Raw genomic sequence first — 115,343 nt, forward strand, 5'->3', positions numbered from 1 at the left:
GATGGCCGGGATGAGCAGGAACACATCTTTGAGGAAGGAAACGCGTGGTTCGAGTTTCAGGAAATCCCCGAAACAACCGCAATCCGTCACTTTCATATTGGTCTCCACATACGGACCCCACTGGCCAAACTGGAAAAAGTTAACCCCTTCCGGCACGTATCCGGTGAGGTAGGTAAACCCGGTAAGGAAAGTAAAAAAGGCCACAATGAGCAGAAAAGCCCAGGCGGTGAACTTGCGGTAGGCACCGATCACCAGCATGACCCCGAGCGCGATCTCCAGTACCACCATGAATACCGAAAAGTGTACGGTATAATGCTCCGACAGCCAGGGAAACAGGGGCGCCAGGAAAGAAAACCAGGTATCGGAAAACGTACTCTCAAATTCTGCAAAGTACTGTTCCATTTTGTAGGCCGTACCCAGCGGGTCGATGGCCTTTACCCAGCCGGAAACGATAAAGAGCACTCCCGCGAAATTTTGCAGGTAGCTCAGTGGCAGGTTCTTGACCTTTTTGGTGAGAAATTGGGCCAGCAGGGTGATCACCAGTGCTGCCAAACCTACGAAGAGTAAGAGTTTGCCTAAAGTCATGCTGTCTATTTTTATCGTCACTCATAAGGGGCTAAGCCGACATTCCAAAAACGGGCGAACGTCCGGCTCGGGGCTTATGACTTATTGACTCACTTTATTTTCATTAATACGGATCAACGCGAAGATCGCATAATTAATAATGTCCTGATAATTGGCCTCCAGGCCTTCCGATACTTCGGTGTTGCCCGCGTTGTCTTCAATTTGTTTGATGCGCAGCAATTTGGCCAGAATGAGATCCGTGATGGAACTCAAACGCATTTCCCGCCAGACCTCACCGTAATCGTGGTTCTTCTTCAACATCAGTTCCAGGCTCTGACTGAGCTCGCGATCGTAGTATTCGGTCAGTTCCGCCTCGGTCAGTTCCAGGGAAGCTCCGGCCGGCAGGGCCAGTTGGATCAGCGCCATGACGCTGTAATTGACCAGTCCCTGATATTCACCCTCGACCGAATCGCCGACCAGATTGGTGCCCGACTCTTCGATGCCGCGGATCCGCTTCGCTTTAATATACAGCTGATCCGTCAGGGAAGAGGGCCGCAAAATGCGCCAGGAAGATCCGTAATCCCGGTGTTTGGCCAGAAGTAATTCCCGGCAGGTCTGTACCACCTCCTTGTATTGAGCTACGGTTTGCTCCACATCAACAATTTTGCTGCAAATATAACAGAATGATGATTACAATTTTCTAATGATTTGTTAATCGCGGCCGGTTTCGGGCCAAGAAATGCCCCCGTCCAAAAAATTGTTTAAAAAAATCCTCGCCAAGCTGTTACTTTTTGCCACCCGCTACATTATGGGGTTGATAAGCGGAATTTGATAGTAAGGTGGATCAACAATGAGGTAGAATTTGTATGTTAAAAAACGTACATTTGATGTTTTTGAATTTACAATTGACACGCAATTTGGCAAAGAACGTTGGAATGGATCCATCGAAACGTACCGTTTCGGCCGAAAGCATGCAGGAGGAGTGGAAGGAAATTCAGGCCGCCCAGCGTGAAGTTTCCCTGTTTCGGCCGTTGTACAACCGCTATTACGAACCCATTTTCCGATTTATCTTCCGCAGGACCGCCGATGAGGACCTGACGGCCGATCTGTGTTCGCAGGTCTTTCTCAAGGCCATGCAGCGCATCGGCAGCTATACCTTTCAGGGAGTGCCCTTTTCGGCCTGGCTGTACCGGATCGCCAGTAATGAGATCGCCCAGCATTTCCGGGCGACCAAGAAGAACCGGGTAGTGAGTATTGAGGATGAAGGCTTCGCCGACATTATGGAGGAAATGGATGAAGAGGATAACGAAGCGCTGCGGCAACTATTGATCGACAAACTCGATGAGTTAAAAGATACGGACCTTCAGCTGATTGAACTGCGGTTTTTTGAGCACCGCCCGTTCAAGGAAATAGCTGAAATACTTGATATGACTGAGAGCAATGCCAAAGTAAAAACCTATCGGATATTAGAACGCTTGAAAAAAAGACTAAGCTAGAGCTAGGCATTATTCCATAGCGTTTAAAACGACCGAATATGGGAAAAAACTACAACATAAAAATCAATCCTCAACAGCCCAGTAAGGAATCCATTTCCCAAAGGATGGATTTCGATGCGTTGTTGTCGAAGTACGAGTCAGAATCCGACACCGGATCCACTCGTAAGAAGACAGCCGTTCGCCCGCTTCGGGTCCGGTACCTGTCTTACATCGGCGCAGCGGCAGCAGCGATCGCTTTGCTGATCATGGCCATAAGCGTTTTCAATCGCCCCAAACCCGCTACGCTGGAAGCCAGATATTTCGCTAACCGTCCCTTTGTGGATCAGCCGCTGGAAAAAGCACAGGCCCGCTTTGCTTCTTTCCGGGTCGATGTCAATCAGGGCGGGGTCTATGAATACGAGAGCGGTTCCCGCCTCGTGGTCCCGGCTGCCGCCTTTATGGATGATTACGGCAAACTGGTGGAGGGCGAAGTAGAGATCAAATACCGCGAATACCACGATTTTGTGGACTTCTTCCTGTCCGGCATCCCGATGGTATACGATTCGGCCAATGTGAAATACACCATGGAATCGGCCGGTATGATCGAGATCTACGCAGAGCAGAACGGCAAACGGGTGCGCATGGCTCCCGGTAAAAATATTTCCGTAGAAATGATCTCCCGGATCAACGTAGCGCCGCATCTGGCCGTTCCTCCGGGTTATAATGTCTACAAACTCGATACCGCCGCCCGGAAATGGGTATATCAGGGTATTGATCAGATGGAAGTACTCGAAGAATTTACCCAACTGGATCCGCAGGATCCTCTTTACAAACCTAAAAAGACCCTCAAAGATCAACTGGAGCAGATCGAGAGCAGCTACCAGCAGCAGAAAGAGCAGTTGGAGAATAGCATTCCCGCGCCCACGGCGCCTAGCCGCCCGATCTCTCCCGACGCTGATCTCCCGACTTTTGAACTGGCCCCGGCGGATAATGTACCGATGACGGAAGGAGCCGATCAGATCTGGTACGTTTCCTCCCAAAACACCAATTTCGATCCGCGCAGCCTGAATGTTGAGTGGGAAGATTATCGCTTCGAACGCATCAATGACCACGAATACCGGGTCATTTTCACCAGAGGTGATAACGAATTAAGGATCCTGGTCCACCCCGCGCTTACCGGCGATGCTTTTGCCAAAGCCATGAAGCAGTACGAAACCGCCTTTGCCGCTTACGAGCAGCAAATGCAGGAAAGAGAAAAGGCGCTGAGCGACCGGGCCGACGAACTGGAGGACGAACTCTTTTCCCAAAGAAAAGTGGCCCGTGAGACCTACCAGGAATCCATCGAGGAACTGATCGCCGCCGATCCGGACCTGAAGCATTCCGCGGACTTCATTCACAAAAAAGTGAGGAACCGCTTTGTGGCCGACGGCTTCGGCATCTGGAACTGCGACCGGTTGGTGCCGCCGCTGATGCAGGAGATCACCGCCAATTTTATTGATCAGAACGGCGCGTCCATCGAGAACCGCACCGCTTATCTGGTCGATAAGACCCGCAACACGGTACACCGCTTTCTGGCCCAGGACGGCGCCCGGATCCGCTACAACTCTTATTCGGAGAATCTGCTCTGGATCGTTACCGAAGACAATCGCCTGGCCGTTTGTGATCCGGCGATCTTCCGGGCCATCGATCCCGATCAGGAAGAAGTGACCTTCATTCTGAACGAGCAGTCCGTTCCTCCGATCGACGAAGCGGCGGTGCGCTCGGTTCTGAAGTTTAATTAAAGCAAGCTGAGCTCGGTTTGAGCAGCTCTTAGCGCCACTTTTTCAGCAGCCAGTCGAACGTTCGACTGGCTGCTGAGTTTTTTCCCTATTCCTCGTAGATCTTTACCACCCGCTCGCCCGGTTTGGCGTAACCCCGGTACATACCCGGCGTATTGAACGGCATAGCGATATTGCCGTATTTGTCCAGTGCGACAAAACCACCGGAACCACCGGCGTCTACCAGCTTCTTGTTGACGATCATATCCGCTGCTTCCTGAATGCCCATGCCTTTGTATTCCATCATGGCGGACAGATCGTAGGCGACGGCGTAGCGAATGAAGAACTCGCCGTGGCCGGTACAGGATACGCCGCAGGTATTGTTGTTGGCGTAGGTCCCCGCCCCGATGATCGGGGAGTCGCCGATGCGATTCCAGCGTTTGTTGGTCATCCCGCCGGTAGAGGTGCCGGCTACGATGTTACCGGCTTTATCCAGGGCCACACAACCGACCGTACCGTATTTATAATCCGGGTTCCGGTACACTTCGCTCATCGATTCTTTTTCTTCTTCCAGGGCCTTCTGCAGGCTTTCCCAGCGCCGCTCCGTGTAGAAGTATTTCGGATCTACCACTTCCAGGCCCTGATCGGCCGCGAATTGCTCGGCACCCTTTCCGGTAAGCAATACGTGCGGAGAATCTTCCATGACGGAACGGGCGGCCAGAATAGGATTCTTCAGATTCGTTACCCCACCGACAGCGCCGGCGTTGAGGGTAGCGCCTTCCATAAAGGAGGCGTCCATTTCATTCCGACCCTCGTGGGTGAATACGGCTCCTTTGCCCGCATTGAATAGCGGAGAGTTTTCCATGATCATAATGGTGGCCACCACTGCATCGGCGGCGCTGCCCCCTTGTTTCAATACGGCTTCTCCGGCATCCAGCGCAGCGTTCAGCGTTTCGGTGTATTCCTGTTCTTTTTCCGGTGTCATGTTTTCCTTGAGAATGGTACCGGCGCCGCCGTGGATCACCATGGCGTATTCGGCTTTCTCCGGCTCGGGCGTTTCATCGGCAGTGGCCGGCGCCTCATTTTCCGGGGCATCCGCCACCTCACAGGCGGTCAGTCCGAATACGGTCAGGAAAAGTAGTGTGTAAAGTGTTGATTTCAGCATACGGTCTTATTTAAGCGATTTGTGTAGACTTTCGTAATTCGCTCCGCCTATTTATCCGTTTTCTCCTCCCGGGAAAACGGTCGTGCGGGGACGGATTACGGCCGACTAAAATATGCAAAAAAAGATCGTCCTTTTGGCATTTTCAAAACACACCCGTATTTTTCTGTCCACAATAAAACCAAAATCTATATGGATCAACCAAAACACCGACCCTATATCGGCCCGGAGATCAAGCTTCCGGAAGTCACGGTAAAGGCCTTTTTTCTGGGGGCGCTGCTCTCCGTCATCCTTTCCGCGGCAAATGCTTATCTCGGGCTTTTTGCCGGTATGACCGTGTCGGCCAGTATACCTGCGGCCGTGCTCTCGATGGCCATCCTTCGCATTTTCAAGAACCACAACATCCTCGAAAATAATATCGTACAGACCGCAGCCTCCGCCGGTGAATCACTGGCGGCCGGGGTGATCTTTACCTTTCCGGCCCTGGTATTGATGGGCTACTGGACGGAGTTTAACTATCTGGAAACGGTGCTCATCGCGCTCTGCGGCGGGGTACTCGGCGTGCTGTTTACCATTCCCCTGCGCTCGGCCCTAATCGTAAAACAAAATCTACAGTTCCCGGAAGGGGTCGCCACTTCGGAAGTACTGAAAACCGGAGAGAAAGGAGGCGGTGCCGTTAAATACCTGCTCTGGGGCGGTATTGCCGGCGCTTTGGCTAAGTTTATGGAAGCGGGTTTCAAACTCTGGCATGGCGTGTTTGAATCCGCCACGCTGGCCGGAAATCGGTTATATGCCTACTTCGGTATGAACCTCTCCCCCGCCCTCATCGCGGTGGGTTATATCGTCGGCATCCGGATCGCTTCGCTCGTATTCATCGGCGGGGTGATCAGTTGGTGGCTGGCCATTCCGCTTTATGTCGCTTTTGTCGGCGCTCCGGAAGGAGATGCCGTCGGCATCGGAGGGGCGATCTGGTCCGGCCAGATCCGCTATCTCGGAGTAGGCGCCATGGTGGTTGGCGGGCTCTGGGCCCTGATCAATTTGCGGGGCGCGATCAGCATGGCCGTAAAAAGCGGAATGGACGCCCTAAAGAAAGGAGGAGCCGGAGTCAACCAACTGCGTACGGAAATGGATGCGCCCATGTCGTGGGTGATCATTGCCATCGGTGCGATGATCGTTCCAGTATTTATCATTTACATCCGGGAGATCGAACAGGTGGGCATTACGGCGCTGATGTCCATTCTGATGGTGATCGCCGGTTTTCTCTTTTCAGCGGTTGCCGGCTATATGGCCGGATTGGTGGGCAGTTCCAACAACCCAATTTCCGGGGTGACGATCGCAACGATCCTGACTTCGGCACTTATCCTGCTGGCCCTGCTGGGCAGTGGGGCGGAAAAGGGACCGGCCGCAGCTATTCTGATCGGCGCGGTAGTCTGTTGTGCGGCCGCCATTGCCGGGGACAATATGCAGGACCTGAAAGCCGGTCATATACTGGGGGCTACACCGCAAAGTCAACAGATCATGCAGATGGTCGGGGTGACGGCGGCGGCGTTGGTATTACCGCTGGTGCTGCAGTTACTCAATACCGCTTACGGATTTGGACCGGCTACCGAGGCCCAGCCGGATGCCCTGGCCGCTCCGCAGGCCACCTTGATGGAAAGTGTGGCGCGCGGCGTATTTTCCGGTGACCTGCCCTGGACGATGGTCTACATTGGCGCTGCGCTCGGCGTGGTGATCATTTTACTGGATAAATTTCAGGAATCCCGGGGTAGTGATTTTCGCATCCCGGTGCTGGCCGTAGCCGTGGGCCTCTACCTGCCGTTCGAACTGGATAGTGCGATCATGCTGGGTGGGATCATTGCCTGGGCGGTAGGCCGGTACAAGCGGCAACAACCGAACTGGAGTGAAGAAACCGAAAACGAAAGCGGCCCCGGTCTGCTGTTTGCCTCCGGTCTAATTACCGGCGAAGCATTGATCGGCATCTTTCTGGCCATTCCGGTCGCCATTTACGGCAGCGGAGATATTATGGCCCTGCTGGAAAGTCCTCTACCGAGTGTGATCGGTCTGGCCGTGGTGCTCGGCATCTGTGCCTGGTTGTACAGTATCGGGAAAAAAGAACTGGAATAGATATAATTGATGCGAAGTGGTTTGGGATTTAGTGAGGAACATTAATAGTTAAAAATCGAAAACCAGAAATGACTGAATTTCACCGCGAAGGCGGAAAGGCGCTAAGCTTTTTAGTGGATTTGCCGACGGCAAATCCACTAACCTTTACGTTATTAACCGTTAATGTCGCAAAAGATCGAAAATTTGCATCAGCAAATTTTCTCGAAAGAAGTCATTGTAAAATTTCGCGGCTTCGCGGCCTTTGCGGTGAAGACAAGCTTTATTAATTTTTAATGTTCGGCACTAAATCCCAAACCGCTTCGGTAAGTATAGGCTGTACTTGAATTGGTTTGGATTTCCCAAACCAATTTTACGTCAGTATAGACCAGAAAAAAGAAAAGCTGACCGGTTGCACGGTCAGCTTCAATTTGCAAGTAGATTATGATTTGCTATTTTCTCAGGCTGGGTTGCCGCCGGATAATCTTTTGAAAAGGGAGTTGATAAAAAGTGATTATCTGACAGCTACCAAAATGAAATAAACATTCTTGAGAAATCTGAATAACCGGATTTACCGGTCTTTAACGAACTTTTTCTTTTCAAGTTGGACGTCTTACTGGATCAAAAATAGGGCATAAGTATTCATCTATTGCTTATTTTATCACTCATTTTTTATACGGTTGATTCTAGGCAGGGATGGTAGGTAAAACGTAGAAAACGGTTAAGCCCAATTGATCATAGGATCATTTGTTAATACGAGGGGTGGGTTTTTCTGGAGAACGGTACCTTTTCTTTATATTATGCAGCATCCTCCAATTATGCTTTGCTAACCCGATCCCGCCTCCGGTAAACGTACCCGATAGATCTTCGGACACCGCTACGTAATCTTGGAAAGACTACCTTCTACTGCCCGCTAAAAAGGGTTTGAATGGGATGATCGTCCGCTTGTTTCCGGTCAATACCTTTTGACCTTTCCCACCTTTATATTTTGTAATGAGGGTACAGCCCCGGGGGCCAGGATGATGATTGGCCGGCCACTTACCTACCATTAATTAAATCATTGTATTACTTTTGCCGGAAAAATAGCACGCATGTTAACCGCAATTTCACCGATAGACGGACGGTACGCTTCCAAGACGGCCGCTTTGAGCAATTATTTTTCCGAATACGCATTGATCAAATACCGGATAAAGGTCGAATTGCTGTACTTCCAGGCGCTGGTGGATCTGCCGTTGCCCCAACTCGAGGAGGTACCCGCCGAAAAAGTAGGACAGCTGCTGGCCTGGGCCGAGGAACTCGGTCCGGAAGAATTGTCGGAAGTGAAGGAGATCGAAAAGACCACCAATCACGATGTGAAGGCGGTGGAATACTTCATCAAGCGAGAATTTGATCGTCTGGCCCTGGCTACTTTTAAAGAATTCGTTCACTTCGGCCTTACCTCCCAGGATATCAATAACACGGCCACGCCCTGGCTGCTGAAAGATGCCATCAACGAAGTGTACGTACCGCTGCTGGAGGAAGTCAATACCGATCTCGGTCAGCTGGTGCAGCAGTGGCAGGACGTATCCATGCTGGCCCGCACCCACGGGCAGCCCGCCTCTCCTACCCGACTCGGCAAGGAGTTTGCGGTATTTCTGGAAAGGATACTCGTTCAGCTCGGACAGTTGCAGGAACTGGAACACCGGGCCAAATTCGGCGGAGCTACCGGTAATCTCAATGCCCATTTTGTGGCCTATCCCGATCAGGACTGGCACGCCTTTGCCGACCGCTTTGTTAATGACTATCTCGGGCTCAAACGGTCTTTCCCGACCACCCAGATCGAACATTACGACCAGATGGCGGCGCTTTTCCACAACCTGCAGCGTATCAATACCATTCTGATCGACCTGTGCCGGGATATCTGGACCTATATCTCCATGGATTATTTCAAGCAAAAAACTGTAGCCGGTGAGATCGGTTCTTCGGCCATGCCACATAAAGTAAACCCTATCGATTTCGAAAATGCCGAGGGTAATCTTGGGATCGCCAACGCGCTATTTGGTTTCCTGGCCGATAAGCTTCCGGTATCCCGCCTCCAGCGCGACCTCACGGACAGCACCGTACTCCGCAACATCGGGGTGCCGGTGGGCCATACCGTCATTGCCCTGCAATCCATTCGGAAAGGACTGGGTAAACTCCTGCTGAATGCGGCGAAGATCGAAGCCGATCTGGAAAACAACTGGATGGTGGTCGCCGAGGCGATCCAGACCATTCTCCGCCGGGAAGGGTACGACCAGCCCTACGAAGCCCTGAAAGCGCTGACGCGTGGAAAAGCTTCGGTAACCAAAGCGGACATCCATAATTTTATCGATGAGTTATCCGTTCAACAATCGATCAAAGAGGAAATGAAACGCATCACTCCCCACAATTTCGTGGGTCGATGATCCGGACGCTTCCGGCGGATAAAGGTTAACGCAACCCTAAGCCGCTAAAGACAATGCGAAAAAAATCGTCTTCCGGGACGATTCTTGGTCACAATAGCTATCTTTGAGCCGCAAAAAAGAAAAAATGAGTAAACATAAACCGCCAAAGAAGAAAGTAGTCGTTACTACTTCCAAGGAAAAAACGAAAGTAAGGCCTACCGTTTCCCGCAGCAAAGCAAGCAATCAGACAACGCCTTCAACCCTGCTGTTCAACAAGCAGCACTTTATGTTGATGGGTCTGGGAGCCGTTCTGGTCGCTCTGGGCCTGCTGCTGATGAGCGGTGGTGCAATGGACAACCCCAACGAGTGGGATCCGAATGTGATCTATAGTTTCCGCCGGACCGTATTGGCTCCCATCGTTATCCTGGCCGGTCTGGGAGTGGAGATCTACGCCATTTTCAAGTAATCCGGTATAAGGGCATCTGACGGGACAAAAGCGAACGAACAGGCTGATGGACAGAGAGTTGGTCAGCCTCCTACCCCACCCACTTCGCGCTTTTCTCCCGGCATTATGGTCCTTTTGCTCATCCGTTAAATTGTTATACCTGATATGGAGTCAACCCTGCGCTCTATTGTTCTGGGCATCATCCAGGGACTAACCGAATTTCTTCCCGTTAGCAGTAGTGGACATCTGGAAATAGCCAAATACATCCTGGGCGATACGAGCCTGGCCGAACAAAGTATGCTGATGACCGTGAGCCTGCACGCCGCCACGGCACTCAGTACGATCATTGTTTTCCGCAAGGACATTGCCCGGATCATTCTCGGCCTTTTCCAAAAAGAATGGAACGAAGAGAAGATCTTTTCCCTGAAGATCATCCTCTCCATGATCCCGGCCGCGCTGGTGGGTGTACTATTGGAAAGCGAGATAGAAATGCTTTTTGACCGTCGCATCCTCCTGGTGAGCGCAATGCTGGTCATCACCGGTCTCTTGCTGCTGCTCGCGGATCGGGCAAAGGTGACCGATAAGAAGGTCAGTTACCGCGATGCGCTCATTATCGGTATTTCCCAGGCTATCGCCATCCTGCCCGGTATCTCCCGCTCCGGGGCCACGATCTCCACTTCCGTATTACTGGGGATCGACCGGGAAAAGGCCGCCCGTTTTTCTTTTCTCATGGTGGTGCCCCTCATTCTGGGGAAAATGGCCAAGGATATTATGGACGGCAGCCTGAGTGAAAGTTCCGTTCAGGCCCTGCCACTGATTGTAGGTTTTATTGCCGCTTTCCTCACCGGTATGCTGGCCTGTATCTGGATGATCCGGCTGGTCAAAGACAGTAAGCTCCGCTATTTTTCAGTATATTGTTGGATAGTGGCCGCAGTGGCTGCCGCCTATTTCATCAGTAATCAGTAATTCTCTTTCGATCTTATGAGCAGTGAAGAACAGCAGATCTCCGGCTACGATTTTCTGGCCGGAGCCACCCTCCTGGTTGATAAACCCAAGGACTGGACCTCCTTTGACGTCGTCAACAAGATCCGTTATACCCTGCGCAAACGGCTGGAAGTAAAAAAGATCAAAGTGGGTCATGCCGGTACCCTGGACCCCATGGCGACCGGTCTGCTCATCATCTGCACGGGCAAAGCGACCAAGACCCTGCATGACCTGCAGGGACTGTCCAAAGAGTATACCGGCACCATATTTTTCGGTGGCTCCACACCTTCCTTCGACGCGGAGACCGACATCGACGAACGATTTCCCATCGACCACATTACGCCGGAATTACTGGAATCGGCGCGGCAGCAGTTTCTGGGAGATATCGAGCAGGTACCGCCCATTTTTTCCGCCATCAAGGTAGACGGACAGCCGCTCTACAAGCGCGCCCGCCGGGGTGAGACCGTGGAGATCAAAGCCCGCGATGTGCATATCTACGATCTGGAATTCACCCGGGTCGAACTTCCCGAAGTGGATTTTCGGGTGCACTGCAGCAAAGGCACCTACATTCGTTCGCTCGCCCATGATCTGGGCAAAGCCGCAAACAGCGGGGCTCACCTGATCGCATTGCGGCGTACCCGCATCGGGGATTACCCCATCGAACGGGCCTGGGATCTCGAAGATCTCATCGAAAAGTTGCAGGAGTAACGTACAGACTATCAGTTCTTAAAGTGGTGGAAATTCCATTGGCGAGGTGGGAGAAAAAAAAGTGCCCTGATTCCGAAACGGAACAGGGCCCCTAAAAACGCGCTCTCTCTGATGTAAAGATTAGAATTTCTTGATGGTTTACTGGAGTCTGTTTTAATTCTAAATTATCAAGAAATACTAAATTTAACGAGTGCAATTTAAGATAAAATCCACATAAACGTCAAGAATTTGCTTACTTTTTTTGAAAAAGGAGGTTTTTTCAGTGTAATTATGACACTATGATGAAATTACACTTTTTTCAACAGAATACTGCTCACCTGGTTCCCATTTTCTGAAAATACCCGCAACTGCAGCAAACCCTCTTCGGTCATCACCGCTTCCAGGTGGGTGGTCATCTCGGGTTCCTTCTCGCCGAATATCGTAATCAGATAGCGATCTTTCTCCTGGCCCCACTCGTATTTGACCTCTCCCCAGCTTTCCACATTTTCTGTCAGTTCGTTGCCACCAACGCGTAGCCGGTAGTAGCCTTCGGGAGAAAATTCGATAAAAATGGAGGACTCTTCGTAGCTTACCCCCTGCCAGGTACCCGAAAAAGGTGGTAAAGGCATTTCTGCTGCCATCTGGAAACCGGATAAACCGACACCGGCAAGGAAGAGTATGCTTAAACCAAATATGTTCCTCATAAATATGTTTAAAATTTCCTTGCCAAAACGCACGCAGGCTTCTTATTATTGCACAAAACCACTAAAGCGCCGAATAAATGGATCGTCTGGAAAAATTACTGCATTTCCTCGGGGAAAACCCGGGAGATAACTTCATTCTCTTCGCCATCGCCAAGGAATACGAAAAGATGGGCGACGATGACCGGGCCCTCACCTATTTCGAAAAACTCCGGGAGGAAAACGCAGCCTACGTAGGCCTTTACTACCACCTCGGCAAATTATGGGAACGCAAGGCCGAGCCCGCCAAAGCCTTCCGGATCTACACCCAGGGTATGGATATCGCCCGCCGGGCCGGCGATCAGCACGCCCTTTCCGAACTGGCGGGTGCGCGACTGATCCTGGGGGATGAGGATGATTTCGAGCAAGGCTGATTTCCGAACGGCAGATCGCGACAGCCGGCGGACGGGATCGATCTTTTATAATCCCAAATATTGTTTATTTTTGCCCCGCTACAGCAATTCTAATCTACTACTCTCATAGCTCATCCGGCAGGTGTTATCTCCGGATCTTAGCACTGTGATCAAGGCTACACCTTAATCTGGTATACGGAAGCCTGCTGGTGGAAAACCAACTGGCATTTTCGGTATCACCCAAACCCGTGGGCGGTTCCCGGCGGGGATTCAATATGAAAATGCAAAATCAAGGACAGCAAACACAACTCCTTATGGTACGTAGTAGAGTTATTTCAATGATTATCGGTGTGATCTTTTTGGTTTTCGGTACGCCGGCGTGGCTCGGTGCCCAGGCGGGCTGCGACGTAACCGTGGATGCCGGAGCGGATCAGACTTTCTGCGAGGGCGGCCAGACCGTCAACCTCAATGCGCTGGTCACCGGCGATTTTCTGGACCTCAGCTGGGCGCCGGTCAGTGGAATTGTCAATCCCAACCTGGCCGTTACCCAGGCTACCGTTGATACGACCATTACCTACACCATCACCGTACGCAGTCGCTCCAGCGTCGATCTGATCACCAACGGAGATTTCTCGCAGGGCGATACGGGCTTTACGAGTGATTATGTCTACGGTACCGGCGGATCTTCCGGCCTGCTGACGGCCGAAGGGCAGTACGCCATTGATGATAATGCCGGCGACGTTCACAACCGCTTTGCCGCTTGTACCGACCATACTACCGGAAACGGCCAGATGATGATCGTCAATGCCTCCGGTATGGAAGATAACTTCTGGTGCCAGACCGTAACGGTCAATCAGGGAACCAGCTACGACTTTTCCGCCTGGGTGACTTCCGTGAACGATCAGAACCCTGCCCGTTTGCAGTTTTCCATTGGCGGTGAATTGCTGGGTAGCCAGTTTAACGCCTCCACCAATCTCTGTACCTGGGACGAATTTTCGGCCCAGTGGACCGCTCCAACCAGTAGCGACGTGGAGATCTGTGTGGTGAACGTAAATTTGACGCCCGCCGGGAATGACTTTGCGATCGACGATATCGCCTTTCGGGAATTGTGTGAAACCACCGATACCATCACCTTTACCGTGCTCGACCTCAATACCACCTGGAACAATCCGGGTCCGCTTTGTCAGAATGACGAGATCATCCTGCTCGATGAACTGCTCAGTCCGGAGACCACTCCGGGTGGGACCTGGACGCTGGACGGGCAGACGGTAGCTTCACTGGATCCTTCCAAAACGGATGCCGGCCAGTATACCCTGCGCTATTCCATTACCGAAGGTAGTTGCCAGGAGAGCGACGAACAGATGGTGGAAGTGCTGGACGCCCCTTACGCCGGCGCACCGGGACCCAGCCTGCGCTTTTGCGAAGGGTCCGATGTAGTGCTTATCCTCCAGGATGAACTGCAGGGAGAAGATGCGGGAGGGATCTGGACGGAAACCTCTCTGGGAGGTGGTTCTGCCAACTCGTTCGATCCCAATACCTCCGAACTGCGCGTTTCATCCCTAACCGCCGGTAACTACTCCTTTAACTACGCCGTCGGTAGCAACAGTGCCTGCGGGGTCAGTGAGAATGAAGTCCGGGTGGTCATCGATCCGCCTCCAGCCGTAGATCTGGGAGACGATCGTTCCTTCAAATGTGATGAAACCGAACTGGTCCTGGGAGCGGGTATCACCCCCAATCCGAACTATTCCTACAGCTGGACGGACCAGAGTGGCGCTACACTGGGCACCGATCCGCAGCTTACGGTAAATACGGCGGGTACCTACCGCCTGGTCGTCTCCGATAATACCGCCAGTTGCCAGGGAGAAGATGAAGTTATGATCAGCGATGTGATCAATAACACCATCAATGCCACCATCTCCGCTTTGGACGCCAGTTGTTTCGATACGAATGACGGCAGCATCATCATTGAAGGCACCGACGGTGGAACCGCGCCCTACTTGTACGCGCTCAATGATAACCCCTTCTCCAGCAATCCGCAATTCGGTAATCTGGCCCCCGGCAACTACCGCGTAACCATCATGGATGCCGCCGGCTGTAACGAGGAGTTCGACGTGGTGATCGACGCTCCCGGTCAGTTACAGGTGATGATCATCACGGATGACCCGACCGTCAATCTCGGCGACAGCATCCAGCTCGAAGCAGTGATCAACAATCCGGTGGCCGAGATCAAATGGACTCCCGAACCGAACTGTACAGATTGTACCCTCGTGACCGTCCGGCCGACCCGTTCCACCACCTACTTCGTGGAGGTAACGGACGTGAACGGCTGCAAGGCCACCGATCGCCTGACACTACAGGTAAAACAGAATATCGACCTTTACGTCCCCAATGCGTTCTCTCCGAATGAAGATGGTGTAAACGATCGTTTCTTCATCAATGCCGGCGAGGGTATCCGCATTCGCCAGATGCAGGTGGTCGACCGCTGGGGAACTGTCGTTTTCCAGAAAAAGGACTTTTCGCCCAACGATCCGGGAGCCGGCTGGGACGGTTATTATCGCGGCACGCGCATCCCCAGCAGTGTGGTGGTCTATTCCCTGGAACTGGAACTGCCCAACGGAGAAGAATACATCCAAAGCGGCGAAATTGCCGTGATCTACTAGCCTTTAGATTTATTGAAAATACAGTGAACTGCTGGTGGAAAATGTACCTTTCCACCGGCAGTTCGCATTTCCGCCCGACCAGTATAAATACTTCCTTTGCACAAAAATCCGGCGCACCTTAATTACAGGAAAAAAAAAATATGTATTTTGGCCGATATATTTACGACTTGAAAAAATTTCTGACCGGCCTAAGCTAATTAAGAGCCCATCCAAAAACCTCCCCCACGGTCTTCAGATGGTCATTTCAGGCAACTCACTTTGTAATTTCCCCATTCCGTAGCGTACCTACGAAACTCGAAAATAACCTGGTGAGCGCCCTAAATTGACTGTTTTCGACTGCAAAAACGGTTTCTGTATAGGCTTCTAACATTCCCTTTTATTCCTCCGTACTAAAGCGAAACTTCTAAACCAGTCCTCATTCACCCAATATCAAATAAACACATGAGCACGGTTTAGAGCTATTTTTTAGAACAAACACTGTAATAACAACAAATCATGGTCTTGCTGAAGCACCTTCTACGGAGGAGCAGTTCCGTATTGGTGGGTTTCGTTTTAATAGTCTATTCCTCCAGCCTATTATCCGCCCAGAGTAACTGCCCCGATATTCAGATTATCTTCGATGTCCCGCCGGTAGTCTGTTTTGATTCCAACAACAGTCTGATCGATCTCGAAGTAGAGGTAGTCGGTGGCGATGGCACCGGTACCGGACAATGGAGTGGTCAAAACATCACCAATACTTCCGCCGGTTTCTTCCGAACCACCTTTGCCATTCCCGGACAACAAAAAGTCTATTTTACCTATACCGAGGGGAGTTGTACCTATAAGGATTCTACCACCTTCCTGTATTCCAAACTGGCCCCACCGAACTTTCTGGCCAGTTCCGAACAGGCCGGCCACCTGTGTCAGGATAGTTTTTCCATTTTGCGGGTACTCAGCAATTACGACAAGACCAACACCAATCTGGTCTGGGACCTGGCCGGCGGCACCGCCGTGGAAAAAGGCGGACCGGATTCCCTGCATGTCAATTGGACCTCCCCCGGCAGCAAACTCATCCAGTTGCAGTTCGAGCAGTACGGTTGCCTTTCCCAGCCCATTATCCAACAGGTAGTGCTGGATCCGGTGATCGACACGCCGGTCGTTGCCTGTGACAATACGCTGGAAAGTGTCGTCTACGAATGGGAAGATCCACCGAACTCCAGTGCAACGGTAGTTTTCGTGATCAGCGGCCCGAATGGAGTAGCCGATACCATCGAGGATAAATACACCATTGATGATCTGATGCCGGGGCAGTTCGTACAGGTAAGGCTGGTCACAACCAGTGAAAATACCTGCGACGGTAATTATATCGAACCCATTTGTTCTTCCATTACCTGTGACGGAGATCTGATCGATATCGAACCCATCGAAAAGGTCTGTGTCAGCGGCGGCCTGACGGATACCGTAGATGTGAACTATATCCTGTACGATACGCTCACCCCCAGCACCCTGACCTGGTCGGGAGCCGGCGTATTTGATCCCACCCAACCCCGGATCGTCGTGGACCCGACGATGGCCGGACAAACCAATTGGGTGTACGTAGAGTTCCAATCGGCTACCTGTACCGTCCGGGACAGCGTTTCCTTTGAACTGATCCCTCCACCCATTGCGGATTTTACGATCCCGGCAACCACCTGCGAAATGGAGGCCATCACCGCTAATTTCACCTTCGGTCCGCTGGGACCGGATTCCGATACCACCCTGATCTGGGATTTTGGTGACGCTACCGTCACCGGCGATCCGGCTACCGGAACGGCCGACCTCAGCTGGAGTACCAGTGGTACCAAAACGGTCAGCCTGATGATGCAGGTCGGAGCCTGCGTCTCGGAACCCGTTTTTCGCTTCGTCAATGTGCAGTCCGCTCCCGAGGCAGCAATGATCGATTGTGATGCCGGTCCGACCAGCGTCCGCTTTAGCTGGCAGGATATTTCCGGGGCGACTTTTGATGTCCGGGTGATCGAAGGCCCGAACGGAACGCGCATCAGTACTACTTCCTACGAGGTCAGCGGGCTTTCGCCCAACGAAAACGTCACCATAGAAGTAACGACCAATGGCGCCGGGCTGTGTAACACCACCACCGTCACGGCCTCCTGTGTGCCCATTACCTGTCCGGAAGTTACCATTTCTATTGATCCCATCTCGCCGGTTTGCGCCGGAGCCAATCCTTCCCCCGTATCCCTTACTGCGAATATTTCCGGAGGGGACGGTAGTGGGAGTTTGAGCTGGAGTGGTCCGGGAGTATCCGGATCAGTATGGACACCCGATGCCTCGATGGCCGGTCAGACCGTCGCGCTCTACGCCCGCTTTCAGGAAGGCAATTGTAGCTACGAGGATAGTATACAGGTAGAGGCTCTGGAAGTGCCGGTTGCTGATTTTGATCTGGATGCGACCACCTGCATTACCGAACCGACCACCATCACGGCCAACGGGTCTTTCCCGGCCGGTGCCACATTCGACTGGAAGATCAATGGCGTTTCCGATGCCAGTCTGGTCGGTCCCGGCCCGCACGATCTAAACTGGACCACACCGGGCAATCAACAGATCGGACTGATCATCACCAACGGGCAGTGCCGGTCCGCTCAGGTTACCCGTACCATTCAGGTGCAATCTGCCCTCCCGGAACCCGTCATCAGTTGTGAAGCCGGCATCGACCAGATCCTCTTCACCTGGGATCCCGTACCCGGCGCCCTGGAATATATCGTAGAAGTGCTGGAAGGAGATGCCGGTAACCGGACCTCCGACACCAGTATCGTTTTCACCGGCCTGGCTCCGGGACAAACGGTTGAGATCGCAGTCATTCTGGAGAACAGTGGTGCCTGCGTTGACAGCCGCTCGGAAATGAGCTGTATGGCCCTAGGTTGTCACGATGTGACGGTAAATATCGACCGGGATCTGTTGCCCGGAAGTGTCTTTTGTATCGGCGAACAGGATACCAGTTTCCTGCTCGATGCAAACGTCGTATCGGGAATCGGAACGGGTACCCTCGTATTCAGTGGTGATGGTGTTTCCGACACCGATCGCCGATGGACGGTGGGCCCCGCTATGGCCGGACAGACTTACACCATCACCGCTACCTATACAGAAGAAGGCTGTACATTTAGTGATGCAGTGGACGTGACCGTTCAATCGCAGCCGACCGCAGATTTCACGGTGACATCTGTAGTTTGCCCGGGGGAAATGGCCACCGTCACCTACACGGGCCGGGCCACCGCCAATGCCAATTTCGTATGGTCCTTGTCCAATCTCACCGGCCCCGGCCCGCACGAAGTGACCTTCGATCAGGCCGGCATACAAAATATTAGTCTGACCGTAACGGAATCCGGCTGCGGATCCGATTTCTTCGAGCAAAGTCTGGAAGTACTTGCGCCGCTTTCCGTTCCCGTGATTACCTGTGAGAACGGACTGGATGAAGTGCGTTTTTCCTGGGCAGCCGGAGATGCAACGCGCCAGGAAGTTCTCTACACCGGACCGGGCACCGGTACCCGCACCAGCGATACCAGTTTTGTCATCACAGGGCTGGATCCCGAAACGGCGGTTTCCATCGAAGTCCAGTCCATGGACGATGTTTTTCCCTGCCGGAACAGTTCCGCCAGTGCGAGCTGCAGCAGTGGTTCCTGTGATAATCTGAGTGTGAACTGGACGGCACCCGCAGCGGTCTGCAGCGGGACACCCCTGGAGATCAGTTTTACCACGCAGGGCGCCGGAAGCGGCGGTTTCGATGTGGAGATCATGCAGGACGGGCAGACGACTTCTTACAGCGGGATCACTAATGGAAGTACCCTGAGTTTTGACCTTAGCGGGAATAGTACTTTTTCCGTAACCAGCGCCGGTTTGCCGGGCAATGCTACTTGCGCGGTGAATCTGCCGGACCCGCTTTCGGTCACCCTCGATAGCCCGGCAACAAGTGAACCGCAAAGCATATTCCCCGACTTTTGCGAGGGGACGGATACCTTGATCCAACTGAGCAGCCTCTTCACCGGCAGTCAGGCCGGCGGACAGTGGACTTTCCAGTCCGGGCCCGAAAATCCCGGTAGCGGATTTGACATTTCAAATGGCGCACTCCTCGGAGGAGAATTAGCTGCCGGCCTTTACCGGTTCCAGTATACTACGGCTAGTGCCAACTCCTGTCCGGACGGAACGGTAGATCTGGAAGTAAATGTTCTGGATAGTCCGGTAGCCAATGCCGGGCCGGATCTCAGTCTGGATTGTCAGTTCAACATTGCCAGTCTGGGCAGCAACCTGACCACTCCCGGTATGAATTACCAGTGGTCCGGACCGAGCGGGAATGCCCTTACCGATCCCAACGAAGCGATTACCGATGTGAGTAGTGCCGGAAGTTACACGCTGCTGGTCACCAATCCGGCGACCGGTTGTAGCGCTACGGATGAAGTTAGCGTTTCTGCTTCCCCGGGAATGATCTCGCCCTACGCGACGATCGTTCCCGTATCCTGCTACGGTTCTCAGGACGGGATGATCATTGTGGATAGTATCCTGGGCGGGCAGGCCCCCTATTCATTTATGCTGAACGGAACCGATCAGGGAACCCGGTCGGCCTTCGGCAACCTGACGGCGGGCAGCTACGACCTGCAGGTGAGTAGCAGTGACGGCTGTAATGCGACCTTATTGCTCGATATAGCAACGCCGGTAGAACTGGCCGTGAAACTCACCACTGATCTGGGAGCGGATCAGGCTTCCGTGACACTGGGAGACAGTGTGAATCTGACCGCACTGATCAATATTCCCATGGAACAGATCGCCACCATCAACTGGTTGCCGAATCCGGGTAGCGGGCCGGGAGGTTCCCTGAGCCAGATGATCTATCCGCTGATCACTTCTTCCTACGGGGTGGAGATCACGGATGTGAACGGTTGTAAGGTCAGCGACCGGCTGCTGATCGTCGTGAATAAGTATACCAACACCTTCGCTCCGACCGCATTCTCACCGAATGAAGACGGGAACAACGATATTTTCTACCTGCAGTCAGACCATACCGTACAGCAGGTGATCCAGTTCCAGGTCTACAACCGTTGGGGGAAACAGGTATTTGCCAATCAGAATTTTGCGCCTAATGATCCCGGAGCGGGTTGGGACGGCAATACCCGCAGTCTGGCCCAGCCGACCGGCGTGTACATCTACTGGGCCGAGCTGGAACTCGCCAGTGGGGAACGCGTGCAGATCAGTGGGGATGTTGCGTTGCTGAGATAGATTTGAAGGGGTTATACCGATTTTTTGGTCTTATTCTAAATGATTTAAATTTCGAAACTTGAATTGAAGAGAGTAGATGGTAAAGCGTAGAGATACTGCAACCGTTAAAATGAGTGATTTTGCTCCATTTTAACGATAGGTAATCCCTCTACGCTATACCCTCCTCTACCTAAGTCACATCGCCACATAGATTAAATAATCGAATGGATCTCAAGGCATTGCGGGTTACGGGTTGGCTAACCTGTAACCCGCAATTTGCCAACAATACTCACCGTAGTTACCATTGATAATCAGTTACCTACAGTCGTTATCCGAAATTGGGGGTTATCCTCTGTACTAAATGAGCAAGATAAAGTAACCAGAAAATTACGCGGACCTAGAAATTGCTTTCTCCCCTTCTCCCAATCTCCCACTCCGCCCTATTGAAATAAACCCGGTAACGTGCAAAGTGAGAATATCTATGCTTGAACTGGTTTAAACTTATTGTCTGCCGATGAGGCCAAAGTATTGGATTTACTGGCGAAGCGCTTTTTGAGTTTCGTACTGCCCATACGGGCCCGTACCGGGGGAAAGTACGGAACGAGAAAAAGCTGAAGTCCAGGAGATTCAAGACTTTAGGCCACAGTCCAGATGAATAAGTTTAAAACAGTTCCTTCTTTTACTCCTTCATCCGGATCTCCTCCACCCGGATCTTTGGCACCTCAAAGTCCTCCTCCGGGATATCGGTTGGTCCCGGTTTGTAAACCATACCTTTTTCATCGAGAACAGTGGCGTCGATCACTACCTGCAGTTTGTCCCGGCAGTACTGGTCGGGCAGGGTTGTTTCCGGCAGGTATTTACCGGCATGGGGTCCATCGGGTACGACCAGTAGATACTGAAAACGGCCCCGACTGATCACGTGCGTCTCGACTGTGGCCGCCTGGGCTTTCATTTCCGTAGTTCTTGCTTTACTTTTCACCATGGTATTTTGCTGCGCGTTGCACGCCAGAACAAGACACAAGCAAAGCGGTATCATCAATTTCATATTCAATGCTTTTGGTTTTGGGAGCGAAAGTTTCGAAAGTACGTCTATTTTTGTAGCAAAGCTAGATCAATGTCTTTACCCAGAATATTTTTATTTCTGATCACGGCGGCGCTGTTCCAGGCCTGCGGTGCTTCGGAAAATGCCACGGAAACGCCTGCCAACCTCAACCCACGCAACCAGCTCGTGGAAGGGCGTTACAATGTGGCCTTTCTCATTATGGACGGCGTTTACAACACCGAACTGACCGCTCCTTTTGATATCTATCAACACACTATTTTTCGGGACAGCATCCGGGCGATGAATACCTTTCTGGTAGCGAACACTCTCGATCCGATCACGACTTTTGAGGGTATCCGATTATTACCGGATTACAACTATCTGCAGGACAGTCTGCCCCGGATCGATATCCTGGTCGTTCCCAGCGCCGAGCACCATCTGGATACCGACCTGGAAGACGAAGCGATGCTGGATTTTGTCAGGAAGGCCGACTCGGAGGCCCTGTACGTTACCTCCCATTGCGACGGCGCCTTTGTACTGGCCCAGGCCGGTTTACTGGAGGAGTCCGTCTCCACTACTTTTCCTTCCGATATTGATCAAATGCGGGAGATGTTTCCGTTACTTGACGTTAGAAAGGACGTCTTATTTGTGCACGATGGGAAATACATCACTTCGGCCGGGGGCGCGAAATCGTTTGAGGCTTCGCTTTACCTTTGCGAATTGCTGTACGGTGCCGCCGTCGCCCGTCGACTGGCCGGAGGGCTGGTGATCGACTGGGATCTGGAGCAGGTACCGCATCTGGTGGTGGGAAAGGAATTGACCGGGAAAGCAGATCATTGAGAAGAAAAGAAAAAGCCGGTTTCCCGTAAATGAAATATTATTTTATTTTTGAGCAAAAAGAGGAGTAGAAATTCCAGATTTCTCTTAAAATAAATGTGATTAATGGGCTTATTTGAAATTTAGTTCACATTTATTTTGCATTGTTCGTTAATATTATGTTAAGGTTTGAAAAAAAATGGAAATAAGCTTGGTCGTTTGCTCATCTTGATTTTATCTTTACCAACGATAAGTGAACACGTATATTTCATTTCTAACTAAAATTGTTGTCTATAGAAAGTAACTTCTACACTAAATAATTCTTACACAGATCCCATTAACGAATTATAATTATTTAGTTATGCAAGTTACTATGCTTAATGACCAGCAGCTTATCGCTCGCTATTTGAAAGGTGATGAACGTTCATTCGAAGAATTGCTCGGACGTCACAGACAAAAAATCTACACTTCGATCTATCTCTTTGTCAAAGATCAATCTTTAGCCGAAGACATTTTCCAGGAAGTTTTTATCAAGATTATCGATACCTTACGCAAAGGTAAATACAACCACGAGGGTAAATTCCTGCAGTGGGCCATGCGTATTGCTTACAATATGTGTGTGGATTATTTCCGCCGCAACAAGCGTCGCCCCCAGGTGTCGCCAACTGAGACTTTTGATATCTTCGACGTGCTGCCTATGACGGATGATAATGCCGAGCAGTCTATTATCCGCAGCCAGACACACGAAAAAGTACGCCAACTGGTGGATATGCTGCCTCCTGAGCAAAGAGAGGTAGTGATCCTGCGCCACTACGCGGACATGAGTTTCAAAGAGATCGCCAAATTGACCAGAGTAAGCATCAACACGGCTTTGGGCCGGATGCGTTACGCTCTGATCAATATCCGGAAAATGATCGAAGAAAAGGAGGTGATCCTTCAGTAAGTAAGTCTTTTCTCATCTATACACCAACTGCGGCCTTGGAGTTTTACTTCAAGGCCGTTTTTTGTTATGCATCGCCAGAAGATCGGGTTAGCACTACACTTCTACCCCATTCGAAAATAGCTCGCCGGAAGTTCCGTTTCGCCCAAACAATTCTCCGGGCAATCCTGTTTTCACTGCATGGAAAATTTAAAGAACAAAGTAGCCCTCATTACCGGAGGGAGTAAAGGGATCGGATTAGGAATAGCCGAAGCCATGATGGCCGAAGGAATGCGGGTAGCCATCACCAGTCGCAGCCAGAATGCCGCTAATGAAGCCGTCGATGAACTGTTTAAGATCGGGAGCGGAGAAGCATTGGGTATTTCCGCCGACGTGCGGGATTACGAAGCCCAGATGCAGGCCGTGAAGATCGTGCTCGATAAATGGGGCCAGCTGGACGTGCTCATCGCCAATGCGGGCGTGGGCCATTTCGCCTCGATCGAAGAGCTCACCCCCGAACAGTGGGATGCCACCATCGATACTAATTTGACCGGCGTTTTTTACAGTATCAAAGCCGCCGTGGATGCCCTGAAGGCTTCCGAAGGGTACATCATTACCGTTGCCAGTCTGGCCGGCACGAATTTCTTCGCCAAAGGGTCCGCCTACAACGCCAGTAAATTTGGCCTCGTCGGCTTTACCCAGGCCGTCATGCTGGACCTGCGGGATTACGGCATCAAAACCACGACTATTATGCCGGGTTCGGTGGCGACCTATTTCAACGGTCATACGCCCAACGAAGCGGACGGTTGGAAGATCCAGCCCGAAGACCTCGGCCAGATCACCATCGATCTGTTGAAAATGCACCCGCGTACCCTACCGAGTAAGGTGGAGGTCAGACCTTCCCAACCCGGGAAAAAGTAATTTCGTCACTCCCGGTCACATTCTCGGACGTGGAGGCTGGACGGCCGCTTTCCAGGGCAATACGCCTTTAGCCTGTATTTTCCTGCGGTATAGAGTACCGTCGCTGATCAGGTACAACGTATCCAGATCGCGCCCGCCAAATTTCACGTCCGATTGAGTTTGTCCCACTTTGGAAAAGATAAAATTGATCCTGCCCAACTGATCAGCTACCTGGATTCCCAGATCCGAAGCGGTGTAGGTCCGGTTCTCCGCGTCCACCGTGATGGCCGTGGTGTTGGCTGTAGGCTGTCCGTACGGGATATGGTAGTGAATATAGGGCTGGCCGTAGGCCAGATGGCCCTCCGCCGTGACCTTAAAAGAGTATCCCCGCACCTGATCGGCCAGACTCACATCCAGAAAGGTCTGATCGGCCGAAAGGCTTAGGCCGACGGGACGACCGGGCAATTCCACATAGGTGAGTTGCCGGGTATCAAAACTGTAGTAAGCAATACGCGACTTTCCAGTATCGGTAAAATAAAGTCCCCAGCGGCTGAGCAACAGGTGACCGGCCTCCACATTCGATAAAATCAGTTCCGATTCGCTTCCGGAGGAAAACGCTTTGATCTGCCCGTGATCCAGATCAGTGATATACAGGCGTCCGTCTCCGGCAAAAGCCAATCCACCCGGAGTGAAACCCAGCTCGTATTCGAGTTTTGGCTTACCCAGATTATCCAGGCTATAGAGGGCCTTTTTTTCGGTATCCGTAAAGTACACACTGCCGGTACTGTCTACAGCCAGCCGGTCGGGTTGAAATTCCGGTCCCGTGATTTCCCGCCAGGGTTCATCGGGTAGCATGAGTGCAAGACCTTTGTATTGCTCCGGGTGGGTTGCTACCGGCTGCGGATAATCTTTCCACAACCACAGCAAGGCTTCGGGCAGGATCTTTTTTGCCCCGCGACTGTTGTGACCTTCCGTTCCCCAGATGTGTTCCACTTCGTACCCCGCCCAGGTGAGCGCGGATAACATATCCTGATTCGCCATCCACCAGTCTCCGGCGTAAATATTCAGATCCTGGTTGCCGTCTTCCAGAAAGACGCGCAGCGGTTTGGGCTCCGATTTCCGGACCAGCGTAGCAAATTCATCTCCTCCCCGGAGTCCGACGTAAGTACCGATCGTACTCAATACCCGGTGAAAAGCGTCCGGCCGCTCCCAGGCCGCGTTGAACGCACAAATAGCCCCGGAACTCGCCCCGGCGATGCAGCGATCGTTGGGGTCCCGGCTGAGATGGTAAGTGCGCTCTACTTCCGGGATCAGTTCCTCCAGCAGGAAACGCGCGTAGCGATCGCCCATTCCATCGTATTCAAAACTCCGGTTGAAGCGAGGGAAGCGCCCCTCCCCTTCCGCGGCTACCTTACCGTGATCAACGAAGATACCTAAAATGGGCGGCAGTTTTCCGGCGTGGGTCAGGGAATCGAGGGTTTCCGGAAGTCCCCAGCCCCGGGCCCGGCCCAGACCGTCCTGTACGATCATGGAGCAGGCCGGTTTATCCGGATCGTACTGGGCCGGCACGTAGATCCAGTAATCTCTTTCCGTACCGGGATAGATCCGGCTTTTCCAGGAAAAGGGACCTTCGATCCGGCCACTGGGATAATTTTCCGAATTGGAACTGGGCACCGATTCCTGTGCCGGTAACAGGCTGCTCACCAGGAAGCAAAGCGGGAGGATGAGCAGTCGGACACCTTGCTTCCGGCGGTATCCGAACCGGATTAACTTGTTTTGCGGGTTCATATGTTGGTTTTTTCGTTTTATAAGGATAGAAATCCCGAAGGCCGGCCGTATAGCTTTGGATGCAACTAAAAAAATCGTAATTTTAAAAAACTTTTTAGTTGATCACCTTTTAAAATCCACCTTATGAAAACCGCACTGATCCCCCTCTTGATTTTATTAGGTTCTTATACGACATTCGGCCAGGGATTCAGCAGTGGAAAAATAAACGCCAGCCAATGGGACACGGACGTTGTCATTACCCTAAAATCCGATAACGGGCCGGACGAGATCAGGATCGCTACCAAGGGAAAGAAAACGAGACGGTCTTACCAAAAGGTCAAGAACCTGAAGATAAACGAAAATTCCTACCAACTTATAGAATCCTGCGGCAGCATCAATATTTTGAACGAAAAGGGAGAAACGCTGCTCAAAACCAACCAGGACCGAAGCGAGATCTTCCTGATGAACCACGAGAAATTCACCCGCAAAAAGGCCAAAGGCAACAGCGGTGTCTTCGAATACGTGAACGGCAACCAGCAGGTAATCGTCAGCGGGCAGGTCAAAGGTGGAGTGATCCAGCTCAAAAACCATTCCGGAGAAGTCCGTGATGCCCTGATCGCGCTCTGCCTGGAAGAACTACTGCAGCACGCCTACGATCGCTACCTCAACGCCATTATGACGTCGAGTTTTCTGGCTCAGGTGTAAAGCAGGGTCTCCCCAGCAAATACGGCAAAAGGGCCGGCAGGTTTCTATCGTAAACCTGCCGGCCCTTCGTTTTGAAAAGGGCTTTTTCCGCTTTATGCTAAAATTATCTCCGACGCATCACCCGCATACCGCCGCTCATGCGCACGTGGGCTCCCCCCTGTTGCCGGATGGCGTAGGTAAAACTCAGCATAAAATACCGCCCCAGCGATCGGATACGCTGTTCCTGAAAGAAGCTTAAACTGGCGTAACGGTCGATGCCGAGATTCTTATTCAAGAGGTCAAATACGGAAAATTTCAGTTCCCCGCGGTCTCCCTTCAACAGAAAGCGCGACAGGCTCAGATTCCAGATCGGCACGCTTTGCGCATCCCGGTCGGACCAATAGTAGTTATTGAGATCAAAGGAAGTAGAAAAAGTAAAGCGGGCGGGCAGATCCGCATCCAGTCCGGCCTGGTAGTTAAGGTTGCTGTAGTTCTGGGTAACCTCCGACTGTCCGGTATACCGGATCCGATTATTATCCCAGGCCACTTCCAGGTAGGGCTCCAGTTTTTCGTTCCCGGTGAAACTCCAGCGGATCTGGGGCGACAGCAGTAAGCGATAAGTCTGATTGGGCGTTTCGTTGAGCAGGTTAATGCTCCGCCCCAGACGGGTTTCTCCTCTTAATTCAAAGCGACTTTTGATCGGCCGGATGCGAAAACCGTAGGACAGGTTCGCGTTAAACTCGTAGTCATTGTCCACATTCACCGGCTGTAAGGTGCGACGAAACTGCTCGTCGATCGTCTGCGCGGTACTGATGGCATTTTTCGCATAGCGGAAATTGACAAAAGCAAAGATATTACTCATACTCACCTGATTAAAAGACAGATAGGAGAGCGACAAATTGTGTTCGTAGGCGGCCTGCAGGTCGGGATTTCCGATGTACAGGTTCAGCGGATCGGTATTATCGAGTAGGGGTTGCAGTTGCTGGATATCCGGTTCGCGGATGGAAGTCCGGTAGTCAAAACGCAGGTTCTTACCACTGATGGGTTCAAAATTAAACTGCAGCACCGGCAACCAGTTACCGAACTTGCGGCGGATCTCGCCGTCCGGTAGCATCAGCCTACCCAGCAGACGGGATTCCTGCCGGTGGACGCCGGACATGAAGTTAAAACGACGGCGATTCAGGCGGAACTGGGCGCCCAGGCGATGGTAATCGTAGTCATTTTGGTAAGCATTACTCAGACCTTCGTTTCGCCGGCCGGTTCCGTCCTCCAGGTCCAGCACTTCCCGGTCCAGTCGATTGGTGAGGTGATTGTAGTAGTAGGAGAACTCCAGGTAGCGGCGTTTGCCAAGCGGTTCGATATGGGTAAGGTTCAGCCCGTAGCCCAGGTTTTCACTGTTCGTTGACTGTTCCTGCATAATGGAATCCAGCGAGATCTGATCACTGTGGTAATAGCGGTTCCAGGAGCGAATATCCGCCTGGCGCACATTATCGCCCAGGTTGAAATTCAGTCCGGCGGTGAGGCTTCGGCCCGGGGCCTTAAAGCGGTGGCGGAACAGGAATTCCGAGTCGACATTCCGTCTTTGCCCCTGCAATTGCTGGTAGCGTTCACTTTCGTTTTGCAGTGTATTGGCAGCATCCAGGGTCCGTCCGCTGCCCTCCACCAGGCGTTCGTTTTTGGTGCTGTTCAGGCGCAGGTCCCAGCGGATCTGGTTGAGTGTATCCAGTTCTCGTTCCAGTCCGATATTGAAGCGATGTCCCTGTCGCAGATTATTGTCAAAAGTCTCATCCTCCGACCGGAGGGTGCCCGTGGGCAGGTAGTTTTCCCGTAGGGTAGTGGTTTCCGTATCCCGGTCCAGGTGATCGAATACATAACTGCCGTTCAGTTCACTGCCGTTTTTCCAGTCGTGATTAAAATTGAGCCCGCCCGCCCAGGTAGTGGTAAAACCGGTGTTTGAACCGAAGTCGATGGGGAAATCCATTTCGTCCGAATTGAAGGTCAGTTGCATGGTACCACCCCCGCCGGACATCATCCGCCGCATGGCCCCGGAGAACTGCATATAATCGTTGATCGAAAAGCCCTGCCGGTTGATATTATTCCCCATGGCGATCAGCGACAGCTGCTGCTTGGGTGTAAAGCGGTTGAGACTGCCTTTCAGGTTGAAGCGATCTTCGGTGCCGTAGCCGGCTTCCGCCGAACCAAAGGCCCCTTTCTTGAAATCATTCTTCAGTTCCAGATTGACCGTCTTTTGCCGGGAACCATCATCGACCCCGGAAAATTCCGCCTGGTCGGATTTTTTGTCGTAGACCTGGACCTTATCCACCGCTTCGGCCGGCAGGTTCCGGGTAGCGGCTTTGGGATCACGCCCGAAAAACTCCTTTCCATCCACCATGACCTGTTCTACCCGTTCTCCCTGGGCCCGGATGTTCCCCTCGCGGTCGACTTCCATGCCGGGCAGCTTTTTGAGCAGGTCTTCCACCGGAGCGTTGGGTTGGGTCTTGAAAGCCCGGGCGTTGTATTCAATGGTATCCTTATTGATCCGAACGGGAATATGCTCTTCCTGGACGATCACTTCATCCAGTAGCGCACTCTGGGTACCCATTTTCAAATTTCCCAGATCCAGTTTTTCCCGGTCTACGGGGAAAGGCAATGGCACATCCAGCGTCTGGTAGCCCAGGTAGGTCAATCGCAACAGGTAAGCCTGATCGTTGAGCAGACCTTTGAGTTGAAAGCTGCCGTCGTCTTCGGTCCGGCCAAAACTGATCAGGGAAGAATCCTGCACACTCAGCAACATGACCGTCGCGGAGATCAACGGAGAGTCATCGGCCGCGTCCGTAACCCTGGCCTGCAGATCAAACTGCCGGGGCGACTGGGCAACTAATGCCGAACTGAATAAGGTGAGCAGTAGGAGTAAAAATATCGGGCGCATATCTTTTTGATCACAAATCTAGGGGCTCAGATCCAGTAAGCAGGTTAAGTGACCTTGATGTAAGGTTAATGAACGTTAATCGGCTTCCGGACCGAAACACTATGTTTGTGCCGAATTCAAAAACGGTACCGGGTTCTCGCTTGTTAATCCTTCGGCCACAGCGGAGGGGTGACGGAAAAGGCCTCTCCGGAAGACTTTTTAAATCCAATACCTTGATCAGCATCATTATACCTACGCTCAACGAAGCCCAGCAGATCACCGCTACCCTGCGGTGCCTGTCCGAATTAAAAGGATCGTACGAGCTCATTGTTGTGGATGGCGGCAGTACGGATGGTACGGTGCGCCTCCTCCGGGCATGGCCGCAGGTCCGGCTGCATCATTCGCCGCGAGCAGAACGGGCGGCCCAGATGAATACCGGTGCCGATATGGCTACCGGCGATACACTCTGGTTCCTGCACGCCGATACGCGGGTGCCCGTAGATAGCCTCCTGCGGATGGAGCAGGTCCTGCACCGGCCGGAGGCCGTTGGCGGTAGTTTCCGCATGGCTTTTGACCGCCGGGAATGGCCCTATTTTCTCCTGAGTTTTTTCACGCGCTTCAATAGTCCTTTCTGGACTTTCGGGGATCAGGGGATCTTCTTGAGAGCCGAAATATTCCGCGAGCTAGGCGGCTACGCTGATCTGCCCATCCTGGAGGACCTGGAGTTTCAGCTACGGCTGCGGAAACGGGGGAAATTCCTGAAGATCCCGCTAGCCGTTACCACTTCGGCACGGCGTTATCACCGGGGAAGCCCTTTCCGGGAATTTTTTCGGGATGCCGGTGTGGTTGCGGGTTATTTTTCGGGAGTCGAGGTCCGCAAGCTAAATATCTGGTACCGCGGTCATGATCTCGGGGATCTGCCCCGGTAGGCAGGAGTTTTTTTGCTAAATTTAGGCCCGGTGTTGCCCCCTTCCGGTTTTGGCAAGGATCGGCCGTAAACGCCACGCCCTGACCACTAACCGAACGCCTCAAACATCATGTTGAAAAAACTAAAGAAACTCCTCACCGAGATGGTCCCGGTCATTCTGGGGATCCTGATCGCTCTGTTCATCAACAACTGGAAGGAAAGTACGGAGGATGAGCAGTTTTTGGACCGGGCGTTTGCTGCCATTGATCAGGAGATTGAAGAGAACCGGACTTCCATCCAGAACGCTCTAACTACCCACGAAAACCTGATGGATACGATCGGCGTCTACCAAAACTCGGGCGGGAAATCACTCGAAGCGATCCTCATCGATACCGATGGATTGAAATACTCCACCGTCCGGAATACCGTTTGGAAATTTTTTGTGGGCAGTAAAACCGAACTAATCGATTACCAGGTCATTTCTCAGTTGAGTAGTATCGAAGAGTCCAAGTTACTGATGGACGCCAAGTTCAACAAGCTCATGGACTTTCTGTACCTGCATATGGATCGTAACGATCCCCAAAGTCTGCGCCTGTTTGCGATCCATTTGTCCAACGTCATGAACAGCGAACAGCGATTAATTGAAATGTACGATGAATACCTTGCTGGAAAAGAAGATTAACAAAATGAAGCATTTATCCCTTATCCCTTTAGCTATTATCCTACTCCTGGCCGGGAGTTGTCAGTCTCCCAATCAACAAGCCGAATCATCCGATACGCCATCCGGCAGCGTGCAGATCGCCGGGGCGATGCGCACCGTAATGCACCAGGGCAAACTGGCGGGCATCATCGATCTGGATACCCTGCAGCCCCGGGCCGGCCTGTACGGACTGGGCCCCGTAGAATACCTGAGCGGAGAACTTTTAATAGTCGACGGCCAGTCTTATGTTTCCCGGGTGACCGATGATTCCTTGATGACCGTGACGGAAGACTTTGGGGTGAAAGCGCCCTTTTTTGTTTACGCCCACCGGGAGGAATGGGCTCAGACTACCCTGCCGGATTCCATCTCCAATCTGAAGCAGTTGGAAGCCTACCTTCAGGAAAACACCCGGCAATTGGAACGGCCCTTTGTTTTCAAGTTGAACGGCAGGATCAAACAGGCGGTGATCCACATACAAAATTTACCCGCGGGCACTGCGGTAAGTTCACCGGAAGAAGCCCATCAGGGCCAGGTCAATTACCCGCTGTCTAACGAAACCGTAGATATTATCGGCTTTTATTCCACCGAACATCACGGCGTTTTCACCCACCACGATTCGGACATGCACCTGCATCTGATCACGGCGGATCGGCAGCAGATGGGGCATCTGGATGAATTGGGCATCGCCACGGGAGGAATGACGCTTTTCCTCCCCACAAGCTAACTAAGCGACCTACTGCGCCCACACCGGCAGCGCCCCGTCAATCCCCAAAGCCGGGATCACCAATACGTACAGCATCAGGGTCAGCAAAAAGATAAAGATCACGTTCAGCCAGAGGCCGCAGCGGGCCATTTGCGGTATGGTCACCCGGCCGCTGGCGAAGATCACCGTATTCGTGCCCGTGCCCGACGGCATCATGAAAGCAAAGGAACAGGCAAAGGTTGCCGGGATCATGAGCAGTAAGGGATTCGCCCCGCCGGCTACACCCATGGTGGCCAGTACCGGCAGGAAGATATTGGCCGTAGCAGTATTGGAGTTCACTTCGGTCAGGAAGATCATCAGTCCGACGACCAGGAGGACCACCAGGAAAGTGGGGAACTGACTGATAAAGGCCAGTTCGCCGCCGATCCACTCGGCCAGTCCGGTCTGGGCAAATCCATCCGCGATAGCGTATCCGCCACCAACGATCATGACCACACCCCAGGGTACACTCTGGGCCTGTTCCCAGTTCAGCAGGCGTTCGCCTTTCCAGCCTTCCGCCGGCAACATGAACAGGATCAGGGCACTGAAGATGGCCACCACGGCATCGTGGGTATTCCCCTGAGCGCCGATCCAGGTTTCCCAACCGGGAACAGTATAATCGCCCAGTTCAAAATCCCGGCGAAAGATCCAGCCGAAAGCCGTCAGCGCAAAAATGATCAGCACCCGCTTTTCGCCCCCCTGTAGCTTACCCAGGGACTGGAACTCCGTTTCGATCACGTCCTGACTGCCGCTCAGCGCACCGCCGACCGAAAAGTATTTGACGATATACCACCAGACGATGGGAATGAATACGATCACCAGGGGAAAGCCTACTTTAAACCAGTCGAAAAAACTGATGGGCGGCGCTTCCGGAAATAACTTTTCCAGGATACCGACAAAGGCCATATTCGGCGGGGTACCGATCAGGGTAGCCGTCCCGCCGATACTGGCCGAATAAGCGATGGCCAGCATCAGGGCCAGACCGTAATTCCCTTTTCGGCCGGATAGTTCTTCTTTGTCGATGATGGCCAGTGCGATGGGCAGCATCAGCAGCGTTACCGCGACATTGGCGATCCACATGGACAAAAAGGCCGTCGCGATCATAAAGCTCAGGATCAAGCGGCGGCGATCATTACCCAGCAGACGGATGGTCAGCAGGGCGATGCGCTTGTGCAGATGGTGCACCTCAATCGCTTTGGCGATAAAGAACCCACCCAGTAACATCAGCACGTAGGGGTGCCCGTAATTTTCAGCGGTAGTTTTGGCATCGACAATACCCAGAAAAGGAAAAAGGACCAGAGGGACAAAAGCCGTAGCGTAGATCGGGATGGCTTCGGTCAGCCACCAGACGGTCATCAGCAGGGTAACCGCAGCCGCCCGCCAGGCCGGAACGGAAAGTCCGCCGGGTGGTGGCAGTAAAATGATCAGCAGGACGAGGGCCAGACCGCCCCAGAGGCCCAGTTGTTTGATGGACATACTTGTTAGTTCTAGTTCCGGTGGCCAGTCGCCGGATTGCCCTCGAACTTTGCCCGCTACCGGATTACAATGATCGACCACCAGGGTTTTAACCCGGGTTTTAGTTCGGTTTGCCGCTACGTTCACCGGTTCGGTGCCGAGGGGGCAATGACCGTCAGAAAGGTAGAAAATTTACCGCAAAAAGAAAGCCGGACACTGGAAATTAGTAAGGACTCTATTACCTTTACGGGCCCGAAATGGAATTTATGGAGCGAAGTTCGTTTAGATCGGCCTGGGGAATATTATTGATGACGGCGGTGTTCCTGCTGTTATACCCTTTGCTGCACCGGCAATCCGGTGTATTATCGCAGCATTTCCGGAATTATAATTTCTTCCAGCGCTTCCTGCAGGACTCCTCCGAAATGACCGTGGACACTCTCCAGGTGGATACATCTGTGGTCGTCAAAGACACGGTGAAAGCGCCACCGCCTCCCCCACCCCCGCCGGCCTACGCCGGCAAAGCGGGCCTGGAAACTTTTTACGATGCTTTACGATCCGGTAAGGGGCAGATCCGGGTCGCTTATTTTGGCGACTCCGCCATCGAAGGAGACCTGATCTGCCAGACCCTGCGCGACAGCCTCCAACAACGTTTTGGAGGCTCCGGCGTAGGTTTGGTCCCCATCAGCAGCCCCATTCGGGGTTTTCGGCGGTCCATTCGCCACAATACGTCAACCAATTGGTACCGGCGTATGCTGGGACAGAAAAACTGGCCCGGATATCCCCTAGGGATACTCGGCGGGTATTTCCTGGCCGGAAAGCCGCCCCAGGCAGAAGACAGCCTGACCGTTGACAGTACCCTGCTCAACAAGGATTCGCTGCTGATCGCCGAAGAACCGGAAGATGATCCCTCCGAAGAGGAGGATTTCTGGGTGACGTACCGCGGCGTGAATCTGTTTTCCGGTTTGCGCATGGTCCCCCGGGCGCGCCTGTTCTATTCGGCGCCCATTCCGGATTCGACGGGCCATACCGCCCCCTCCGGATCGCTAGACATTGCCGCCGGAGACCGGAAAGCGCATTTCGAGCTCAATGGAAAGGCCACCGTCAATCAGCTCTGGTTGCTGGACAGTACCGTACGTCAGTTGAGTCTGACTTTTGACGTTCCCTACAGTCAGCCGCTTTTCGGGATCAGTCTGGAAAGTAGTCAGGGTGTGATCGTGGATAATATTCCCTCCAGGGGTAATTCCGGGGGTCGCCTCCTGCAGGTGCCCTATTACCGCTACAATAATTTTGACTCTTTGCTCGACTACGAGTTGGTGATCCTCCAGTTTGGCCTGAATGCACTGGCGCCGGAGCTGGAAGATTTCAGTTGGTATAAAAGTGAGATCAACCGTACGGTCAGACACATTAAGCAATCCTTTCCCAACGCCAGTATCCTCCTGATCGGACCCACCGACCGGGGCATTAAGGAAGAGGCGGAAGTAGTTGCCGACCCCAGCGTTCCCCTGGTTACCCAGGTCATGCGGGAGGTGGCCGAACAGCATAAGATCGGTTTCTTTAGCTTTTACGAAGCGATGGGCGGCAGCGGAACGATCATCGACTGGGCCGATAACAAAGAACCCCGCTGGGCCAATCTGGACTATACTCACCTCAGCTTCCCGGGCGCTCATGCCGCCGGAAAAATGCTGCTGCGGTATTTACTCAAAGATTTTGACCAACAACAATAAATACGATTAGCATGACCTGGACCGGTATAAAATGGAGTTGGATCTGGTTGCTGATGTTCTACCCTGATATGGAACAGGCAGGAGATCGATCTGTACCGGAAATGGAGGCAGCTACTTCAGAGAGATCCGTTTTACCGGAATCCGCATTTTCGGCTATTCGCAACAACGGACGATTGGATACGGTCGCCCTCCAGGAGTATCCCTTCCTGAACATGGCCGCGGATACCCTGATCAACGCGGCGCCCCTGGCTCCCTTCTTTCAAAAGCTGAAAGAACTGGAACGTGGGGAAAGGGAACGACTGAATATCGTGCACATCGGAGATTCCCACATTCAGGCCGACTGGTGGACGGGTTACCTCCGTATTCGGCTGCAGGAACTGTTCGGTTCGGCGGGTCGGGGGCTGGTGTTTCCCTACGCACTGGCGGGCACCAACAGTCCGACCGATCTGCGCTCGGGTAGCAACCAGATCTGGGAGTCCCGGCGTTCAACTTTCCAGCAAAAACACATCCCGGTAGGCATTTCCGGCCTGACCGTACAGGCCAGCGGTAAACAGATCTGGCTGGACCTGCAGGTCCGCAACGATACCATTATCGACTATGCTTTCAATCAGATCAAACTGTTCAGCATTGCGGGAGAAGGCGCCCTCAACTGGAGCATCGGACATTTCTCGGATACCGAGGCCGTAGCGGTAGCTGCGCCTCCGAAAGTCTACCATACCGTACGCAGCGGTGATACGCTGTACGGTCTGGCCCTGCGGCACGGCACCAGCGTTCGGCGGCTGCAGCAATGGAATAACCTCCGGGGCAGTATGATCAAACCTGGCCAGAAACTGATCGTTGGCAACGGGAATTCCACCGCCAGTGATTACGACAAACAACTGTTCGAAGTTCAGCACATGCTCAAGTGGGAAAGCGGTACTTCCCGTTCCCAATGGGCCACCGTAGAACTGGATAGCCTCACCCGGCGCCTGTTGATGCGCGCCCGGCGGACGGACGGCAATACCGGGAGTACACGATTGTACGGGATCTCCCTGGAGAACCGCGAACGGAACGGTCTGCTCTACCACGCTATCGGCGTGAACGGGGTAACGTATTACCATTATAACGAAGCTCCGGAATTCTGGGAGCAGTTGCCGGCTCTGGAACCGGATCTGATCATTGTATCGCTCGGTACCAACGAAACGGCCATTTCCAATTTTCAGCCTAATGGTTTTTCCGAACAGGTGGAGGCTTTCGCCAATAGGCTGCAGGGCCTGCCGGCAAGTACGTCGGTCCTGCTTACTACACCCGGAGATGCCCTGCGGCGCAGACGTTACGAAAATCCGGCCATCAAGGTGGCGGGAGAGATCATCACGGAAGCTGCCGGATGGCACAATTTCGCGGTCTGGGACCTTTTCGATGTAATGGGCGGTGCCGGTTCCATCCGACAGTGGCGCTCCGCTCAATTGACGGGCCGGGATTATCTGCATTTTACCAAGGTGGGCTACGAATTGCAGGGCGAGTTACTATTTAAAGCACTAATGCAGGCATATGGGGAGTATTGACTGGAGCAGCATTTGGCAGTTTTTCACCTATGATCCATCGCAACCGTTACTGTTCAACAGTGCGCGTTTTTTTATATTCTTCCTGGTGGCGTACGGCTTTTTTCTGCTCCTTCGCAAACGCACCTTTGCCCGCACGGCTTATCTGTTCCTGTTTTCCGTTTACTTTTATTACCTCTCCAGCGGTGTCTATTTCTGGTTACTGCTCCTGTCTACGGTCGTCAATTTCGGTCTGGGCCATTTGCTCGAAATCCGCGAAGAACCCTGGCGGCGCAAGCTCTGGATGACGGTGAGCGTACTCTTCAACCTGGGCATTCTGGCCTATTTCAAGTATACCAATTTCTTCATTGATACGGCCAATCAGCTCACGGGCAACGCCTGGGATTTCCAGCGCATTTTCCTACCCGTGGGGATATCCTTCTACACTTTTCAGGTACTGAGCTACACCATTGACATCTACCGCCGAAAGATCCAATCGCTCAGTGCCGGACTGGAAAGCTGGCAGGCGGGCGGCAGGGCGCTAATCGATTTTGCCTTTTTTGTGAGTTTCTTTCCCCAACTCGTCGCCGGTCCCATCGTGCGGGCCGCAGACTTTTTACCCCAGATCCGGCAACCACTGAGTCTGAGCCGGGAGCAAATGGGGCAGGCATTCCTGCTGATCATCGGGGGCTTGTTCAAGAAAGCGGTTATTTCCGATTACATCAGCGTCAATTTTGTGGACCGGGTCTTTGACAATCCGGGGCTTTATTCCGGCCTGGAAAACCTGCTGGCCAGTTACGGTTACGCCATCCAGATCTACTGCGATTTCTCGGGCTATTCCGATATGGCCATCGGTCTGGCTCTGCTCATGGGCTTTCAGTTGCCGGAGAACTTCCGTACGCCTTACCAATCCGACAGCATTCAGGGTTTCTGGAGGCGTTGGCACATTTCACTGTCGAGCTGGCTGCGCGATTATCTCTACATCTCCCTCGGTGGCAATCGCAAGGGCAGTTTCCGGACCTACATCAACCTGATGATCACTATGTTGCTCGGTGGCCTCTGGCACGGGGCGAGCTGGGTGTTTGTGATCTGGGGTGGGCTGCACGGCATGGCGCTGGCCATCGACCGGTTCCTTTCGAATAAAAAAGGCTGGTGGCAGAAGACCATTGTCCGGATCGGAGGTGTATGGCTGCTGGTCCTTTTCATCATCCAGGCGGTATTGTACTGGCGCTGGTCCGGCGACCAGATCGACGTGTACACGTACCAGCAAATGAGCGGGGCCAACCGGAACCTCTTTTTCATCTGGCTGGGCAGTATGCTGCTGGCCCTGCTGGGAGATTACTTCCTGCGGGCGCTATCGGGTAAGGATGGCCAGCGCTGGAGCAGGAGTATCAGTGTGCTGCTCGTTTTCCATTTTGTCTGTCTTTGCTGGATATTTTTCCGTTCCGGCGCGGCAGCAAATACGCTGAGCCCGACGGAGATCACCTATGCCATGCTCGGTCAAATCGGCAGCGGTCTCAACTGGGAACTCGCCGGAGAGATCGTTCGGGGCTACAGTGCGGTGGTCGGCCTCATCGCGCTGGGTTTTCTGCTGCATTTCCTTCCCCGCAAATGGGACCTCGGAGTAGAGCGCCTTTTCGTCCGGATGCCGTCGGTAGCCCAGGCTTTCGTTCTTTTTCTGGTGATCTGGATCGTTATTCAAACCGCCAGCGCGGAGGTGGTACCCTTCATTTATTTTCAATTCTAAACGGTTATCCTAAGCGTATCTGCGACTTCCCTTTCCACACATATGGCGTTGGGGAATAGCCCCCAATTTAGTATGAAATGTTGCCTTGAACTGCTCCGGGAAGTATATTATCGGCTTGCAGGTAAAAAATTAGCGTTGTTCTTATTTTTTCCAGTGAACCTGTTCAAAAGCATGGTGTTGTACAGTTAGAACCTAAACTTACCTAATGGAACAAGGTGATCCACAAAAACGCAGCTTTTTACAAAAGCTCGGTAAATTCTTCCTTACAACTGTACTGGGCGGACTCTTTGTCATCCTGCCTATCTCTATCTTCATCATCCTGATGCGCTTTGCGCTCAACTTTTTAATGAACATCATTTCGCCACTGAGCAATCTGTTGCGGGTAAGTGAAGCTACTCCCAAATGGACCGCGGATCTGATGGCCGTAATGATCATCACCCTGGTGTTTTTCATCATCGGCCTGATCGTGCAAATGCCCCGGGGGAAAGCCAAGTTGAAATATTTCGAGCGAAAATATCTGGAGATGATCCCGATGTATTCCACCATCCGGGAAACGGTCAATCAGTTTACGGGCAAGAAACGCCCATTCAGCCAGGTCGTTATGGCCGATGTATTCGGTAACGATACGCGTATGGTCGGCTTCATTACCGACGAACTACCGAACGATATGTACTCCATTTTTGTGCCGACCGGTCCCAACCCGACCAACGGTTTTGTATTCCACGTTAAGCGCCACCAGCTCGATTTTATCGAAGCGCGTTCGGAAGATGCCATGCGTTCCATCATTGCTGTGGGTACCGGTACGAAGACCATGCTCAGCAATGCCGACCTGGATCGCATTAAAAAGAAAAGAATGGAAGAGGAAATGCAAGAACGTCGGGATCACGATGTGTACGGCGGGCCGGCGCCCGATCCGCAAATGACCTAAACGGAATATCCAAACCGACTTCTACTCCATCATTTACTGTAAGGCGGCCATCCGGTACGCCAGTATTTCATCCTGATAACCGACGATCAGGTGGGGCTCGCCCGCCTGAAAAAGATCCACGATAAAAAAGGAAGTACTTCCCGCCAGCGGGAAACCGTTGACGACCTCTCCCTCCGGAGAAAGCAGATAGATCTTTCCGCTGCTCTCCAGGAGCAGGCCGATCTGCGATGCATCTTTCCCGGGTTGATCCACCTTAAATATACGGTCGACCTTTTGCGGAAAGCTTCTTTCGAACTGCCGGACCAGACCACGGTCATTGTAAGTATGCAAGGCCAGGGCATTGCCGGAACTCAACAAATAATCCTTGCGATCATCGCCCCGGAAATCTTCATAGATCATCCGCACGCCCAGGTTATTCCCAACGGGCAACCGGATCTGGATCGGATCTCCGATCAGCGGCAATACCTCCACCACACCACTATCCGTACAGCTGACAATGCGCTCCCTACCGGCCAGCAACTGGTACTGTAGGGAGGAATGGGCTGGTCCCGGAGGGAAATCGCCCAGCAGTCGCGGACTTCCGTCACGCGCGAAGGCGCGCAAGGTCCCATTGGTATTTCGCAGCGCGAGGTAGTCTTTATTATCGTGCTGGAAATGCAGCAGCGGCTGGGTGATCTCTCCGAGCTGACACAAGGGGTTCCAGCCGGGCACCGCTCCCCCATTCAGCTCATACCCGTAGACACATCCATCCGTGGAAACCGCAAAGAAATTATAATTGCGATCATCGCTAAAGTCGATCACCGTTTGCGGTAAAGCCGTAGGATTACGCAATTCCAGGGGAAAGGGAGAAATTGGTTTCCCATCCATATCTACCAGGTGAATCGCGTTGGCGGTATTGAAAGTCAGGGCGGGCACATTGCCGACCTGCAGGGTTTTTATGGGGGAAAGTATTTTTCCATCCAGGGTCTGCTGCCATTTTATCCGCCCGGCTTCATCCAGCAGATAAAGACGATTCGTCGCATCCTGGGCGGCGATCTGGGGTTTTCCCGCGGCCTCCCTGACCAGCCAGGGGCCGGCGGCCACCCGATTGGACAAAACCTGCCGCCAGCTCAGATCACCGGCCTCCTGCAGTTCGGCTCCCGGACGCCACAATCCCGAGATCTTACCACGACGGCCTTCCGTTTTCACCCGTAAAGCCAGTTGGCCCAATGCCGGCAAAGTGCGGGCCCAGTCGCCGTTCTCAACCAGGTATTGCCAGCCCGTTCGCCACTGTTTCCAGTCGAGAAAAAAGGCGAACTGCCCCCCGGATTCCGACAGGGTTATCTGCCGGACCGTCTCGGTTAGCGGTAGGGCATTACCAACCACGTATTGATCCACCCAGCTTTCCAGGGAGTTTTGGTTCGTAGCCAGTACGACGTAATTGCCGACGATCGTCCACCAGGGATTGTCCCAGCTCTCGTCCGAAAATGGGAAGAGGCTCTCGTTTTCGTAAACCTGAGTCAACTGAAACCCCTGATAATCTTCCGTTTGCAAGACGCCTACCTCCTCCATCCACTCGTTCAGCGCTTCCCGGACGGAAGTCTGATCCGTGAACCCAAAGAAATAAAGCTGTCTTTCCTCCATTTGTGCATTAAATGGCCGCAGGGTAAGCTCCAGTAAAGGGCCCTGTATCCAGGGTAAAAAGAACCGCTGGAAACGTCTAACGCTACCGGAATGGTGAAGTCGGAAATAAGTCAAGGGATCCCCTACATTCAGGGCCCGGATACCGGCCGTATTAGCCGGGAGCATGCCCCAGAGATCGCTCTCCAGAGCAGCCGGAGGCACCTGGTTATCGAGCCATTCCCCGTCGGACAGGCTGTTTCCTTCGAGCCGGTACCCGTCCTGCTCCGGAAATACATCGATCCGGCAACGTTCCAGCCAATCCGACCAGGTATAGGCGACGGGCCGGCCGGCCGGGGTGAACAACTGATCGATCAGGTCCTTCCAGTTGCGGGGATGCAGATAGACCGAGCAAAGGGCATCCGGGTTTTCGGAGGGCAGTAATTCGTCTATCCAGTGGTCAGTATTCCCTTCCGTGGCCAGGGCTGCTTCTACCTGAAACGGCAACTTGGCCAGGATCAACAGATTGCGGAATTTGCTAAGGGCCACTTTATCCCCATCCCCCAGATCTATGGTGTACACCAATTGTCCGCGAAAACTGGAGGACTGAAATCTGAGGCGTTTCGCCCTCAGCCACTCCTCGGGTTCCAGGTTCCCACCCATATTTCGCAGATCGAAGATCCAGGTGCCGGCTACCCGGCCGTTGCCAACCGGTACGATACTGACGAGGCCATCCGCCCGGTCGATGGCGGTACGGGAAGGAAATAACGTATCGATAAGGCTGTTGATATTCCGCAGGTCTTCGTCCAGTCCGGGTAATAAGCTTATGGAGCGCTGCCAGGCATTTTCCTCCGCCCCGTCGCCCAGCATCAGTCCGCTTTCCATCCCGGAAAGCGTCACGACCACGCTGGCTTCGCTCGGAACGATATCCGTGGCAGCTGCGGGGAGAATGGGAAATATCGACCAGCGATCGAGCGCCCAGACCGCTAATCCCAGGAATCCTAAAATGCCGATGGTGTAAATAAGCTTCCGCTGCAAAATACCTGATATTTGATGACACAAAAATGAAGCGACGAATCGAGAAAAACCACTTCTGAGTGGTAAATTTAAGCTTTTAACAAAAAAAGGATATGGCTAAGAATTGGATGGCCTGGGGAGCGATTTTGGCAATGGCAGCAGTGGCATTGGGAGCATTTGGCGCCCACGGACTGAAGGAGGCCCTGAGCCCGGAAAGGTTGGAGATCTTTCACACCGGCGTGCGGTACCAGTTTTACCACGCATTCGCACTGTTATTTCTGGGACTCTGGGCGAAATCTTCCCCGGAAAACCGGATGATCCCCAAGGCCGGCGTTGCCTTTATGATCGGCATCGTGCTTTTCTCCGGATCGCTTTACGTACTGTCTATCCGGGATCTGCTGAGCTGGCCGGTCGGCTGGTTGGGGCCCGTAACCCCACTGGGTGGCGTTGCCTTTATTATTGGATGGGTGTTGGTATTAGTGGGCGTGAACAGAGATTAAGCGATCTGGGGCCGGTATTTAGGGCCCCAGGGTTTCGAAAGAAACGATCTCTATGGGCGTTCCCCACATGATGAAGGACATGTCTTCCTCCACTTTTTTGGCTTTTATTTCAACTTCTTTGCCGTCGTGTTTGAGCTGTTCCGGCATTTTTACCGGTCGCCATTGGTTGCCTTTTGCATCTACTATTCCCCAGAAACCCATTTCCAGGTTCTGGTAAACGACCTTTCCTTTTATTTTCATAAAATTTATAATTCTGATTGAAAATGTACACCGGACCACCGGGTACCAGTCGATAAGTTAATCCTTTTTCTGGCCGTTGTCCATTATTTTTTCGACGGAGTCATTCAAATTGGAGAGCAGTTTACCCTGAGCTGCGATGGTTTGCTTCAGCTCCCGGATCTCATCCAGCAAATAATTGCGGATATTCTGGGGCGAAGGCAGAAAGGGGCTGATCTTAGCCCGGACGTACCAGACCTCCCGGATATCTCCGAGGTCGATCCGGTTGGGTTCGTAGAAGGCATTATCAGAAAGGATCTCCAGCTGTTTTTCGGAACGCAGGAGATTATTCACCCGTTTGACCATCACATCCGCCCGTGTAATGATCACGTAGACATAGTTATCCTTGATGGCGGATTCCCAAAGAGTGGGTTCCAGAAAACTACAGATCACCTTGTCCCCTTCGAACAGGGTGGGTTCCATACTATCCCCCGAAACGTCAAAGGAACGATGGGTGCCGACTTTGTATTTGTAATCGGGAAGGGTAAAAGTGGGAAGGTCCTGAATGAAGGTAGGATCTACCTGTTCTCCGGCATATCCGGCCTGGGCCGGTACCGGCACGTGCACGATCCGCTCGTCCTCCTGGGCGTTGGTCACAATGGTGAGCACCCGAAAACTTTTATGATCCTCTTCGGTCATAAACATGGGGCCTTCTCCCGTATAGAGGTACACCGGGTTCAGCTGGTATTCTTCCACTGCCTTGCGGATCAACTCAATGGTTACATCCCGCCGACCTTTCAGTATTTCGCTTAAACTTTGGGGTAAATAATCGAGTGAGATCGCAAACTGCCGACTCGAGCGGATGCGGTTTTCTTCTTTCAGTTTGTCATGGCAGTTTATAAAACGCTGAGTTACAATGCTCTTCATACGTGGTACTTAGTAGCGGGTGAACCTCCTTAAACAAAAGTAAACAATGCCACTCAATAAATATCAACAAGTCGCGATAATTTATACCAAAAAAGTGACATTCTCTGCGATCGGGGTGTCCGATGCACGGTATTCGGTTACAGATCGCGGGAAAGGAGTATCCTCTTATCCTCTATCGGCGTTTGGATCGAAAAAGGAACAGGCCCACCCCGATACTGCAATTCACGCTGTGCAATTTAAAGTCATTATCCGCGTAGTTGAAAGTATTGAGCAGCGCATCATTCGTAAAGCGCTCCGAGTTGCTCGTCACTTTCTGCATCAGGCGGTGGTATCGTACATCGAAGGATACATACGTCCGCTTGAAGCGAAACTTTCCGCCGGCTCCCGCGAGCAGCGAAAAATTAAAGCGCTTCCGCTGATCGCCGATCCCGATCAGGCTGGCGGAGCGGTCGTCCGCATCTCCCGGAAAATCGATCTCCGGGCCGATCGCCTGGGCCGCGTGCTTGATAAGATACTCCGGCGCTCCGCCCACAAAAAAGTAGGGAATAAAACGCGAGTGGATGATCTCACTCCGGGGAACGGCGTTGATCTGCAGCAAAAACGGAAGCTGGGTAGATCGCAAACGCTCCAGAAAGGTAAGGGATGCCGGGGCCTGTGCCTCCCCACCGGGCAGACGGGCATTTCCCAACTGGTAATTGCGACGCAGGTAGATATTTGAAATACCGATCCCGGTAGTGATCTCTACGCTGGATTTGAATAGATTAAAACTGAGATCGGCATGTACCGTCCAGCCGTACAGATCGTCATTCCGTCTTTTATAATTCAGGTCCTGTATATCCAGCTCGGAAAAAGCCAGGAATTCCTGCTCGATGATGGGACGGGTGATGGTATAAATGCCCAGGCGGACACCATAGGTCGCGATCGGGTAGGTCTCGTACTGATCTACGAGATATTTCACCTCGGGGATATCGGTATTCTGTTTAAAGAACGGATCCAGGCGCAACAGCTTCAGATGAATACTATCGGCCATTTTATCATTATCCAGAAAAAGGTGGGTTTCCTGCAACAGCGACAGTATCTCCCGGCGTACGGGGCGGGATATGGATTCGTCGGCCGCACACCGTTCCAGGGTACTAATTACCTCGTACAGGCGCCCCTGTTCGTACAGGCGGTGGGCCCGCAGTAGGTTTTCAGTACAGTCTTCCCGCTGCCCCAGCAATGGAACCGTCAAAAAACTAAGTAATACCAACAGGTTGAGGTGGGTCTTTTTCATGGTACAGATCGATCGTCAGTTACACACCCGGATAGAACGGGTGATGCGCCGGGTAGTGCCTTCTCCAAAATAACGGCGGTAATCTTCATTGGAGAGTTCATCGAAAGCCCGGATCAGACCGGATTTACGACTGATACTTTCCAGTTTGCGTTGCTGTTGCAGTGCGGCATTACCCGTAGCTTCCAGTTCTTCACACAAAAACTCCGCGTAATCGACAGGGCGAACGTTCCAAAAGTGCAAACTACCGTCCTGGCAACCGGTAATGATGTATTCGTCGGATTTGGCAAAAGTCACCGAAAGTACCCAGGTCGGATGCCGGTCAAAGACCACCGGCTGGTAGGACGGGTCCGCATAGCGTTCCAGATCCCATACGGATACAGTACCGTCGTAGCTGGCCATCGCCAGCTTCTTCCCATCATTGCTGAAGGCAAAATCGGAGATCGCGGCCTGGTGGGGTTTAAAGTCTTTCCGCGCATCCGCGCTGCGGGGAAGAAAATGATCTCCATTGGCGTTTGTTTCGATAAACATTACCCGCCCGCTCGTAAAGCCGATCACCAGCAAGGCGACACTATCGTTCAGCTGACCGTAATCCACTTTGGCCACGGCACCGTAGTCCACTTCTTTGGGCGTACCGTAAAAATTGATCTCCTGGCGGCCCACCTTCCCGTCACCGAGCGAGTCGATCAGCAATTCGTAGGCAAACTCCTGGTATTGTCCCTGCACGCTGAAAACAGAGGTGCCGTTCTTGTCCTTTATGATCAGGCTTTTGTTTGAGCGGTTTTTCGGAAAACTTTCCAGGTTACGGCCCGCAGCATCATAGCGAAAAAAATGATCCAGTCCCGCTGCCAGGAAATCTCCGGAATTCGCAAATCCGGAAGTAAAGATCTCATCCTGTGGTTCTACCGGAACGGACCCAACCGATGCGCCGTCAGGAGCGTGGAATACGTGGAAATCCCGGCTTTCGCCGGCCGCAAGCAGGCGTTTTCCGTCGGCGCTGACGGAAAGTTGATTGTAAACGACATCGGGCTGCGCATCGAAATTTCGGGGACTTGCCAGCTCGGGTACGCCCAGGCTGTTCCACGATTGGATACGCCACTGGCGGATCTGACCGTCGCTACCCGTTGTAAAGAATTGGTTCCCGTCGGGATGCAGCACGATATCCCGCACCGCTCCGTCGTGGGCGGTGGCAATATCGAATTCCAGGTCTTCATCGAAAGAGGACGCAGCATCCAGCAGCGCCCGGACAATATTGGGGTGATAGACATCCCCCACGGCGGGGTTATCTCGATTGAGTTTATAGGCTTCCAGCGTCACCAGGGTCTTGATCCGCGCATCTTCGATCTGCAGGGCGCGCGAAGCTGCATTCCAGGAGGTGATGATCCGGTTGAGCGTTTCGGAGCGATCCAGGGCGTCCTGCGCCAGTTTTTCGCTGGCTTCAGCCTGTTCCCGCAGCGCTTTGTTGCGGTTGGCATCGCGTTGGGCCTGCTCCGTCAATTCCTGGAGTTTTTCGGCCTGGGCCAGAATGCGGTTGCGGTCCTGTACGGCTTCCTGCCGCAGCGAATCGGCCAGTACACGCTGTTGTTCGGCCTCCAGAGCGCTGATCTCTGCACTTTCCTGGGCCTCCTCCGCTTCTTCGCGCGCGGCATCGGCCGCTTCTTTGGCTTCCCGGGCCTGCTCCAGGGCCTCCTGCGCTTCTTCGCGCAGCCGTCGTTCCTCGGCCCGCGATTTGTTTAGTTCTTCGTTGGCCTGCTGGAATTCTTCATTGTTGCTTTGCGCCGACTGGTAGTTGAAATAGGTATTGACGGCCATCGCTAATACCAGCAAAAAAGCCCCGGCAACTATCCAGTTGATCCGGCGGCGGCGGCGACGTACATTTTCCCGGGAGCGCTGAATAAAGGCCGTTTCCTCCGGGGTGAGGTCAATCAGCGGCAGAGAAGTATCGATGTAGTTCAGATATTGCCGGTCCAGCAGTTCCTCCCGGCTCATCCGGTCCTGGATGGTGGCCCGGATCGTCCGCAGTACCCGGTTTTCCGACTCTACTTTCTGAAATGCCCGCCGGGCCAGAAAGCTGTTAGCGATCTCGTAGCGGCCCGCCGAAGTGATCCGCAGGATACCGGCATCGCCCAACTCTTTGATGATGCGGGTGGTCGTGGCCGGATCCAGCTGGATCTGGCGCTGCAACTCACGCTGAATGGACGACTCGCTGAGCTGTACACGCGTGCCGTTTACCAAAAACATACTCAATACCCGGTTCCCCACCCCTTTGGCCCGCAGGCCCAACTGAGTCTCCAAGGTCTCGATCTGCCGGTCCAGCATCTCGTCCACCATCTCATTGGGGCGGCCGAGCTGATCGAGCAATTCGGTATTGATTACTTTTGGCATATATACTTTAGATCAAAATTTCAAGCTGTTGCCGGCAACGCAGCCATTGGTCAACTATCGTGCGCTGCCTTATATAAACGATCCATATAGAGCTGCAGGTATGTAAGATTCACTTTTCCATCCTCCTCGCTCACATTCTGAATAATCTTGTCGATGACCTGGTCATTATCGATAACAAGATCGGCCTTTTCCGCCGACTGGACAATGATGTCCGCCGCCGTCTTTTTATCGACGTGCCGGATGCGTACCTGTTCTTCCAGAATATTGGGTACGAATACTTCCAGTTCCTGGAGCTGCGAGAAGAATTCATCCCGGACCACCAGGATAAGGTCCGTATTCTGCCGGGCGTCCAGCAAATAGGCCAGGTGCAGGCTCAAATGTAAAAGCCGCGTGGGATCCTGCACCCAGATGTAGAACTCTTCAAACTGATCGAGAATGATCACCTTGCGCTCCGTGCGATCGGGCATTTTCTTTTCCCACTGAAAAGCGATCCGCAACAGTACGGGCACTTCACCGGCCTGGGGCTCGAAGTTCAGCATATTTTGCACCAGTGTGCTGTCGATAAATTCCCGGCTAACGCGCAGATACTGCACCTTCATCAGCGGCTCCAGACGCGGCCAGAGGCCGGCACGGATGAGCGAGGTTTTACCAACTCCCATGGGACCGAGCACCAGGGTCGTCCGCGAGGAAAGTTCGTTGACCACCTTATCGAACAGTTCCTGAATCTCCTTCCGGCGTCCAAAGAACAAAGCGGCCATTTCCTTGGTATAAGGTTCAAAACCGACGAAGGGATTATCCGGCAGTGGATACTCGGGCAATTCCCGGGGCATCGAAATGCCCTTTGGCCGCTTATCAAAGATCTTATTGGCCAGGCTATCGTGGGCCAGTTCGAACTGCTCGTTCTCCAGCGGACGCAGGATGCGACGATTCACAAAGAACTCCAGATAAATATTGATCCGTGCCTCACTCATTTCCGGCATCATTTCCAGGATCTCCCGGAATTTAATGGGCACCTTGGTGCCTTTATCCGATACGAATAACTTCAACCAGCGGATCCCCATGTCCCGGCGATCCACATCCCGGCCGAATACATCGAGTTGTTCTTCCAGGAAATCGCCCAGTACATCTTCAATGCCCCCTACCCTTTTTACCAGGTCTTCATCAAAATAGATGTTATCCGGATCGTCTTCGGCCGCCAGCCGGTACATCTTATCCAGAAAGACCTGCAGGTAGGCCAATTGGACCCAACCGGTACCCTGGGTTACATTATTGATAATATCGTCGGCAATGCTGTCGTAGCAAAGCGTAATATTGAAGCGGGGGTTCTGTGCCGTCTGCAGGATCACCCGGCGGGCGTTGGCCCGGGTCATCGGTTCGATCCGCAATCGCTTATCGAAAATGCGGGGTACGATCTTTTCAAATACCGACAGGCGGGCCAGATATTCCTCCCGCATCGAAATGATGATCTTACAGGGCAGATCGGCCGCCAGAATATCTTTGAGATGACGGGCAAGTTCCTCCTGTTCCGCCTCACTCCCCAGAATAAACAACTCCTCAAACTGATCAAAGATCAGATAGACCGGTCGCAAAAAATCCTTATACAGCGATTCCACCATCTGGGGAAGCGTGAAGTCTTTTTCAAAGGATTTGGACAGATCTTTGGCCCGGAGCTCCCGGACGAGCGCATCGTTGATGTCTTCCTGCCGCCTGATGTAGATCTCGAACCAGTCGCTCGAATCAAAGCTATTCGCCAGTCCGCAGTTGATGATACTCGTCTTGCCGGTCCCGGACATACCGTACAGCAGTATCAGGTTGGTATGGTAGGTCATCCGGTACAAAGTCTCCACCTCCGTCTCCCGGCCAAAGAAGATATCCTTATCCTCCTGCTGGTAGGCATCCAGAAATTTAAATGGAGATCCTTTGTTTTCCATACTTTACCTCTTGAGTGTGTGGCGATACCCGGGCTCAGATTGGCTTTGGGGCCCCATAAAAGCCGGGCATCTTACAAATTAAAACACTTTAACCCGCCTGGAGGATCAGCCGCCGAAAATCATCCATCAGCCTTTTGATCTGCGGATAGCGGTCATCACCAACAATCAATATATCTTTAAGGTTGTCCGTCAACTGGTAGTACAAATTCCCGTCATTGCTATAGCGGTAGAAAAAAACTTTGGAATTCTGCTGCCCCAACAGGGCATTTTCATCCACGATGAATGGGGAAAGGTTGAGAAAAGGGCTCAGCGTATCCTCGGTCGGCACCAGCACTACCGAGTCATTTTCGGTATGGGAATCAAAATTCAGCACCTCATCCAACACCCCGAATGCGGCGGTGATCCGATCCAGGATCACCATGTTGTGCCGGTAGGACGGCGGCTCAAACCGGCGCTTTTCCACCTCGATCGACTTGATGGTCACCAATTTGTATTTTGCACTGAAACCCAGATGTTTGAATAGTTCGCAGAGGTGATCTTCGGCCTGCACACAAAAGCTCTCAATTTCGTCGGCCGTGATGGTGGCCCTCAGTTCTGCCCGCATTTCTTCCAGGAACTGGTAGGCTTTCTGCAGCGATTCATCCTGGTAAAAAGCGGTTCTGAGATCCGAAAATTCCTTAATGAAATAAGGGATCTTCAGTGTCTCGTACACATCGCCCAGGGCCCGGATCAGTTGCACGAAATCATAGGTCTGCGCCTGGGCAGCATCCAGATTCAGAAAAGCCTGTAAATGCACCAACTGATCTTCCGGGATCCGGAGATCCGGATTCTCCTGCAGCGCATCCCACACCTGGGAAAGTAAAGTGTAGGCGAGCAATTCCGCGGAAACGCGGTACACATTCACGATCCGCCGCAGCCGCTCCGTACTGATCTCTTCGGAAAGCAGCAGCTTTCGCAGGTGCGTGCCAAGAGGCGTCGGGAAAGAATCGATCACCGCTACCCGCAGGTCGCGTATTTTGGGTGACCGGTCCCGGCGACGGGCATTTTCGATCAGGTCCCGGACTGCTTCCGAATAGGGTGCGATGGAATTGGCCAGCGTTTCAATAATCTTCTGATTAACCGTCCCCGTCTGGTATCGGAATCCTGCGCCCCGCACAATGAGGGAAGCGGCGGATTCCCGCGGTAGTTTCCAGCTGAGTGTTTCGGCAGCTTCATCTGCGGTGTAGAGCCCCCAGGGGAGTTCTTCCGTTTCCTCCTGTCCTTCCAGCCCCTGCCCCCGGTAAATGCCGACGTTTTCCCCTTTTTCCATCAGGTAATTGGCGGCCGCCATCCGAAAGGCTTCTTCCAGCGTATGTTGTGTGGTCAATGACTTATAAAATACGTCGGCGAATTCCATTGCCGATCCGTCACCAATGGGCACCCGGGTGGCGATCACCGCGTCAACACCTTGTGCTAAAAGGGCTTTTACCTGCTCGTAAGTGGAGCATCCGTTGAGGAAGACCAGCTTGAGGTTATCCTGTAGGGCGAGCGCCTGAGCAACACCACCGGCATCCGCGCCGCCATTGGTCAGGATGATCTGGTCACTATCCGCGTGTCCGGCGTAGTGGAAAAGCACGACCCGGTCGTTAAATTCGGATAAATAACGGATAAGATCCTCCCGGGAAGTAGTCGATTCATCGAATAACTGGAAATACTGCTGGCTGGCCAATGGGATCAGATGCCCCTTAATGGCCTTACGCTCCGCTTCCAGCAGAGGCAGGTGGGCATCTTGATCATTGGCAAATGCTAAAAAGATTACAGGAGGTCTCATGCTCGGAGCAGTAAATCCGGGAATATCAACTTTTTGCTGAATATATTAAAATTATTTATTGAAAACGTTACAGTTCTGAAAATCGTTCTTTGAGCTTGTACTAAGTTTTCACAATAAAGTTACGCACCGGATTTTGTAGACTTTTTGTTAAATTAGCCGGGTAAGTACTTTTAATACCCAAAATACCTATTATGATCTTTAACATTGCGGTTGAAAACGGCCCCGATTTCCCGGCCGGACTCAGCGCCCAAAACAAAGTACATGCCGCCCTCGCCGGCAACCTCCCCATGGCCCCCGCCGCCGATTCCCAACTGGTTTATACCTGGTACAGTGAGCATAATTTAGGCAACTGGACCGCCAGTACCGGCCTGAACTGGAATGACTACCGGGTCCCCTACCGGGGACTCTACACCCTGCAGGCCAAACTGGAATATTTCCGAAAAGGCAGCCGCCGCCCCTACGCGGCTTTCTGGTCCAACAAACTCACGGTAAATGCGACTTAGAGACTGTTTGAAAACCTCTCACTGGGTTACCCGTACGGGCCCCCACTTTGCACCTATTTTTAACTCCGTAGCTGGGCTATGCAGTGAAAAATAGCTTTCAATTGACGCCAAAATCCGGGTTTTTCTCCGGCAGCAGAAGTTTTCAAACAGTCTCTTAGCTCGACTTTAGCATTTTGACATTGGGTTCAATCAATAATGAAGAAAAAGGTACATTCTTGGCAATCTAATGGCCAGGGCTACGCCCTTCGCTGCAAAATACATGATGGATCTACAAATATTTCCGCAGCTACGCCGCTGAGGATTATAAGGGCATCGCCCTGCAATATTTATAGGGCTGTGGTTTGAATCAGATCGGTGAAGGGCGTAGCCCTGGAGATATCCGACTTTTTCGGATGCTACTCCCCAGGTTCGAAGGCAAACCTGAGCTCCAATGTATTTTCAAACATCCGCTTTAAACCCGGATGTGCATAAATTAAATAATGACTTTACTGAGCATTTGATAGCTCTCATTTATAGAGCTGCTTAAAATGCTAAAGTCGAGCTTAGAGTCTAGCCAGTAATTCAGGTTTGATTACCATAAGGTTTTACATGGCGTACCTACAGCCCGCTAAGCCGGGAAATGGTCATTTCGCTACCTTCGGTTTGTGCCAAAAGGCACATTCGCTCCAGATTAAACGCCCAATTCGCATGAGATCTGTTCGTTGGAAAATTGGAACAGGCGGGAAATTACCGGTTGCAGGTTGAAAAGAAACCTGCAACCGGTGCTGTTTTTATTGGAGGGTACCGGCCTCGATCACCCGGCTCACTTCCCCTTTACCATCCAGCAGTTCAATCCGCTGCATCTGGTCGGTTTTAGCGACATAGCGGCCTTTCTGGGACATAAAACTGTCTCCGTAGTAAAATTCCGCTACCTGGGTCTGTCCGTTCTTCAAATGGTATACGGCCTTTACTTCGTTCGGCTGTAGAGACACCAGCGATTGATTGGGTGCCGTATTGTAAGCAAACACCTTCAGGGAATCCCGGTGCTGGGAAGCGAGGATCAATTCCTCCCCGGTAGCCGTAGGCAGACTGACGAGTCCGCGGGCTTCCCCCATAACGGCAAAATGCGATTCGGCGATACTCAACGGCCGGAAGCCGAAGGATCCCTGATTGAGCAGTACGAGGCCGCCAAATGCATCGGCCCGTCCCTGTTGCACTTCCATACCGTGGTCATTGCCCACCAGTAGAATATCGCTCAATCCGTCATTATTCACATCTTTGGTCAGTATACCGTAGATCGGGGCCAGCTGTGCTTCTACCGGCAACTCCCGCATGGCGAACTGGCCGTTACCCAGATTCTCGATCACCGAGGTTTTCATCCATTTGGCGTTCAGAATAAGGGCGTCCGCCAGTTCCTCATCGCTGAACATCTCCGGTACGGTCGCCTCTCCGTATTCGCCGTGGGTATTATATTTCTTACGGATACCGACGAACTGCTTGACCAGATCGGCCCGCGGGTGGTAGAGGTATTCGTAGCGATCCCCCAGCGAATCCTGCCAGTAACAGGAGATCAGCGGATCGATGGTGCCGTTTTTATCCAGGTCCTTGCCGTACACCCGGATGGGTTCATCCGAGGTACACTGATAGTAGATGTTCTCTCCAAAATTACCGGCGATGTAATCCATATCTCCGTCCTGATCCAGGTCGGCGGCAGCCAGGCTGTTCCACCAGCCGGTTTGCGCAGCGAGACCGCTTCCTTCGGTAACTTCGGTAAACTTACCGCCTTCATTGCGGAAGAGCCGGATCGGCATCCACTCCCCGGCCAGTATGAGATCCGGTTGCTGGTCGTTGTTAAAGTCCGTCCAGAGGGCATCGCTGATCAGGCCCGGTTCCACCAGTGCGGCGCAGTATTCTTCGGTCACATCCGTAAACGTCACGTTGCCCCCTTCCGTATCGTTGCGGAGCAGGTAACTGCGGTCCGGCAGCGGGTAGGAACTGGGCAGCACCCGGCTGCCTACAAACAGGTCCAGATCCCCGTCGGCATCTATATCCGCTGCTTTTACGCAAGAGCCGTTGGCATACATTTCGGGCAGTGCGCCCTCCGCCAGTGTAAATGCGCCGGTACCGTCGTTGAGATAAAGTGCATCCTGGTAGAGCGGATTACCCGCTTTAAACTGGGCGCTACCGCGGACGATATACAGATCCAGATCCCCGTCGCCGTCGGCATCGAACAAGAGGGTTGCCGTATCTTCCTCTTTTTGCTCGGGATCCGTTTTCAGACTCATCTTTTGGGCAATGAACCGGCCATCGCCCCCCTGTAGGTAGAGCGTCTGGCTGCGGCCGCCGCTCCCGGCGAAAAAGACATCATTCAGGCCATCGCCATTTACATCGCCCACGGCCATAGAACTACCGTACTGGGAAAACTTATGGGGAATGGTCCGCTGGAAATTGAAATCGATAAAATCAAAAGAATCGTCTTTGTATCGCAGGTTATGCGTTCCCGCCACACTCTTAAATACGGCCGGACTTGTCGCTGCCGGCGTAGCGGACGGCTCCCGGGCATCGGCGTGATCCAGGGTGAGCACCTGATCCGCCGCCACGTTTTCCATCCGGGTTTCCTTGCCGTCCGGCCAGGTTACCACCAGTGCGTCTACGGATGACTGCTCTCCCAGTCCGAAATGCAGCGTATTTTCCGTTTTGGACAGATAACCGCGCCCCGAAAGCAGATGCAATTTCTGGCGCTGCTCTCCGGTAGTGATTGTAGCCGATGCCCCGAAAGCATCCGGATTTTTTGCCGCCCCCCGCAATTTAATGCGTAGGTAGTGGTTCGGTGAATTGCTTTTGTTCTCAAAAATAAAAGCCGGGTCGTCGATATTGTTGGTTACCAGATCCAGATCGCCATCCTGATCCAGATCGACGTAAGCTGCGCCGTTGGAAAAGGAAGGGACTTTGAGGCCCCAGTCACCGGTCACGTCTTCAAAATTGAGCTTGCCGGTATTGCGGAAAAGAAAGTTCGGAGATTTTACTTCCGGGATGGCGGCCAGTAATTCTTCCTGCGCTACCAGTTTACCGGCAAAGGCCCGAAAGTCCGAGAAATCCCGGTCCGTTACGTCTTTGGGGAAACCGTTGGCCACGTAGAGGTCTTTCCAGCCGTCATTGTCAAAATCGGCGAACAGGGTGGCCCAGCTCCAGTCCGTTTCCTGCACGTGGGCGAACATACCCACATCGCTGAAGACCGGCAGGCCGGTTTCGGGATTGGTGCCCCGATTCAGTTGCAGGGTATTGCGCGGGTACTGATAGTTGTAGCCATAGCGCTCCGTCAGAATGGTGTTCTGGTAATTGCTGCCTCCCTGGAAGAGCTTTTTCCGTTTGTTGTAGTAAGGCTGCATTTCGGTGACGAAGATATCCGCCGCCCCGTCGTTATTGATATCGGCCACATCGCTGCCCATCGCGGAAAGGGAAAAGTGTTTGAAGATCTTGCCGGCCTGGTTGGTGAAGGTACCGTCCTGGTTGTTGATGAAGATCAGATCGTTACTCTGGTAATCGTTGGCCACGTAAATATCCTGCCATCCGTCCTCGTTGAAGTCATAAATGAGGGTACTGTGGCTATAGCCGTCCTGGAGCAGCCCGGCCTGTAGAGAGACATCGGTGAAAACCGGATGACCGAGCGTTTCGTCCCAGTTGTTTTGAAAGAGCTTATCCCGGTTGGGATTGCTGCCGTCGACCACAAGGGGGCCAAATTCGTTGGGATACCGTTCCTCAATGAGATTCACCCCCACAAAAAGATCTAGGTCGCCGTCGTTATCGTAATCAAAGAACTGGGCGTGGGAGGAGTGGCTGGGATCATCAATGCCGTAGGCTTTACCCATTTCGGTAAAAGTCGGGTTTCCATTGCCGTCGTTGCCCTGATTGACATAGAGCAGATTATGACGCAGGCTGGAATCTTTCTGCAGCGTATTGCATACGTAGATGTCCTGTTTCCCATCCAGATTGATATCCAGGATGTTCACGCCGGAGGACCATAGCTGCGAATTCGGTTTTTGAATGCCGGCCGCTGTACTGACATCCGTGAATTTGAGTTCACCTTTATTGATGTACAGGTGATTGTCGACCTGATTACCGGCGAAAAAAAGATCTTCGAGGCCGTCGCCGTTCAGGTCTCCGACCGCCACCCCGGCGCCGTTGTACACAAATTCACTTTCAAGAATATTGAGGGTATCGTTTTCGGTGATCTCATTGACAAACTGCACCCCGGTCTTTTCGGGGGACAACAGTTCAAAATAAGTCCCCTCCCGCTCCTGACACGAGCTCAGAACAATTCCGACCAATAGCAGGAATGCGTAAGAATGTATGTATTTCATTGGATTGTTTATAGTTTAGTCAGCAGACTACGATCCAAAACCGTAATCTACCTGGCTGATCTTACTCTATAGATCGAATAAGACCGTAAATACGTCTACTTAAGCGAACATATTCTCTTTTTCCTTTCGTGTAAGAAGCAGTTTGTATTTGAATGCTTTGCTGATCTAACTTTACTTGAGAAGCGCTACAAAATTAGTGGCTTTCCCTTCAACTCGCCAAGAATTAAAGCGTTTTCGTCGCAAAAAAATCGTCCAGATTTTCGGATTGTCTTCGGATCTACCAGGTAATTGCCCCCGGTGGATATATCTACCGATTTCACAGTTCAGTTCGTATGCCGGAGATAGAGCTTTCGTAGCCTTAGCGTGCAGTGGCCCGAGTTTAAAGTATGTCCCGCATGCATTTGCCGGCTACCTTCTCCGGAACGCCCTGCAAAAAAAAGAGCCACCCCAAATCGGAGCGGCTCTTCCCTGTATTTCATCAGATCAATTAATGATCAGTGATCTCGATTAATATCCCGGGTTTTGCGTCAGCACACCTTCGGGATGGATGTCGATCTGCGTTTGTGGGATCGGCAGCCATTTGTAAGTATCGGTGTAATTAGCACCGCCGAACATGGTGGTCAGGTACTGAGCTTCCCAGTCCAGGTAAGCATTCAGTTCCTCGTTGGCCATTCCCCAGCGAACCAGGTCGAAGAAACGGTGTCCTTCGTTGTTCAGCTCCAGCTTACGCTCGAAGTAAATTCTTTCCAGCGCTTTATCCTGCGTATCGAAATCGGCGGAAGTATACAGTCCGATGCTGTAATTGGCAGCATTGCCACTACCGTCGTATTCTTTCACCCAGTGTTCTTCGTTGGCGGCACGCTCGCGAACCATATTCACATACTCCAGTGCCTGATCCAGGTTACCGAGTTCGGCTTCGGCCTCAGCGGCCATCAGCAGTACATCGGCGTAACGGATGATGGTGAAGTTCATGATCGCGTAACCACGGGTCCAGGAACTACCGTCGGTGAAGCTGTTCTCCTGCGTTCTGTAGTAGATGTATTTTTTCGGAGAAAACGGACCGGCGTAAGCCTGGTTCCGGATCCAGTCGTTACCCGGGTGCTCAATCCAATCCAGGTAAGGGATACCGCGACGACCTACAGAGTGGTCGAGACGAGGATCAAGCGGGCCATTATCTTCTTCGAAGGAATCGCTGGTAGCCAGACCGTAGTCATGCTTCACTTCGTTCGCAGCGGTATTGTAGGAACCGTCCAACAGCGGCAGACCGTTTGCGTCTACGCGGAAGGAGTTCACCAGGCTGAAACTAGGCTGATTAAAGCCGCAACAGTTACCCGGTCCGTCACTACCGGTGTTGTACGGGTAGTTCAGGTCGTCGAAGTAGTTGGCGTTTGCCGTGCTACCGGTATTGTTGGCAGATTGTACGGCGAAAACGGCCTCCGCATGGTTATCATTTTCTGCGTTGTAGATCTGTGCAAAATCGTCCAACAGCGCGTACTTGTCACCACTAGGGGTTACACCGTTGGCAATAACCTGGTCGAACATGGATTTTGCCTGGCTCCATTTCTCCTGGAACAGGTAGGTTTTACCCAGGTAAGCACCGGCGGCCCACTTGTTAACGCGGCCAATCTGCGCTTGAGTTTCCGGCAGATTGTCGAAAGCAAACTGGAAGTCCGCTTCGATCTTGTCCCAGATATCCGGGCTATTGGGTACTTCTTCGATACCCAAACCGTAATCGAGCGTTTCGTCGATGTAAGGAATGCTGTTGAACTGGATCTTCAGATCAAAGTAGAAATGTGCGCGCAGCATACGGGCCTCAGCCGCGATACGCGTTGCTTCCGCTTCGGTAATATCCTCAGCGGCCGGTAACAGGCGCAGCACGTAGTTGCAGCGGCTAATTCCCTCGTATCTTCCCCGCCACAAGTTATTGATATCCCCGTTCGTCGGGTTGATCTCATAGCGCTGGATCGGGTTAATGGTGGAATAGTCACCCGGGTCAGTTCCCTTATTGGCGTCTCCGCCCAAAATACCGCCCGTTACCCAACGGTTCGGTCCTTCAAAGCGGTTACCGAATTCCCCGTTGAGGGTAGCATAGGCACCGATCAGTAAGCCTTCGATACCGGCTTTGTTAGCCAGCGTACTTTCTGCTAATTGCCCGGTCGGCTCTACCTCCAGGAAGTCATCCCCGCAGGAAACCATAAAGACCATACAGGCCATCAGGGCGACGAAAGTTATTTTATAATGATCAAATATTCTCATTTCGAATACTTTTTAGAAAATTAGAGTTTAAAGTTTAATATGCACTCAATATCGCCATAAAATCAGGCAAAAACTGTCTGTCTCCAAACAATATTGTTAGAAACTAGCTCCTAATCTTAAGGTGAAACCACGAGTGACCGGGTAGTTACCCACATCGATACCGAAGTTGGTATCCGCTCCACCACCTACCTGCGGGTCAAGCCCGGTGTAGGAAGTAATAGTCAGCAGGTTGTTGGCAGCTACTCCCAGGGTCAATCCACCCAGACGCATTTTATCGGTCATGGAAGTTGGGAATGTATAGCTAATAGCTACTTGTTGCAGACGCAGGTAGCTACCGTCCTCTACATACCAGGAATTACCGGCACCGTTCGTACTTTCGTTGGAAGCACTTTCCCAGATCGGGGCAGCTGCATTGTCTCCCAGTTCGGGCGTCCAGGACTGCAGGGCACGGATGCCTTTAGCAGAACCTTCGAAGGAACCGAAGAAATCGGTAAACCATTTGGACTGGTTCCAGATCTGGTTACCCAGAGAAGTGTACCAGTACATGTCAAAGCTCAGGTTTTTGTAGGATAGGTTAAGGCTAAGGCCACCGGTGAAATCCGGGATCGGATCACCGATGAAAGTACGGTCATCTGGTGTAATAACTCCATCACCGTTAACGTCTTCGTATTTGAAGCGACCGATACCCGCTCCTCTGGCCGATTGGTCCGGAGAATTGTCGATATCAGCCTGGCTGCTGAAGTAACCCAGCACATTATAGCCGAAGAAAGAAGACAGCGGCATGCCAACCTGGTTACGGGTGGCCTGAACACCGCGATAGGCGGGTCCGTCAAAGAATTCAATACCCGGTGCCAGTGCGATAACCTCGTTCTGAAGGAATGCACCGTTGATGGTCAGTTCGTAGTTCAGATCACCGCTGAGTTTACCGCGGTTGATGACCTGCATATCAATACCCTGGTTACGCATTTCAGCGATGTTTACGGAAGGCGCGTTGGCCCGCGTTCCGATCACACCCGGAATGGGTACTGCATAGAGCAGATCCTCAGTATCTTTACGCCACAGGTCCATGATGATCTCCCAGCGGTTGTTGAACAGCGAGAGGTCAAAACCGATGTTGGTCATTTCGGAGGTCTCCCAGCGAGCGTCCGGGTTACCGATCCGCGTTCTGGCAAAGCCCTGGTCCGCTCCACTGTTCTGACCCTGGATCGGGTAGAAGGAGAAACCGAAGCCCGTTCCGAACAGAGAGTACTGGTTGTTCGGGTCTACGTTATTGGAGTTACCCATTTGTCCCCAGCCACCACGGATCTTCAAGTCGTAGATCCAGGAAGCGTTCTGCATGAAAGGCTCGGCCGTTACCCGCCAGGCGGCAGAGAATGCCGGGAATACACCGTAGCGACTATTGGCACCGAAACGGGAAGAACCGTCACGACGAACCAGACCACGGATATAGTACTTTTCATTGAAGTTATAATCCAATGAACCGAAAGTAGAGAAGAAGTTAACACCGTTGAACTTACCACTGTTCACCACCGGAGACTGGACGTTGGTCAGGTTGACGAAATCCAGGTCCATGGAGAAGGGGTTGATACCAGAACCGTTCACAAAACGGCCGCTGCCCGTATTCAGGGCCTCGATACCGGCCAGAGCGGTGAAGGTATGCGCCCCGGTGGTGAATTTATAGGAAGCAGTGTTGGTCCATACCCACTGGAGGGCGGAGTTACTGCCTTCACCAAAACCATTACTGGCCTGTGGTTCGGAATCACCCAGATAGCGGTAGTCATAGTTAACGAAGTAGCCGTTGCTCAAACCGCCACCAATACTGGTTCTGATGCGGAGATCCTTAACCGGCTCGATCTGCAGGTAGATATTACCGAACAGCGTATTGCTGTAACTTTGGTCGTCACCGTTGTTTCTGGTCAGGATCCGTACCGGGTTACGGGGGTTGTTGAAGCCGGCTGCCTTGGTACTGGCAAAGTTGCCAAATTCGTCGTATACCGGAATAACGGTCGGCATCCGATAGGCCGCCAATACCTGAGATTCGTCATCGGCAATACCGATACCACCTTGCCCACCTTGCTGTCCAACTACGGAACGATAGGTAAACTGAAGGTTTTCACCTACAGTCAGCCAGGGCGTAAGATCAAACTCGGAGTTAGCGCGGAAAGAATAGCGCTTGAAATTGTTGTTGATCAGGATACCGGCCTGATCCTGGTAGGAAAGACCGAAGTAGTAGCGTCCGTTGTCTACACCACCGCTGAAACCGAGGCTGTGACGGTTCAGGGGAGCCGTTCTGGTAATTTCGTCGTACCAGTTCGTACCGGCCAGATTCGGCTTGATCAGGAAAACGTTTTCCGGATCAGCTTCGTAGGCGCGCTGAATGGCCGCCAGATCCACCGAGCCGCGAACACCGTTCTGTCCGTTGGCGTGCAGATAATCCGGTAAAGTAGCCTGCGCCTGGCTTCCGTACTGCGGGTGAGCGTAATCCGGCTCAACACCGTTAGCTGCCGCATTGTTACGGTAGGCAATGTGGGTCCAGTCTGCCTGTTGCTGTGGACTCAGCATTTGGGGCGCTCCGTTGACGTTAGGATCGGTAACCCCGAAAAGACCATCATAAGAAACGGTCATTTTCTTCGCGCCCTTCGAGCCCTGTTTGGTCGTGTAAACGATCACACCGTTGGCAGCCCGTGCTCCGTAAATGGAAGCAGCCGCAGCATCCTTCAGCGTGGTAGAAGTCTCGATATCATCCGGAGAAAGGAAATCCGTATTCTGCACCGGTACACCATCAACGATATACAGTGGCTCATTACCCCCAAAGGCACCGAAACCACGTACCCGGATAATACTACTGGTACCCGGCTGTCCGTTGGTGATTACCGTTACACCGGCAACCCGGCCCTGTAACTGCTGCTCAACGTTACCGGAAGGGATTGCCTTCAGGTCTGCCGCTTTAATAATGGAAACCGCACCGGTGGTTTGCCGCTTGGATTCTACGGCGTAACCGGTAACGATAACTTCGCCCAATGCAACCCCTTCTGAAAGGGCCACATCGACAACAGTTTCCGTACCAACTGTAATCTCCTGAGTGGCAAAACCGGTATAAGAGAATACCAGTACATCACCACTAGCTGCATCGATTGTGTATTTTCCGTCGAAATCGGTAACCGTACCCGTCGCAGAGCCTTTCAGCAAAACAGTCGCACCGATCAGGGGCTCGTTGTTTGCTTCATCAGTTACGGTACCCGATACCTGTGCGAGTAGGAATGTCCCCATCGCCATGAAGAGTAGAAAAAAGCCTGCCCTGATAAATCTAGGGCTAAGTGTAATAGCTTTTTGTTCCATAAACTATTGAATTTACAAAAGTGAAAGATTAATTGCCAAAAATGATCTTTAATCTGGTTCTATTAACGTACTTAAGGATTAGGGTTTTTTATGCCGGTACTGCCATATACCGGGCATAACTCTTTAGGGGCGTCCAAATACGGCGAAGTATTTGCACCAAATATTCGGTTCCTAGTATTCCAGAACGTTAGAAAAAAAATTCTGGAAAGAGGTTCTGTTGGTAGGGAAACTTTGGGGTAATGGTCTTAGGTATTTTACTATTGTTTGTCAGTTATTTTACCTTCGTTATTATGCTTTCCGATTAAAATTCAAGCAGTTATAATCTGCCATCTCAAAATGATCGCATGAAAGTAAAGATAATCCTAAAATTACCATAAAAAATAACAGAAAAATTTGTCTCGCAGAATTAAATTCCGTTTTTCCAACCTTACATCTCGGTTTATATTTTTTTCAATAATACGAATAATCTCGTTTTACTTCAGCAGGGTAACACTTTGAATGATCGTTCCCGACTGCAAGTTGCCGTCCTTATCCATCCACTGATAATTGACCTTTACCAGATACAAACCGTTTGGCACCAGTCGCCCCCGGTACCTCCCATCCCAGAAAACACCAGGAATGTTGCTCTCAAACACTTTTTCTCCCCAGCGGCTGAAAACGGTATACTCCATATGTACAAGTTCGCAATCGGCGTACAATTCCAATAAGTCGTTGCGTCCGTCCTCATTGGGGCTGAAAGCTGTCGGCAGATAGGTCTGGCAAAGACAGTCCGGCTTGTCGAGCACGTACTCGTAAACCACCTGAGCTCCGCAATCTTCATTGCGGGCGGTGTAGGTCCCGGGAGCAGAAAAAGTGCGTGGGTTTTCCCTGATCCCATCCAGCCAGCTGAACTCGGCAGACGGCAGCATGACCGTCCAGTCCTCACCGCACGCCAGGATGGTATCTTCCCGGATCAGTTCGGTTTGCGGACCGTCGGCGCAGGCATTGACCAGTGGGATCTCGAAGGAGATCAGATTGATATTGGAGTTATTGATAAACGTCATCTGGGTAGGAAGACTGACCGTGTCCAGGGCCATAAAGCTCAGTGGCACCTGATTCGGCTGGGTATCCTGAAAACGCACCCAATCGAAGCAGGTTTCCCCCGCCGTCGAAGGTGCGGTCTGCAGTAAGAAGCCGGGAACGTCTACAGCCTGAATTTCGGTAGGATCGGGATTAGCTGAAATGACCTGGGTGCCGTCCATCCTGAGCAAATTAAATATCCGGCCGGGTTTGATACTGATATCGGTATTCATGAATTCCTGGCTCCTGATCTGACCGTCCGGGCTCAATTCCAAACGGCATAAGCGGTTTCCGTTCTCTCCCTTTACACTGTAGACGCCAGAAATATTGCCGTTCTGCATCTCCTGCATATCAATCGGGAAAGACTTAGCCGGAAATTGTTCGCTTTTCCAGACGAACCGGCCGGAGTCGTCTACCTTATAAAAAAAGGACTGTCCGTTACCGGCAGCCTGCAGTATGTAACCACCGGATACTTCCAGCGGGCCTGAAACCGGACTGTTATAATCATTGGGAGCTAATTCGGTCGCCCACACCAGTTCACCGTCGGGGTCCAGTTTAAATAAATATTGGTCGGACCGGCAGATGAACCCATTATCATCCGTAATGTAAGCTCCGCCCGTTGAAGCGAATGGTGTAAACTTTTTACCCCACAAAAAATTAAGGTTCTCGTCAAACATGGCTACAAACCCAAATTTTTTGGTCCCAAAATCCAAAATGAGCCCGTAAGCCATCAATCGCCCTCCCTTGAGATCGATATTGTAAGAAAAGTGATCCACCGTTTCCGGTTTGAAGAGCCGAAACTGCATAATGTTCCCCCGCTTATCCAGCTTCAAAAAGAAGATCAACTCATCCAGGCCGATGTAGGCGCTGCCGTAAGCAAAGACTTCGTCGGCTTCATTGACCTCAATATCCTTCAATTCGAGATATTCGTCTTCCCGACGGTATCCCCGGCTCCATTCTATGTTCCCACAGAGATCCATGCGGGTGATATAGATCTCCCCCCCGCTGCCCGTACGCACCGCCTCGATGGAAGAATCCCCGATCAGCAGGTCCCCGTTCGTAAACTGGCTGATCCGCTGATTGAAAAAACGGTCGGCTCCCTCCAGCTTCTTGAAATAGTTCTGCGCCGGCAATAACGTACCGAAGCCCAGGCCGGTAAAAAAAAATAAAAACCATAGGTTTCGGGCCGTATCCGCAAGCAACCCCTTAGCGCGACACTTTATATAGTAGGTGTAATTTTCATCCATAGCTCCTGCGTTCGACTACCAAATTAGGCAAACTGCTGCGTAAAACGATTGGAGATCCGCAATTGATGTCTGAATTTTGACATTTCCTTTCACTTTACCCTGATCATTCTATCTTAGCAACTGTCAATAATCTCAAAGGTATGCGGAAAACCATCGTGTGCGTGACGGCCTTGGCCGTTGTCATTTTAAGTCTTACGCACTGTCAATCCAGTGAAGAAGCCAGCGCGGAGGCCCTCTACGGACAGTACTGCGGCTCCTGCCACCAGTTGCCTTCTCCGGGCGATCTCTCCAAAGACCTGTGGATCACCCGGGTACTGCCCGAAATGGGCGCCCGGCTCGGGGTCCAGGCAGGAGCTTACAATCCGGTGAATGGACTCGGTATCGAAGAAGCTTATTATATTGAACGAACCCAGGTTTATCCCAAAACCCCTCTCCTATCGGAATCCGAATGGGACAGCATATATAATTATGTGATCTCCCTGGCTCCGGATAGCCTTCCGGTGGATACCGTCCGGAAACATCGGTCGGTCCCTCTGAAGCAATTCAGCGTGCATAAGATCGGTATCGACCGGATGAACGGGGCCCGGGTCACCTCCCTGAATTGCACGGGGCCGGAAAATGGGTGCTGGATCGGTACCGGAACCGGAGAGTGGTTCAGCTGGTCCGGAACGGATACCAGCCGCATGGTCAACCTTTTTGCTTCTCCCATCTCCGGTTTTGACGGGCAAGGATCGGAGCAACTGGTTCTCGAAATGGGCAATTTGAATCCCTCGGATGTTCCGCGGGGAAAATTATGGCTTTTTCGGAACGGCCGGCAGCAATTACTGGCGGAAGGGCTCTACCGGCCTGTATTTGCGAAGCGTACCGATTTAAACCAGGACGGCACTGCGGAATATCTGGTCTGTGAATTCGGTAATCGCGTGGGCATGCTCAGTCTGATCGAAGGCCGGGATGAAAGCTATTCAAAGCGGGTGCTCGTCAATCAACCGGGTATGATCCGGGTAGAGTTAGCGGATATGAATGAAGACGGTCGGGAGGATATTATCGCTCTGGCCGGCCAGGGTGATGAGGGTATTTATGTCCTGTTCAATCAGGGTGATGGGAAGTTTTCCCGTGAGCAGGTCATTCAATTGCCGCCGGTCTACGGCTCCAGCTGGTTTGAACTCTTCGATTATGATGGGGATGGGGACCTGGATATAGCTGTCGTCAACGGTGACAATGCGGACTTTACCTTTATCCTTAAACCCTACCACGGCTTTCGACTCTACCTGAATGATGGTTCCAGTAATTTCACGGAAGCCTTCTTCTATCCGGTATACGGGGCCACCCGGGTGATCGCCCGCGATTTTGACCGGGACGGCGATCAGGATTTCGCGATTGCCGCTATCTTTCCCGATTTCGAGCACAATGCCGGGGAGTCTTTTATCTATCTGGAAAATGAAGAGGCCGCTGCCTTTCGATTTCAATCTTATACCAGCGCCGCAACCCTGGAAGGGCACCCCCTGATCATGGAATCGAATGATGTGGACAAAGACGGCGATCTCGATATCCTGTTGGGACTTTACGTCGGCTCTCCCGCTCCCGTGCCGGATAGTTTGCCCCAAAGGTGGATGCGTCAGAACGTGGATCTGTTGTGGCTGGAAAATCGCATTGGGGAAGAACCACTGTGATCCCGGCTTTTAAACTTTCCAATTGACATAAGACCCAGAGTAATTACCCTGCCAAATCCAGCTTGGTCGGAAAACTTACTTTTCATGCCGAACCTTTATTGTAGCTTTACCAGAGGCAGCTATACCTGATGCGAATTAGTTTGGGAAAACCCCAAACCGCTTTGGTCGGTGTACGCTGTGATCAACATGCATCATGCCGATCAGGGGTGAAAAGTCCCGTAGGGTATAGGTAGTCCGTCTAGTAATTCGGCAGACTTAGCGTTCCGTAGGTACGCAATACCGTTTTACATGGCGTACTTACAGCACGCTAAGCCGGGAAATGGTCATCTTGCTACCTCTATTTTGTGCCTAACGGCACATTTTATCCAAATTTAACTCCTGATTCGCATGTATCAACCTTAATTGTATCGTCTTATTCGGAAGAAAAGAGACAGTCACCTATAATTCGTCCCTCTGGAAATTTTAACCCCTGATTCGCATTACTCGTGTTTACGTCAGTATATATCTCCTTCCATCATGCAGCGAATTTTACTAGGTTTCCTTTGTTTGCTTTCCGGTCTCTACTCCTTTGGTCAATCCAATGAGGGTACCGATTTTTGGCTGGGCTTTATGGAACACTTTGATACCGGCCGAAATTCCATGGTGGTAATGATCACCGCCAAGCAAAATACCTCGGGAACGGTGAGTATTCCGCTGAGTGGCTGGAGTCAGAATTTTACGGTTACCGCTAACCAGGTTAGTCTGATCCGACTGCCGCGCGAAGCGGAGAACGTGGGCTCCGAAAGTGTAAACCAAAGAGGCGTACGGGTAAAATCCGACGATCCGGTATCGGTATACATCCACCAGTACCATTCTTTTCGGGCGGAAGCCTCGATCGTCCTTCCGGTGGAGGCCATTGATCGGGAATACTACATTATGACCTATACCGGTTTTTTCTTTGATGGCCGGGATTATCCATCCGAGTTCCTGTTGGTTGCTACCGAGGACGAAACGGAAGTCCGCATTACGCTCAGTGATCGTACGCTGGCCGGCAAATCTCCCGGAAGTACCTTCACGGTAATGCTGGATGCCGGGGAAACCTACCAGGTGCAGGCGAGGTCCGCCAATGATGACCTTACCGGAACACATATTCAAAGTGATAAAAAACTGGCCGTTTTCGGAGGGTGCCAGTGGACGAGCGTTCCCATGTCCTGCAACCTGCGCGATAATCTGCTCGAACAAATGTACCCCGTATCTACCTGGGGGCGCCGTTTTGTGACCATTCCCAGTGCCCGAACGAGTTTTGATATCTACCGCATCCTGGCCGCCGAGGATAATACGGTCATTGAAATCGACGGGGCCAACCCGCGGGTGTTCAATCTCGATGCCGGAGAATTTGTGGAATACCAGTCCAGTACCGCAGCTTTCATCACGGCCAATAAACCGATCCTGGCCGCCCAGTATCTGATCGGCTCTAACTGCAATGGGCTGGGCATCGGCGATCCGGCTTTCGTGCTGTTGAACAGTGTGGAACAAACCCGGAACATAGTTACCTTGTATAATTCTTCTTTTCAGAATATCCAGGAGAATTACATCAATGTTATCGCCCAAACCGGGGATGTCAACAACATTCTTATCGACGGGCAGCCCGTGACGGCTACCGGCAGTAATTTTGTGCCCGTCGGTGCCAATGCGGATTTCTCCTACGCACAGATCCGGGTCCAGGCGGGCAGTCATACCGTCAATTCGGGTGGCTGTGGTGTGATCGTAACCGCCTACGGCTACGGTGAGATCGAATCTTACGCCTACAGCGGCGGAGCCAGCTTTACAGCCATTAACGCCAATGCTATCCCCGAAGGAGGTTGTCTCAACGACACGATCGTTTTTGATTCCGGTTTACCCCGTGATCGCTACGAAGCTTTTTGGGATCTGGGCGACGGCACCACCAGTACCCGTCACCGCTTCGAACATATTTACGATCAGTTGGGCACCTATCCCGTCACCCTGATCACCTACGATCGCTGCCTCGATGAACGTGATACCTCCGAGCGGGATCTGCTGGTTAGCCTGCGGCAATCGGTGAATGCGACCGATGAAATGGAAGTCTGTGAGGGTACCGCATTCCGCCTGACGGCATCGGACCTGAACGAGGCCCGTTACGAATGGTACGGTCCGAATGAATACTTTTCCACCGCCCAGCAACCCAATTTCCCCAATCCGACTCCGGCTCAGTCGGGCACCTATTCCGTAGTGGGGATCGTGTCCGGTTGCGCGACATTTCCGGCGCTGGCCGAGGTCACGGTACACCCTACCCCCCAGCCGTACCTGGGAGAAGATACACTGGTCTGCACCCGTCGATCGGATTTCGAACTATTGCTGGATCCGGGGCAGTTCCTGCTTTACCGCTGGCAGGACAATAGCCGGCTGCCGGTTTTTGCGGTAGAAGAAGGAGGCACCTTTCGGGTGGATGTAACGGATGAATTCGGCTGTGTGGGTACGGATGAAGTGGTCCTTACCGAACAGTGCCCCACCCGGATCTACGCGCCGAATGCTTTCAGTCCGAACGATGACGGTAATAACGATCGCTTCCGGATATTTGCCACGGACATTAGCAGCATGGAACTAAAGATCTTTGATCGCTGGGGGAATCAGGTCTTTTCAACTGCCGATCCGGATGCGTCCTGGGACGGCTTCTGGCGAAACCGGCCGGCCGCTGCCGGAGTTTACGTATGGATGTTCCGTTACGATGGTTTCCGGGAAGACGGCAGCACATTCAGCGGCCTGGAGTCCGGGGAAGTGAGTCTATTGAGGTAGTCAGACGAGTAGTGATTAAGTGCCGGGAGTCACTTATCTTTACCCGAAAAATTGAATGGCTGATCTGCAACTCTCCCAAATTTATATCTATCCGGTTAAATCACTCCGTGGGCTCTCTCTTTCTGAGACCAAACTTACCAACAGAGGTCCGGAGTGGGACCGCCGCTGGATGCTGGTTACTCCCGACGGACAATTTCTCAGCCAGCGGGAGCTGGGAGTCATGGCCCGCCTGCAGCCGACCATAAACGGGCATCAGATCCGGGTTACCGACCTTCGGGGCGGAAGGGAAGACCTGCAGTTTCCCGTGCAGCCACCGGCGAAATCACACCGGCAAAAGGTAACCGTTTGGCAGGATGAATGCGAAGCCCTCCGGGTCTCTCCGGAAGCCGACCGCTGGTTCTCGGAAGCACTCGGCACGCCCTGCCACCTGGTGTATATGCCAGACGACAGCTACCGCCCGTTGGATCCGCGCTACGCCAAAGGTGATGAAACCGTTAGTTTTGCCGATGGCTATCCCTATTTGATCCTGGGTGAAGCCTCCATGCAGGATCTGAATAACCGACTTTCGGAACCCATCGACGTATTGCGGTTCCGACCCAATCTGGTCTTTTCGGGAGGAACACCCTTCGTGGAGGATAACTGGAAGAACTTCTCAATTGGATCTGCGCTCTTCCGTGGCACCAAACCCTGTGCCCGTTGTCAGATCCCGACAATCGATCTGCATACGGGCCAGGCCTCCAGAGAACCGACCCGGACGCTGGCAACTTTTCGTCGGCAAGATCGCAAGATCCTCTTTGGTCTGAATGCCTGCTGGGAACTGGATCAGCCAGAGCACGAATCTATGATCCGGATAGGTGATCCGATTAAATTGCATGAAACGCCAACCGATCCTCCGCTAAATGGTGTCTGACCTGGAAAATAATGGGTTATGAAAAATACAAATGCGCTTGCTAAAATGAGCGGCATCCTGCTCCTGTTTTCCTGCCTGCTTCCGGCCTGCGAAAAAGACTCCGATGATAATTTCCGGGAGGTATTGGAGACCAGGGTCTTCACCAATCAGGAGATCGCCCTCAATTTTGACTCCCTTATTCCTCCTTTTTGGAACAGAGGCTGGAAATACCAATTGGAACCGGGTAACCGACAGGTCGCATTTTACTCCCGCTACATTGACCAAAACCGAAATATTTCAGACGACGAAGTGACCTACGAACTGGTCTTTGAATTCGATCCCGACCAATCCAGCTTTTTACTTCAGGACTCAGCACTCTGGTACGCAAACTGCCTATTCGATGCCCAGTGCTTTTGCGCGGGCAACAGCAACTGGCGGATCGCCAAAGGGGAGATCAGCGGGCAAAAACTCAGTGATGATACCTGGTCCATTGATTTCGATATCCGCTACGATCAGTTCAACTATGCAGATTCTACGTATACCGAACAGCAGTACCGGGGCGCAGAGGTCTTTCGGTTGGAATAGCTAAGGATTCTCCACTTGTAGACTTTCCTTTCCGGCTCACTAATCCTCTGCAATGGGATTTGTGTTGCCGCTATTGTTCCGGCTGCTACCGGACGGAATTAGCTCCTACCCTATTTAACAGCCCTTTTTGCCAGGAGTCGCGCCAATCCCGGCCTCCGGAATCATCTCCCGAAAGACGAACTCAAAAAATCTCCCACCGACTCAAGATTGTTGCGAGCCGGCTCAACCCCACATGGTTTTACGGTCGTATGCACCTTAATTTGTCTATACAATCTATCTAATAACCCTAAAAAACGATCATGAAAATTCAATCAATTCTCGTAGTGGTCGCCCTGATGGCGATCGTACCTTTCAGCTACGGCCAAAACCAGCAAACCCTGACCGGACCGCAGGCCAAGAACTTCAAACTGATGGGCCAGGATCATCCAGCCGTTACGGTGGCAGATACCGAAACCGAATCTGTCGAATCACTGACGGGACCGGCCGCCAAAAACCAAAAACACCGCTATCGGGCCGCAGGCGTCCAAACGGATTATTCAGCAATCAGTAACCCGAAGTTCATGGGTCCCAAGGCCAAAAATTACAAGTTCTGGAAAAACCGGGAGCAGGAAGTAAGCGCTCTGCCTAAAGGGAAAATGAACAGGAAAGATCAAACGTCTTTATTTAAATAAGTCAAGTTGTCTTTAATCGTAGAGAGTAGATGGTAAAGTGTAGAGAGACTGCAACCGTTAGAATGAGCGATTTTGCTCCATTTTAACGATAGGTAATCCCTCTACCTAAGTTACTTCGAATTTAGATTAAATAAGTGATTGAAATCAGTTTTGTTGAGAAACCCGGACCTTGCTGCTAAAAGGTCTGGGTTTTCTTTTTTGCACCATCTCCTTTGCTATCGTCCAGACGAAACTATAGACGCATTAACGCAATTACATTAAAAAAAAATGTAATAATAACTTGCATTTACCAAATAAAATGCCTTATTTAGCCCCACTTCTACTGCTAATCATATCTATCAAAATTGGTTTTTAAACCATACGCACTGATGTTTCCACATCATGCTTATCCATTGTAAAAATTCGCTTTTCCAAACCTACAGCTACTTCTCATTCTAAATTCAATACACTAAGCTGTCTGGGTATTTAACCCGGGCAAAAGGTACCTTTCTATTTCCAAATTTTCAAACACAAGCAACTGCTTGTATCGCTCGTCGGTACAAGAGCCTAACCTATTTTTTATTTAAAAAAAGTATTCAACTTATGTTTAAAATGCGTCTCTTGACCAGATTGCTCGCAATTTTGGTCATATTAATTCCCTTTGGTTGTAATAAAAATGCCGATTTACAGGATGTAGCAATAAATCCTGCAATTGACCTCTCTGAAAACCTGACCTTCAATGCCGAACAACTCGGACAATTCGTTTACCGCCATGTTAAGTACTATATGGCTACGGTTGATCCCTATTCCTTTGTTGCCGAAGAATACCGGGATGAATTTAAGAGCAAGTTCGAATCGGAAGTAAAAGCCTACGAAACAAGAAATCTGAATAACGAACAACATTTGGATTACCTGGTGGAGCAGGGTGTCTATTCGATCGCTCAGGTCGACTTAATGAAAAAACAACACGCTGACCTGAGAACCTTTTTATTCAATGAACACCCCAACGCCACAACGGCCTGGAACTGGATGCTCGATCAGGATAAGGCAGTTCTCGAAAACGAGTTGTTGAGCGACGAGGAAAAGGGAGAGATCCTCAGGATCAATTCCATTACCCGTCACCTCATGCAACACCGCTTAGAGACCTACGATGCGTCGGGCCACGATAATCTGGGAGCCAAAAGTTCCTGTGATTTCTGGGATCGGCTCTTCTGTTATCTGGGTGCAGTGAAGGATATGCTGGGCCTGGGTGATAAAATTAAGGCAGGGAGTAATGCCTTCGGTCTGATCGGTGCCGCTATCGGTGCCGTAACGGGAGCATACCGGGCCATCACCAGTTGCTCTGCCTCCTGTAACACCAGTATTTGTGGGCCTTTCGAGGGAGTTTCCCTGGCCTACAATTGCTACGATACCGGTGATAACCTGATTTTTACCGGATGGGGACACGGAGATATTTCGCCGAGTTCGATCATTTTCGATTACTACAAAAATGACGATTGGAGCAGTGGTTCCAACTTTTGGTCCGATGTGGAGACCGACCCTACCAGTCTATTGCCCGGTACGGAAATCACGGACCATAGCGTGGATGAAGTGGGCGTCCGCACGTCCAACCTGTGCTCCGGTATTGCCAAGATCGCCAACCACGGCATGTGGGACCTGGACGATTTGGGCGTACCCTACGGCGCAGTAGTTGGTGATGATAACATCCACGTAGATCAGACCAACTACCAGCCTACTTTCACCTACTGGGTGGCTGGTCCGGTAACGATCGCCGATGCTACGCTTACCTGGTCGATCATTCCCTCCGGATATCCCGGCTACTCCGCGACCGGTTCTTTTACCGGTGGTACTACCAACCAGATCGTTACGATAAACTGGGATGATACGCCGGGATTTGTAACGCTGCGGTGTACGGCCGTATCCGATTGCGGTACCGAATACATCGACCTGAGAATACACATTTATGATTATTAATTTCGATCGATAAGTAATTATTGATCCCTGATTAAAAGTAGAAGTTTTAAGTAGAAGTATAAAAGGACGCAATTAAAATACAGTGACGGGCCGCACCGGTAACGTTGCCTGCTGTGCTGTTTCACTGCAGCTCAAAAACACTGCAATTTGATTACGCTCTTCACAGCTATTCTCGATTTGAAGGCAAATTCTGCCGCTACCTAATCGGGAATAGCTGTTTTTTTGTAAAATTTTGTCCCACTCACCCTTATTTATACCGATACCCAGCTCGATTTATGGTTGCTTTCAACAATGCGTTCGCATAGCAGCAACTCCCGGTAACCGTCCGCAAAGGTTGGATAAAGTGGAGCCTCACGCTGATCGCCGCGAATAGCTGCGTATACTTCCCGGAATAATTGTTTGGACGTATCCGGAAAGCCTTCATTATGGCCGCCGGGATAAGCGACCAGCGCCGCCGCCTCCGGATAGAATAAGGCAGGATCGCGCAGCAACACCTGGTTGGGTTCATCGCGGTGACCGATCCAGAGCTCATTCGGTGTTTCCGAGCACCAGCTAAGGGTCTGTTTGGATCCGGCAATTTCCAGACTCAGCCGATTCTTGCGGCCGGCCGCCACCTGGCTGACCGTTACACTTCCTTTGTTTCCGTTATCAAAACGCAGCAAAACGGTGGCGTGATCTTCCGTACGGATCGGCACGTCCGCATAGTCTTCCGGTTGCAGCATTTTACCGGAATAGGTCTCGACCGGTTTCAGTGGCTTTTTTCGCGTCTGGTGTACCGTATTGAAATCGGCCATTACCTGCGTCACTTTGCGACCGGTAACGTATTCCAACAGATCGATCAGGTGACTGCCGATATCGGCGATAGCGCGGGAATCCCCGGATTGCTCCGGCTCCAGGCGCCAGTTGTAATCAGTAGCGTAAAAGAGCCAGTCCTGCAGGTACGAGCCAAGCACGGAGAAGACTTCCCCCAGATCCCCTTTTTCCCGCAGCATTTTCATTTGCCGGACCATGGGATAATAACGGATATTAAAGTGCACCGCATTGACCAGTCCTTTTTTCGCGGCCAGTTCTACCAATTCCTGCGCTTCCTCCAGCTTGACGGCCAGTGGTTTTTCACAGATGACGTGGATGCCCTTTTCCAGAGCGGCTTTGGCCATCGGGTAGTGCAGGTGGTTGGGCGTACAGATATGGACCGCATCCAGCGATTCCTGGTCGATCATTTCGTAAAAATCAGTGTAGGCCCGCGGAATGCGCAACTGCGCCGCTTTCGCTTCCGCTTTCTCCCGGGTGTGGTGGCTGATCGCCGTCACTTCGATCCCGGGTATTCTGCGCAGTGCCTCGATATGCGCCGGACCGATAAAACCGAGCCCGACTACCCCCACTTTTATGGTATCCATGATTTCTCTTTAGGTATAATTAATTGGTATACAGTTTATAGGCCTGCCCAGCTGAAGGATGTATTGGGTAATGGGCCGCTGCGTGTGCAACGGCCGTGCTTTCGATCAGTAACCGGAAGTGTCCTTTCCTATAGCTGACGGATCGACATCGCTGGCAACACCGTATTTCTTTTTGGCTGCTTCCAACATGGCAATGGTGGCCGTGGCTCCTACCCGGGTGACTCCCAGATCTTTGACTTTCAGCAGGTCTTCCAAGGTGCGAACGCCGCCGGCTGCCTTTACCTGCACTCCGGGCGCACTGTGTTTGCGCATCAGTTTCAGGTCGGATTCCGTGGCTCCCTGATAGGAGTACTTTCCGTCCGATCCTTTCACCATCCCGTAGCCCGTAGAGGTTTTGACAAAATCCGCCTGGACCTTACTGCAGATCTCGCAGAGTCTGATCTTGTATTTATCCTCCGGCAAAAAATCATTTTCAAAGATCACTTTTACGATAGCCCCGTGGGCGTGGCAGACTTTCGTAACAGCTTCGATCTCCTGCTCCACAAATGCCCAGTCCTCCCCCAGTACTTTTCCGATGTTCACCACCATATCGATCTCCGTCGCTCCGTCGCGGCAGGCCTTTTCCGCTTCGGCAACTTTTATCTCTGTGGTAGAATTCCCGTGCGGGAACCCGATCACCGTACCGACCAGAACGTCCGAACCGGCCAGCCAGCGGACGGCGTCCTCCACGGCGTACGGCTTGATACAAACGGAAGCTACATTATATTTTCGGGCGATCGCGCACCCTTCCTCCAGATCCTCGCGGGTCATAGTGGGGTGAAGTAAAGAGTGATCGATCATTTTAGCGAGTTCGGTTACAGGATCCATGTCTGTTCGTTTTTAATTTGAAGGATGTATTGGCGTACGGCTCCGTTCTATACGGATAGTGTCGGCCGTCAGAACCGGTCGGGATTGGCCTCCTGCCAGTCCTTGCGGTACACTTCCGGTACCGTACTTTCTTTCAACATGCAACCTTTCACCAGGGGTGGATAAAGCTCATCGTAACGACGGACTTCGTTGACGCTGATCCGCCGGTAAATGTGACTGCGGTTGATCTGTGCCGGGTCGGAAATACCGGCCGCCGCCATTAATTCGACGAACGAATGTAGGGTCTCCTGGTGATAGTTCGCAACCCGTACCCTCTTGTCGCTGACGACCAGACCCGCTACCAGTTCCTTATCCTGGGTAGCCACGCCCGTCGGGCAGGTATTTTGGTTACACTCGAGCGCCTGGATACATCCGAGGGCCAGCATCATGGCGCGGGCGCTGTAAGTGGCATCCGCCCCCAGAGCGATCGACTGGAAGATATGAAATCCGGTCATGATCTTACCGGAAGTGAACAATTTCACGTGCTGCTTAAGGTCGAAGCCCACCAGCGCATCGTAGGCGAAAGCCAGCCCTTCCCGGTAGGGCATACCCACGGAGTTCGAGAATTCCATCGGGGCCGCTCCGGTGCCACCTTCGCCCCCGTCAACGGTTATGAAATCGGGATAGATCCCGGTCTCCACCATGGCCTTGCAGATCGCGATAAATTCGCTTTTTTTGCCGATACACAGTTTAAAACCGACGGGTTTGAAATCCGAAAGATCCTGCATCTGGCGAATAAACTCCAGCAATCCTACCGGCGTGCTAAAGGTTTTGTGGGAGGGCGGCGAAAGCACATCTGTTCCGACTTTCACACCTCTGATCTGTGCGATCTCCGGCGTATTTTTTCGCCCCGGAAGAATACCGCCGTGTCCGGGTTTGGCGCCCTGAGAAAGTTTCAGTTCAATCATTTTCACCTGGGGAGAAGCCGTGCGTTCGGCAAAAGCTTCGGGAGAGAAATCGCCATCCTCGGTACGGCAGCCGAAATACCCGGTCCCAACCTGGTAGATCAGATCCCCGCCCTGCGCTTCGTGGTAGGGACTGATGCCGCCTTCTCCGGTATTGTGGGCAAAACCACCGATGCGGGCGCCTCCGTTCAGGGCCTCTATGGCGTTTTTACTCAAGGAACCAAAACTCATAGCCGCCACGTTAAAAATACTGGCCATATAAGGTTGCTGACAGTGCTGACTGCCAACTTTGGTTCGCGGATCGTTGTCCAGCTCGTGGGTATCCAGCGCCGCGATGGAGTGGTTCATCCATTCGTAGCCTTCTTCGTATACATCCAGTTGGGTACCGAAGGGAGAGGTGTCGAGTTGGCGCTTGGCCCGCTGGTAAACGACCGAACGAAAGATGCGGCTGATCGGCCGGCCGTTGGTATCCGATTCGATGAAATACTGGTACAGTTTCGGCCGCAATTCCTCCATAACATACCGGCCACGTCCCAAAATGGGGAAATTCCGCATGATCGCGTGCTTGTGCTGGTACATATCATAGAACCCTAACAATACGATGGGAACCAGAATGAAGTACAACCAAAAGATAGGTGGCCAGGCGTAATGTCCGACAATAAAAACTAGGCCCAGCGAGATAATGGAGAAGGCTAAAAATTCGTTCCTCATGTTGTGCAACTAATAAATAGTAACTTTTTGCGCTTAGAGATTGGAATCATCCCTATATAGAAGCGATCAGCTAATTAATCGAAAAATGTCCGCTTATTATAACCGGATGGCAACTTTTTAAAGCAAAAAGGCGTATATTACCTAACGAAAACATCTCCGAAAATCCCTTTTAACTATGCGTCAGCTAAAAATTACGAATAAAATTACCACCAGAGAGAGCCTGGCTCTGGATAAGTACCTAAATGATATAGGGAAAATAAATCTGCTCACTCCTGAGCAAGAGGCGGAAATGGCACGGCGCATTCGAAGTGGAGACCAGGAAGCACTGGAGATACTGACCAAATGTAATCTACGATTTGTAGTATCCGTTGCCAAGCAATATCAGAATCAGGGCCTGTCGTTAAGTGACCTGATCAACGAAGGTAACGTAGGTCTGATGAAAGCGGCCCGTCGCTTCGACGAAACCAAAGGCTTCAAATTCATTTCCTACGCCGTTTGGTGGATCCGCCAGTCCATTCTACAGGCCATCGTTGAATATTCCCGGATCGTCCGGCTACCGCTCAACAAGGTCGGTTCTTATAATAAGGTGAACGAAGCCTTTATTTCCTTTGTCCAGGAGTTCGAACGGGAACCTACGCACGATGAACTGGCCGAGTTACTCAACATGACTCCCAAGGAAATTGCCAATATGCTCAAAGGCAACGGCCGCCACGTTTCCGTTGATGCTCCGATTAGCGGAGAAGACGGAGATTCTACCATGCTGGACACCATTTCCAGTGACGAGAATATGAGTCCGGATACCAGTCTGATGGAACAATCCCTCAAAGATGAAGTTCAGCAGGGGCTGTCCATTCTTTCTCCCCGCGAAGTGGAGGTACTTTCCGCTTACTATGGTCTGAACGGCTACAAGCCGCTCACCCTGGAAGAGATCGGAGACCTGTACGGGCTGACCAGAGAACGGGTGCGGCAGATCAAAGAAAGAGCCATCCGCAGATTGCGCAAATCCTATAACCGAAATTCCCTGAAATCCTACTTAGGATAATACGGCAGCTTACCGTTATTTTCTGTTATCACCATGTACGAATAATGGCTCCCCCGTTGGAGCCATTGTAGCTGTTGACCGTCAATTTAAACACTATTTTTTCATGAAGAAAAATGCCCTGCCCTTCCTGGAGGGCTTTTTATTTTTTTGCCTGTTGCTGATCGTTGCGTGCGGCTCCGAAACCGAAGAAAACCCGGAGGTGGACGCCCCCCAGGAGACTTCCGTGATGGCTATGGATCTTAAGGTAGTGGTCCCGAACGGACGCCTGCGTGCGGCTCCCGATCCGCAGGCAAAAGTGATCCGACAACTGAATAAATGGGCTTCCCTGCAGGATCTAGGTGAGGTAAGCAGGCACACGACTCAGATAAGTTTTGGTGCCGAAAAATTCGACGAACCCTGGCTGGAGGTACAGGATTCCACCGGGCAGAGCGGCTGGATCTACGCCCGGGAAGTTGCCCCCGCCCTTAGCGGAGCTGATCTGCAGGAATTCCGTCGCAGCAAATTACTGCGCTCCATCTTTGGGGATGCGGCCTATCTGAAACTGGAAACCTACCGGGAGAACTGGCAACAGGCCGTTTCGGAAAAAGCCATAGCCGAAACTTACCGGCTGGGACTATCGCTGCGGGACACCCTCGTACCGATGTTGGAAAATAAATCTCACAGTTACGATACGGGTCCCCTACCCGATCTGTTCTGGATAGACAATTTCATTCCGGCCTACGTGACCCAACTGGTAGCCGAAGGCACCGTCTACTACCTGTTCAATGACTATAAACAGTGGTTAAAAATGGCTCGAAAAAGCCCGGGTAAGCAGGACGATCGCTTCTTTTCCCTTCTGGCCCGGTGCTATCCCCAGGATAGTATTGAATATTTTTACCCGGCCTGGGAGCTGCAAACCTGGGATTATGGCGGCCATCATCTGCTGGGACGGGGAATAACCTACGATATTTTGGCTGAGATTGAACAATTAGAATCCCGGACACCTTTATTTTCTAGAGCCCTGTTACAATTAAAGGATCAGATCCTGGCCGATCTGACCCAACCCAATATTCACTTCTGGGAACCGGATACCCTCGTGAAACAGGAATTAGATTCCATAATCCAGGCGAATTGGAGTATATTTACTGCAACCGACCGGGTCGCTTTGGATACCCGTCGTCTTCAACTGGACAGCGCGGTGGTACACGGGATCGGATTCAACGCCCGGGCGGGTGAATAACAGGACCTGAGCTAACAAATCAGCCGGTCATCCGAAGCGAAATCGCTTCGGATGACCGGGAAATCCCCCTTTCCGCTTCGGCCTTCACACCGGGCGATCAACGGGGGCTAACGTTTTAACATCAATATACCAATGGCATTTCTTACTATACTGTTATTACTGATCACCGTGGGAGGCCTGGGGCTGCTGTTTACCGTCCTTACCAAGTTCAGCCCGGGCGAAAAACGCATCCGGGAAGAACTGAAGCGCATGCAGTCCGACATGGATCAATGGGTGGATGAACTTGTGCCCATAGACCGCAAGGAACTGGAACTTTTTTCGCTGACGCAGATCAAAAATTCCATCACCAAACGGTTTACCACCTCCGGAAAAGGGATCTATACGACCATTTTCGAGGAGCCTATCGTAGCTTACAGTTATAAGAAGTACCTTGGTAAAAATGCCCACGGTCTGCTTTATTGCCGCACGGCTGAACACGAATACGCTTACTGGATACGCCCTAAGGGAGTGCAGGTGGTGATCGACAACAAACTGGTCGGTACCTACAACAAGGAAAACGGCGTACTCTACAGTGCCGAATCCAAAAAGATGCTGGCCCGGATCAATCGGGAAGACAAAAAGATAGCACCGGTAGTGGTTGGCGAACGCGAAGTGGCCAGTATGGTCAAAGCCCTGCCGGCCGCTAAGGACGACATCAGTACCCGCGCTTTTCAATTCGTTCGGGAAGATCTGACGCAGGAAGAAGAAATGCTTTTGCTATCCGTTTCTCTGCTGGAAATGGTTAAAGAAACCGTCGGAGAATAAGCGGGTCTTAAAAAAGTCGATTTTTTGTGTTTTCTTTGTATTCTATTCCCCAACCTTTTAGGCATTTCCCTGTTTAATACCCAAAATGCCGCATCGCCTGGAAAGCCCCTCCGGTTGATCGCTTTTTTGTATGACTCTATTTTTTCAGCATATACTCCATTGGTTATGGATCTCAGAAAAAAAGTAAACTTAATCATCTATCGTTTTCGGGAAAGAGGACTGGAAGTCTTCTTGATGAACGAAGATCAGGACAACGAGAACTGGGCATTTCCGCAGGGTGATCTGCAGGATAATTCCGAGAGCAGCACCGATGATATGGATAAGATGATCGCGCTGGACCCGGTAAAGCAGGCCGATGGAGACCTGGAAGAAGGCTGGGCGGTGGAAGGTGACTGGCACGAAATTCCCTCGCTGAAAAGTATGCTGTACGAAGATGCCATGCAGCTGAAAGAGAAGATCAAAGGCATGGAGAAGGGTACTTATGTGCTGCTGAAGGACGCTTTGAAAAAAGTACTCCCCCATCAATACGAAATGCTTAAGGAACTGAAAGATATTTTAACGGACCGGAATTCCGTAAAGGATATGTAGTCCGTACACCTGCCGGAAATCATTAATATCTGCGGCGGTGCCTGCGGATGATTTCCTGGAAAGAAATGCCCTGTCCTGGTTTTTGCCAGGGCAGGGCATTTTCTGTTTTTTATTTTCCTTTACCGCCCAGATTGCGTTATTTTGTCTTCAGGCTATCCCCAAATTGTCCTAAAACATACCGTACCTCCCTATGGAAAAAACCATCTGTTGCCTAACATTTTTTATTATATGTTTTCATGCTCTCCTCCACGCTCAATCACCTCCGGTGCTCAGCAATCCGTCCGCCTGCCAGCTGGGTTTACCCATAAACGATGATACCTGCCCCGAGGATAGCCCGCTTTACCAACCCAATATTTTTTCCATAGCGGTGACCAATGCCCCGGGCTCGAGCCTCGGTACCGATGTTTACCTCAAGGAAGTCAAACTGATCATCCGCCACGGCTGGCTGAACGACCTGGATATCTCTCTGCAGTCTCCCGGTGGACAGATCATCGATCTGAGTTCGGACAACGGCGGCGGAGAAGACGACTACGGCCGGCCGGATGCGCTAAACTGCGATAGTGCCGTGGTGTTTCGCAACAATGCCTGCCTCTCCATCGCAGAAGCTGTCCACCCTTATCTGGACGAAGCGGTTCGGCCCGAAGAGCATTTCTATACCTTCAACGATTCCATTACCGATCCCAACGGCACCTGGAAGCTCATTGTCTGCGACGATGTTGACGAAGACGCCGGAAGCCTGGAATTTGTGGAACTGGTCTTTGAACCGATCAGCTGTCTGCCGGTGGAAGAGATCACGAGCATTAAGGTCGATAGCACTGCGGCTATCGTATCACTGAGTCCGGAAGGCTTTTGTGGAATAACCGTTTTTGAATACGGTCCGCCCGGTTTCACGCCCGGCGTAGATTCCACGGCGGGTCCGGAAGGTCAGGTGGTTATTGTCAATGACTGCCCGCCGTTTACCATCAGTGGACTACCGGAATTGACGGATCTGGACCTGTACGTTCGGCGCTACTGTGCGGAAAGCAATAGCTTTTCGGGAAATACCTGCGGGGACAGCCTCACCACCGGCTGCCGGCCTCCGGCACCGACCATTGAAACCACCTTCGCCACCGAAACGAACTGCACCACCAATTGTGGCGCGGAATGCCCGATGACCGGTTTGTGGCGGAATGCGCCAATAGCCGATATCGACTGGATCGTGCACAGCGGCCCCGTTGCCACCCAGGGTACCGGTCCCAGCTCTGATGCCAACGGTGATGGGAAATATGTCTATCTGGAATCCAGTGGAAGCAGTTGTGCCGCCGGTTCCGAAGCAATTCTGCTGTCGGCCTGTGTGGAGCTCAATACCGCCGGTTCTGATACCTGTCATTTTTCTTTCAACTACCATATGTACGGCAACACCATCGGCAGCCTGGCCCTGGAAGCCACGCTCGACGGCGGCTTTAGCTGGGTACCGGTCTGGGAACAGATAGGTGATCAGGGGAATCAATGGAATAAGGTCTACCTGAGTTTGTCTGACTTTCCGGAAGGAAGTACCATGCAGTTCCGGTTTGTCGGTACCAAGGGAGACGGCTTTCGCGGGGATATTGCCCTCGATCATCTTGTTTTTTACGGTTCCCGGCTGCTGGCCTATCCGGAACAGCCTTATTATGTGGATCTCGATGAAGACGGTTACGGCAGCGGAAGTGCCTTTATTCTGAGCTGCCTTCCCGAGCCACCGCCGGGTTACACAGATAATAATCTGGATTGCAACGACAATGATCCCAATATCAATCCCGGCCGGCCGGAAGTCCCCTGCGACGGGGTCGACGACAACTGCAACGGTCCGGATGATGATACTTTTTTGCCGTCCCCGCTAAGTGCCAACGATACCATCTGCTCGGGGGAAACGGCCGAGATCTGTGCCACGGCCGGCGAGGGCTTTCTCACCGTCTGGTACGATGATCCGGCACTCGAAACCCCGGTTTTCATCGGGCCCTGTTTCGCTCCCGAATTACCGGAAAATAACACGCCGAACACCGTAATCTATACCTACTACGCGATTGAGACCAATTTCACCTGCGCTTCGGACATTCCGACTACGGTAGAGATCCACGTTCGCCCCCAACCCCAACTTAGTCTGAACAATACACCGAATGCCTGCCCCGGAGATACCTTTAATCTGGCCGCGATAGATATTGTGGACGAAAACTTTACCAACGGTACCCTGAGTTTCCACAGTGCCAGTCCGGCACTGCCCGAAAATGAGATCAGTGATCTGCTGATCCCGGCGCAAAATGATACGGTGGTCTACGCGCTTATGAGCTCCGACGCCGGCTGCCGGGATGAAATAGCGATCCCCCTGACGCTGAGTCCGGGACCGGATCTGAGCTTCAGCCCCACCGATTCCTTTATTCTTTGTAAAGAGTCTACTACCACTGTGGAGGTTATCGCTACCGGAGGCAGTGGGAACTACCAGTACTTTTGGGAAAACGGTCGCACGACTCCCTCCCTATCCGTCCGGGCCGGACAGATCAGCGGGGATACCCGAATCTACGGCGTGACGGTGACCGATGAGAACGGTTGTTTCAGTACGGACAGCGTAGTGGTGCAAACCTCCAATAGTATCGATTCGTTGTTCCGGCAGGTAACGAATGCCATCAGCTGCGACGGCAATGAAGGGAGTATTATTCTATCTCCGCTGACGGGGCTGGCCCCTTTTACCTACCAGTGGTCCGGCATAAACGGCGTCAGCGGTTCGGCGACCAGCGCTCAGGATACCTTCGTTATCGCCAGCTTACCGCAGGGTTCGTACCGCATTACCATTACGGACAGTTCATCCGAGCAGTGCGCTTTCTATCTGCGTAATGTTTTGGTACAGGGACCGGGAGCAGTAGTGGAAGCCATCCGCGTCAATGAGGTGAGCTGCGGAGGAGCGGAAGACGGCCGGATCGACCTGGACGTAATCGGGAATAATCCGATTTATAGCTGGAGCAACGGAGCCGATACGCAGGATATTGATCAGCTTGTCGGTGGGCTCTATTCGGTTACCATTACCGACGGCCCCTGCACGACGGTGCTGAGTGATATTGAAGTGACCGAACCGGCACCGCTGGGATTTCGTTCGACCGTTGCACCGGCCAGCTGCGCCGACACCGAAGACGGACAGATCACCCTCAATCTCTTCGGTGGGAACGAGCCTTATACGATCGGATGGGCTACCGGCCAAACGACCGCTACCCGGAATGGTCTGGCCAGCGGCTACTATGCCTTTACGCTCACCGATATCAATAACTGCAGCCTGGAGGAAAGCGTGCTGGTATCCGCTCCGGATACGCTCCAGGTACAACTGGATTCTCTAAAAAACCTGAGTTGTTTTGGGGCGGATGACGGCTATCTGCAGGTCAGCGGGCAGGGAGGCACACCGCCCTATCAATACCGCTGGACCGGCGGCAGTACACTTCCGGCATTGTTTGAGCTGTCCGTCGGAAATTATACAGTTACCATTACCGATTTCAACGGCTGTAGTGCGGTCCGTACTTTCGCCATTACTCAGCCGCCCGCGCTGGCAGTAGCACTGGTGGACCAAACGGCACCGCTGTGTGAGGGAGTTCCCAATGGCGCTATCGAGTTAAGTGTGAACGGAGGTACCGGTCCCTATAGTTTTGTCTGGAATGACGGTGCAACAATCCAAAACCGTGATACGCTCGCCGTGGGCCGCTACGTTCTGACGGTCACCGACGCCAACGGATGCACCACGGCGCCCTTATCCATTGATCTGCTGCCGGAAGAGATCCTGGAGCCCGGTATCAGTCTGACGCTGCCGGACTGCGTCGGCCCCAATACCGGTAGTATACAGCTGACGCCCACCGGAGTTGGGCCGTTTACGGCAAGCTGGTCTAACGGGGCGGAGGGTTTGCAACTGAACAATATTTCAAGCGGTAGTTACGGCCTTACGCTTTCCGATAGCCGGGGCTGTTTGCAGGACAGCGTCATTACGCTCGAAGCGCCCCAGGTTTTTGATCTGGACCTATCGGTTAAAGGGCCGTCCTGTTTTGGTGTAACGGACGGATTTGTCCAGGTACTGGTTACCGAGACAGGTACGCCTCCCTTTTCTTTCCAGTGGAGCGACGGCGCTACCGATCAGGATCGATTCACTCTGGGTGCAGGCGACTATCAGCTGACGGTAACCGATGGCCTGGGTTGTGCCCTGGTTACCGATACGATCACCTTGGTGGAACCCGAGGCCTTCCGGATCCAGGGTTTTGACCTGGGTCAGGTGGTCTGCAATGGAGCCGCAACCGGCTATATTGAAGTAGATCTCAGCGGCGGCACCCTTCCCTACCGGATCAATTGGGTGGGCCAGGGGGTAGAGGATCCGGGTATCTACGAGATCCCCAGTGGAAATTACCGGCTCCAGGCATTTGACGAGCAAAACTGCCCCATCGACACCACCTTCCGGATCAGTCAGCCGGCGATGCTGAACCTGAAGGTGGATATCATCAAAGGGGATCCCTGTGATCCGCGCCAATCCGATATCCTGCGGGCATCGGCTACCGGCGGCACCCCACCTTATCAGTATAGCTGGAGTAACGGAGCCGATCAGGCGACCCTCACGGCACCGGAACCCGACGACTACAACGTAACGGTGACCGACGCTTTGGGTTGCCAGGACATCATTCGTTCTATTAAGGTACGACCGCAGGAACCTGCTTTGGCACTGGATAGCTTTTATGTGACCGATATTTCCTGCTTCGGCGCTGCCGATGCGACCATGACGGCAAAGATCAGCGGCGGTTCGGGACAGTATACCTACCTTTTTCGACCGGCCCGCCTGTTCGAAAATACTAACTCCGACAGCATCACGGTAAGCGGTTTGAGCCGGCACAACCAGTACAGCGTGACCGTGACGGACGTCAATACGGGATGCCGGGTGGCTTCTCCCGTGCTCACCGTCAAGGAACCACCACCTTTGAGCATTCAGCTGGATAACAATCAATCCGTGCAGTGTTTCGGTGGATCGGATGGAAGCCTGGAAGTAGGCATCAGCGGGGGCACGATGCCCTACTCCTACCAGTGGACCAACGGGGCCGGTACCGTGATCAGCCTCGAAGAGGACCTGCAGAACATTTCCAGCGGTACCTATCAGCTCCAGGTTATTGACGCCAATGCCTGCACCCTTAACTTTACGGACTCGATCCTTACGCTTAATCCACTGATCGAACTGACGGATACCGTGATCGAGCCCATCGCCTGCTTTGGAGAAGCTACCGGTAGTATTGATATTACGGTCGGCGGAGGTCTCCCGCCGTTCGATTACCTCTGGAGTAACGGGGCCGTTACGGAAGATCTCGACAGCCTTATGGCGGGTCAGTACAGCCTGACCGTGAGCGATGCGGATAACTGCCAGGTGACATTTCCTGCTTTGGAAGTCCCGGAGAGCGGTGATCTGCTGGAGGTCGAAACGGTTACCGTTCCGGTTAGCTGTTTTGGCGCTTCGGATGGTGCGGCCCGGGTGAAGATCACCGGAGGAACCCCGCCCTACCAATTCGACTGGTTCCGCAACGGACAACCCATCGCCAATGTAAATGAAGCCCAGCTGAACAATGTCCCGGCGGGCATGTACACTCTGGAATTCAGTGACAGTCAGGGCTGTAGCCGTACTTTTAAACTGGATGTGAGCAGTCCGGACGACCTCGTAGTGAATCTTCAGGTGAGCGTACCCCAACCGCCCGATTTCGACAACGGACGGGCGTCGGTGATCGTGACCGGTGGGCAGCCGGGTTACTCTTACCTCTGGAGTACTGGCGATACCACCGCCGTGATCGAAGATCTGAGCACGGGCACCTATAGCCTGACCGTTACCGACAGTGAAGGCTGCCAGGACATCGTGAGCCTGACCCTTACCGATATCATTGATCCGCAGATTCTCCAATCCGCACGCTTGTTCCCCAATCCGGCATCGGAGCTGGCCCGGCTGGAATTGACCTTCCCGCGGGCGGTAGACAGCGAGCTGCTGGTATTGGATGTACTCGGTAAACTGGTCCTGCGGGAAATTCTGCCCCGGCAGACCCAACAAAATATCCCCATTGATATTCACAACTGGCCGGCGGGTGTTTATCAGGTGGCAGTACTGCACCGAGGACGGGTAGTTTTTGCGGAACGTTTGGTGGTCGGAAGGTAGGATAATGGGACGGCGAATTCACAGAGCGATTTTAAGACATCCGGTTTATGATCGTATGTTTTAAAATTAGATTACAGCTTTGCGAGGGCGCGGAATCCTATTATTGAAAACGTTAAAGTCGAGTTGACGACAAACGGGACGCCATCCTGCTTGCCCATTATTTGGGAACCTTGAAATGATCAATATCAGTCTATGGTTTAATACAGATCATAAAGAAAGCCTTTGGTTGATGATAAATTGTAGGTAGACTCAAAACCAAAACCTTACCTCATGGCTTTCAATCTAGAACAGTACGGTATTGATGTTGCAACCATCTACCGGAACACCTCCGTCCCTAAACTTTACGAGATCGGATTACAAAAGGAAAAAGGCACCGCCATTTCGGATGCCGGTGCTCTCCTGGTCTACTCCGGAAAAAAGACCGGTCGTAGCCCTAAAGATAAACGTGTAGTGCGGCATCCTGACTCCGAGAACAATATCGACTGGGGACCCATTAATATCGAACTGGATGAGCGTATATTTATGATCAACCGGGAACGCGCCATTGATTACCTCAATGTTTGCGAGCACCTCTTTGTGGTGGATGCTTTTGCCGGTTGGGATAAGGGCTACCGCATCAAAGTACGGGTGATCTGTACGCGGGCCTACCACGCCCTCTTCATGCAGAACATGCTGATCATGCCTACCGCAGCGGAACTGGCGGAATTCGGGGAACCTGATTACGTGATCTTCAACGGCGGCCATTTTCCGGCCAACCGCTACACAACGAAAATGACCTCCAAAACCAGCATTGATGTCCATCTCGAAAAAAGAGAGATCGTCATTCTGGGAACGGAATATGCCGGGGAGATGAAAAAAGGCATTTTTTCCGTCATGAATTACCTGATGCCGCTCCAAAACGTATTACCCATGCACTGCTCGGCCAACGTTGGCGAAGCGGGTGACGTTTCCATTCTTTTCGGACTTTCCGGAACGGGCAAAACTACCCTTAGTGCGGATCCTAAGCGACGTCTGATCGGTGATGATGAACACTGCTGGACGGATACCGGCGTATTCAATATCGAAGGTGGATGCTATGCCAAAGCCATCCATTTATCAGCGGAGAACGAGCCGGATATTTACAATGCCATTCGCTTCGGTTCTATTCTGGAGAATGTAGTTTACGACGAGCAAACCCGGGCGGTAGATTATGATGATGTTTCCATTACCCAGAATACCCGCGCTTCCTATCCGATCCATTACATCGAAAACACCCAGATACCGTGCGTAGCGGGCCATCCCGGACACATCATATTCCTGACCTGTGACGCTTTTGGCGTATTCCCTCCCGTCAGCAAACTGACGCCCGAACAGGCCAGCTATCATTTCATATCCGGTTATACCGCCAAGGTGGCCGGTACGGAAATGGGCATCACGGAGCCCCAGGCTACTTTTTCCGCCTGTTTCGGAGCCGCTTTCATGATGTGGCACCCCAATAAATACGCCGAACTGCTGGCACAAAAGCTCAAAGAACACCAGGCGACGGCCTGGCTGGTCAATACCGGCTGGACCGGCGGCGGCTACGGTACCGGTTCCCGGATCAAACTGAAATATACCCGGGCCATCATCGATGCGATCCACCAGGGTGCCTTTGAGGATGCAGCATGGATCCGGGACGAACATTTCGGCTTCCAGGTACCGACCTCCTGTCCGGGCGTACCCGCCGAATTGCTGTGGCCCAAAACCACCTGGGATGATCCCGAAGCGTACGACCGGGTAAAAGAACAACTGATCGGACTGTTCCAGGAAAACTTCGAGCAGTTCAAGTCCAACGTTAATGCCAATATTCTGGCCGCCGGGCCAAAACAAAAAGCGGAAGTGTAGAAGTTGAGAGACTGTTTGAAATTGTTAATTTTGCCGGCAAAAAAATTAATGATCGGCAAAGACCTGGATTATGCTGCGCAACTGCTGACTGCTGAGGAAATCGTCGCCATCCCCACGGAAACCGTGTACGGGCTGGCGGGTAATGCGCTGAGTACAAAGGCGGTGACCAAGATTTTTGCGGTGAAGAACCGACCGGCCTTTGACCCGCTCATTATTCATACCAACGCAGTCAGCAGGCTCGCAGCCTGGACGGAGTCGCTGCCCGATCCACTCCGGGAACTGGCCGACCGTTTTATGCCCGGCCCCCTGACCCTGTTGGTGCCCAAGCTTCCCGTTATTCCGGACCTGGTCACGGCGGGTTCTCCGCGGGTGGCCGTGCGTATTCCCAGGCACCCGTTGAGCCTGGCTTTACTGGAGCGCCTTTCCTTTCCGCTGGCCGCGCCCAGCGCTAATCCCTTCGGCTATATCAGTCCGACTACCGCCCAGCATGTAGAGCAACAGCTCGGGGAAAAGATCAATTATATCCTGGACGGCGGCCCCTGCACCGTTGGTCTCGAAAGTACAATAGTGGGTATGGAACAAGATCAGATCACCGTTTTCCGTAAAGGCGGTCTGGCCGTGGAAACAATTGAGGCCGTGGTCGGACCGGTACGGGTCAAAGAGCATTCCAGCTCCAATCCCCAGGCACCCGGCATGTTGAAAAGTCATTATGCCCCGCGGGTTCCCCTGCGACTGGGCGTACTTGGTGAACTGCAAAACGGTCAATCCAAAGAGCGACTGGGTATTCTCGCTTTCCGTGCCGGTTTGCCGGGCGTACCGGCCGAACAACAGATCATTCTCTCCCAGGCGGGCGATCTGCAGGAAGCCGCCCAGGGGCTCTTTGCCGCCATGCGTCGGCTCGATCAGATGGATATCGATCTTATCCTGGCCGAACCCTTTCCGGAAACCGGCCTCGGACGAGCCATCAATGACCGGCTGCGACGGGCCAGTGCGGAAGAATAGGGCCACCAGGGTTACATTTCCCGGGCTGATCACTGCCGACCGATACTTTTGCGGGGTTCAGTTGTTCTAAAAAAGCGGCCTATTCGTAGAAAAGGATCCGGCGTATTCGTCATTTATCCGGAATATTAGGCTCAATCTATACCGTCATTATGATCAAAAATTTCTTCATCGGTCTTTCTGCCTACGGCCGGGCATTGCAGTTGATCCGTTCGCTGGGACTCTGGTCTTATTTCCTGATCCCGGCCTTGATCAGTATCGTGCTGGCCGGCATTATCTTTACGGTCGCCTGGAACCTGGGCGATGATCTGGGCCGCTGGCTGATCGACTGGTATCCGTGGGAAGCCGGAGCCGCAACCGTCGCCAAAGCCGGTACGGTGATCGGTAGCATTATCATCATCATCCTGGGACTGATCCTGTATAAAAACCTGGTGATGGCGTTTGCCTCTCCTTTCATGAGCCAGATGAGTGAAAGGATTGAACGCCGCTTATCGCCCCACTACGAAGCCGCTTCTTTTTCCTCCGCCCGGATGGTCCGGGAGATCATGCGCGGCCTGAGGATCGCACTTCGAAACATTTCCAGAGAAATTTTCTTTACCGTATTGCTGATCCTCATCGGGCTGATCCCCTTTTTCAGTCCTTTTGTGGCCCTGGCCATTTTTCTGGTCCAGTCCTATTACGCCGGCTTCGGCAGTATGGATTACACGCTGGAACGACACTATTCGGTACGGGAAAGTATTGATTTCGGGCGACGCTATCGGGGACTGGCGCTGGGTATCGGAGCCGTTTTCATCCTGTTATTGATGACGGGAATCGGTTTTCTGTTCGCTTTGCCGTTGAGTACGGCAGCGGCTACCCCGGAAGTGATCAAACGTCTGGATCGCGAGATCGTCTAACGGACAAAACCCGGTCTGAATGCAGTATTGCCCTATCCGGCAAATTTGTACCCAACTCCACGAATGGACAGAAAAAACTGCGGATTTTTCGGATCTTCTTCGAAATATTTACGGAAAGATAAGATGAAATTATCGATGGTCCGGGTGGAAGGATAGACATCGTACCCCCATACCGACTGCAGGATCTGCTGCCGGGAGACCACTTCGTTGCGCCGGTCGATCAGTAATTTGAGCAGCATTGCCTCCTTCTTCGTCAGGGAAAAGGTTTTACCTTTGGCTTCCGCTTCGTAGGTGACGAAGTTGATGCGATTATCACCGAATTCGTACACTTCCGGGGTGTTCTCGGGCGCTTTGCTCGTACGGCGGATCAAATTACTGACCCGCAATAGCAGTTCCTCCAGATTGAAGGGTTTGGTGATGTAATCGTCGGCACCGCGTTTCAAGCCGGCGATCCGATCGGTGGCCGCATCTTTGGCAGTGAGGAAGATAACGGGCATTTCCATGTTGGTCAGCCGGATCTGTTCGCAGATCTGAAATCCGTCCACCTCCGGCAGCATAACGTCCAGTACGGCCAGATCGAAATGCTGTTCGTGGAAAAATTTGATAGCATCCTTACCATTATCGGTGGCAACTACTTCGTAATCCTCCAACTCCAGATTGAGTTTTAGGGATTCCCGCAGGCTTTCTTCATCTTCTACCAAAAGTATTCGAACCATAATCCTATTTTATGTTGCTATTTTGGGTAAAGTAATACTGAATACCGTACCCTTCGGTTTATTATCGGACACCTGAATGCGACCGCCGTGGACCTTGATGATCTCCTTTACAATAAACAACCCCAAACCGGTCCCTTTGGTTGTACGGGTATCTTCACTGCCCACCCGGTAAAATTTATCAAATATCCGGCCTTTCTCCTGATCACTGATCCCGATACCGTTGTCCGCCACTTCAATGCGGATATCGTCCTGGTGCTCGCTCACCGTCATCCGGATCTGCTGATCGCCTTTGGAGTATTTCACCGCATTCTCCAATAAATTGATAAAAACGGAAGTAAGCCCCATCTTATCCGCATGGATACTCAGGTCCCGGGGGGTGCATTGGTACTGAAAATCTACCGCCGGATATTTTTCGTCCAGCTTTTGTACCATGTCTTCCAGCAATTCATCCAGGTTGAAATGATCCGCGTGGATCTGATAGGCTGTCTCCAGCTTGGCGGATAAAAGGAGGTCGTTGACCAGAATATTCAAACGATCCGCTTCCCGCAGGCCGCTGTTGGTCAGTTTTTCCAGTTGCTCCGGGGCCAGTTTGTCCCGGCGTTTGCGGAAAGTTTCCAGGATCAGTTTGATCGACGCAATGGGCGACTTTAGTTCGTGGGTAATGGACAGAAGGAAATTGCGGCTCTGCCGGGTGGCGTACACCTCTTTATTGTATCCCCGGTTGATCAGCCATACACCAACCACCAGACTGATCACGAAGAAGAGCCCTTCTCCGGCAACCATCCACTGCTGGCGGGTATACTGCTGCTCGAGGATGTTGTATTCCCGGGATTGGTAAAAGTCCATTTCGGTGCGGATCTTGCCTTCGGCGATCATTCCGATCTTCAGAAATGCACTTTTGGCCTGAAAAGCATCGTCCAGGGTCTTCCATAGCAATACCGACCACCAGGTGAACGCCATCAACATATAGGCGATCACGATGTAGGAAAGCACTCTGAGACGGATGTTGGTCATTTTTTGGAAGTTGATAAATTGGGACGATCCTGCATTTCCCTCTTTCCCGGGGGCATTTTTCCCGCCGGCTTTCAGGCTTCGGCATTACCTTTATCTACCCGGGCCTTTAAGCGTGCGGCGATCATTCCCACCAGACACAGCAATGATAAAAACAGCGCGATCCGGGCGATCAGGTCTCCCCATCTAACGTAAAAGGTAATGCTGTCGTTTAGACTGATGGTATCTTTTAATGCCACCGCTTCGTCATATTTTGCGGAACTTACCCGGTCGCCGCGCTCATTGATGAAAGCAGACCGCCCAACATTGGCCGCCCGGGCGATACTCCTCCGGGTCTCGATGGAGCGGAGCGAAGCGAAGTACAGGTGCTGACGGTGGCCCGGTGTGTTATCCCACCACCCGTCATTGGTCATGATGAAGGCCGCCTGGGCACCCTGTCGAACGTATCCGGCAAAGTATTCCCCGTAAATGGATTCGTAACAGATCACCGGTGCGATCCGCCCTTTGTTACTGATCATTGGCGTCCGTTCCGGCTGGCTACCGAACCCGGCAGTTGTACCGCCGAGCTGGTCTACTACCGGCTTCATAAAAAAGAAAAGCCAGGGAAAGGGAAAGATCTCCGCGCCCGGTACCAGTTTAGACTTTTTATAGAATTGCGTTTCTTCGGTCCCGATGGTGAATTGAGCCGCCGCATTGTAGATCTCCAGGTAGTAAGTCTGGCCGTTGCGATCCTGCTCTTCCCGCGTTGCCCGGGTATGCGGTTCGTCGGCTCCGAGAATGTGCAGCGCCTGTAATCCGGAGATCAGCACCAAACCCGGATAATCCTGCAGTCCGGTACGCAACTGGGCTACCGCCGGATAACGGTTGAGCTCATCCTTTCGGGCATACCCGAATACCGTTTCGGGCAGGACAACGTAATCCGTTTGCTCATCGATCTGAGTTTTGATCATCGCAATGATCTCCTCGATCTGATCGCGCTCGCTTTTTCCGTCGAATTTTTCGTAATGGGGTTCATAGTTGGTCTGGATCACTACTACCTCCCGGTCCGCGGAAGTTTCGGGATAACTGTAGTAAAGCGCCAATGAAATAGCGATGGGCAGTACCACCAAGGCGGCCACCTGCCCCCATTTTACCATTGCAACAGCTTCTCCTTTTTGCCGCAACTGCCAGATGCGGAACAGCAATACATTCATCAGCAGTATCCATAGAGACCCTCCGAAAGCACCGGTATATTCGTACCACTGCACCGTCGGGTACATCTGGGCGAAGGCATTGCCTAGGCTCAGCCACGGCCAGGAAAGGTCCCAATGCATATGCAGATATTCAAACGTCAGCCAGTAAGCGATGAAGGCCACCAGGCCGAAGCGGGGCAGCGTGCGTTTCGTCTGCTGAAATAACCAGATGGGGATCCACATCAGCAGTGCATTCACCGCGATGGCGAACAATCCAGCCGCCAGTGCAGTATTGGTTACCCAGAAGGTAGCAATGGAATTCCAGATGAAGAAGATGTGATAAGCGTAGGGGAAGAGTTTCACTTTTTCGCCGGCAGCGCGGGCTTTATCCACTGCATCTTCGAGGATCAGAAGGGGAACGAAAGCGATGAACAGCAGCCAGGGAAAGGGGATGAATCCCGGAAATCCCAGCCCCAGGATCAGGCCGCTGAGTGTGGCCAGCCCAACCCGTTGCCAGTGAAATATGCGTCCTTTTCGTTCCCGGTTCCAGGCAATGAACAGGACGATCCCCGCCCAGCCGAAGAGGTACATGAATAAGGGCCGGTAGCCCCAGAGCCGGTGTTCGACGGTAAGACTAAACAGTTTGAAAGCGATCCCCAGCGCAATGGCCAGCAAAATGAGGGAAAGCGGTAAGGTCCATTTCTTTATTAAACGAGCTATTGGCATGTTCGAAGGAAAGGTTGAATGGCAAAGCTATCCATTGTCCGGCAGAAAACTCAACAATTTTACCTGCTTTTAGCTTTCCGGGTTCGGATTAACACAAAATTTGTATTTATAATTCTTAATTAAGATTTCCGGACCGGACCGGACCGGATAGCCGTCTGAGCTTCAGGCTGAAGCACTCACAGCTGGCTTTCCCAGCAAGCTGTAACCCAATAAAGACCGTACGATACTAACGATCCGGGCGGCTGATCCGTAAATAATCAGATCCTCTACAAATAGAGGAAATACATTAAACGTTTTTAATGGTGTAATGCTAAAACATTACACAAATCATTAACTTCCCCCAAAATTCCAACTTCACTATGTCCAAAAAAGTAAAAACTATCTTACTGGGAATAATCGGTCTCTTATTAGTCATCCAGTTATTCCAAATCGATAAAACTAACCCACCCGTTCGCACCGAAGAAGATTTCATTCAGATCAAACAACCACCGACCAATGTAGAGAACACCCTGCGTACCGCCTGCTATGATTGCCATTCCCACGAAACGGCCTATCCCTGGTACACCAGTGTAGCGCCCATCAGTTGGTGGATCCGGCACCATATCAACGAAGGCCGGGAGCATCTGAATTTTTCTACCTGGGCGCAATACGATGCCGAAAGGCAGGCCCACAAACTCGAAGAATGCGAAGAAGAGACCCGCGAGGGAGAAATGCCGCTGGACTCCTATACCTGGGTGCACCGTGAGGCACAACTCAGCGATACCCAGCGGCAGCAACTTGCGGACTGGTTTGCATCCCTGCGTTAGTGAACAATACCGCCCGACCCAAAGCCCCAATACCGGATACCACGTATCGAATACCGTAATACTATGTTTGAAAAATTAATACCCTACGACGTCGCCCACATCATTTTGGGAGATTACACCATTTATCACCGCGAGTACAAACGGATCACCAAACGGGCGAAGATCCGGTTTGAGCGGAGAGACTGGAAGGGCATCCAGGCCGATTCCAACGAACGGATCACGCTCTACCGCGATATGGTGGGCAGTACCACGGAAAAGGTACTGGAATTTCTGGGCGAGAACCGGCACCATCGTGACACCTGGCATATGGTCAAGCAGATGTTCACGGAGGAGATCTTCAATTTTAACTCCCGAAATATCGCTGAGACCTATTACAACTCCGTCTTCCGGCACAGCCACAAAGGCCTCAGCGTGGACGAGGAACTGATGTACGTACAGGCCACCGGCACCTACCGGGAATTCAAATCCCGGGTACCCATTTACCACACGCTTTATCTCCTAGAGCCGTTCCACCATACCATCCGGCAGTTGTTTGCCTGTTACACTTTCGATGCGCCCTACGAAGATCTGGAAAGAGATATCTTCTACATCTCCGATACGCTGGAAAAGAAACTGAAGTCGCTCAACTACCACGGGAATAACTCGCGGATCGAGCTGCTGAAGGCGCTCTTTTTCCGCAATAAGGCCGCCTATATTGTGGGGCGGCTCATGCTGGAAGAGCACTCCTGGCCATTCGTTATTCCACTGTTACACAAAGAGAAAGGCATATTTGCGGATACGGTACTGCTGGAGATCAACGATGTAAGCTCCATTTTCGGTTACAACCGTTCCTATTTCCTGACCGATACGGATATCGCCAGCGAAATGGTGGACTTTCTGCGCACCATCCTGCCAACCAAAAGCATGGGCGAGCTCTACAACTCGATCGGATTTGAAAAGCACGGCAAAACCGTAATGTTCCGGGATTTTTTGCGCCACCTGTATATGACGGAGGATAAGTTCATCAGTGCGCCGGGTATCAAAGGTCTGGTGATGATCGTGTTTACCCTTCCCTCCTACCCCTTCGTTTTTAAGGTGATCAAGGACCGCTTCCCGGCTCCGAAAAAAGTAACCGAAAAAGAGGTCAAGGAAAAATACCAGCTCGTTTCCACGCACGATCGGGTAGGACGCATGGCGGATAGTCACATGTTCGAGAATTTCGTCTTCGAACGGGACCGGTTCTCCGAGGAACTGATCGAGGAACTGCTGGAAGATGCCCCCTCCAAGATCCTGCTAACCGATGAGACCATCCAGATCACGCATCTCTACGTGGAGAAACGCATGGTGCCGCTGAACCTCTACCTGGAAACGGCAACGATCGAAGAGGCCGAGGAAGTGATCAACGAGTATGGAAAAGCGATCAAACAAATGGCGGCGGTCAATATCTTCCCCGGCGATATGCTGCTGAAGAACTTTGGGGTAACCCGACTCCGCCGGGTGGTCTTTTACGATTACGATGAGATCGGATTCCTTACGGACTACAACTTCCGGATCATTCCGCCCGCCCGCGATATCGAGCAGGAAATGTCCGGGGAGCCCTGGTATTCGGTCGGCCCAATGGATGTTTTTCCAGAGGAATTTCCCCGCTTCCTGATCGGCCGCAAGGAGATCCGCGATATCTTCCAACGGCTGCACGGCAACCTCTTTACCGCCAAATACTGGATCGATGTGCAGGAACGCCTGAAACGTGACGAACTGGTTGATGTGTATCCTTATCGTCAGCGGCTTCGGTTTTCGAAGGTTTATAATCTTTGACGGTCGATGGTTGACGGTCGACGGTCGACGGTGGATGGTTGAGGGTCGACGGTGGATGGTGGACGGTTGACGGTGGACGGTGGTAAAAATTAACGGTAGGAGGTATTTTTTCTGGCCTTGATGAGATTTTTGAGAGAGGCCCGGATCTTTTCAGCTTTCTCTTCCAGCTGGTGTAACTCCTTTTCATCTAAGTACCCGACTCTGTAAGCAATAAGCAGCTGCGTAATGGTCTCGGCGACAGAGCCTTTAGCGATATTGAAGAATCGAATAGACTCTTTATTTGTGCCTCTTTCATCACCTTCCGCAATATTTGACGGGATGGAAACGGCAGATCTTTGGAGTTGATCGCGGAGTCCGTAGTCCCGGGCAAAAGCATCAGTTCTACAAATTTGGTAAATATCCACGACCAGTTCCATAGCGTCCTGCCAGACGCGGAGATCTTTAAAATTCCCCATATTTATCAGAGATTACGCGTTAAAATCAGTTTTCAATTTAGGCAATCCTTCATTCCCTGTCAACCCTCAACCACCAACCCACCGTTTACCACCGTCAACCGTCGACCATCAAACACCGTCCCCCGTCAACCCTCGACCGTCGACCGTCGACCATCAACCGTCAACCGTCCCCCGTAAATCCCCATTCTTAATATTCCATTAATCTTCACTTTACAATTAGATTGGACCTTTGCGCTGTCACAATAGAACACATGGCACGCTTTATCCAATTGATCAGTCCAATCCTCCACTACCCTGCATCCGGCCGGCTGAATTTCGGTCGTTCCTCCGGATTTATCCTCACCAGCCTGGCCGCCTGGATCCTCGTAGTCTTCTCACTTTACTGCTGTCTCCGCAGCGGAAGCGCTTTACTCCTCGGCGTAGCTACCGTGCAGATTGCGTTTAGTTTACTCATCATGTTGGAATTTTTTCTTAGCAGAATAAATGCAGGCCCACTGGAAAGCCGGCGACGGGAAATGACCGCTTATTGCATCGGTGGGGTGATCCTGCTGCTGTTGTGCATTTACCAGTTTAGCGAGGCTTACCTGAGCCTGCGCGTACTCCGCAATATTCATAGTTCGGCCGTGACGCTGGCCGTTTTGAGCTCCATCAGCGGAAATTTACTGTTGGTCCGCTTGTTGTGGCGTTCCGGTCTGATCCGCAGCCGGATCCGGGCCTTCTGTCAGCCCCTGTTGGGCATCCTGTTGCTTAATTTTTTCAGTCTCCTGACCACCTTTATCATCCAGTTAACCCACTACGTTCAGCTCGACGCCGGGCTGGGTATGATCTCCAGTATCGTCCTGTTTGTCATTGCTGCGGGAATGATGATCGACGCCTACTGGCATTTAGCGGATATAGAAATGAATGGATTGAAAAACAATGAATTAGAAGCAGGATAAAATTTTGCCAGCCTCAATAAAATCAAAAGTACATAGGGAATTTCTAATGTAAAACCGACTTAGTGTCCGCTTTACAATTAGTTAACACAGTCTTAATCCACAATTTATATGCCAGCGCGACTTTTGCCCTGGTTTTGAAAACTATCTAACTACGAATAATTATGAATCTAAGATTCTACACGCTTTTCGCCTTTATAATGGTGTTCAGCTCCGGCCTGATGGCTCAGACGCGCACCATTAACGATGCTGATCTCATTGGAGGTCAGACCTACAACTGGTCTGCAGATACAACCTACCTGCTGGACGGTTACGTGTTCCTCGAAGCAGACGGTGTACTGAACATCGAAGCTGGCACAGTTATTAAGGGGAAAGCTGAAACTTCTACCGGAGATGCATCCTCTGCTCTGATCATCACGGTAGGCGCTCAGATCTTTGCTGAAGGTACAGCCGACAACCCAATCATTTTCACCGCAGAAGACGACGATATTGCCGATGGAACCGACCTGCTTTCATCGGATCGCGGTTTCTGGGGTGGTTTAATTCTCCTCGGAGATGCAATTATTGCCCGTCCCGGTGGCACGGACAACATTGAAGGTATCCCGGCGGACCAGGAAAGAGCCCGTTACGGTGGTACCGATAACGCGGATAACTCCGGTGTGCTCCGCTACATTTCCATCCGTCACGGTGGTGATATTCTCGACAACGGTAGTGAGATCAACGGTCTGACCCTGGGTGGTGTAGGCAACGGCACTACGATCGAATATGTAGAAGTATACGCTAACGATGACGACGGTATTGAATTCTTTGGCGGAACGGTAGATGTGAAACACGCTGTAGTTGCCTTCTGTAAAGACGACAGCTTTGACTATGACTACGGATGGCGCGGTCGCGGCCAGTTCTGGTTCAGCATCCACGATACGGATCTGGCCGGACGTGGAGCCGAAATGGACGGTGCCAGCCCCGACGGTCAGGCTCCTTTTGCCAAACCGACAATTTACAACGCCACTTATGTTGGTTCCGGTGTATCAGCCACTCCGGGCGAAGAAGGTAACGATATCGGCTTCCTGTTTCGCGACAACGCCGGTGGTTTTTACTACAACAGTATCATTACCGAATATCCGAACCTGGCGCTCGCCATTGAGAACCGCCTGGATACGGAAGAAGATGCTTACAACAACTTTACCAGAGACAGCCTGGCGCTGATCAACAATATCTGGTGGGACTTCGGAGCCGGTAGCACCTTTGAGACCATCGCCACGCTGGTGGACAACGGTGAAGTGCCCCTGGACGACGACATGGAACTGATCGCTACCCTGACTGCCGACGGCAACACCATCGTCAATCCAACCCTGGCCGGTGTAAGCCGTCAGCCGGACGGTGGACTTGACCCACGGCTGAACGCTGAAAGCCCGGCCCTGACCGGCAGTGTAGCCCCGACTGATCCTTATTTCGATCAGGTATCTTATCGCGGTGCATTCGGCAACCAGAGCAACTGGCTGCTGGGATGGACGGCCCTGGATGCTTACGGCTATCTGGGTGATCTGGTAGTAGCACCTTCCGGTGCGGAGATCGTGATCAATGACGGCGACCTGATGGGTAATCAGGTGTATAACTGGACTTCCAACAACACCTACATCCTGGATGGCTATGTATTCCTGGAAGCTGGTGGTGTACTGAATATAGAGGCCGGCACCGTGATCAAAGGTAAAGCCGAAACCACTACCGGTGATGCTTCCTCCGCCCTGATCATTACGGTGGGTGCACAGATCTACGCTATGGGTACGGCCGACAACCCAATCATTTTCACTGCAGAAGATGACGACCTGGAAGACAGCACAGACCTGCTGGCGTCCGATCGCGGATTCTGGGGTGGTCTGATCCTCCTGGGTGATGCGGTGATTGCCCGCCCGGGTGGTACCGATAACATCGAAGGTATCCCGGCCGATCAGGAAAGAGCCCGTTACGGTGGTACGGATAATGCCGACAACTCCGGTATCCTTCGCCATATTTCCATCCGCCACGGTGGTGATATTCTCGACAACGGTAGTGAGATCAACGGTCTGACCCTCGGTGGTGTCGGAAACGGTACGCTGATCGAATACGTAGAAGTTTTTGCTAACGACGATGATGGTATTGAATTCTTCGGTGGTACGGTAGACGTTAAGTACGCGACGGTAGCTTTCTGTAAGGACGACGGCTTTGACTACGATTACGGATGGCGCGGACGCGGCCAGTACTGGTTCAGCATTCACGATTCCGATCTCGCCGGTCGCGGTGGAGAAATGGACGGAGCCAGCCCCGACGGTCAGTCTCCCTACGCCAAACCGACTATCTATAATGCTACTTACATCGGATCCGGTATTAATTCCACTCCGGGTGAAGAAGGTAACGATATCGGATTGCTGTTCCGGGATAATGCCGGTGGTTTGCACTACAACAGTATCATTACCGATTTCCCTAATCTCGCACTCGCAATTGAAGACCGCACGGATACCGAACAGGACGCCTACAACAACCTGACTCAGGACAGCCTCGCGCTGATCAATAACATCTGGTGGGCCTTCGGTGCCGGCAATACGCTGGAAGATGTTGCTACGCTGGTAGATAACGGCGAAATTCCTCTGGATGACGATAAAGACCTCTTTTCTATCCTGACCAACAGCGGTAACACGCTCGAAAATCCATTCCTGGCCGGTATCAGTCGTCTGACGGACGGTGGACTGGATCCGCGCCCGAACGGTGGCAGCCCCGCTCTGAGCGGTGGTTCTATCCCGCAAGACCCATTCTTCGACCAGATTACTTTCCGCGGTGCTTTCAACAATCAGAACAACTGGCTGACCGGCTGGACGGCTCTGGATGAATACGGATACCTGGGTGACCTGGTGATCGAACAAACTACTGACTGCAGCAACCCTATCGTGATCAAAGACAGCGATCTGGTAGGCGGTCAGACTTACAACTGGACTTCCGACAACTGCTACCTGCTCGACGGATACGTATTCCTGGAAGCTGGTGGTGTACTGAATATCGAACCCGGCACCGTGATCAAAGGTAAAGCCGAAACCACTACCGGTGACGCTTCCTCCGCCCTGATCATTACGGTAGGCGCTCAGATCTACGCCGAAGGTGCTCCCGACAACCCGATCATCTTCACCGCTGAGGATGATGACCTGGATGACGATACCGACCTGTTCGCTTCTGACCGTGGATTCTGGGGTGGTCTGATCCTTCTGGGTGATGCCGTTATTGCCCGCCCGGGTGGTACGGACAACATCGAAGGGATCCCCGCTGATCAGGAAAGAGCCCGCTACGGTGGAACCGACAACGAAGACAATTCCGGTGTGCTGCGCTACATTTCTATCCGCCACGGTGGCGATATCCTCGACAACGGTAGTGAGATCAACGGTCTTACGCTCGGTGGTGTCGGGAGCGGTACCATCATCGAATACGTGGAAGTATTCGCCAACGATGATGACGGTATTGAATTCTTCGGGGGTACGGTAGACGTAAAACACGCCATTGTAGCTTTCTGTAAGGACGACGGCTTTGACTACGATTACGGATGGCGCGGACGCGGCCAGTTCTGGTTCAGTATCCACGATACGGATCTGGCCGGTCGCAGTGCCGAAATGGACGGTGCCAGCCCCGACGGTCAGGCTCCTTACGCCAAACCGACCATTTCCAATGCAACTTACATCGGATCGGGAGTAAGCGCTACCCCCGGCGAAGAAGGTAACGATATCGGTCTGTTGTTCCGTGACAATGCGGGTGGTTTCTACTACAACAGCATTTTCACCGACTACCCGAACCTGGGACTGGCCATCGAAGATCGCCTCGACACGGAAGAAGACGCTTACAACAATTTCGCCCAGGATAGCTTGGCGCTGATCAACAACATCTGGTGGAATTTCGGTGCCGGTACCGAACTGGCTGACTTCGTAACACTCGTAGACAACGGTGAAGTGCCTCTGGATGATGATAAGGACCTGGTAGCAACCCTGGTAGCCGACGGCAACCAAAGCGTCGATCCCCTCTTGGGTGGTATCAGCCGCGATACCGATATGGGACTTGATCCCCGTCCGGCTGACGGCCCCGCTATCGGAAACGCCATCTCTCTGGATGATCCTTTCTTCACTCCGGTGAATTATCACGGTGCTTTTGATCCGGCTGCAGCGCTTTGGGCGAACAATTGGACCGCTATTTATGCTTATGGTTATATCGGTGATATTCTGAGCAGCACCGAAGACCGCGTTAAGATCGAAGAAGGTCTGACTTTCGAAGCTCCGGTACCGAACCCGGCTTCTTTCGAAACCAGCCTGAAATTCTCTCTGGATCAATCAGATAACATCAACCTGTACATTGTAGACCTGAACGGAAGACTGATCCGCACTGAACTGGCTAATCATTACTTCGGAACGGGTGAACACCAGTATACATTCGACGTATCGAACCTGGCCATGGGTACTTACTTCGTGATCATGCAAAACAGCAACACGGTACTGACCCACAAGATGATCGTTACTCGATAAAACATACCGACCGGGTAAGCGCCCGGCAAAAAAATTCGCCGGCAGCGGAATTGAAAGCTGCCGGCGAAACTTAAATCAATCTAGTGCAAATTAATCACAATGAGAAAATCGTTTTTTCTAATCGCATTACTTTTTAGTTGCCTTTCGGTGAGCTTGTCTGCCCAGAAAGGCGCTATCAGTGGTACCATTATCGATGAAAATTCCGGCGAGCCTCTGATCGGGGCCACGGTAGTCATCGAGAACACCACCATCGGTACTTCCACCGACTTTGACGGGAAGTACCAATTCAGTGCCGATCCCGGCATCTATACCATCAGTATTGACTATCTGGGTTACAACTCAAAGAAAATTACGGATGTAGAGATCAAGGCCAACGAAACGACCTATCTGGATGCTTCGCTTTCGGATGAGGCCGTGGAACTGGAACTGGATGTCGTAGTGACCGCCAAAGCGATCGAACGCTCGGAAAACGCAGTACTGCTGCTGCAAAAGAAGTCCGATAAGATCCAGGACGGTATCTCTTCCCAGGAAATTTCCCGTTTGGGTGCCGGTAGTGCGGCCGCCGCATTGACCAAAGTGACCGGTACCACCATCGTAGACGGTAAATACGTTTACGTGCGGGGACTGGGTGATCGCTACTCTTCTACTTCTCTGAACGGCACTCGCCTGCCGAGTGTGGATCCCTACCGCAACAGTGCGCAACTGGACCTGATCCCCACCAATCTGCTGGATAACATCATTGCTTCCAAGACGTTCACCCCGGATCTGCCGGGTGACTTCACCGGAGGTTACGTGGATATCAAGATCAAGACCCTGCCCGAGCGGTTTACCTACGGACTCTCCGTTTCGACCTCTTATAACACGCAGAGCTCTTTCAAAAATAACTTTCTGACTTTCGACGCCGGCAAGAAAGCCGGTCTGGGATTCAATGACGGTACCCTGGACGCTCCGGCTTCCCTGAACAACCCGGTACTCGCCCAGGAGAATATCCTGGATCGCTCTGCATCTGCCGCCGCGCGCCGGGACAATGAGGTGGCTCGTCTGCTGGACGAAGTGGCCAATGACTTTAGCCGTCAGTTCACGCCGACCACCACCAGCACTCCGCTGGATTACAGTCTGTCTTTCAACCTAGGTAATCAATTTAACCTGGGACAAATGCCCGTCGGTGTATTGCTGACGATGAACTACTCCAACGAATACAATCACTACGAAAACGCACTGCGGGCCAACTACGTGAACACCGGCGGTGCGACTACTACCCTGCAGGAAAACTTCAATCTGCGGGATACGCGCAGCGAACAGGCCCCCAGTCTGGGTGGATTGTTCGGTCTGTCACTGAGACCTTCTCCGAATAACGAGATCAGCTTCTATACGCTGTACAGCCATCAGGGCTTCCAGACGACCAGAACCCTGGAAGGAAGTTACCGGGACTACGGCCTGGCCGAACCCAATAAGATCTTCTATTCCAATACCCTTGGTTTTATGGAGCGGGAACTGCTGGACTACGTAGTGAACGGCCAGCACGTATTTCCCGGAGCGAATAACCTGAAGATCGAATGGGCCGCCAGTCTGGTGGAAAGCTCACAGCAGGAGCCCGATCTGAGATTCTTTGCAAACCAGTACGAGCCGGGTCGGGATCTCTACGCTATTGCGACTTCCCTCTACCTGACTCCCGGTCACTACTACCGGAATCTGGAAGACCAGTCATTCGAAGGAAAGCTGGACATCACGATCCCTTTCCTGCAAAATGCCAACAGCGCCAATAAGCTTAAGATCGGCGGTCTGTATTCTACCAAGAACCGGAACTTCGCCGAGAATATCTACAACGTATTCAACGCTCAGGGCGCTCAGTTCGCCGGCGATGCTGGAGACTATTTCGGTGCCGGTAATACCGGTGTGATCGGACAAAGAGAAAACGGTCAGAACATCATCGGTCTTTACATCAGTGATGACACCAACCTGGCCAACATCTACGAAGGGGACACCGAGATCTGGGCTACCTACGGTATGCTGACTTACGCTTTCAACGACCGCTTCAAGTTCATCGGTGGTGCCCGCCTGGAGGCTACTGATTTCTTCGTGGAAAGTGAGGCCGCAGCGATCAACCCGAACCCGGAACTGTTCCGCGGTGCAATCGACGAGTTAGACATTCTGCCGGCAGCGAACTTCGTTTATTCCCTGTCCGAGAATGCCAATCTGCGGGCCAGCTACAGTAACACCCTGGCGCGTCCGAACATGCGGGAGATCGCACCTTTCGGTTCTTTCGGTTTCATCGGTGACCCTCCCGTTTTCGGTAACCCGAACCTGACCCGTTCCCGCGTGAATAACGTGGATCTTCGGTACGAACTGTACATGAAACCCGGTGAGCTGTTCGCCGTCAGCGGTTTCTACAAGCTGTTCAAAGATCCTATCGTAAGAACCTTCCGTCCGGCCGGCAACCCCCAGTTTACCTGGGTGAACACGACGGATGCCGAACTTTTCGGTGCGGAGCTGGAATTCCGGAAAGCACTGGACTTCATTTCGCCCAAACTGCAGAACCTGAGCTTCAGCGGTAACCTGGCTTTGATCTATTCCCAGGTAGCACTCGATCCGATCGAGCTGGAGAAAAACCGTGACGTTGACCCGAATTTCCCGGATACCCGTCCGTTTGCCGGACAGTCTCCACTGGTGGCCAACGCCAACCTGAACTACGTTAACCGCGATGCCGGCTGGGATGCTATTCTGGCTTTCAACTTCTTCGGCGACCGCCTTTTCACCACCGGTGTGGAAGGTACTCCCGACCTGTACGAGCGCGGCCGTCCGCAACTGGACTTTTCGCTCAGCAAGAAGTTCGGCCACTTTCAGCTTAAGCTCCGGGCCAGAAATATTCTGAACCCGGATTACGAGACCTATTCCGAATTCAACGGTCAGGAATACATCTACTCCCGCTACCAGCGTGGACGTGAGATTAGCCTTGGATTTTCCTACGGCATTTAATGTGGCACTAGATTGTTTTATATAGCAAAGTACACCTCAGGTCCGCAAAGATCTGAGGTGCTTTGTCCTCATTTTCAACCAAAACCATCCTGGGAAATTACTCAGGATGGTTTTCGGCGTAGAACATCTGGCCGCCAAAATCAATTTAATAAAAAAGTAAACTGTCAGAATCCCAGATTCTAGTAGTGAATCCTTATTTTTAGCCCAATGCCCCGGAACAAAATACTAATCGACCATTAATGGACTATACAACGATGATCATGTGGCTGGGTTTTATCCTGGCCGGCTATTCGGTAGTTGGTAACGATAGCATTCAAACTCTCGGAACTTTTCTTTCTTCCAACGAAGAACGTCCCTGGTATGTCCTCTGGATCTATGCCGGTGGTATTCTGGCGGTTACGCTGCTGATCGGCTGGGCCAATTACGAGGGGGATGTCTCCTACGGTCGTCTGGATAAATATCCTTTCATCGAAGACCTGAGCTGGCCTTATCTCTTACCGCCTTTGATCCTGATGGTACTGACCCGCTCGGGTATACCGGTATCTACTTCTTTTTTGATCCTTACCTTTTTCAATCCGAAGAACCTGCAGGATATGGTGGAAAAATCCCTGCTGGGCTATGTCGTAGCCTTCGGGGTGGCCCTGTTGCTGTACTTCCTGATCACCAAAACTGTCGAGAAACGCTTCATCGAAACCACCATCAAGAAACGGGAGAAAACCTTGTGGACGGTGCTGCAATGGTGCGCAACGGGTTATCTCTGGAGTATGTGGCTCATTCAGGATTTTGCCAATATCTTCGTTTATCTGCCCCGCGATCTCAGCGGAAAGGAGATCACTATTTCGCTAAGTATTCTGCTGGCGCTCTTAGGCTATATCTTTTACAGCCGCGGTGGTTCCATCCAAAAGATCGTGAAGGCCAAGACGAATACGATCGATATCCGTTCGGCTACCATTATTGACTTCACTTACGGTACGGTGCTCTTTTTCTTCAAAGAAATGAGCAATATCCCAATGTCTACCACCTGGGTATTTATCGGGTTATTGGCGGGTCGGGAGATTGCCATCCGCTATCAACTCAGCAAGAAAGTGGAAGGCAATACCTGGAAAATGCTGGGCTCGGATCTGGCCAAGGTATTCTTCGGCCTGGTGGTGAGTATTGCACTGGTCTATGTGATGCGCTGGCTGACGGTCTGATGACCGGGCTCGCCGCAAGATCTACTAACACCGGACAGGGGAATCAATCTCCTGTCCGGTGTTTTATTTTACCGGTTCCCTCTCCTATTGATCGGTGATCTCGTCCAGATAGGTGGCAAGCCGCTGGGTAAGGTTTCGCACGGAATATTGTTCGATCTCTCCCCGCAGTGGCTTTTGCAGGCTGCCCGCCAGATACTGTTGGTATAACTTCAGTACGGCCTCTTTGATCCCCGCTGCATCTTCGTAATCACAGGTTACGCCACTGGCGGTTTCCCGCACGATATTCGCTACATCGCTATCCGGAGGGCCCAGCACGAGGATCGGACGGCGGGCCGCCAGGTACTCAAATAGTTTACCGGGAATCCGGCCTTGTACGTTATCCTGCTTGTTCAGCAACAATAGTAAAACCGGACTACCGGCGGTTAATTCCAACGCCCGGCCCCGGGGAACCGAGCCCGGTAGCGTAACCTGTTCCGAAAGGCCCTCCATCGAATAAGCTTCCTGTACGGAGAAATCTACCTGCCCGACCAGTTCGAGACGAAGGTGTTGCAGGAAATCTTCGTATTCCTCGCTAATCTCCCGCAATACTCTGAAGAACGTTTCCGGATTGCGATCGTGCCCCATGATACCGAGGTGCATAAAAGTGAACCCGGACACCGCGGCCGCTTCGATATTCTCGAAATCCTCCGGATCGTATCCCCAGGGAATCACCGACACATTGCGGGCACCGATCTTTTCCAGTTCTGCTTTCCAACTCGGGCTCACGATCGTCGTTTTATCGGCCGCACGGAATGCTTCCTGTTCCAGTCGGCGGTGCTTGCGATCCGCCCAGGAAGTCAGGGATAACATCTGGTAATAGTCCACCTGCGTCCAGGGATCCTGAAAATCCGCCAGCCAGGGTATACCGGTCTTTTGTTTGAGCAGAGTTGCAATGCGGGTATTGCTGTGCGGTGGCCCGTCGGAAACGATGGCATCTACGGGATGCTCCTGCAGGTAGTCCAGCAGGAACCGAACGGATGGCCGGATCCACATGGCCCGGGCGTCGGGAATGAAAAAGTTGCTGCGCACCCAGACGGAAAAGCGGTGAGTCCAGCCGGGCTGCTCGTCCTGTACGTAAAAAACATTATTGACGTTGGCGTCTTTGTCCTGACCGGTGAATCGCTTGTAAAGTGCATAGGGCTCAAAGATCTTGCCCCGCAGCACCGTCATGCCTTCCGGAATATCTTTTTCATTGCTGGGATCCAGGCTGGGATAGTGCGCATCTTCGGCGGTAAATACCACGGGCTCCCAGCCGAATTCCCGCAGGTATTTGGCCCACTTCAGGCAGCGCAGCACCGCAATGCCCCCGCTGGGCGGCCAGTAATACGATATGATGAGTACTTTCTTTCGCGAATCTTGCATGCGGCAAAAATAGGGAGGATTGTTTGATTATCCGATGATTTGACGATACAAGGAATTGACGGCCGGAAGATTTGATCCATTCGGCTTAAATACTGACATTCGTAAAAAATTACGGACTGCCCATGAAAGTAAGCGTACTCATCAACAATTACAACAACGGCCCCTACCTGGCCGAATGCCTGGAAAGTGTCTTCTCGCAGAAAACGGAGCACGAACTGGAGGTAATTGTATACGATGACGGCAGCACCGATCATTCACTGGAAGAGATCGCCAAATTCCCGGAAGTGCGCCTGATCCACGCTCCGAATTACGGCAAGACCTCCATGCTCAACCAGGCCCACGCTATCCAGGAAGCCTTTTTCCAATCCAGCGGGGAACTGATCTGCTTACTGGACGGAGACGATGCCTTTTTGCCGAAAAAAATTGAAACCGTAGTTCGGGAATACCAACGCTCCCCCTTTGATCTGTTGGCACATTCCTACACCCCCGGAGAACCGCTCATTCCGAATCCCGGCCTGGAGGATGTTACCGATCGTTTTATCGTGGGGTATATTGCGACTACCAGTTGCCTGGTGGCCCAGCGGGAATTCCTGGCCGGTATGTTTCCGATCAATGAGGATTTTCCGTTGATCTGGTTTGATAACCGCATCCACGTGCGCAGCATTATCAGTGGCCGTCGCCGTATTCTCCAGCAGCCGCTGACTTTTTACCGGCCGCACGAGACCTCTTTTGTGGCCCGGCAGAGTTTTCTGAAAAGGAAAAGACTGGTCTGGGAGGTCAGTCGCTATTTTAACCACTACAGCGACCGGAAGATCAACTGGTTAAAGGTGATCCAGTGGAAACTGCGCAACGGGATTGACTGGTAGCCGGCTAGGGCAAAGGATCGATCTGGGGGCGCAGGAAACGTTCGTACATTTCCCGCACAGCTCCTTCCCCTCCCCGTTTTTCCAGTTGAATAACGTTAGGTAAAGCCTTGATATCCGGCAGGGCATTGGCCGGACAAAAAGCGAAACCAACCGCCTGCAGTGCTTCCCGGCAATTGATATCATCGCCGATATAGATCACCTCCCGCAGAGTGATATTTTCCTTGCGACAGATCTCCTCGATCGCCGACAATTTCCCACCGTGACGGCGCCCCTGGTAGAGATAATCGATCTTTAGTTTCCGGGCCCGGTTGGCTACCATATTGGTATCCTCGGAAGTGATCAGCGCGGTTTTAATGCCCTTATCCCGCAGTAGATTGAAGGCCATGCCGTCGTAGGTGTGGAAGCGCTTCATTTCGTCGCCGTTTTCCGTATAGTACATGCTGCCGTCCGTCAGCACACCGTCCACATCGGAGATCACGAGCCGGACGCCGCCAATCCCTCGCAATCGCTGGTCGGAGACTTTTGGGTTCGTTCCGCGAAGCCGTTGCCACAGGGCATCAAGTTTTTTCTTCATACAAATGTGCTTTCAATTCAGGACAGTTCGAGGTCCAGGAAACTCATATTTTCGGTAACTACCGCGGGCAGATTGTCAAATACCCGGCGGAAGGCCGGCCAATGCGCGTACATCGGCCGGGCGTAGGAAAGCACCCGGCATCCGAACTGGCTGGCGTAAATTGTAACACTGCTATAGGCCAGATAGAAATCGGCGGAACTACTGAATGCGATCTCCTCCGGAGAAGTGTCGGCGGGCAATTCCACCAACTCAATGCGATCGGCAAACTGGCCGGCTATTTCGTAGAAAACCGGCATAGACTCCTGCCGGTGGTATTGCAGCGGATGGAATTTCACATGTAAAGTCCGGATGCCCTGATCCACGAAATACTGAAAGAGTGCCGTTTTCAGAGTCCGGTACTGCTCTACCGTGCAATAATTTAGTTCGATCCAGGGCCCAGGTATCAGGATGTGCTGGATATCCTCATAGGCCGGATGGTGCTCAAATGGTGGCGGCAATACGTGTTTGCCGGCCGCCGGCAAAGTTGGAAAGGACTGCTCGCTGATCCCGTAACAACCGTCGTATTTGGGATGATCAAATTGCAGGGGTTGGGGAAACACCGGAAATTGTGGTCCCAGGCAGGCGGTCAGCAGGGCCTTCAGCGCAGCGTGCCGCAAGAGAGCAGGATGATGGTCATAAATACTCAGATCCGGATTATACGTCAGGGTACCTTCTTCAATGAAAAAGTACCGTTTGCATAATGGGTGCAGGATCAATGCCAGGTAGGTATACGACCAGGAGTGCGGTAAATACAATTGATAACTTGCTCCGACCTCCTGTTCCAGCAGTCGACGGAGTTCTGCGTGGTGCCGCCGATTGGTTTGAAAGGTTTGCCACAATTTTTCCCGCCCCTGCCAGCGAAAGACCGACAGGCTCAGATCACTGATATCGTAGGTGCGGGCGGCACTTTGGTCGATCCGATAGCCCCGGTCCAGGAGAAAAATGCAATCTTCCATCGCCAGTTGCTCGTATTGGACCACGGCCCGGGCCATCCGGAGGGTAATACTGCTGTGGACAATGAAAAGATTTTTCTGCATACTCAAATAATGCTTAATTTCGTCCACGCAAAAGTAAGCAATGGGGATCATTCAAAGGCAGGGAATCAAAAATAGTGTGGTCAATTACTTCGGTGCGGCCATCGGGATACTGAGCACGCTGTTCGTTTACGACATTTCCGACGAGGCCACTGCGGCCTACGGTCTGATCCAGTATATCAAAGCTTCCGGTCTGCTTTTCCTGCCCCTGGCTAATTGGGGTATTCAAAACCTCACCGTCCGGTATTTCCCCGTGTTTAAAACGGAAGATCGCAAGCACCACGGCTTTCTCAGCTTCCTGTTTGTGGCCGCAAGCCTGGCCTATCTGGTCTTTGCCCTGCTGGCTTTTGTTTTCTGGGATCAGATCTTTGCTTACCTGCAATCCCAGCGGGAAGAGATGGAGGAAGGCGTCCGGTATCTGTGGTATTTCATTCCGCTTACCTACCTGTTGGTCCTGGTCAATATGCTGACGAACTATATTTCGAATTTTCAGCGTATCGTTATTCCCGCCATTGTCCACGATCTGTTCCTGAAACTGGTTTTACCGGCTTTGATCCTGCTGTTTGCCTACGGTTTTTTAAGTCTGGAATGGATCGTTCGAATTTTCCTGCTGGCTTACGTGGTGATCGTTATTTTCCTGCTCCTGTACCTGCATCGTCTGGAAGAGTTGCATCTGCACCGACCGCAGGCAAAGATCTGGGAGCATTTGCGACCGATGGCCGATTTCGCCGGATTCAGTATGCTGGGTAGCCTCGGGGGTGTTTTGGCCCTGCAACTGGACCTGTTCATGATGGGCAATATGAGTGACCTGTTCGACACCGGGGTCTACGGCATGGCGATCACCATTACCATGGTCATTACCATTCCGCAACGCTCCATTATGAACATTACGGCTCCGATCATTGCCGACCGGTGGCAGAACCGGGATACGGATCCGATCCAGACCATTTACCAGCAGACCTCTCTCCTACTGCTCATCGCCGGGCTTTTCCTGCTGATTGAAGTCGCGGTCAACTTTCCGGACCTCTGCAGCTTCGTGGATAATGAAACACTTCTGGGAGCCTATATACCGGTTCTGATCCTCGGGGCCGGCCGGATCGTCGATATGGGTACCAGCGTCAACGGCCACATCATTCAGTATTCGGAAAGATACCGGGTAAACGTCTATTTCATCGTATTCCTGGGAGCGGTCAATATCTTACTCAACCTCCTACTTATCCCACGTTTCGGTATGGCCGGTGCGGCCTCCGCTACGGCTTTTTCCCTGATCGCCTACAATGTGTTGCGCACGATCTATGTTCAATACCGTTTCAACATGCTTCCCTTTACCTGGAGTACACTCTGGGTATTGCTGATCGCCGGATTGGCGGTAGCGATCGGTTTCCTGTTACCAACCACAAGTTATCCTTTATTGAATTTAATTTACCGCGGTGCGGCGGTTGCCGTCTGCTTTTTGGTACCGGTATATTATTGGAAGTTGTCTCCGCAATTCAATGATGCAGTGAAGCGGATCTTGGGTGGGAAATTCGGAAGTTGAGACTTTGAAAAATTCTGAATAAGCAGCCATCAACCAGCCGTTACCCGCTCCTGCCGGGATTGCCAGAAACGCGCCACTTCCAGTTCATAAACCGAAGAGATGCCCAGGGAGGCGGCCTGGTCCACTACGACATGTCCGACTTTGCCGGCCAGGATCTTTTGATTTTTTTCCAGCGTATTTACGTAGGCGAGTGTGATCCCACCCACGTGTTTGTAGAGCGCTTCCCGTTCCAGTCGCGTAAACTGATCCTGTTGCAGGATGGGCACCATACCACCACCGTGGTGCTGGTAAAAGGTCGCCCGTTCAATCCGTACGCTGATCACGGAATCGGCATTGAAGATCACCAGCGTATTGATGGCATCCTCGATATGCTCCGTTCGAATAAATGGGAATTCGATGGGCAGGATCAGGAAGGCCCCAACGGATAGTTCCCGAACTTCCGGAACGGCCAGTGCATGTTCGATCGTTCCTTCCAGAGAAACGTTGTGCCGGGCCAAAGCGGTTGGTCGGTCCACGAACAGTACCTTATCTTCCTTCGCGTAATGCTTGCGTACGTAGTCCGCAATTTCCCGATCGGCGGAAGTAAGCAGGACTTTACTGATCAGCGGGCTGCTCAAAGCGGCCTCGATCTTGAGATCCAGCAGGCTTTTCCCTCCCAGTTCGGTAAAGGCCAGGCTCCGGCCGTTCAGCATGGAATTACGCACCGGAATAACCGCTACCGTGCGCGGCAATTCCAGGGCATTTTTAGTAATAAAATCACGCTTGATCGTACGCCGGGTATCGAGGATCCGTTCCTCATTGGTGGTGAGGTTTTCCCCGTGCTGCCGGTAGAAGAACAGGGGTTCACCGATATTGGCGACCCGGTATTTGGCAATAAACTTGATCCAGAGCTCGTAGCCATCCTGGCAGGAATAGGCCTCATCGTAGCCGCCGATAGCCCGCAAAAAATCCGTGCGGATCATGGTGCAGGCGCCGTGGGCCGGCTGGTCCAGCAGGCTGACGTCCTTATGGAAATCGTGACGTTTCACTTCTGCTAATACGTGCTCGTCTTTATCGACCAGGTAATAATCCGGAAATACCAGACCGATCTCCGGATCAGCTTCCAGGATATTCACCATTTTCTCCAGGGCATCGGCCACCAGGTAATCATCGGCATCCAGCCGCATGATGTAGCGGCCGTTGGCGAGTTGCAGCGCAATATTGTTGGTAATGTTCAGGCCTTTATTCTGCTGGTAGATCACCCGTACATTGGGACGATCGGCGTACTGCTCGATGATCTCCTTGGAATTATCTGTTGAGCCGTCATCGATGATGAGTAGCTCCACGTCCTGGAAACTCTGCTGAAAGACGCTCTCGATCGCTTTACGGATGTATTTTCCGTAATTGTAGTTAGTGATATATACCGTGAGTAAAGCCATAATATTCCTTATTTCGGAACCCCTACCAAAGTGATCCCATCCGAAAAACGCACTTCATCCACAAACTGTTGTAATTCGGTCTGAAAAGCTCCGGATTGGGTAAACCCATCGTAAGAATCGGTCAGGTGGCCGACCTGCATCAGCGTTTCGTAAACGTCCATCCCATAATACCAGGCGGCGGTCGGTTTAAATCCGTTGCGTACGTACAATTCGGCGGCAGAAGCATCCGAGAACAGCATGATGTGCCCCATCGGATCAATGTGCCGGATAATGGTTTCCGGGCTCAAACGCTGGGCCGCGGAACTCAGCGAATTCCAGCGCGGCAACTTGGAGATCACCATGCCTCCTTCGCTCGAGCGAACTACCTGGTGGGCGGCATCCAGAATTGCTCCCGGATTGGGCGTATGCTCCAGAAGGCCCCAAAAGGTTACCACATCAAAACCTTCGTACTCCGAAGTAACGGTCGTGAAATCCCGGCCGTCCATCTCAAAACCCCAGATATCCCGGGCAAACTGGCGGCTGGATTCGCTTAGCTCGATGCCTTCGGCTTCCAGGCCCGCCCGGCGGCAGGCTTCTACGAAGTGCCCGGCTCCGGAACCCACGTCGAGAATGCGCTTCGGCCGGCGGCCGTATTGCTTTTCGTAGACCTCCAGCATCCACTGGCACCAGGGAACGGCAATGGCATTCAGGCGGGATTCCGCCGCGGTCTTGTCCGTATAGGTCGCGGCATAAGTCACATCGTTCAGGTAGAAATCGTGGATGGCTCGTTTGGACGGACGGTTGCGCACGTAAACGTGACCGGTATCCGGCGTTTGTACGTACTCGGCTCCGTAAATATTGGCAACCAGCTCGGTTTCCTCCGTGCTGATGCCCGTTACGGGGCATTCCGTCACCATTTCGTGCTCTCCGCTGTAGAGTTTCCGGCGCGACTCCTGGTAGTATTTTACCTTTTCCTTGACACTGTTGACTATATTCTTCTTCAGAGACAGCAGATCGGTCTTTTTCCCCAGGTAAAGGTCCAGGGGAAAGGAATCGATCCCTTCGTCCGCCTCGCGTACCCAGATCTCTTTATTGCGTTCGCCCTGTTGTACCAGCGGCGTTTGTTTCATCCAGTTTAACATTCGTTCGTTTTTATTCAATGTTAATTATTGGGCCTGTTCTATTGTTCAAAATATTCCCATTCCAGTCGCTGGTGGGGCTCCAGATCTACCTTGGCTACTTTACCGATCAAGGCATCGTATTCCCGGGCGTCAATGCCGTGATTGGGCCGCAGGCAGATCAGGTGTTTTTCTTCAATAGCGGTTCCGGCCGGAATGGCTAGCGCGGGGTACACCGCCCGCCGGAAACTGACCACATGATCGCCTTCTACCGCCAGGGGCCGTTTTACCGGATCGCCGTTCAGCGTATGGATCGTTTTAATCCGATCGATGAGTTCCAATACTTCCGCCTGCGTCAGCGAAACCTTGTGATCCCGAAACTCCTTGCCCTCGCGGGAATCCGTAAAGTGAAACTCCAGGATCTGTGCGCCCATCGCTACGGACTGGGCCAGTGCCTCACTACCTTCGGTATGATCCGAATAACCCACCGGTAGGCCGGTGACCGCCGCGTAGGTCTGCATGACCGAAAGGTGGGCTTCCGACGGCGGGATCGGATACATGGAAGTACATTGCAGAATGGACAGGAAGTTTGGATTTTTGTAGATGTCATCTTCCCGCTGCAAAAAGGCAACCGTTTCCAACACTTCCTGCAGCGTGGATAGACCGGTGGAAAGAATGATCGGCTTTTTCAACTGGGCGATGCGTCGCAGCACCGGATAGGCCGTCATATCTCCGGATCCGATCTTATAGATCGGAAGATAAGGATCGATCCAGTCGAGAAAATCCAGATCCCAGACGGAGGCCATGAAACCGATACCGGCTTCCCGGCAGCGTTCGGCCAGTTGGATGTACTGTTCCCGACTGAGTTCAAATTTTTTGAAATGCTTGTTGCGTACCGGGCTTTCCTGCCGGCTCACCAGCGTATCGCCGGTATAGAGCTGATATTTGATAAAATCCACATCCGCTCCGATCGCAAGTTCGGTAAGTTGTTGTGCGTATGCGAAATCTCCTTCGTGATTACCGCCGATCTCGGCGATCAGGAGTGGTCCGTGCTTACCGGACCAGGTATTTTTCTTCATAAGTTTTGCAAAATTTTGGCCAGATCGCCCAGATCATAACTTTCCGATCGATCACCGAGCCGATCCAGGATCTGTTCTGCTCTTTCGAAATCCGCCCGGGTATCGATCGCCATCTGGAGTCCGCTTAAACCGGGATAGGTCGTATTGAAATGGTAGCATCTCGCCCCCAGTTCCGGATGATCGTACAGAAACAGGGTCACGTGTTCCCGGTGCCGGTCTTC

79 protein-coding genes (2 of these 79 cut by a window edge) are annotated in these 115,343 nt (G+C 52.2%); 46 read left to right on the forward strand and 33 right to left on the reverse strand.

The genetic code is table 11. From position 1 onward, the window contains the following. Together CRP01_RS05165 and CRP01_RS05170 are read right to left on the reverse strand one after the other, a co-directional pair. Positions 1–585: the beginning of a DoxX family protein gene (locus CRP01_RS05165; RefSeq protein WP_099148944.1), read on the reverse strand. 894 nt of this gene lie to the left of the window's left edge; the window shows 585 of its 1,479 coding nt (coding positions 1–585); its start codon is at positions 583–585; its stop codon lies off the left edge, out of view. 81 nt (positions 586–666) lie between these two features. Then, positions 667–1,218: a DUF1599 domain-containing protein gene (locus tag CRP01_RS05170; RefSeq protein WP_099148945.1), complete on the reverse strand. Its 552-nt coding sequence runs from the start codon at positions 1,216–1,218 to the stop codon at positions 667–669. Positions 1,219–1,499: 281 nt separating this feature from the next. On the opposite strand from CRP01_RS05170, the gene CRP01_RS05175 reads away from it, so the two are divergent. Beyond that, positions 1,500–2,060, forward strand: a complete 561-nt coding sequence (locus CRP01_RS05175) for an RNA polymerase sigma factor (protein ID WP_099148946.1) — start codon at positions 1,500–1,502, stop codon at positions 2,058–2,060. Positions 2,061–2,098: 38 nt separating this feature from the next. Next, positions 2,099–3,820, forward strand: a complete 1,722-nt coding sequence (locus tag CRP01_RS05180) for an OmpH family outer membrane protein (protein WP_099148947.1) — start codon at positions 2,099–2,101, stop codon at positions 3,818–3,820. A gap of 85 nt (positions 3,821–3,905) precedes the next feature. Here CRP01_RS05180 and CRP01_RS05185 read toward each other — a convergent pair whose 3' ends face one another. Next, positions 3,906–4,961, reverse strand: coding sequence for an isoaspartyl peptidase/L-asparaginase family protein (locus CRP01_RS05185; protein ID WP_099148948.1), 1,056 nt, complete (start codon positions 4,959–4,961; stop codon positions 3,906–3,908). Positions 4,962–5,150: 189 nt separating this feature from the next. On the opposite strand from CRP01_RS05185, the gene CRP01_RS05190 reads away from it, so the two are divergent. From CRP01_RS05190 to truB, 6 genes are all read left to right on the forward strand, one after another. Next, positions 5,151–7,082: an OPT family oligopeptide transporter gene (locus CRP01_RS05190; protein ID WP_099148949.1), complete on the forward strand. Its 1,932-nt coding sequence runs from the start codon at positions 5,151–5,153 to the stop codon at positions 7,080–7,082. 68 nt (positions 7,083–7,150) lie between these two features. After that, the gene (locus tag CRP01_RS41820) at positions 7,151–7,348 is read left to right on the forward strand and encodes a hypothetical protein (protein WP_143473278.1); all 198 of its coding nucleotides are present in this window, start codon (positions 7,151–7,153) and stop codon (positions 7,346–7,348) included. A gap of 801 nt (positions 7,349–8,149) precedes the next feature. Next, positions 8,150–9,481: an adenylosuccinate lyase gene (purB, locus tag CRP01_RS05195; protein WP_099148950.1), complete on the forward strand. Its 1,332-nt coding sequence runs from the start codon at positions 8,150–8,152 to the stop codon at positions 9,479–9,481. A 124-nt stretch (positions 9,482–9,605) separates the two neighbouring features. After that, on the forward strand, positions 9,606–9,926 hold the full coding sequence (locus CRP01_RS05200) for a DUF3098 domain-containing protein (protein ID WP_099148951.1): 321 nt from the start codon (positions 9,606–9,608) through the stop codon (positions 9,924–9,926). A gap of 144 nt (positions 9,927–10,070) precedes the next feature. After that, positions 10,071–10,871, forward strand: a complete 801-nt coding sequence (locus CRP01_RS05205; RefSeq protein ID WP_099148952.1) for an undecaprenyl-diphosphate phosphatase — start codon at positions 10,071–10,073, stop codon at positions 10,869–10,871. 15 nt (positions 10,872–10,886) lie between these two features. Then, positions 10,887–11,597, forward strand: a complete 711-nt coding sequence (gene truB / locus CRP01_RS05210) for a tRNA pseudouridine(55) synthase TruB (RefSeq protein ID WP_099148953.1) — start codon at positions 10,887–10,889, stop codon at positions 11,595–11,597. 287 nt (positions 11,598–11,884) lie between these two features. Here the strand turns inward: truB and CRP01_RS05215 are convergent, their stop codons facing one another. Next, positions 11,885–12,280 (reverse strand): hypothetical protein, encoded by a 396-nt coding sequence (locus CRP01_RS05215; protein ID WP_099148954.1) that lies wholly within the window; start codon positions 12,278–12,280, stop codon positions 11,885–11,887. Positions 12,281–12,357: 77 nt separating this feature from the next. Here CRP01_RS05215 and CRP01_RS05220 point away from each other — a divergent pair, with 77 nt between their 5' ends. The 3 genes from CRP01_RS05220 to CRP01_RS05230 all read left to right on the forward strand — a co-directional run bounded on the left by CRP01_RS05220 (position 12,358) and on the right by CRP01_RS05230 (position 20,570). Beyond that, complete coding sequence (locus CRP01_RS05220) at positions 12,358–12,690, forward strand: tetratricopeptide repeat protein (protein WP_099148955.1); 333 nt, start codon at positions 12,358–12,360, stop codon at positions 12,688–12,690. A 293-nt stretch (positions 12,691–12,983) separates the two neighbouring features. After that, complete coding sequence (locus tag CRP01_RS05225; protein WP_170110233.1) at positions 12,984–15,329, forward strand: T9SS type B sorting domain-containing protein; 2,346 nt, start codon at positions 12,984–12,986, stop codon at positions 15,327–15,329. A gap of 501 nt (positions 15,330–15,830) precedes the next feature. Further along, positions 15,831–20,570 (forward strand): T9SS type B sorting domain-containing protein, encoded by a 4,740-nt coding sequence (locus CRP01_RS05230; protein ID WP_170110234.1) that lies wholly within the window; start codon positions 15,831–15,833, stop codon positions 20,568–20,570. Positions 20,571–21,228: 658 nt separating this feature from the next. On the opposite strand, the gene CRP01_RS05235 is transcribed toward CRP01_RS05230, so the two are convergent. Continuing rightward, a complete protein-coding gene (locus CRP01_RS05235) occupies positions 21,229–21,594 on the reverse strand; it encodes a hypothetical protein (protein WP_143473279.1) in 366 nt (121 codons plus the stop codon). A 69-nt stretch (positions 21,595–21,663) separates the two neighbouring features. On the opposite strand from CRP01_RS05235, the gene CRP01_RS05240 reads away from it, so the two are divergent. The 3 genes from CRP01_RS05240 to CRP01_RS05250 all read left to right on the forward strand — a co-directional run bounded on the left by CRP01_RS05240 (position 21,664) and on the right by CRP01_RS05250 (position 24,247). Further along, positions 21,664–22,431, forward strand: coding sequence for a DJ-1/PfpI family protein (locus tag CRP01_RS05240; protein ID WP_099148959.1), 768 nt, complete (start codon positions 21,664–21,666; stop codon positions 22,429–22,431). A gap of 337 nt (positions 22,432–22,768) precedes the next feature. Beyond that, a complete protein-coding gene (locus tag CRP01_RS05245) occupies positions 22,769–23,350 on the forward strand; it encodes an RNA polymerase sigma factor (protein WP_099148960.1) in 582 nt (193 codons plus the stop codon). A 177-nt stretch (positions 23,351–23,527) separates the two neighbouring features. After that, positions 23,528–24,247, forward strand: a complete 720-nt coding sequence (locus tag CRP01_RS05250; protein ID WP_099148961.1) for an SDR family oxidoreductase — start codon at positions 23,528–23,530, stop codon at positions 24,245–24,247. Between the two features lie 15 nt (positions 24,248–24,262). Here CRP01_RS05250 and CRP01_RS05255 read toward each other — a convergent pair whose 3' ends face one another. Further along, entirely contained in the window at positions 24,263–26,014 is a 1,752-nt protein-coding gene (locus CRP01_RS05255; protein ID WP_099148962.1) for an alpha/beta hydrolase-fold protein, read from the reverse strand. A gap of 123 nt (positions 26,015–26,137) precedes the next feature. Between CRP01_RS05255 and CRP01_RS05260 the strand changes: the two genes are divergently transcribed. Continuing rightward, on the forward strand, positions 26,138–26,698 hold the full coding sequence (locus tag CRP01_RS05260; protein WP_099148963.1) for a hypothetical protein: 561 nt from the start codon (positions 26,138–26,140) through the stop codon (positions 26,696–26,698). Positions 26,699–26,801: 103 nt separating this feature from the next. Here CRP01_RS05260 and CRP01_RS05265 read toward each other — a convergent pair whose 3' ends face one another. After that, positions 26,802–29,606, reverse strand: a complete 2,805-nt coding sequence (locus CRP01_RS05265) for an outer membrane beta-barrel family protein (protein ID WP_099148964.1) — start codon at positions 29,604–29,606, stop codon at positions 26,802–26,804. Positions 29,607–29,818: 212 nt separating this feature from the next. Here CRP01_RS05265 and CRP01_RS05270 point away from each other — a divergent pair, with 212 nt between their 5' ends. From CRP01_RS05270 to CRP01_RS05280, 3 genes are all read left to right on the forward strand, one after another. Next, positions 29,819–30,514: a TIGR04283 family arsenosugar biosynthesis glycosyltransferase gene (locus CRP01_RS05270; protein WP_170110235.1), complete on the forward strand. Its 696-nt coding sequence runs from the start codon at positions 29,819–29,821 to the stop codon at positions 30,512–30,514. 108 nt (positions 30,515–30,622) lie between these two features. Beyond that, the gene (locus CRP01_RS05275) at positions 30,623–31,174 is read left to right on the forward strand and encodes a hypothetical protein (RefSeq protein ID WP_099148966.1); all 552 of its coding nucleotides are present in this window, start codon (positions 30,623–30,625) and stop codon (positions 31,172–31,174) included. Between the two features lie 4 nt (positions 31,175–31,178). Beyond that, the gene (locus CRP01_RS05280) at positions 31,179–31,916 is read left to right on the forward strand and encodes an acetolactate decarboxylase (protein ID WP_099149162.1); all 738 of its coding nucleotides are present in this window, start codon (positions 31,179–31,181) and stop codon (positions 31,914–31,916) included. A 9-nt stretch (positions 31,917–31,925) separates the two neighbouring features. On the opposite strand, the gene CRP01_RS05285 is transcribed toward CRP01_RS05280, so the two are convergent. Then, entirely contained in the window at positions 31,926–33,410 is a 1,485-nt protein-coding gene (locus CRP01_RS05285) for an SLC13 family permease (protein ID WP_099148967.1), read from the reverse strand. A 245-nt stretch (positions 33,411–33,655) separates the two neighbouring features. Here CRP01_RS05285 and CRP01_RS05295 point away from each other — a divergent pair, with 245 nt between their 5' ends. The 4 genes from CRP01_RS05295 (at position 33,656) to CRP01_RS05310 (ending at position 39,308) form a co-directional block, all read left to right on the forward strand. Beyond that, positions 33,656–35,113 (forward strand): SGNH/GDSL hydrolase family protein, encoded by a 1,458-nt coding sequence (locus CRP01_RS05295; RefSeq protein WP_170110236.1) that lies wholly within the window; start codon positions 33,656–33,658, stop codon positions 35,111–35,113. Positions 35,114–35,124: 11 nt separating this feature from the next. Continuing rightward, a complete protein-coding gene (locus CRP01_RS05300; RefSeq protein ID WP_099148970.1) occupies positions 35,125–36,657 on the forward strand; it encodes a LysM peptidoglycan-binding domain-containing protein in 1,533 nt (510 codons plus the stop codon). Further along, the gene (locus tag CRP01_RS05305) at positions 36,644–38,380 is read left to right on the forward strand and encodes an MBOAT family O-acyltransferase (protein ID WP_099148971.1); all 1,737 of its coding nucleotides are present in this window, start codon (positions 36,644–36,646) and stop codon (positions 38,378–38,380) included. The genes CRP01_RS05300 and CRP01_RS05305 overlap by 14 nt, the downstream gene beginning before the upstream one ends. A gap of 205 nt (positions 38,381–38,585) precedes the next feature. Further along, entirely contained in the window at positions 38,586–39,308 is a 723-nt protein-coding gene (locus tag CRP01_RS05310) for a DUF502 domain-containing protein (RefSeq protein WP_099148972.1), read from the forward strand. 33 nt (positions 39,309–39,341) lie between these two features. On the opposite strand, the gene CRP01_RS05315 is transcribed toward CRP01_RS05310, so the two are convergent. Then, positions 39,342–41,945, reverse strand: a complete 2,604-nt coding sequence (locus tag CRP01_RS05315) for a DUF3352 domain-containing protein (protein ID WP_099148973.1) — start codon at positions 41,943–41,945, stop codon at positions 39,342–39,344. Between the two features lie 92 nt (positions 41,946–42,037). Between CRP01_RS05315 and CRP01_RS05320 the strand changes: the two genes are divergently transcribed. After that, complete coding sequence (locus CRP01_RS05320) at positions 42,038–42,424, forward strand: DUF423 domain-containing protein (RefSeq protein WP_099148974.1); 387 nt, start codon at positions 42,038–42,040, stop codon at positions 42,422–42,424. A gap of 18 nt (positions 42,425–42,442) precedes the next feature. On the opposite strand, the gene CRP01_RS05325 is transcribed toward CRP01_RS05320, so the two are convergent. The 6 genes from CRP01_RS05325 to CRP01_RS05350 form a co-directional block, all read right to left on the reverse strand. Further along, positions 42,443–42,664, reverse strand: coding sequence for a hypothetical protein (locus CRP01_RS05325; RefSeq protein WP_099148975.1), 222 nt, complete (start codon positions 42,662–42,664; stop codon positions 42,443–42,445). 57 nt (positions 42,665–42,721) lie between these two features. Further along, positions 42,722–43,567 carry a S24 family peptidase gene (locus CRP01_RS05330; protein ID WP_099148976.1) on the reverse strand — a complete coding sequence of 282 codons (846 nt, stop codon included), beginning with the start codon at positions 43,565–43,567 and terminating at the stop codon, positions 42,722–42,724. Between the two features lie 172 nt (positions 43,568–43,739). Further along, the gene (locus CRP01_RS05335) at positions 43,740–44,840 is read right to left on the reverse strand and encodes a hypothetical protein (RefSeq protein WP_099148977.1); all 1,101 of its coding nucleotides are present in this window, start codon (positions 44,838–44,840) and stop codon (positions 43,740–43,742) included. A gap of 15 nt (positions 44,841–44,855) precedes the next feature. Next, a complete protein-coding gene (locus tag CRP01_RS05340) occupies positions 44,856–47,222 on the reverse strand; it encodes a WD40 repeat domain-containing protein (RefSeq protein WP_099148978.1) in 2,367 nt (788 codons plus the stop codon). A gap of 50 nt (positions 47,223–47,272) precedes the next feature. After that, positions 47,273–49,153 (reverse strand): ATP-binding protein, encoded by a 1,881-nt coding sequence (locus CRP01_RS05345; protein WP_099148979.1) that lies wholly within the window; start codon positions 49,151–49,153, stop codon positions 47,273–47,275. Between the two features lie 88 nt (positions 49,154–49,241). After that, complete coding sequence (locus CRP01_RS05350; protein ID WP_099148980.1) at positions 49,242–50,963, reverse strand: CHAT domain-containing protein; 1,722 nt, start codon at positions 50,961–50,963, stop codon at positions 49,242–49,244. Positions 50,964–51,154: 191 nt separating this feature from the next. Between CRP01_RS05350 and CRP01_RS05355 the strand changes: the two genes are divergently transcribed. Next, complete coding sequence (locus tag CRP01_RS05355) at positions 51,155–51,466, forward strand: hypothetical protein (protein ID WP_099148981.1); 312 nt, start codon at positions 51,155–51,157, stop codon at positions 51,464–51,466. Between the two features lie 770 nt (positions 51,467–52,236). On the opposite strand, the gene CRP01_RS05360 is transcribed toward CRP01_RS05355, so the two are convergent. From CRP01_RS05360 to CRP01_RS05375, 4 genes are all read right to left on the reverse strand, one after another. Further along, the gene (locus tag CRP01_RS05360) at positions 52,237–55,806 is read right to left on the reverse strand and encodes a VCBS repeat-containing protein (RefSeq protein WP_099148982.1); all 3,570 of its coding nucleotides are present in this window, start codon (positions 55,804–55,806) and stop codon (positions 52,237–52,239) included. 507 nt (positions 55,807–56,313) lie between these two features. Continuing rightward, complete coding sequence (locus CRP01_RS05365; RefSeq protein ID WP_099148983.1) at positions 56,314–58,062, reverse strand: RagB/SusD family nutrient uptake outer membrane protein; 1,749 nt, start codon at positions 58,060–58,062, stop codon at positions 56,314–56,316. 96 nt (positions 58,063–58,158) lie between these two features. After that, on the reverse strand, positions 58,159–61,401 hold the full coding sequence (locus CRP01_RS05370) for a SusC/RagA family TonB-linked outer membrane protein (protein ID WP_099148984.1): 3,243 nt from the start codon (positions 61,399–61,401) through the stop codon (positions 58,159–58,161). A gap of 473 nt (positions 61,402–61,874) precedes the next feature. Next, the gene (locus CRP01_RS05375) at positions 61,875–63,707 is read right to left on the reverse strand and encodes a T9SS type B sorting domain-containing protein (RefSeq protein WP_099148985.1); all 1,833 of its coding nucleotides are present in this window, start codon (positions 63,705–63,707) and stop codon (positions 61,875–61,877) included. A gap of 140 nt (positions 63,708–63,847) precedes the next feature. On the opposite strand from CRP01_RS05375, the gene CRP01_RS05380 reads away from it, so the two are divergent. The 6 genes from CRP01_RS05380 to CRP01_RS05405 all read left to right on the forward strand — a co-directional run bounded on the left by CRP01_RS05380 (position 63,848) and on the right by CRP01_RS05405 (position 72,268). Beyond that, on the forward strand, positions 63,848–65,377 hold the full coding sequence (locus CRP01_RS05380; protein ID WP_099148986.1) for an FG-GAP repeat domain-containing protein: 1,530 nt from the start codon (positions 63,848–63,850) through the stop codon (positions 65,375–65,377). Between the two features lie 516 nt (positions 65,378–65,893). Beyond that, positions 65,894–68,170 carry a T9SS type B sorting domain-containing protein gene (locus CRP01_RS05385; protein ID WP_099148987.1) on the forward strand — a complete coding sequence of 759 codons (2,277 nt, stop codon included), beginning with the start codon at positions 65,894–65,896 and terminating at the stop codon, positions 68,168–68,170. 55 nt (positions 68,171–68,225) lie between these two features. Further along, positions 68,226–69,080: an MOSC domain-containing protein gene (locus tag CRP01_RS05390; RefSeq protein ID WP_099148988.1), complete on the forward strand. Its 855-nt coding sequence runs from the start codon at positions 68,226–68,228 to the stop codon at positions 69,078–69,080. An 18-nt stretch (positions 69,081–69,098) separates the two neighbouring features. Next, entirely contained in the window at positions 69,099–69,644 is a 546-nt protein-coding gene (locus CRP01_RS05395) for a hypothetical protein (protein WP_099148989.1), read from the forward strand. A gap of 299 nt (positions 69,645–69,943) precedes the next feature. Beyond that, positions 69,944–70,315, forward strand: coding sequence for a hypothetical protein (locus CRP01_RS05400; RefSeq protein ID WP_099148990.1), 372 nt, complete (start codon positions 69,944–69,946; stop codon positions 70,313–70,315). 600 nt (positions 70,316–70,915) lie between these two features. Then, positions 70,916–72,268 carry a hypothetical protein gene (locus CRP01_RS05405; protein WP_143473281.1) on the forward strand — a complete coding sequence of 451 codons (1,353 nt, stop codon included), beginning with the start codon at positions 70,916–70,918 and terminating at the stop codon, positions 72,266–72,268. Positions 72,269–72,519: 251 nt separating this feature from the next. Here the strand turns inward: CRP01_RS05405 and CRP01_RS05410 are convergent, their stop codons facing one another. The 3 genes from CRP01_RS05410 to CRP01_RS05420 all read right to left on the reverse strand — a co-directional run bounded on the left by CRP01_RS05410 (position 72,520) and on the right by CRP01_RS05420 (position 76,187). Beyond that, positions 72,520–73,665: a Gfo/Idh/MocA family protein gene (locus CRP01_RS05410; protein ID WP_099148992.1), complete on the reverse strand. Its 1,146-nt coding sequence runs from the start codon at positions 73,663–73,665 to the stop codon at positions 72,520–72,522. Between the two features lie 105 nt (positions 73,666–73,770). Further along, a complete protein-coding gene (gene deoC, locus CRP01_RS05415; protein WP_099148993.1) occupies positions 73,771–74,532 on the reverse strand; it encodes a deoxyribose-phosphate aldolase in 762 nt (253 codons plus the stop codon). Between the two features lie 68 nt (positions 74,533–74,600). Beyond that, positions 74,601–76,187: an FMN-binding glutamate synthase family protein gene (locus CRP01_RS05420; protein WP_099148994.1), complete on the reverse strand. Its 1,587-nt coding sequence runs from the start codon at positions 76,185–76,187 to the stop codon at positions 74,601–74,603. Positions 76,188–76,362: 175 nt separating this feature from the next. Between CRP01_RS05420 and CRP01_RS05425 the strand changes: the two genes are divergently transcribed. From CRP01_RS05425 to CRP01_RS05460, 8 genes are all read left to right on the forward strand, one after another. Continuing rightward, a complete protein-coding gene (locus CRP01_RS05425; protein ID WP_099148995.1) occupies positions 76,363–77,229 on the forward strand; it encodes a sigma-70 family RNA polymerase sigma factor in 867 nt (288 codons plus the stop codon). A gap of 103 nt (positions 77,230–77,332) precedes the next feature. Continuing rightward, complete coding sequence (locus CRP01_RS05430) at positions 77,333–78,448, forward strand: SH3 domain-containing protein (protein ID WP_099148996.1); 1,116 nt, start codon at positions 77,333–77,335, stop codon at positions 78,446–78,448. Positions 78,449–78,580: 132 nt separating this feature from the next. After that, the gene (locus CRP01_RS05435) at positions 78,581–79,252 is read left to right on the forward strand and encodes a hypothetical protein (RefSeq protein ID WP_099148997.1); all 672 of its coding nucleotides are present in this window, start codon (positions 78,581–78,583) and stop codon (positions 79,250–79,252) included. Between the two features lie 165 nt (positions 79,253–79,417). Beyond that, positions 79,418–79,840: a hypothetical protein gene (locus CRP01_RS05440; protein WP_099149163.1), complete on the forward strand. Its 423-nt coding sequence runs from the start codon at positions 79,418–79,420 to the stop codon at positions 79,838–79,840. Positions 79,841–80,105: 265 nt separating this feature from the next. Next, positions 80,106–86,003 carry a T9SS type A sorting domain-containing protein gene (locus tag CRP01_RS05445; RefSeq protein ID WP_170110237.1) on the forward strand — a complete coding sequence of 1,966 codons (5,898 nt, stop codon included), beginning with the start codon at positions 80,106–80,108 and terminating at the stop codon, positions 86,001–86,003. A gap of 270 nt (positions 86,004–86,273) precedes the next feature. Beyond that, positions 86,274–87,866, forward strand: a complete 1,593-nt coding sequence (gene pckA / locus CRP01_RS05450; RefSeq protein WP_099148999.1) for a phosphoenolpyruvate carboxykinase (ATP) — start codon at positions 86,274–86,276, stop codon at positions 87,864–87,866. A 48-nt stretch (positions 87,867–87,914) separates the two neighbouring features. Continuing rightward, positions 87,915–88,868, forward strand: a complete 954-nt coding sequence (locus CRP01_RS05455; RefSeq protein WP_099149164.1) for an L-threonylcarbamoyladenylate synthase — start codon at positions 87,915–87,917, stop codon at positions 88,866–88,868. A gap of 149 nt (positions 88,869–89,017) precedes the next feature. Continuing rightward, positions 89,018–89,761, forward strand: a complete 744-nt coding sequence (locus CRP01_RS05460; protein WP_099149000.1) for an EI24 domain-containing protein — start codon at positions 89,018–89,020, stop codon at positions 89,759–89,761. A gap of 32 nt (positions 89,762–89,793) precedes the next feature. On the opposite strand, the gene CRP01_RS05465 is transcribed toward CRP01_RS05460, so the two are convergent. The 3 genes from CRP01_RS05465 to lnt form a co-directional block, all read right to left on the reverse strand. Continuing rightward, on the reverse strand, positions 89,794–90,477 hold the full coding sequence (locus tag CRP01_RS05465) for a response regulator transcription factor (protein ID WP_099149001.1): 684 nt from the start codon (positions 90,475–90,477) through the stop codon (positions 89,794–89,796). A 9-nt stretch (positions 90,478–90,486) separates the two neighbouring features. After that, entirely contained in the window at positions 90,487–91,491 is a 1,005-nt protein-coding gene (locus CRP01_RS05470) for a sensor histidine kinase (RefSeq protein ID WP_099149002.1), read from the reverse strand. 71 nt (positions 91,492–91,562) lie between these two features. Next, positions 91,563–93,386: an apolipoprotein N-acyltransferase gene (gene lnt / locus CRP01_RS05475; RefSeq protein ID WP_099149003.1), complete on the reverse strand. Its 1,824-nt coding sequence runs from the start codon at positions 93,384–93,386 to the stop codon at positions 91,563–91,565. 359 nt (positions 93,387–93,745) lie between these two features. Here lnt and CRP01_RS05480 point away from each other — a divergent pair, with 359 nt between their 5' ends. Both CRP01_RS05480 and aceK read left to right on the forward strand, forming a co-directional pair. Further along, positions 93,746–94,192 carry a heme-binding domain-containing protein gene (locus CRP01_RS05480; RefSeq protein ID WP_099149004.1) on the forward strand — a complete coding sequence of 149 codons (447 nt, stop codon included), beginning with the start codon at positions 93,746–93,748 and terminating at the stop codon, positions 94,190–94,192. 63 nt (positions 94,193–94,255) lie between these two features. Further along, entirely contained in the window at positions 94,256–95,986 is a 1,731-nt protein-coding gene (gene aceK, locus CRP01_RS05485; protein ID WP_099149005.1) for a bifunctional isocitrate dehydrogenase kinase/phosphatase, read from the forward strand. An 89-nt stretch (positions 95,987–96,075) separates the two neighbouring features. On the opposite strand, the gene CRP01_RS05490 is transcribed toward aceK, so the two are convergent. After that, entirely contained in the window at positions 96,076–96,441 is a 366-nt protein-coding gene (locus CRP01_RS05490; RefSeq protein WP_099149006.1) for a four helix bundle protein, read from the reverse strand. Between the two features lie 251 nt (positions 96,442–96,692). Between CRP01_RS05490 and CRP01_RS05495 the strand changes: the two genes are divergently transcribed. The 4 genes from CRP01_RS05495 (at position 96,693) to CRP01_RS05510 (ending at position 106,077) form a co-directional block, all read left to right on the forward strand. Continuing rightward, positions 96,693–97,379, forward strand: a complete 687-nt coding sequence (locus CRP01_RS05495; protein WP_099149007.1) for a hypothetical protein — start codon at positions 96,693–96,695, stop codon at positions 97,377–97,379. Between the two features lie 161 nt (positions 97,380–97,540). After that, positions 97,541–101,908, forward strand: a complete 4,368-nt coding sequence (locus tag CRP01_RS05500; protein WP_233752633.1) for a T9SS type A sorting domain-containing protein — start codon at positions 97,541–97,543, stop codon at positions 101,906–101,908. Between the two features lie 99 nt (positions 101,909–102,007). Further along, entirely contained in the window at positions 102,008–104,884 is a 2,877-nt protein-coding gene (locus tag CRP01_RS05505) for a TonB-dependent receptor (protein ID WP_099149008.1), read from the forward strand. Between the two features lie 239 nt (positions 104,885–105,123). Then, complete coding sequence (locus CRP01_RS05510) at positions 105,124–106,077, forward strand: hypothetical protein (protein ID WP_099149009.1); 954 nt, start codon at positions 105,124–105,126, stop codon at positions 106,075–106,077. Positions 106,078–106,161: 84 nt separating this feature from the next. On the opposite strand, the gene CRP01_RS05515 is transcribed toward CRP01_RS05510, so the two are convergent. Then, on the reverse strand, positions 106,162–107,478 hold the full coding sequence (locus CRP01_RS05515; RefSeq protein ID WP_099149010.1) for a glycosyltransferase family 4 protein: 1,317 nt from the start codon (positions 107,476–107,478) through the stop codon (positions 106,162–106,164). A gap of 122 nt (positions 107,479–107,600) precedes the next feature. Here CRP01_RS05515 and CRP01_RS05520 point away from each other — a divergent pair, with 122 nt between their 5' ends. Then, the gene (locus CRP01_RS05520) at positions 107,601–108,344 is read left to right on the forward strand and encodes a glycosyltransferase family 2 protein (RefSeq protein ID WP_099149011.1); all 744 of its coding nucleotides are present in this window, start codon (positions 107,601–107,603) and stop codon (positions 108,342–108,344) included. Positions 108,345–108,348: 4 nt separating this feature from the next. On the opposite strand, the gene CRP01_RS05525 is transcribed toward CRP01_RS05520, so the two are convergent. Beyond that, positions 108,349–108,918, reverse strand: a complete 570-nt coding sequence (locus tag CRP01_RS05525) for a KdsC family phosphatase (RefSeq protein WP_099149012.1) — start codon at positions 108,916–108,918, stop codon at positions 108,349–108,351. Positions 108,919–108,935: 17 nt separating this feature from the next. Continuing rightward, entirely contained in the window at positions 108,936–109,994 is a 1,059-nt protein-coding gene (locus tag CRP01_RS05530; RefSeq protein ID WP_099149013.1) for a hypothetical protein, read from the reverse strand. 40 nt (positions 109,995–110,034) lie between these two features. On the opposite strand from CRP01_RS05530, the gene CRP01_RS05535 reads away from it, so the two are divergent. Beyond that, on the forward strand, positions 110,035–111,528 hold the full coding sequence (locus tag CRP01_RS05535; RefSeq protein WP_099149014.1) for a lipopolysaccharide biosynthesis protein: 1,494 nt from the start codon (positions 110,035–110,037) through the stop codon (positions 111,526–111,528). Between the two features lie 29 nt (positions 111,529–111,557). On the opposite strand, the gene CRP01_RS05540 is transcribed toward CRP01_RS05535, so the two are convergent. The 4 genes in view from CRP01_RS05540 to CRP01_RS05555 are tightly spaced (at most 38 nt apart) and all read right to left on the reverse strand, a layout consistent with a single transcriptional unit that may run on beyond the window. Further along, positions 111,558–112,946 (reverse strand): glycosyltransferase family 2 protein, encoded by a 1,389-nt coding sequence (locus CRP01_RS05540; protein ID WP_099149015.1) that lies wholly within the window; start codon positions 112,944–112,946, stop codon positions 111,558–111,560. Positions 112,947–112,954: 8 nt separating this feature from the next. Continuing rightward, the gene (locus CRP01_RS05545) at positions 112,955–114,067 is read right to left on the reverse strand and encodes a class I SAM-dependent methyltransferase (RefSeq protein ID WP_099149016.1); all 1,113 of its coding nucleotides are present in this window, start codon (positions 114,065–114,067) and stop codon (positions 112,955–112,957) included. 38 nt (positions 114,068–114,105) lie between these two features. Then, positions 114,106–115,122 (reverse strand): N-acetylneuraminate synthase family protein, encoded by a 1,017-nt coding sequence (locus CRP01_RS05550; protein WP_099149017.1) that lies wholly within the window; start codon positions 115,120–115,122, stop codon positions 114,106–114,108. After that, positions 115,119–115,343: the 3' portion of a cytidylyltransferase domain-containing protein gene (locus CRP01_RS05555; RefSeq protein WP_099149018.1), read on the reverse strand. It continues 462 nt past the right edge of the window; only the last 225 of its 687 coding nucleotides appear in the window; its start codon lies beyond the right edge, outside the window — the gene reads right to left on this strand; its stop codon occupies positions 115,119–115,121. Before CRP01_RS05555 ends, CRP01_RS05550 begins: the two co-directional genes overlap by 4 nt.

This window comes from Flavilitoribacter nigricans DSM 23189 = NBRC 102662, assembly GCF_002646595.1.
Taxonomy (GTDB): Bacteria; Bacteroidota; Bacteroidia; order Chitinophagales; family Saprospiraceae; genus Flavilitoribacter; species Flavilitoribacter nigricans.

Excerpts from the sequence above, each read along its gene's own strand:
- CRP01_RS05175 (WP_099148946.1), top strand. The coding sequence starts at position 1,500 with ATGGATCCATCGAAACGTACCGTTTCGGCCGAAAGCATGCAGGAGGAG.
- CRP01_RS05180 (WP_099148947.1), top strand. The coding sequence starts at position 2,099 with ATGGGAAAAAACTACAACATAAAAATCAATCCTCAACAGCCCAGTAAG.
- CRP01_RS05185 (WP_099148948.1), bottom strand. The coding sequence starts at position 4,961 with ATGCTGAAATCAACACTTTACACACTACTTTTCCTGACCGTATTCGGA.
- CRP01_RS05190 (WP_099148949.1), top strand. The coding sequence starts at position 5,151 with ATGGATCAACCAAAACACCGACCCTATATCGGCCCGGAGATCAAGCTT.
- CRP01_RS41820 (WP_143473278.1), top strand. The coding sequence starts at position 7,151 with ATGACTGAATTTCACCGCGAAGGCGGAAAGGCGCTAAGCTTTTTAGTG.
- purB (WP_099148950.1), top strand. The coding sequence starts at position 8,150 with ATGTTAACCGCAATTTCACCGATAGACGGACGGTACGCTTCCAAGACG.
- CRP01_RS05200 (WP_099148951.1), top strand. The coding sequence starts at position 9,606 with ATGAGTAAACATAAACCGCCAAAGAAGAAAGTAGTCGTTACTACTTCC.
- CRP01_RS05205 (WP_099148952.1), top strand. The coding sequence starts at position 10,071 with ATGGAGTCAACCCTGCGCTCTATTGTTCTGGGCATCATCCAGGGACTA.
- truB (WP_099148953.1), top strand. The coding sequence starts at position 10,887 with ATGAGCAGTGAAGAACAGCAGATCTCCGGCTACGATTTTCTGGCCGGA.
- CRP01_RS05215 (WP_099148954.1), bottom strand. The coding sequence starts at position 12,280 with ATGAGGAACATATTTGGTTTAAGCATACTCTTCCTTGCCGGTGTCGGT.
- CRP01_RS05220 (WP_099148955.1), top strand. The coding sequence starts at position 12,358 with ATGGATCGTCTGGAAAAATTACTGCATTTCCTCGGGGAAAACCCGGGA.
- CRP01_RS05225 (WP_170110233.1), top strand. The coding sequence starts at position 12,984 with ATGGTACGTAGTAGAGTTATTTCAATGATTATCGGTGTGATCTTTTTG.
- CRP01_RS05235 (WP_143473279.1), bottom strand. The coding sequence starts at position 21,594 with ATGAAATTGATGATACCGCTTTGCTTGTGTCTTGTTCTGGCGTGCAAC.
- CRP01_RS05240 (WP_099148959.1), top strand. The coding sequence starts at position 21,664 with ATGTCTTTACCCAGAATATTTTTATTTCTGATCACGGCGGCGCTGTTC.
- CRP01_RS05245 (WP_099148960.1), top strand. The coding sequence starts at position 22,769 with ATGCAAGTTACTATGCTTAATGACCAGCAGCTTATCGCTCGCTATTTG.
- CRP01_RS05250 (WP_099148961.1), top strand. The coding sequence starts at position 23,528 with ATGGAAAATTTAAAGAACAAAGTAGCCCTCATTACCGGAGGGAGTAAA.
- CRP01_RS05255 (WP_099148962.1), bottom strand. The coding sequence starts at position 26,014 with ATGAACCCGCAAAACAAGTTAATCCGGTTCGGATACCGCCGGAAGCAA.
- CRP01_RS05260 (WP_099148963.1), top strand. The coding sequence starts at position 26,138 with ATGAAAACCGCACTGATCCCCCTCTTGATTTTATTAGGTTCTTATACG.
- CRP01_RS05265 (WP_099148964.1), bottom strand. The coding sequence starts at position 29,606 with ATGCGCCCGATATTTTTACTCCTACTGCTCACCTTATTCAGTTCGGCA.
- CRP01_RS05275 (WP_099148966.1), top strand. The coding sequence starts at position 30,623 with ATGTTGAAAAAACTAAAGAAACTCCTCACCGAGATGGTCCCGGTCATT.
- CRP01_RS05280 (WP_099149162.1), top strand. The coding sequence starts at position 31,179 with ATGAAGCATTTATCCCTTATCCCTTTAGCTATTATCCTACTCCTGGCC.
- CRP01_RS05285 (WP_099148967.1), bottom strand. The coding sequence starts at position 33,410 with ATGTCCATCAAACAACTGGGCCTCTGGGGCGGTCTGGCCCTCGTCCTG.
- CRP01_RS05295 (WP_170110236.1), top strand. The coding sequence starts at position 33,656 with ATGGAGCGAAGTTCGTTTAGATCGGCCTGGGGAATATTATTGATGACG.
- CRP01_RS05300 (WP_099148970.1), top strand. The coding sequence starts at position 35,125 with ATGACCTGGACCGGTATAAAATGGAGTTGGATCTGGTTGCTGATGTTC.
- CRP01_RS05305 (WP_099148971.1), top strand. The coding sequence starts at position 36,644 with ATGGGGAGTATTGACTGGAGCAGCATTTGGCAGTTTTTCACCTATGAT.
- CRP01_RS05310 (WP_099148972.1), top strand. The coding sequence starts at position 38,586 with ATGGAACAAGGTGATCCACAAAAACGCAGCTTTTTACAAAAGCTCGGT.
- CRP01_RS05320 (WP_099148974.1), top strand. The coding sequence starts at position 42,038 with ATGGCTAAGAATTGGATGGCCTGGGGAGCGATTTTGGCAATGGCAGCA.
- CRP01_RS05325 (WP_099148975.1), bottom strand. The coding sequence starts at position 42,664 with ATGAAAATAAAAGGAAAGGTCGTTTACCAGAACCTGGAAATGGGTTTC.
- CRP01_RS05330 (WP_099148976.1), bottom strand. The coding sequence starts at position 43,567 with ATGAAGAGCATTGTAACTCAGCGTTTTATAAACTGCCATGACAAACTG.
- CRP01_RS05335 (WP_099148977.1), bottom strand. The coding sequence starts at position 44,840 with ATGAAAAAGACCCACCTCAACCTGTTGGTATTACTTAGTTTTTTGACG.
- CRP01_RS05340 (WP_099148978.1), bottom strand. The coding sequence starts at position 47,222 with ATGCCAAAAGTAATCAATACCGAATTGCTCGATCAGCTCGGCCGCCCC.
- CRP01_RS05345 (WP_099148979.1), bottom strand. The coding sequence starts at position 49,153 with ATGGAAAACAAAGGATCTCCATTTAAATTTCTGGATGCCTACCAGCAG.
- CRP01_RS05350 (WP_099148980.1), bottom strand. The coding sequence starts at position 50,963 with ATGAGACCTCCTGTAATCTTTTTAGCATTTGCCAATGATCAAGATGCC.
- CRP01_RS05355 (WP_099148981.1), top strand. The coding sequence starts at position 51,155 with ATGATCTTTAACATTGCGGTTGAAAACGGCCCCGATTTCCCGGCCGGA.
- CRP01_RS05360 (WP_099148982.1), bottom strand. The coding sequence starts at position 55,806 with ATGAAATACATACATTCTTACGCATTCCTGCTATTGGTCGGAATTGTT.
- CRP01_RS05365 (WP_099148983.1), bottom strand. The coding sequence starts at position 58,062 with ATGAGAATATTTGATCATTATAAAATAACTTTCGTCGCCCTGATGGCC.
- CRP01_RS05370 (WP_099148984.1), bottom strand. The coding sequence starts at position 61,401 with ATGGAACAAAAAGCTATTACACTTAGCCCTAGATTTATCAGGGCAGGC.
- CRP01_RS05375 (WP_099148985.1), bottom strand. The coding sequence starts at position 63,707 with ATGGATGAAAATTACACCTACTATATAAAGTGTCGCGCTAAGGGGTTG.
- CRP01_RS05380 (WP_099148986.1), top strand. The coding sequence starts at position 63,848 with ATGCGGAAAACCATCGTGTGCGTGACGGCCTTGGCCGTTGTCATTTTA.
- CRP01_RS05385 (WP_099148987.1), top strand. The coding sequence starts at position 65,894 with ATGCAGCGAATTTTACTAGGTTTCCTTTGTTTGCTTTCCGGTCTCTAC.
- CRP01_RS05390 (WP_099148988.1), top strand. The coding sequence starts at position 68,226 with ATGGCTGATCTGCAACTCTCCCAAATTTATATCTATCCGGTTAAATCA.
- CRP01_RS05395 (WP_099148989.1), top strand. The coding sequence starts at position 69,099 with ATGAAAAATACAAATGCGCTTGCTAAAATGAGCGGCATCCTGCTCCTG.
- CRP01_RS05400 (WP_099148990.1), top strand. The coding sequence starts at position 69,944 with ATGAAAATTCAATCAATTCTCGTAGTGGTCGCCCTGATGGCGATCGTA.
- CRP01_RS05410 (WP_099148992.1), bottom strand. The coding sequence starts at position 73,665 with ATGGATACCATAAAAGTGGGGGTAGTCGGGCTCGGTTTTATCGGTCCG.
- deoC (WP_099148993.1), bottom strand. The coding sequence starts at position 74,532 with ATGGATCCTGTAACCGAACTCGCTAAAATGATCGATCACTCTTTACTT.
- CRP01_RS05420 (WP_099148994.1), bottom strand. The coding sequence starts at position 76,187 with ATGAGGAACGAATTTTTAGCCTTCTCCATTATCTCGCTGGGCCTAGTT.
- CRP01_RS05425 (WP_099148995.1), top strand. The coding sequence starts at position 76,363 with ATGCGTCAGCTAAAAATTACGAATAAAATTACCACCAGAGAGAGCCTG.
- CRP01_RS05430 (WP_099148996.1), top strand. The coding sequence starts at position 77,333 with ATGAAGAAAAATGCCCTGCCCTTCCTGGAGGGCTTTTTATTTTTTTGC.
- CRP01_RS05435 (WP_099148997.1), top strand. The coding sequence starts at position 78,581 with ATGGCATTTCTTACTATACTGTTATTACTGATCACCGTGGGAGGCCTG.
- CRP01_RS05440 (WP_099149163.1), top strand. The coding sequence starts at position 79,418 with ATGGATCTCAGAAAAAAAGTAAACTTAATCATCTATCGTTTTCGGGAA.
- pckA (WP_099148999.1), top strand. The coding sequence starts at position 86,274 with ATGGCTTTCAATCTAGAACAGTACGGTATTGATGTTGCAACCATCTAC.
- CRP01_RS05455 (WP_099149164.1), top strand. The coding sequence starts at position 87,915 with ATGATCGGCAAAGACCTGGATTATGCTGCGCAACTGCTGACTGCTGAG.
- CRP01_RS05460 (WP_099149000.1), top strand. The coding sequence starts at position 89,018 with ATGATCAAAAATTTCTTCATCGGTCTTTCTGCCTACGGCCGGGCATTG.
- CRP01_RS05465 (WP_099149001.1), bottom strand. The coding sequence starts at position 90,477 with ATGGTTCGAATACTTTTGGTAGAAGATGAAGAAAGCCTGCGGGAATCC.
- CRP01_RS05470 (WP_099149002.1), bottom strand. The coding sequence starts at position 91,491 with ATGACCAACATCCGTCTCAGAGTGCTTTCCTACATCGTGATCGCCTAT.
- lnt (WP_099149003.1), bottom strand. The coding sequence starts at position 93,386 with ATGCCAATAGCTCGTTTAATAAAGAAATGGACCTTACCGCTTTCCCTC.
- CRP01_RS05480 (WP_099149004.1), top strand. The coding sequence starts at position 93,746 with ATGTCCAAAAAAGTAAAAACTATCTTACTGGGAATAATCGGTCTCTTA.
- aceK (WP_099149005.1), top strand. The coding sequence starts at position 94,256 with ATGTTTGAAAAATTAATACCCTACGACGTCGCCCACATCATTTTGGGA.
- CRP01_RS05490 (WP_099149006.1), bottom strand. The coding sequence starts at position 96,441 with ATGGGGAATTTTAAAGATCTCCGCGTCTGGCAGGACGCTATGGAACTG.
- CRP01_RS05495 (WP_099149007.1), top strand. The coding sequence starts at position 96,693 with ATGGCACGCTTTATCCAATTGATCAGTCCAATCCTCCACTACCCTGCA.
- CRP01_RS05500 (WP_233752633.1), top strand. The coding sequence starts at position 97,541 with ATGAATCTAAGATTCTACACGCTTTTCGCCTTTATAATGGTGTTCAGC.
- CRP01_RS05505 (WP_099149008.1), top strand. The coding sequence starts at position 102,008 with ATGAGAAAATCGTTTTTTCTAATCGCATTACTTTTTAGTTGCCTTTCG.
- CRP01_RS05510 (WP_099149009.1), top strand. The coding sequence starts at position 105,124 with ATGGACTATACAACGATGATCATGTGGCTGGGTTTTATCCTGGCCGGC.
- CRP01_RS05515 (WP_099149010.1), bottom strand. The coding sequence starts at position 107,478 with ATGCAAGATTCGCGAAAGAAAGTACTCATCATATCGTATTACTGGCCG.
- CRP01_RS05520 (WP_099149011.1), top strand. The coding sequence starts at position 107,601 with ATGAAAGTAAGCGTACTCATCAACAATTACAACAACGGCCCCTACCTG.
- CRP01_RS05525 (WP_099149012.1), bottom strand. The coding sequence starts at position 108,918 with ATGAAGAAAAAACTTGATGCCCTGTGGCAACGGCTTCGCGGAACGAAC.
- CRP01_RS05530 (WP_099149013.1), bottom strand. The coding sequence starts at position 109,994 with ATGCAGAAAAATCTTTTCATTGTCCACAGCAGTATTACCCTCCGGATG.
- CRP01_RS05535 (WP_099149014.1), top strand. The coding sequence starts at position 110,035 with ATGGGGATCATTCAAAGGCAGGGAATCAAAAATAGTGTGGTCAATTAC.
- CRP01_RS05540 (WP_099149015.1), bottom strand. The coding sequence starts at position 112,946 with ATGGCTTTACTCACGGTATATATCACTAACTACAATTACGGAAAATAC.
- CRP01_RS05545 (WP_099149016.1), bottom strand. The coding sequence starts at position 114,067 with ATGTTAAACTGGATGAAACAAACGCCGCTGGTACAACAGGGCGAACGC.
- CRP01_RS05550 (WP_099149017.1), bottom strand. The coding sequence starts at position 115,122 with ATGAAGAAAAATACCTGGTCCGGTAAGCACGGACCACTCCTGATCGCC.